103 protein-coding genes and 1 other RNA gene (2 of these 104 running past the window's edge) are annotated in these 115,343 nt (G+C 59.7%); 56 read left to right on the top strand and 48 right to left on the bottom strand.

The genetic code is table 11. From position 1 onward, the window contains the following. Window positions 1-926, top strand: the 3' portion of a protein-coding gene (gene zapE, locus AC1D1M_RS20520) for a cell division protein ZapE (RefSeq protein WP_477777022.1). 169 nt of this gene lie to the left of the window's left edge; the window shows 926 of its 1,095 coding nt (coding positions 170-1,095); its start codon lies beyond the left edge, outside the window; the stop codon is at window positions 924-926. A 90-nt stretch (window positions 927-1,016) separates the two neighbouring features. Here zapE and AC1D1M_RS20515 read toward each other — a convergent pair whose 3' ends face one another. The 5 genes from AC1D1M_RS20515 to AC1D1M_RS20495 form a co-directional block, all read right to left on the bottom strand. Continuing rightward, entirely contained in the window at window positions 1,017-2,000 is a 984-nt protein-coding gene (locus AC1D1M_RS20515; protein WP_477777021.1) for an asparaginase, read from the bottom strand. A gap of 77 nt (window positions 2,001-2,077) precedes the next feature. Further along, window positions 2,078-3,271, bottom strand: coding sequence for a hypothetical protein (locus AC1D1M_RS20510; protein ID WP_477777020.1), 1,194 nt, complete (start codon window positions 3,269-3,271; stop codon window positions 2,078-2,080). Window positions 3,272-3,287: 16 nt separating this feature from the next. Continuing rightward, window positions 3,288-4,175, bottom strand: a complete 888-nt coding sequence (locus tag AC1D1M_RS20505; RefSeq protein WP_477777019.1) for a nitrilase family protein — start codon at window positions 4,173-4,175, stop codon at window positions 3,288-3,290. 207 nt (window positions 4,176-4,382) lie between these two features. Continuing rightward, window positions 4,383-6,329: a flavin monoamine oxidase family protein gene (locus AC1D1M_RS20500; RefSeq protein WP_477777018.1), complete on the bottom strand. Its 1,947-nt coding sequence runs from the start codon at window positions 6,327-6,329 to the stop codon at window positions 4,383-4,385. A 197-nt stretch (window positions 6,330-6,526) separates the two neighbouring features. Further along, entirely contained in the window at window positions 6,527-7,447 is a 921-nt protein-coding gene (locus AC1D1M_RS20495) for a GlxA family transcriptional regulator (RefSeq protein WP_177336483.1), read from the bottom strand. Between the two features lie 221 nt (window positions 7,448-7,668). On the opposite strand from AC1D1M_RS20495, the gene AC1D1M_RS20490 reads away from it, so the two are divergent. Further along, complete coding sequence (locus AC1D1M_RS20490) at window positions 7,669-8,805, top strand: acyl-CoA dehydrogenase family protein (protein ID WP_477777017.1); 1,137 nt, start codon at window positions 7,669-7,671, stop codon at window positions 8,803-8,805. A gap of 103 nt (window positions 8,806-8,908) precedes the next feature. On the opposite strand, the gene AC1D1M_RS20485 is transcribed toward AC1D1M_RS20490, so the two are convergent. Next, complete coding sequence (locus AC1D1M_RS20485) at window positions 8,909-9,949, bottom strand: NADP(H)-dependent aldo-keto reductase (protein WP_477777016.1); 1,041 nt, start codon at window positions 9,947-9,949, stop codon at window positions 8,909-8,911. A gap of 245 nt (window positions 9,950-10,194) precedes the next feature. Between AC1D1M_RS20485 and rplM the strand changes: the two genes are divergently transcribed. The 7 genes from rplM to AC1D1M_RS20450 all read left to right on the top strand — a co-directional run bounded on the left by rplM (window position 10,195) and on the right by AC1D1M_RS20450 (window position 15,089). Continuing rightward, a complete protein-coding gene (gene rplM / locus AC1D1M_RS20480; protein ID WP_007917032.1) occupies window positions 10,195-10,623 on the top strand; it encodes a 50S ribosomal protein L13 in 429 nt (142 codons plus the stop codon). Window positions 10,624-10,637: 14 nt separating this feature from the next. Next, entirely contained in the window at window positions 10,638-11,030 is a 393-nt protein-coding gene (rpsI, locus tag AC1D1M_RS20475; RefSeq protein ID WP_003228056.1) for a 30S ribosomal protein S9, read from the top strand. Window positions 11,031-11,298: 268 nt separating this feature from the next. After that, complete coding sequence (gene petA, locus AC1D1M_RS20470) at window positions 11,299-11,892, top strand: ubiquinol-cytochrome c reductase iron-sulfur subunit (RefSeq protein ID WP_008045955.1); 594 nt, start codon at window positions 11,299-11,301, stop codon at window positions 11,890-11,892. After that, window positions 11,892-13,103 (top strand): cytochrome b, encoded by a 1,212-nt coding sequence (locus AC1D1M_RS20465; protein ID WP_008045954.1) that lies wholly within the window; start codon window positions 11,892-11,894, stop codon window positions 13,101-13,103. The genes petA and AC1D1M_RS20465 overlap by 1 nt, the downstream gene beginning before the upstream one ends. Continuing rightward, entirely contained in the window at window positions 13,103-13,885 is a 783-nt protein-coding gene (locus tag AC1D1M_RS20460) for a cytochrome c1 (protein WP_477777015.1), read from the top strand. The genes AC1D1M_RS20465 and AC1D1M_RS20460 overlap by 1 nt, the downstream gene beginning before the upstream one ends. 150 nt (window positions 13,886-14,035) lie before the next feature. Continuing rightward, window positions 14,036-14,653, top strand: coding sequence for a glutathione S-transferase N-terminal domain-containing protein (locus tag AC1D1M_RS20455; RefSeq protein ID WP_007972581.1), 618 nt, complete (start codon window positions 14,036-14,038; stop codon window positions 14,651-14,653). 16 nt (window positions 14,654-14,669) lie between these two features. Next, on the top strand, window positions 14,670-15,089 hold the full coding sequence (locus AC1D1M_RS20450) for a ClpXP protease specificity-enhancing factor (protein ID WP_477777014.1): 420 nt from the start codon (window positions 14,670-14,672) through the stop codon (window positions 15,087-15,089). A 51-nt stretch (window positions 15,090-15,140) separates the two neighbouring features. On the opposite strand, the gene AC1D1M_RS20445 is transcribed toward AC1D1M_RS20450, so the two are convergent. From AC1D1M_RS20445 to AC1D1M_RS20430, 4 genes are all read right to left on the bottom strand, one after another. Beyond that, window positions 15,141-15,719: a BON domain-containing protein gene (locus AC1D1M_RS20445; RefSeq protein WP_007989868.1), complete on the bottom strand. Its 579-nt coding sequence runs from the start codon at window positions 15,717-15,719 to the stop codon at window positions 15,141-15,143. Continuing rightward, on the bottom strand, window positions 15,716-16,309 hold the full coding sequence (locus AC1D1M_RS20440; RefSeq protein WP_007972584.1) for a phosphoheptose isomerase: 594 nt from the start codon (window positions 16,307-16,309) through the stop codon (window positions 15,716-15,718). Before AC1D1M_RS20440 ends, AC1D1M_RS20445 begins: the two co-directional genes overlap by 4 nt. Window positions 16,310-16,413: 104 nt before the next feature. Then, the gene (locus AC1D1M_RS20435; RefSeq protein WP_008016690.1) at window positions 16,414-16,776 is read right to left on the bottom strand and encodes a YraN family protein; all 363 of its coding nucleotides are present in this window, start codon (window positions 16,774-16,776) and stop codon (window positions 16,414-16,416) included. Beyond that, window positions 16,776-18,587 carry a penicillin-binding protein activator gene (locus tag AC1D1M_RS20430; protein ID WP_477777013.1) on the bottom strand — a complete coding sequence of 604 codons (1,812 nt, stop codon included), beginning with the start codon at window positions 18,585-18,587 and terminating at the stop codon, window positions 16,776-16,778. Before AC1D1M_RS20430 ends, AC1D1M_RS20435 begins: the two co-directional genes overlap by 1 nt. Window positions 18,588-18,764: 177 nt before the next feature. On the opposite strand from AC1D1M_RS20430, the gene rsmI reads away from it, so the two are divergent. From rsmI to lpxC, 18 genes are all read left to right on the top strand, one after another. Then, the gene (gene rsmI, locus AC1D1M_RS20425) at window positions 18,765-19,670 is read left to right on the top strand and encodes a 16S rRNA (cytidine(1402)-2'-O)-methyltransferase (protein WP_477777012.1); all 906 of its coding nucleotides are present in this window, start codon (window positions 18,765-18,767) and stop codon (window positions 19,668-19,670) included. 75 nt (window positions 19,671-19,745) lie between these two features. After that, window positions 19,746-20,099, top strand: an RNA gene (rnpB, locus tag AC1D1M_RS20420) — RNase P RNA component class A. Window positions 20,100-20,639: 540 nt separating this feature from the next. After that, entirely contained in the window at window positions 20,640-21,095 is a 456-nt protein-coding gene (gene mraZ, locus AC1D1M_RS20415) for a division/cell wall cluster transcriptional repressor MraZ (protein ID WP_007917012.1), read from the top strand. Beyond that, entirely contained in the window at window positions 21,092-22,039 is a 948-nt protein-coding gene (gene rsmH, locus AC1D1M_RS20410) for a 16S rRNA (cytosine(1402)-N(4))-methyltransferase RsmH (protein WP_007972589.1), read from the top strand. The genes mraZ and rsmH overlap by 4 nt, the downstream gene beginning before the upstream one ends. Then, on the top strand, window positions 22,036-22,329 hold the full coding sequence (gene ftsL, locus AC1D1M_RS20405; protein WP_223458993.1) for a cell division protein FtsL: 294 nt from the start codon (window positions 22,036-22,038) through the stop codon (window positions 22,327-22,329). Before rsmH ends, ftsL begins: the two co-directional genes overlap by 4 nt. Beyond that, window positions 22,329-24,068 (top strand): peptidoglycan D,D-transpeptidase FtsI family protein, encoded by a 1,740-nt coding sequence (locus AC1D1M_RS20400; RefSeq protein WP_178087121.1) that lies wholly within the window; start codon window positions 22,329-22,331, stop codon window positions 24,066-24,068. Before ftsL ends, AC1D1M_RS20400 begins: the two co-directional genes overlap by 1 nt. Then, window positions 24,068-25,531, top strand: a complete 1,464-nt coding sequence (locus AC1D1M_RS20395; protein ID WP_477777011.1) for a UDP-N-acetylmuramoyl-L-alanyl-D-glutamate--2,6-diaminopimelate ligase — start codon at window positions 24,068-24,070, stop codon at window positions 25,529-25,531. Before AC1D1M_RS20400 ends, AC1D1M_RS20395 begins: the two co-directional genes overlap by 1 nt. Beyond that, window positions 25,524-26,891: a UDP-N-acetylmuramoyl-tripeptide--D-alanyl-D-alanine ligase gene (locus tag AC1D1M_RS20390; RefSeq protein WP_477777010.1), complete on the top strand. Its 1,368-nt coding sequence runs from the start codon at window positions 25,524-25,526 to the stop codon at window positions 26,889-26,891. The genes AC1D1M_RS20395 and AC1D1M_RS20390 overlap by 8 nt, the downstream gene beginning before the upstream one ends. Beyond that, window positions 26,891-27,973 carry a phospho-N-acetylmuramoyl-pentapeptide-transferase gene (gene mraY / locus AC1D1M_RS20385; RefSeq protein WP_007998264.1) on the top strand — a complete coding sequence of 361 codons (1,083 nt, stop codon included), beginning with the start codon at window positions 26,891-26,893 and terminating at the stop codon, window positions 27,971-27,973. The genes AC1D1M_RS20390 and mraY overlap by 1 nt, the downstream gene beginning before the upstream one ends. Window positions 27,974-27,979: 6 nt before the next feature. Next, window positions 27,980-29,326, top strand: a complete 1,347-nt coding sequence (gene murD / locus AC1D1M_RS20380) for a UDP-N-acetylmuramoyl-L-alanine--D-glutamate ligase (RefSeq protein WP_477777009.1) — start codon at window positions 27,980-27,982, stop codon at window positions 29,324-29,326. Continuing rightward, entirely contained in the window at window positions 29,323-30,540 is a 1,218-nt protein-coding gene (gene ftsW, locus AC1D1M_RS20375) for a putative lipid II flippase FtsW (protein ID WP_477753055.1), read from the top strand. Before murD ends, ftsW begins: the two co-directional genes overlap by 4 nt. Next, the gene (murG, locus tag AC1D1M_RS20370; RefSeq protein WP_477777008.1) at window positions 30,530-31,600 is read left to right on the top strand and encodes an undecaprenyldiphospho-muramoylpentapeptide beta-N-acetylglucosaminyltransferase; all 1,071 of its coding nucleotides are present in this window, start codon (window positions 30,530-30,532) and stop codon (window positions 31,598-31,600) included. The genes ftsW and murG overlap by 11 nt, the downstream gene beginning before the upstream one ends. Then, window positions 31,593-33,053, top strand: a complete 1,461-nt coding sequence (gene murC / locus AC1D1M_RS20365; protein WP_108214920.1) for a UDP-N-acetylmuramate--L-alanine ligase — start codon at window positions 31,593-31,595, stop codon at window positions 33,051-33,053. Before murG ends, murC begins: the two co-directional genes overlap by 8 nt. Next, window positions 33,050-34,033 carry a D-alanine--D-alanine ligase gene (locus AC1D1M_RS20360; protein WP_477777007.1) on the top strand — a complete coding sequence of 328 codons (984 nt, stop codon included), beginning with the start codon at window positions 33,050-33,052 and terminating at the stop codon, window positions 34,031-34,033. Before murC ends, AC1D1M_RS20360 begins: the two co-directional genes overlap by 4 nt. Before the next feature lie 4 nt (window positions 34,034-34,037). Next, window positions 34,038-34,907 (top strand): cell division protein FtsQ/DivIB, encoded by an 870-nt coding sequence (locus tag AC1D1M_RS20355; RefSeq protein WP_150727951.1) that lies wholly within the window; start codon window positions 34,038-34,040, stop codon window positions 34,905-34,907. A gap of 15 nt (window positions 34,908-34,922) precedes the next feature. Beyond that, the gene (ftsA, locus tag AC1D1M_RS20350) at window positions 34,923-36,182 is read left to right on the top strand and encodes a cell division protein FtsA (RefSeq protein WP_007989901.1); all 1,260 of its coding nucleotides are present in this window, start codon (window positions 34,923-34,925) and stop codon (window positions 36,180-36,182) included. Between the two features lie 65 nt (window positions 36,183-36,247). Then, on the top strand, window positions 36,248-37,441 hold the full coding sequence (gene ftsZ, locus AC1D1M_RS20345; RefSeq protein WP_477777006.1) for a cell division protein FtsZ: 1,194 nt from the start codon (window positions 36,248-36,250) through the stop codon (window positions 37,439-37,441). A gap of 112 nt (window positions 37,442-37,553) precedes the next feature. Beyond that, window positions 37,554-38,465, top strand: coding sequence for a UDP-3-O-acyl-N-acetylglucosamine deacetylase (gene lpxC / locus AC1D1M_RS20340; protein ID WP_007939852.1), 912 nt, complete (start codon window positions 37,554-37,556; stop codon window positions 38,463-38,465). Between the two features lie 78 nt (window positions 38,466-38,543). On the opposite strand, the gene AC1D1M_RS20335 is transcribed toward lpxC, so the two are convergent. The 7 genes from AC1D1M_RS20335 to AC1D1M_RS20305 all read right to left on the bottom strand — a co-directional run bounded on the left by AC1D1M_RS20335 (window position 38,544) and on the right by AC1D1M_RS20305 (window position 48,822). Then, on the bottom strand, window positions 38,544-40,043 hold the full coding sequence (locus AC1D1M_RS20335) for a sensor domain-containing diguanylate cyclase (protein WP_477777005.1): 1,500 nt from the start codon (window positions 40,041-40,043) through the stop codon (window positions 38,544-38,546). Window positions 40,044-40,290: 247 nt separating this feature from the next. After that, on the bottom strand, window positions 40,291-40,515 hold the full coding sequence (locus AC1D1M_RS20330) for a hypothetical protein (protein ID WP_477777004.1): 225 nt from the start codon (window positions 40,513-40,515) through the stop codon (window positions 40,291-40,293). 123 nt (window positions 40,516-40,638) lie between these two features. Beyond that, entirely contained in the window at window positions 40,639-42,009 is a 1,371-nt protein-coding gene (locus AC1D1M_RS20325; RefSeq protein WP_477777075.1) for a heavy metal sensor histidine kinase, read from the bottom strand. Between the two features lie 255 nt (window positions 42,010-42,264). Beyond that, on the bottom strand, window positions 42,265-42,939 hold the full coding sequence (locus tag AC1D1M_RS20320; RefSeq protein WP_477777003.1) for a heavy metal response regulator transcription factor: 675 nt from the start codon (window positions 42,937-42,939) through the stop codon (window positions 42,265-42,267). A 9-nt stretch (window positions 42,940-42,948) separates the two neighbouring features. After that, complete coding sequence (locus AC1D1M_RS20315; protein ID WP_477777002.1) at window positions 42,949-46,050, bottom strand: multidrug efflux RND transporter permease subunit; 3,102 nt, start codon at window positions 46,048-46,050, stop codon at window positions 42,949-42,951. After that, window positions 46,047-47,207 (bottom strand): efflux RND transporter periplasmic adaptor subunit, encoded by a 1,161-nt coding sequence (locus AC1D1M_RS20310; RefSeq protein ID WP_477777001.1) that lies wholly within the window; start codon window positions 47,205-47,207, stop codon window positions 46,047-46,049. The genes AC1D1M_RS20315 and AC1D1M_RS20310 overlap by 4 nt, the downstream gene beginning before the upstream one ends. Before the next feature lie 646 nt (window positions 47,208-47,853). Continuing rightward, on the bottom strand, window positions 47,854-48,822 hold the full coding sequence (locus tag AC1D1M_RS20305) for a LysR family transcriptional regulator (protein ID WP_223459805.1): 969 nt from the start codon (window positions 48,820-48,822) through the stop codon (window positions 47,854-47,856). Between the two features lie 182 nt (window positions 48,823-49,004). On the opposite strand from AC1D1M_RS20305, the gene AC1D1M_RS20300 reads away from it, so the two are divergent. From AC1D1M_RS20300 to AC1D1M_RS20285, 4 genes are all read left to right on the top strand, one after another. Continuing rightward, window positions 49,005-50,504 (top strand): efflux transporter outer membrane subunit, encoded by a 1,500-nt coding sequence (locus AC1D1M_RS20300; protein WP_477777000.1) that lies wholly within the window; start codon window positions 49,005-49,007, stop codon window positions 50,502-50,504. Window positions 50,505-50,642: 138 nt separating this feature from the next. Next, a complete protein-coding gene (locus AC1D1M_RS20295) occupies window positions 50,643-52,835 on the top strand; it encodes an FUSC family protein (RefSeq protein ID WP_477776999.1) in 2,193 nt (730 codons plus the stop codon). Then, window positions 52,825-53,025, top strand: coding sequence for a DUF1656 domain-containing protein (locus tag AC1D1M_RS20290; RefSeq protein WP_015096751.1), 201 nt, complete (start codon window positions 52,825-52,827; stop codon window positions 53,023-53,025). The genes AC1D1M_RS20295 and AC1D1M_RS20290 overlap by 11 nt, the downstream gene beginning before the upstream one ends. A gap of 24 nt (window positions 53,026-53,049) precedes the next feature. Next, a complete protein-coding gene (locus AC1D1M_RS20285) occupies window positions 53,050-53,913 on the top strand; it encodes an efflux RND transporter periplasmic adaptor subunit (protein WP_477776998.1) in 864 nt (287 codons plus the stop codon). 51 nt (window positions 53,914-53,964) lie between these two features. Here the strand turns inward: AC1D1M_RS20285 and AC1D1M_RS20280 are convergent, their stop codons facing one another. From AC1D1M_RS20280 to yaaA, 16 genes are all read right to left on the bottom strand, one after another. Beyond that, the gene (locus AC1D1M_RS20280; protein WP_477776997.1) at window positions 53,965-54,363 is read right to left on the bottom strand and encodes a DUF4440 domain-containing protein; all 399 of its coding nucleotides are present in this window, start codon (window positions 54,361-54,363) and stop codon (window positions 53,965-53,967) included. 57 nt (window positions 54,364-54,420) lie between these two features. Further along, window positions 54,421-55,245, bottom strand: coding sequence for an SDR family oxidoreductase (locus tag AC1D1M_RS20275; protein ID WP_477776996.1), 825 nt, complete (start codon window positions 55,243-55,245; stop codon window positions 54,421-54,423). Between the two features lie 33 nt (window positions 55,246-55,278). Continuing rightward, the gene (locus tag AC1D1M_RS20270) at window positions 55,279-55,743 is read right to left on the bottom strand and encodes a multidrug transporter (protein WP_477776995.1); all 465 of its coding nucleotides are present in this window, start codon (window positions 55,741-55,743) and stop codon (window positions 55,279-55,281) included. 218 nt (window positions 55,744-55,961) lie between these two features. Then, complete coding sequence (locus AC1D1M_RS20265) at window positions 55,962-57,413, bottom strand: mannose-1-phosphate guanylyltransferase/mannose-6-phosphate isomerase (protein ID WP_477776994.1); 1,452 nt, start codon at window positions 57,411-57,413, stop codon at window positions 55,962-55,964. A 187-nt stretch (window positions 57,414-57,600) separates the two neighbouring features. After that, window positions 57,601-58,257, bottom strand: coding sequence for an alginate O-acetyltransferase AlgF (locus AC1D1M_RS20260; protein WP_477776993.1), 657 nt, complete (start codon window positions 58,255-58,257; stop codon window positions 57,601-57,603). Between the two features lie 14 nt (window positions 58,258-58,271). After that, entirely contained in the window at window positions 58,272-59,447 is a 1,176-nt protein-coding gene (locus AC1D1M_RS20255) for an alginate O-acetyltransferase (RefSeq protein WP_477776992.1), read from the bottom strand. Window positions 59,448-59,458: 11 nt separating this feature from the next. Further along, on the bottom strand, window positions 59,459-61,024 hold the full coding sequence (locus AC1D1M_RS20250) for an MBOAT family O-acyltransferase (protein WP_477776991.1): 1,566 nt from the start codon (window positions 61,022-61,024) through the stop codon (window positions 59,459-59,461). Window positions 61,025-61,239: 215 nt separating this feature from the next. Then, entirely contained in the window at window positions 61,240-62,292 is a 1,053-nt protein-coding gene (locus tag AC1D1M_RS20245) for a mannuronate-specific alginate lyase (protein ID WP_477776990.1), read from the bottom strand. An 8-nt stretch (window positions 62,293-62,300) separates the two neighbouring features. Continuing rightward, on the bottom strand, window positions 62,301-63,752 hold the full coding sequence (locus AC1D1M_RS20240; protein ID WP_477776989.1) for an alginate O-acetyltransferase: 1,452 nt from the start codon (window positions 63,750-63,752) through the stop codon (window positions 62,301-62,303). 10 nt (window positions 63,753-63,762) lie between these two features. Beyond that, a complete protein-coding gene (algG, locus tag AC1D1M_RS20235) occupies window positions 63,763-65,352 on the bottom strand; it encodes a mannuronan 5-epimerase AlgG (protein ID WP_477776988.1) in 1,590 nt (529 codons plus the stop codon). A 26-nt stretch (window positions 65,353-65,378) separates the two neighbouring features. Further along, window positions 65,379-66,863: an alginate export family protein gene (locus tag AC1D1M_RS20230; RefSeq protein ID WP_477776987.1), complete on the bottom strand. Its 1,485-nt coding sequence runs from the start codon at window positions 66,861-66,863 to the stop codon at window positions 65,379-65,381. Next, complete coding sequence (algK, locus tag AC1D1M_RS20225) at window positions 66,860-68,362, bottom strand: alginate biosynthesis TPR repeat lipoprotein AlgK (protein WP_477776986.1); 1,503 nt, start codon at window positions 68,360-68,362, stop codon at window positions 66,860-66,862. Before algK ends, AC1D1M_RS20230 begins: the two co-directional genes overlap by 4 nt. A gap of 15 nt (window positions 68,363-68,377) precedes the next feature. Continuing rightward, window positions 68,378-69,547, bottom strand: coding sequence for an alginate biosynthesis protein Alg44 (locus AC1D1M_RS20220; RefSeq protein WP_057713387.1), 1,170 nt, complete (start codon window positions 69,545-69,547; stop codon window positions 68,378-68,380). Window positions 69,548-69,583: 36 nt separating this feature from the next. After that, window positions 69,584-71,065 carry a mannuronan synthase gene (alg8, locus tag AC1D1M_RS20215; protein WP_437128365.1) on the bottom strand — a complete coding sequence of 494 codons (1,482 nt, stop codon included), beginning with the start codon at window positions 71,063-71,065 and terminating at the stop codon, window positions 69,584-69,586. A gap of 169 nt (window positions 71,066-71,234) precedes the next feature. Beyond that, window positions 71,235-72,551: a nucleotide sugar dehydrogenase gene (locus AC1D1M_RS20210; protein WP_477776985.1), complete on the bottom strand. Its 1,317-nt coding sequence runs from the start codon at window positions 72,549-72,551 to the stop codon at window positions 71,235-71,237. Between the two features lie 825 nt (window positions 72,552-73,376). Then, complete coding sequence (gene yaaA, locus AC1D1M_RS20205) at window positions 73,377-74,156, bottom strand: peroxide stress protein YaaA (protein ID WP_477776984.1); 780 nt, start codon at window positions 74,154-74,156, stop codon at window positions 73,377-73,379. A gap of 181 nt (window positions 74,157-74,337) precedes the next feature. Here yaaA and AC1D1M_RS20200 point away from each other — a divergent pair, with 181 nt between their 5' ends. Then, entirely contained in the window at window positions 74,338-75,462 is a 1,125-nt protein-coding gene (locus tag AC1D1M_RS20200) for a polysaccharide deacetylase family protein (RefSeq protein ID WP_477776983.1), read from the top strand. A 351-nt stretch (window positions 75,463-75,813) separates the two neighbouring features. Continuing rightward, on the top strand, window positions 75,814-77,208 hold the full coding sequence (locus tag AC1D1M_RS20195) for a PhoH family protein (protein WP_477776982.1): 1,395 nt from the start codon (window positions 75,814-75,816) through the stop codon (window positions 77,206-77,208). Between the two features lie 131 nt (window positions 77,209-77,339). On the opposite strand, the gene AC1D1M_RS20190 is transcribed toward AC1D1M_RS20195, so the two are convergent. Further along, window positions 77,340-77,783, bottom strand: coding sequence for an HIT family protein (locus tag AC1D1M_RS20190; RefSeq protein WP_477776981.1), 444 nt, complete (start codon window positions 77,781-77,783; stop codon window positions 77,340-77,342). Between the two features lie 598 nt (window positions 77,784-78,381). Here AC1D1M_RS20190 and moaC point away from each other — a divergent pair. The 4 genes from moaC (at window position 78,382) to AC1D1M_RS20170 (ending at window position 80,633) form a co-directional block, all read left to right on the top strand. Continuing rightward, window positions 78,382-78,855, top strand: a complete 474-nt coding sequence (gene moaC / locus AC1D1M_RS20185) for a cyclic pyranopterin monophosphate synthase MoaC (RefSeq protein ID WP_007972660.1) — start codon at window positions 78,382-78,384, stop codon at window positions 78,853-78,855. Continuing rightward, window positions 78,852-79,094, top strand: a complete 243-nt coding sequence (moaD, locus tag AC1D1M_RS20180; protein WP_477776980.1) for a molybdopterin converting factor subunit 1 — start codon at window positions 78,852-78,854, stop codon at window positions 79,092-79,094. Before moaC ends, moaD begins: the two co-directional genes overlap by 4 nt. Before the next feature lie 3 nt (window positions 79,095-79,097). After that, entirely contained in the window at window positions 79,098-79,550 is a 453-nt protein-coding gene (gene moaE, locus AC1D1M_RS20175) for a molybdopterin synthase catalytic subunit MoaE (protein ID WP_007989960.1), read from the top strand. A gap of 306 nt (window positions 79,551-79,856) precedes the next feature. Beyond that, window positions 79,857-80,633 (top strand): ABC transporter substrate-binding protein, encoded by a 777-nt coding sequence (locus AC1D1M_RS20170; RefSeq protein ID WP_413425820.1) that lies wholly within the window; start codon window positions 79,857-79,859, stop codon window positions 80,631-80,633. Window positions 80,634-80,717: 84 nt separating this feature from the next. On the opposite strand, the gene AC1D1M_RS20165 is transcribed toward AC1D1M_RS20170, so the two are convergent. The 5 genes from AC1D1M_RS20165 to AC1D1M_RS20145 form a co-directional block, all read right to left on the bottom strand. Beyond that, window positions 80,718-81,368 carry a helix-turn-helix transcriptional regulator gene (locus tag AC1D1M_RS20165; RefSeq protein WP_477776979.1) on the bottom strand — a complete coding sequence of 217 codons (651 nt, stop codon included), beginning with the start codon at window positions 81,366-81,368 and terminating at the stop codon, window positions 80,718-80,720. A 90-nt stretch (window positions 81,369-81,458) separates the two neighbouring features. After that, complete coding sequence (locus AC1D1M_RS20160) at window positions 81,459-82,586, bottom strand: NAD(P)/FAD-dependent oxidoreductase (RefSeq protein WP_477776978.1); 1,128 nt, start codon at window positions 82,584-82,586, stop codon at window positions 81,459-81,461. A 141-nt stretch (window positions 82,587-82,727) separates the two neighbouring features. Further along, window positions 82,728-83,672, bottom strand: coding sequence for an ornithine cyclodeaminase family protein (locus AC1D1M_RS20155; protein WP_477776977.1), 945 nt, complete (start codon window positions 83,670-83,672; stop codon window positions 82,728-82,730). A 137-nt stretch (window positions 83,673-83,809) separates the two neighbouring features. Next, window positions 83,810-85,300: an ATP-dependent RNA helicase RhlB gene (gene rhlB, locus AC1D1M_RS20150; RefSeq protein WP_477776976.1), complete on the bottom strand. Its 1,491-nt coding sequence runs from the start codon at window positions 85,298-85,300 to the stop codon at window positions 83,810-83,812. A 97-nt stretch (window positions 85,301-85,397) separates the two neighbouring features. Beyond that, complete coding sequence (locus tag AC1D1M_RS20145; RefSeq protein ID WP_477776975.1) at window positions 85,398-86,054, bottom strand: alpha/beta hydrolase; 657 nt, start codon at window positions 86,052-86,054, stop codon at window positions 85,398-85,400. Window positions 86,055-86,521: 467 nt separating this feature from the next. On the opposite strand from AC1D1M_RS20145, the gene AC1D1M_RS20140 reads away from it, so the two are divergent. The 4 genes from AC1D1M_RS20140 (at window position 86,522) to AC1D1M_RS20125 (ending at window position 90,703) form a co-directional block, all read left to right on the top strand. Further along, window positions 86,522-87,553 carry an amino acid ABC transporter substrate-binding protein gene (locus AC1D1M_RS20140; RefSeq protein WP_046041975.1) on the top strand — a complete coding sequence of 344 codons (1,032 nt, stop codon included), beginning with the start codon at window positions 86,522-86,524 and terminating at the stop codon, window positions 87,551-87,553. Between the two features lie 65 nt (window positions 87,554-87,618). Next, window positions 87,619-88,800: an amino acid ABC transporter permease gene (locus tag AC1D1M_RS20135; protein ID WP_477776974.1), complete on the top strand. Its 1,182-nt coding sequence runs from the start codon at window positions 87,619-87,621 to the stop codon at window positions 88,798-88,800. 10 nt (window positions 88,801-88,810) lie between these two features. Further along, window positions 88,811-89,908, top strand: coding sequence for an amino acid ABC transporter permease (locus tag AC1D1M_RS20130; protein WP_046041977.1), 1,098 nt, complete (start codon window positions 88,811-88,813; stop codon window positions 89,906-89,908). Between the two features lie 30 nt (window positions 89,909-89,938). Then, window positions 89,939-90,703, top strand: a complete 765-nt coding sequence (locus AC1D1M_RS20125) for an amino acid ABC transporter ATP-binding protein (RefSeq protein WP_046041978.1) — start codon at window positions 89,939-89,941, stop codon at window positions 90,701-90,703. 65 nt (window positions 90,704-90,768) lie between these two features. Here AC1D1M_RS20125 and AC1D1M_RS20120 read toward each other — a convergent pair whose 3' ends face one another. Further along, the gene (locus AC1D1M_RS20120; protein ID WP_477776973.1) at window positions 90,769-92,394 is read right to left on the bottom strand and encodes a S8 family peptidase; all 1,626 of its coding nucleotides are present in this window, start codon (window positions 92,392-92,394) and stop codon (window positions 90,769-90,771) included. 267 nt (window positions 92,395-92,661) lie between these two features. Between AC1D1M_RS20120 and AC1D1M_RS20115 the strand changes: the two genes are divergently transcribed. From AC1D1M_RS20115 to AC1D1M_RS20095, 5 genes are all read left to right on the top strand, one after another. After that, window positions 92,662-93,321 carry a FadR/GntR family transcriptional regulator gene (locus tag AC1D1M_RS20115; protein WP_477776972.1) on the top strand — a complete coding sequence of 220 codons (660 nt, stop codon included), beginning with the start codon at window positions 92,662-92,664 and terminating at the stop codon, window positions 93,319-93,321. Next, window positions 93,311-94,615, top strand: a complete 1,305-nt coding sequence (locus AC1D1M_RS20110; protein WP_477776971.1) for a CynX/NimT family MFS transporter — start codon at window positions 93,311-93,313, stop codon at window positions 94,613-94,615. The genes AC1D1M_RS20115 and AC1D1M_RS20110 overlap by 11 nt, the downstream gene beginning before the upstream one ends. 110 nt (window positions 94,616-94,725) lie before the next feature. Next, window positions 94,726-95,196 (top strand): nuclear transport factor 2 family protein, encoded by a 471-nt coding sequence (locus AC1D1M_RS20105; protein WP_477776970.1) that lies wholly within the window; start codon window positions 94,726-94,728, stop codon window positions 95,194-95,196. A 40-nt stretch (window positions 95,197-95,236) separates the two neighbouring features. Next, the gene (locus AC1D1M_RS20100; RefSeq protein ID WP_477776969.1) at window positions 95,237-95,548 is read left to right on the top strand and encodes a GIY-YIG nuclease family protein; all 312 of its coding nucleotides are present in this window, start codon (window positions 95,237-95,239) and stop codon (window positions 95,546-95,548) included. An 88-nt stretch (window positions 95,549-95,636) separates the two neighbouring features. Next, window positions 95,637-96,572: a glutathione S-transferase family protein gene (locus tag AC1D1M_RS20095; RefSeq protein WP_477776968.1), complete on the top strand. Its 936-nt coding sequence runs from the start codon at window positions 95,637-95,639 to the stop codon at window positions 96,570-96,572. 99 nt (window positions 96,573-96,671) lie between these two features. Here the strand turns inward: AC1D1M_RS20095 and AC1D1M_RS20090 are convergent, their stop codons facing one another. After that, window positions 96,672-97,022 carry a glutaredoxin family protein gene (locus tag AC1D1M_RS20090; RefSeq protein WP_477776967.1) on the bottom strand — a complete coding sequence of 117 codons (351 nt, stop codon included), beginning with the start codon at window positions 97,020-97,022 and terminating at the stop codon, window positions 96,672-96,674. Then, on the bottom strand, window positions 97,022-98,026 hold the full coding sequence (gene yejK / locus AC1D1M_RS20085) for a nucleoid-associated protein YejK (RefSeq protein ID WP_008018580.1): 1,005 nt from the start codon (window positions 98,024-98,026) through the stop codon (window positions 97,022-97,024). Before yejK ends, AC1D1M_RS20090 begins: the two co-directional genes overlap by 1 nt. Before the next feature lie 396 nt (window positions 98,027-98,422). On the opposite strand from yejK, the gene AC1D1M_RS20080 reads away from it, so the two are divergent. Together AC1D1M_RS20080 and AC1D1M_RS20075 are read left to right on the top strand one after the other, a co-directional pair. Further along, window positions 98,423-98,704: an HU family DNA-binding protein gene (locus AC1D1M_RS20080; protein ID WP_007905514.1), complete on the top strand. Its 282-nt coding sequence runs from the start codon at window positions 98,423-98,425 to the stop codon at window positions 98,702-98,704. 305 nt (window positions 98,705-99,009) lie between these two features. Then, window positions 99,010-99,444, top strand: coding sequence for a DUF3757 domain-containing protein (locus tag AC1D1M_RS20075; protein ID WP_477776966.1), 435 nt, complete (start codon window positions 99,010-99,012; stop codon window positions 99,442-99,444). Window positions 99,445-99,597: 153 nt separating this feature from the next. On the opposite strand, the gene rlmF is transcribed toward AC1D1M_RS20075, so the two are convergent. The 5 genes from rlmF to AC1D1M_RS20050 form a co-directional block, all read right to left on the bottom strand. Further along, window positions 99,598-100,599 carry a 23S rRNA (adenine(1618)-N(6))-methyltransferase RlmF gene (gene rlmF, locus AC1D1M_RS20070; protein ID WP_477776965.1) on the bottom strand — a complete coding sequence of 334 codons (1,002 nt, stop codon included), beginning with the start codon at window positions 100,597-100,599 and terminating at the stop codon, window positions 99,598-99,600. 101 nt (window positions 100,600-100,700) lie between these two features. After that, entirely contained in the window at window positions 100,701-103,547 is a 2,847-nt protein-coding gene (locus AC1D1M_RS20065; protein ID WP_477776964.1) for a valine--tRNA ligase, read from the bottom strand. Window positions 103,548-103,714: 167 nt separating this feature from the next. Next, window positions 103,715-105,031, bottom strand: coding sequence for an MFS transporter (locus tag AC1D1M_RS20060; protein ID WP_477776963.1), 1,317 nt, complete (start codon window positions 105,029-105,031; stop codon window positions 103,715-103,717). A gap of 151 nt (window positions 105,032-105,182) precedes the next feature. Continuing rightward, complete coding sequence (locus AC1D1M_RS20055; RefSeq protein WP_477776962.1) at window positions 105,183-106,415, bottom strand: transporter associated domain-containing protein; 1,233 nt, start codon at window positions 106,413-106,415, stop codon at window positions 105,183-105,185. 12 nt (window positions 106,416-106,427) lie between these two features. Further along, complete coding sequence (locus AC1D1M_RS20050) at window positions 106,428-107,240, bottom strand: cytochrome C assembly family protein (protein WP_477776961.1); 813 nt, start codon at window positions 107,238-107,240, stop codon at window positions 106,428-106,430. Between the two features lie 210 nt (window positions 107,241-107,450). Between AC1D1M_RS20050 and ffh the strand changes: the two genes are divergently transcribed. The 5 genes from ffh to rplS all read left to right on the top strand — a co-directional run bounded on the left by ffh (window position 107,451) and on the right by rplS (window position 111,023). After that, complete coding sequence (gene ffh / locus AC1D1M_RS20045) at window positions 107,451-108,827, top strand: signal recognition particle protein (RefSeq protein WP_056726162.1); 1,377 nt, start codon at window positions 107,451-107,453, stop codon at window positions 108,825-108,827. 251 nt (window positions 108,828-109,078) lie between these two features. Next, window positions 109,079-109,330 (top strand): 30S ribosomal protein S16, encoded by a 252-nt coding sequence (gene rpsP, locus AC1D1M_RS20040; RefSeq protein ID WP_007972721.1) that lies wholly within the window; start codon window positions 109,079-109,081, stop codon window positions 109,328-109,330. 5 nt (window positions 109,331-109,335) lie between these two features. Continuing rightward, on the top strand, window positions 109,336-109,872 hold the full coding sequence (gene rimM, locus AC1D1M_RS20035; RefSeq protein ID WP_007990026.1) for a ribosome maturation factor RimM: 537 nt from the start codon (window positions 109,336-109,338) through the stop codon (window positions 109,870-109,872). A gap of 2 nt (window positions 109,873-109,874) precedes the next feature. Next, on the top strand, window positions 109,875-110,627 hold the full coding sequence (trmD, locus tag AC1D1M_RS20030; RefSeq protein WP_007897583.1) for a tRNA (guanosine(37)-N1)-methyltransferase TrmD: 753 nt from the start codon (window positions 109,875-109,877) through the stop codon (window positions 110,625-110,627). A 45-nt stretch (window positions 110,628-110,672) separates the two neighbouring features. Then, complete coding sequence (gene rplS / locus AC1D1M_RS20025) at window positions 110,673-111,023, top strand: 50S ribosomal protein L19 (RefSeq protein ID WP_003175895.1); 351 nt, start codon at window positions 110,673-110,675, stop codon at window positions 111,021-111,023. Window positions 111,024-111,098: 75 nt separating this feature from the next. Here the strand turns inward: rplS and AC1D1M_RS20020 are convergent, their stop codons facing one another. Next, window positions 111,099-112,901 (bottom strand): cation:proton antiporter, encoded by a 1,803-nt coding sequence (locus AC1D1M_RS20020; protein WP_477776960.1) that lies wholly within the window; start codon window positions 112,899-112,901, stop codon window positions 111,099-111,101. Window positions 112,902-113,008: 107 nt separating this feature from the next. Between AC1D1M_RS20020 and xerD the strand changes: the two genes are divergently transcribed. The 3 genes from xerD to AC1D1M_RS20005 all read left to right on the top strand — a co-directional run. After that, a complete protein-coding gene (gene xerD / locus AC1D1M_RS20015; protein ID WP_477776959.1) occupies window positions 113,009-113,905 on the top strand; it encodes a site-specific tyrosine recombinase XerD in 897 nt (298 codons plus the stop codon). Window positions 113,906-114,159: 254 nt separating this feature from the next. Next, window positions 114,160-114,891, top strand: coding sequence for a bifunctional protein-disulfide isomerase/oxidoreductase DsbC (dsbC, locus tag AC1D1M_RS20010; protein WP_007971283.1), 732 nt, complete (start codon window positions 114,160-114,162; stop codon window positions 114,889-114,891). Between the two features lie 134 nt (window positions 114,892-115,025). After that, a protein-coding gene (locus AC1D1M_RS20005; RefSeq protein WP_338582821.1) for a homoserine dehydrogenase crosses the window boundary here: on the top strand, window positions 115,026-115,343 show its 5' portion. 987 nt of this gene lie beyond the right edge of the window; only the first 318 of its 1,305 coding nucleotides appear in the window; its start codon is at window positions 115,026-115,028; its stop codon lies off the right edge, out of view.

Genomic DNA, 115,343 nt, shown 5'->3' with positions numbered 1-115,343 from the left:
CCCCGGTCAAGGGCCTGTATTTCTGGGGCGGCGTAGGTCGCGGCAAGACTTACCTGGTGGACACCTTCTTCGAAGCGCTGCCCTTCAAAGAAAAGACCCGTACGCACTTCCACCGCTTCATGAAGCGCGTGCACGAAGAGATGAAAACCCTGGGCGGCGAGAAAAACCCGCTGACCATTATTGCCAGGCGCTTCGCCACTGAAGCCCGGGTCATCTGCTTCGATGAATTTTTCGTCTCCGACATCACCGACGCCATGATCCTCGGCACCCTGATGGAAGAGCTGTTCAAGAACGGCGTGACCCTGGTCGCGACTTCGAACATCGTGCCGGACGGCCTGTACAAGGACGGCCTGCAACGCGCGCGATTCCTGCCGGCCATTGCGCTGATCAAGCAGAACACCGAGATCGTCAACGTCGACAGCGGCGTCGACTATCGTCTGCGTCACCTCGAACAAGCCGAGCTGTTCCACTATCCACTCGACGAAGCCGCCAACGAAAGCCTGCGCAAGAGCTTCCGTGCACTGACACCGGAATGCACGGCGGCGGTCGAAAATGACGTACTGATGATCGAAAACCGTGAAATTCGTGCCCTGCGCACCTGCGATGACGTGGCCTGGTTCAACTTCCGTGAACTGTGCGACGGCCCGCGCAGCCAGAACGACTACATCGAGCTGGGCAAGATCTTCCACGCCGTGCTGCTCAGCGATGTCGAGCAGATGAGCGTCACCACCGACGACATCGCCCGACGCTTCATCAACATGGTCGACGAGTTCTACGACCGTAACGTGAAGCTGATCATTTCTGCCGAAGTCGAACTCAAGGACCTGTACACCGGCGGTCGCTTGAATTTCGAATTCCAGCGAACCCTCAGCCGACTGCTGGAAATGCAATCCCACGAATTCCTGGCCCGGGCGCACAAGCCGTAGGACGATTCGGAAAATAAAAAAGGCCTGCACATGCAGGCCTTTTTTGTCAGCGAAAATCCTCCGCCCACAGGTTTGTACATTGTTTTGAAGTCAAATGTCCTCGTTGAGATACTGCGCAAGCTCGTGCTGCCGTTGGCAACCAAGCAGCAGCCAAAGCAGAATTCTGGCTTTTCGCGGACATAGAAAACCCGCCATCGATGCCCCCTTGCGGATCAAGTCCATTTCACCACCGCCAAAACCGTAAGAGGCACGTGCGGTGGAGCCGGAGCCGGTTCGGGTCGCAATGATCACGGGGATTCGTTCGGCAATATGCTCAATCATTGTCGCCCAGCGCTGCGAGATGTGGCCGGCACCGAAACCGCCGATCACCAGCCCGTCGTAATCGAGTGCGAGAATATTTTCCAGTAGCAGGGTGTCGGCCGAAAGTGAGGCCTCAAGCAGCGCAACCTTCTGTGTGGTCTGTTGCGGCAACGGTAACACCGTGCGCGGCCCCGGCGGGCGCAGGTAGCGAACACGGTCTTCCAACAGTAGGCCCGCGGGCCCCACGACCGGAGAGGAAAACGCCTGCAATGCCAGCGAATCGGTTTTGCGTACGCTGCACGCTTGATGAATCTGTCCGTTCATCACGACCTGGACACCGCGCTGCCGGCTGTTCTGCGCCAAGGCAACGCGACATGCATCCAGCAGATTGGCCGGTCCATCGGCACCTGGCTGCGCTGCGGAGCGCATGGCACCGGTCAGCACCAAGGGGGTGTCGTAGGGCCACAGGTAATCCAAAAACACCGCGGCTTCTTCGAGGGTGTCGGTGCCCTGGGTTATCACGACCCCAACAGCGCCCTGTTTGACCTGAAACTCAGCCCAGGACAATACGTTCAGCAAAAACTCGAAATCCAGGGACGCACTGGGCAGCAGGCCGAGGGTCTCGACGGTGACTCCGGCCAGTGTCGTCAGTTCCGGTATGGAAGTCAGCAGGGCTTCGCCGCTGACGGTCGGGATGACGCCTTCACCGGCATTGCTCGCTTGCATGCTTACCGTGCCGCCAAGTGCCGCGATGGACAGTTTGGGCAGGACCATGGGATACCTCGCTTGTTTGTAATGAAAAGTGGCTGTATCCGCTTTTGAGGCCGCGATACAGCCGAATGGCTGGGGCATTAATCAGCGATCAGAAAACCGATCAGCGGCACGATCAGCAGTGTGCTGATGGCCATCGACAGTACATTGGCGATGTAGGCGTGCATGTCGGCCGGTAATTTCCTGGCAATCACACAGGCCAGCGGTGGTGCGAGCAATGCCCCGAGCAGGGCACTTGAGACGATAATCTGCCAGCTGCCGCCATAGGCCAGGATCGCCGCGGGCACCACTGAAACCAGCGGGATGTAAGTGGGATACCAGCCGCGCAACATCCATTGTTGACGCCAGATCAGCACGCCGATGGCCGAGGCCAATGCCTGCGCGCCGATAATGTGCAGCAACAGGCCCGATCCGTACGCGGGGCTTGAAGGGTTCAAGCTGTACGCCAGCAATGCACCCAGTATCAGGCCAAGGCTGGCCAGCTCATTGCCGAAGAACGGTGCTTCGGAAAAGTCCGCCAGAATCCGGCGCAGGCTCCAGATGACGCCATAGTCGGGCGCCTTGGCGGTGGCGATTGAGGCGGGTGGCGTTTCTGACGAGCTGGATTTCACCAGGTTCGGCCAATAGCGGCAGAACAGAAACGCCATGACGCTGGCAACCGCCATGCCCAGTACATTGCCAATCACCGCAGGCAAGGCCAGCGGTTGGCACACGTAGTTGACGATCAGCAGGCACATCGGTGTGACGAGTGCGGCGCCCATGAGTGCGCCGTTGATCGTGACCTTCCAGCCTCCGCCAAACATCAGCACCATCGCCGCTGGCAGCGAGACAAATGCTACGAACGTGGGTTGCCAGGTTGTGGCTGTCACCGTCCAGCCCCACAGCAGATTGCTCAGCAGCAGCCCGAGCAACGAACTGGTGACCAGCCAGGGCCAAAGTCCCGTTCCATAGGAGATGGCAAACCCTTGCCAGGATTTCCCCGTTCGATTCGCCCAGTAAGCCAGATAAGCGCCCGCCAGCAGGCCGATCGAGGCGAACTCGTGCTTGTAGAAAGCCACCTCGCTGATGTCACCTAACACCCAACGCAACCAGGCACTCGGTTCGGGTAGCAGCGATACCATGTCGCCGTACCCGGGCCAATGCGCTCCCCAGAAAGTCCGGTTGCTGAAAGAAAGCCAGACGATCAGCAGTGTCGCGCCGATCATTAGCAGGACGACGGCTGTATCAATCGGTGATTTGCGTGATGGTTGGTTTTTGTCGGTTGTAACTTCCATGCGATAGGCCTCCTTATCAACGTGGGAGGCAAGGGTGTTGGGTGTAGCCGAGCATCTGATCGTAAAGATCGGCTCGACGATCGCGATGCAGATCGTTCAGGTTGTTCCAGATGGGCGCACTGCGGGAGCTGGTCAGGTCGACATCGGCAAACAGGATTTCCTGCCTGTCTGCCGAAGCCACGGCGCCAATCGGCCAGCCGTTGGTTCCGGCAATCAGCGAGCAACCCAGGTAGCGCGCGCCGCGCTCCTCGCCGATCCGGCTGGCGGCAGCGATAAACACGTTGTTGACGTGAGCGGCGGTCATCGTCAGATAAGACGCCATGCACTTACCGGCATCGTCGAACAGCGGCGGCGGTGTCCAGACCCAGTTGTTCAGGCTGCAAATGATGTCCGCGCCTTGCTGGGCGAGGATCCGCGGCACCTCCGGGAACCAGATGTCCCAGCAGATCAACAGCCCGATGCGGCCGATTGGTGTGTCGAAAACCGGGAAACCCAGGTCGCCGGGGGTGAACCAGAGCTTCTCCAGATTCCACAAATGGGCTTTGCGGTATTTGCCGATAAAACCGTCTGGTCCCACCAGAACGCCGGTGTTGAAGAGTCGCATGCCGTCGCGTTCTGCCAGGCCGGCCACGAGGTAAACGTTGTGTTCGCGGGCGAAGCCGATCCAGCACTGCACGCTTGGCCCGTCGGGAACCGCTTCTGCATGGGCGAAGGCATCCTGCCGATTGCTGAAGAAATAGCCGGTATTGGAAAGCTCGGGCAGAACGATGAGATTCGCACCGCCGTTTACCGCTTCAAGCGCCAATTCCAGGCTGCGACGCAGATTACCTGCACAGTTCTCGATGCCGACTTGTGGATCGAATTGCACGACTGCTACACGAACAGGGCTTGTTGGCTCAGTCATTCCGTCTTTCCTCTATTTATTGTTTTTCAAGCTGTTAAATGGCGTGTTTATAAGAGGGGAGTCAGGAATGGGGCGTAAGTCAGCTACTTCCGTTTAGGTCGTAGTCCTTGTCCTAAAATGGATCAGTGTGATGTTTGATGGCAGTGGGTAGCTGGCGCGAGAGGTAGAGCCATGTATTGCGTGCATGGCTCTGGAACGGGGATGTGATCAGATTTTGAGTTGGTAGTGCGGGTAGTCACTCAAGGAAAATCCGCCATTGAAGGTCGCGGCAGTTTTGTTGCAGATATGAATCACTGCATCGACAGCACCGCGAAAACATGGCTCCGTCCAACCGGCATCGACGGAAAATGACTCGCCGGACAAATACAAGCCAGATACATGAGCAAAGTCCCGGTTGTACTTCATCAGGCTGACGGCATCGTAGTAGGTGCCCGGTCGGTAAAGCTTGGCACAGCCCAGAGCATTTTTATCAGTGATCCAACGCTGAACCACCGCTTGATCAATGCCGATGTAGGGAGAGATTTTTTCCTGGACGTTGGCAGAGTTCATGAGTATGCGATCCAGCTCTTCGGCGCATTTTGATACCAGCTCCTTATCGCTGAATGAGGCGAGCTTGGTTGCGTCATCTTCCCAGGTATAACTCAGCAGGATGCAGTCATAGCTGTAGTTGTCGTTGTAGCGGTAGGTATATACATCGTGGATAAAACTGTCGGTTACGATGGCTTGCGGGATGTTTTTGTTTTTCGAGAGAAATGATTTTTTCAGCGGTGCAAACACTTTGCAGCTAGTTTCCCAGTGTGCGGTTTTGTAGGCGTTAATCGTCTCGAAAGGCAGCATCTCCCGGGTGAAATTTTCGAGCTTGATTCGAGTTTCAATCAGCCAGGAGGGTAGTGTCATGATGACCGAGTCAAAGTCATCAAATTGCTCCTGGATTTGCTCGGGTTGACTGTGTTTCCAGTTGTAATAGACGCGTATTTTTTGATTGGTCAGCTTTTCCAGTTTTGTGACGGATGAGTCGGTGAGAAGCCCATTGCTTCTTTCGAGGCAATGTTCGTAGATGGACTTTCCGGTTTCGTCGGTTTTCACAAACAGCAGGCATTCGTCCAAAGCGGCGAGGCCGATGTAGCGGGGCTTGTCGAAACTCTGCCCCATTGAGTCAAAAACGGCTTCGCTATTCAGGTAGGGCGAATCCAGTGGATCGCCGTTTGAGTCCACTCGACCATGGATCAGTTGCAATTGGCTGCTGAAACCGAAAATCGCGGTACGCAGAGGGTAGAGGCAGCAGACGTCGTAAAAAGCTCCCCAGCTACCGTCACCTATACCTATCGCGTAAAAAATTGCGGACTCTTGCGCAGACATTCCCATTCCGCCGAAATCCCCGGGTGAGCGGCCATCCCAAGCTTCCAGTGCTGGCATGCTGACCAGGTCGCGGAACGAGACACTCTCGTATTTTTCAACGATAGAAGCCCATATGGCTTCCCATTCCTGGCTCGCATAGAGCTCAGCAACGTGGCGGGTCATGCGATCGGCAAAAGCTTTCCACTTGGAATAAACCTTTTGCAATTCATCGCCGGGAGGCGGTGTGACGCCGTCTTCATTTTTCCATATCAACATTTGCGGCGCCGATCCGCCGCCCATGCTGCCCTCCCGGAGATAGATGCCTGTCGAGTTAACCCATTGGCTACCGGGGTTGGCGAAGTCTGAAAACGCCAATTCAAATTGATTGGCGTAGTAAGCCATCAGCGACCGACCTTCTGTCGGTGACTCATCTGCCCGGTTGAAGAAGGGCATGCGCATGGCGCCCATTTCAAACGGTGTATGGCTTGTTGCCGAGTTTCGGCTACCGGGAACGGTCAGATGCCTGCCGCCGATGCGTCTGGATTGTTCGATGAGAGTGATATGGGTAAAGCCGCAGCGATAGAGTTCTCTGGCGGCGGTCAGGCCTGTGACGCCGGCGCCGATGATGCAGATTTTATGTTGCGGGTCAGTTGCCCTGGCGATGCCGTTTTCCTGTTCTACCAGTGCACGATAGTCAAAGCACAAATCCGGCGGATTGGGAAAGCGAGCCGCCCATTTGTTTTTAGCCGAGCGCTTTGTTCGGGCGGCCTCCTTGGCGATGTATGAAGGGTAGTTGTAGCTTGATCCGATAGTCATGTTTGATCTTCCCTGATGGTTTTGCAGGGAAGATGTTGAAGTTTTTAAGGGGCTGCGTCTGTGGGTAGGGTTGGGTTCTCCGGCGCTCTGTATTCCGCTTTTTGCGTAGGAAAATGCACAGCGAAAGAACTGCGTGGCCGGCGCAAGATTCTGTGTGGAAGCGAGCAGGCTCGCTACCACATTCGGTTGGTGTTCGGCTACGCAGCCTGCTGAAACTGCTGCCGATACTGGTTCGGCGACAGTTCGGTGTGCTGACGGAACAGTCGGGCGAAGAAGCTCGCATCGTCATAGCCAACTTCATAGCTGATGGTCTTGATGCTCTTGCGGCTGCCGGACAGCAAGCCCTTGGCGGTTTCGATGCGCAGGCGTTGCAGGTAATGCAGTGGTTTGTCACCGGTGGCGGTCTGGAAGCGGCGCATGAAGTTGCGGATGCTCATGCCGTGTTCGCGGGCGACGTCTTCGAAGCGGAACTTGTCGGCGAAGTGATCTTCGAGCCAGTGCTGGATCTGCAGGATGATCACGTCCTGGTGCAGCTTCTGGCCACCAAAACCGATACGTCCTGGCGAGTAGCTGCGCTGCACCTCATACAGAATGTCCCGCGCTACGGCCTGGGACACATTGGCACCGCAGAAGCGCTCGATCAGGTAAATGTACAAATCGCACGCCGAGGTAGTGCCGCCGGCACAGTACAGGTTGTCGGCGTCGGTCAGGTGCTTGTCCTGATTGAGTTGAACCTGGGGGAAGCGTTCGGCGAAGGCATTGAAGAAGCGCCAGTAGGTGGTCGCTTCCTTGCCATTGAGCAGCCCGGCTTCGGCCAGCCAGAAAACACCGGTGGCCTCGCCGCACAGTACGGCGCCGCGCGCATGTTGCTGGCGCAACCAGGGCAGGACTTGCGGGTAACGCTTGCAGAGGCTGTCGAAATCGTCCCAGAACGCGGGAAGAACGATGATGTCGGCGTTTTCCAGCCCGCCATCCACCGGAATCATCACATCGCTGAAGGTGTTGACCGGCTTGCCGTCGGGGCTGACCAGGCGGGTTTCGAACGCCGGTGTCAGGCCCTGGCCCAGCTGTTTGCCGTAGCGCAGGCTGGCGAGGTGGAAGAAATCCTTGGCTTGCATGAGGGTGGAGGCGAAAACCCGGTCGATGGCCAGGATGCTGACGCGCCGCAGGGGCGTGGAGGCTTGGTTAGACATAATTCAACTTTATTTTTATAGGGGGAAGTGGTCACCAGACGGCTGGATCGTCTTATTTTTTGTCGGATGTGTCCAGTGTCCTGTATCGGAAGCGAGGCTTAGGCTCTGAAGGTCAATTCCTTCTAATAACAAAGAAAAGGTGCCGCATGATCCCCAGAACCCTGTTCAGTTCCGAGCACGAGCTTTTCCGCGACAGCGTGCGGACGTTCCTCGAAAAAGAGGCGGTGCCGTTCCATGGGCAATGGGAAAAACAGGGCTATATCGACCGCAAGCTGTGGAACAAGGCAGGGGAGGCGGGGATGCTTTGCTCGCACTTGCCGGAAGAGTACGGCGGCCTGGGGGCGGACTTTCTCTACAGTGCGGTGGTGATCGAAGAAGTGGGGCGACTGGGCCTGACTGGCATCGGTTTTTCCCTGCACTCGGACATCGTGGCGCCCTACATCCTGCATTACGGCAGTGAGGCGCTGAAGTATAAATACCTGCCGAAACTGGTGTCCGGCGAGATGGTTACCGCGATCGCCATGACCGAACCGGGCGCTGGTTCCGATCTGCAGGGGGTGAAAACCACGGCCGTGCTCGATGGCGATGAGTACGTGATCAACGGCTCCAAGACCTTCATCACCAACGGCTACCTGGCCGATCTGGTGATCGTCGTCGCCAAGACCGATCCGAAGGCCGGCGCGAAGGGCACCAGTCTGTTTCTGGTGGAGGCCAATACGCCGGGCTTCGACAAGGGCAAGCGTCTGGAAAAGGTCGGGATGAAAGCCCAGGACACCTCGGAGCTGTTCTTCCAGGACGTGCGTGTGCCCAAGGAAAACCTGCTGGGCCAGGCCGGGATGGGCTTTGCCTACCTGATGCAGGAATTGCCCCAGGAACGCCTCACCGTGGCCATTGGCGGGCTGGCTTCAGCTGAAGCGGCGCTGCAATGGACGCTGGACTACACCCGCGAGCGCAAGGCGTTCGGCAAGTCGATCGCGGATTTCCAGAATACCCGGTTCAAGCTGGCGGAGATGGCCACGGAAATCCAGATCGGCCGCGTCTTCGTCGACCGTTGCCTGGAACTGCACCTGCAAGGCAAGCTCGACGTGCCGACAGCGGCGATGGCCAAGTACTGGGGCACCGACCTGCAATGCAAGGTGCTCGACGAGTGTGTGCAGTTGCACGGTGGTTACGGGTTCATGTGGGAGTACCCGATTGCCCGGGCGTGGGCGGATGCGCGGGTACAGCGGATCTATGCTGGCACCAATGAAATCATGAAGGAGATTATTGCGCGGTCGCTTTGATTGGAGCTGACCGGGCGGACGCCATCGCGGGCAAGCCCGCTCCCACAGGTACAGTGTATTCCTTGTGGGAGCGGGCTTGCCCGCGATGGGGCCTATGAATCAATCAAGGCGCCGGATTCGGGTGATCCTTGTGAATTTCCTCGATCCCTTCCAGTACCTCTTCCGACAATTTCAGATCAAAACTGGCGATGTTGCTCTCCAGTTGCTCCATCGTCGTCGCGCCAATGATGTTGCTGGTCACGAACGGCTGATGCGTCACAAACGCAAGGGCCATTTGCGCCGGGTCCAGGCCGTGTTCGCGAGCCAGAGCCACATAACGGCTGCAGGCTGCTTCCGACTGCGGGTTGAAATAGCGGCTGAAGCGGCTGTAGAGGCTCAGGCGACCTTTTGGCGGGCGGGCGCCACCTTCGTATTTGCCTGACAGGAAACCGAACGCCAGCGGCGAGTAGGCGAGCAGGCCGCATTGCTCGCGGATGGCGATTTCCGCCAGGCCGACTTCGAAGCTGCGATTGAGCAGGTTGTACGGGTTCTGGATCGATACGGCGCGCGGCCAGCCTCGGGCTTCGGCCAGGGCCAGGAAGCGCATGGTGCCCCATGGTGTCTCGTTGGACAGGCCGATGTGGCGGATCTTGCCGGCGCGGACCTGCTCGTCCAGCGCTTCGAGGGTGTCTTCCAGCGGGGTCAGGTTGGCTTCGATCTTGTGCTTGTAGCCCAGCTGTCCGAAAAAGTTGGTGCTGCGCTCCGGCCAGTGCAGCTGGTACAGGTCGATGTAATCGGTCTGCAGGCGCTGGAGGCTGGCGTCCACGGCCTCGGTGATGTGCTGGCGGTTGTGGCGCAGGTTTTTATCGCGGATGTAGTCGATGGTGTTGCCGGGGCCGGCGATCTTGCTTGCGAGGATCCAGTCGGCGCGGTCGCCGCGGCTTTTGAAGTAATTGCCGATGTAGCGTTCGGTGGTGGCGTAGGTTTCGGCCTTGGGTGGCACCGGGTACATCTCGGCGGTGTCGATGAAGTTGATCCCGGCACTCTTGGCCCGCTCAATCTGGGCGAAGGCGTCTGCCTCGCTGTTTTGCTCGCCCCAGGTCATGGTTCCGAGGCAGAGGGCACTCACGTTCAGATTGGTTCGGCCTAGCTGGCGATAGTCCATCGGGTGCTCCTTGGGCAAAACAATCATAAAAGCAGGTTGAATTATTTTTCGCAATCTGCATAATTGCGCACCTCTTTCTGCAGTGGAAGTGATGCGCCGCCGCCGAAGAATCTTGCCGTTGAACGGACGCGCCGACCCGAGCCCCCGAAAGCGTCTGTATCCGGCTGCCTTTGACTTGTCAAAGTACGCACTATTCAGTAAGATCCGCCGTCTAATTTACAGGGCGGCCCCTGAGGCTATAAAGAATGAAAACTTTTACTGCTAAACCGGAAACAGTAAAGCGCGACTGGTTTGTCGTCGACGCTGCTGGTCAGACCCTGGGTCGTCTGGCCACCGAAATCGCGAGCCGTCTGCGTGGCAAGCACAAGCCTGAGTACACTCCTCACGTTGACACCGGCGACTACATCGTCGTAATCAACGCTGAGCAGATCCGTGTTACCGGTGCTAAAACCACTGACAAAATGTACTACTCCCACTCCGGTTTCCCGGGCGGCATCAAGTCGATCAACTTTGAAAAGCTGATCGCCAAGGCCCCTGAGCGCGTGATCGAGACCGCGGTCAAAGGCATGCTGCCTAAGAACCCGCTGGGTCGCGACATGTACCGTAAGCTGAAAGTCTATGCGGGCGCTGCACACCCACATACTGCTCAGCAGCCCCAAGAACTGAAGTTTTAACGGAATAGTACATTATGTCGGCGACTCAAAATTACGGCACTGGCCGTCGCAAGACCGCAACCGCACGCGTTTTCCTGCGTCCGGGTACTGGTAACATCTCCATCAACAACCGTTCGCTGGATAATTTCTTCGGCCGCGAAACTGCCCGCATGGTAGTTCGTCAGCCGCTGGAATTGACTGAGACTGTCGAGAAGTTCGACATCTACGTCACCGTGATCGGCGGTGGTGTGAGTGGTCAGGCTGGCGCAATCCGCCACGGCATCACTCGTGCTCTGATGGACTACGACGAGACTCTGCGCAGCGCCCTGCGTAAAGCCGGCTTCGTAACCCGCGATGCTCGTGAAGTTGAACGTAAGAAAGTCGGTCTGCGTAAAGCGCGTAAGCGTCCGCAGTACTCGAAGCGTTAATTCGCTTTCACGTTCAAAAAAGAACGCCCAGTTTCCTCACGGAGCTGGGCGTTTTTTTGTGTCTGCGATTTATCAAAGAATTGCGCTGTGACAACTTGCCACATCCGCAGACGCCCTATACTACAAGGCTTGGGGGTGATGGGCTCCGGTAATTACCTTGTCAGAATTGGGGCTTTTCATTACCATTCGGCAAAATTTTTATAAGTACATAGTTTTACTTAGTAGATGCCTGATTTAACAGGCCACAAAGCTGATGGGAGAGGACTGAATGAGCAATGACGGCGTGAATGCAGGCCGGCGTCGCTTCTTGGTAGCAGCCACATCCGTGGTGGGTGCTGCAGGAGCGGTGGGGGCTGCGGTCCCGTTCGTGGGGTCATGGTTTCCCAGTGCCAAGGCGAAAGCCGCAGGTGCACCGGTGAAAGTGAATGTCAGCAAAATCGAGCCAGGCCAGCAGATGATTGCTGAGTGGCGCGGCCAGCCGGTGTTCATCGTCCGCCGTACACAGGAAATCCTGGGGAATCTGAAGAAGATCGAGGGCCAGCTCGCTGACCCGACCTCCAAGAACTCGACACAACCGACTTACGTTGATCCGGAAATCCGTTCGATCAAACCTGAGGTCCTGCTGCTGATCGGTATCTGCACGCACCTGGGTTGCTCGCCGACCTTCCGTCCCGAAGTGGCACCTGCGGATCTGGGTAAAGACTGGGTGGGCGGCTATTTCTGCCCTTGCCACGGTTCCCACTACGATCTGGCTGGCCGCGTCTACAAGTCGCAGCCTGCGCCTTTGAACCTGCCAGTTCCCCCGCATTCCTATGAGACCGATGAAATTATTATCATTGGCGTCGATACGGAGAAAGCGTGATGAGCAAGTTCATGGATTGGGTTGATGCGCGCTTTCCCGCAACCAAGATGTGGGAAGACCATCTCAGCAAGTATTACGCTCCGAAAAACTTCAACTTCTTCTACTTCTTTGGTTCCCTGGCATTGCTCGTTCTGGTCAACCAGATCGTTACCGGCGTCTGGCTGACCATGAGCTATAACCCATCGGCGGAAGAGGCGTTTGCCTCCGTCGAATACATCATGCGCGACGTCGAGTACGGCTCGATCCTGCGTCTGCTGCACTCCACCGGCGCTTCGGCGTTCTTCATCGTGGTCTATCTGCACATGTTCCGTGGCCTGCTCTACGGTTCTTACCAGAAGCCGCGTGAGCTGGTGTGGGTCTTCGGTATGCTGATCTATCTGGCGCTGATGGCCGAGGCCTTCATGGGCTACCTGCTGCCGTGGGGTCAGATGTCCTACTGGGGTGCCCAGGTAATCATCTCGCTGTTCGGTGCGATCCCGGTCATCGGCAACGACCTGACCCAGTGGATTCGCGGTGACTACCTGATTTCCGGTATTACCCTGAACCGCTTCTTCGCCTTGCACGTGGTTGCCCTGCCGATTGTTATCCTTGGTCTGGTGGTGCTGCACATCCTGGCGTTGCACGAAGTCGGTTCGAACAACCCGGATGGTGTGGACATCAAGAAGCACAAGGACGAAAACGGCATACCGCTGGACGGCATTGCCTTCCATCCGTACTACACCGTGAAAGATATCGTCGGCGTGGTGGTGTTCCTGTTCATCTTCTGCTCGATCGTGTTCTTCTTCCCGGAAATGGGCGGCTACTTCCTCGAAAAGCCGAACTTTGAAGTGGCGAACGCCTTCAAGACCCCAGAGCACATCGCTCCGGTTTGGTACTTCACCCCGTTCTACGCCATCTTGCGTGCGATTCCGGACAAGCTCCTTGGTGTGATCGCCATGGGCGCGGCCATTGCTGTGCTGTTCGTCCTGCCATGGCTCGACCGTAGTCCGGTCAAGTCGATGCGCTACAAAGGCTGGCTGAGCAAGATCTGGCTCTGGGTGTTCTGCATCTCGTTCGTGATCCTGGGTGTGCTGGGTGTTCTGGCCCCGACTCCAGAGCGTACGTTGCTGTCGCAGGTATGTACCTTCCTGTACTTCGCCTACTTCATTCTGATGCCGTTCTATACCAGGCTCGAGAAGACCAAACCGGTTCCGGAAAGGGTGACTGGCTGATGAAAAAACTATTTGCTGTATTGATGCTTGCTGCGCTGCCAGTGTTCGCTTTCGCCGCTGAACACGGTGGCCCCGAGCTGGAAAAAGTCGACATCGACGTTTCCGATAAAGCAGCCATGCAGGACGGCGCGCGTACGTTCGCCAACTACTGCATGGGTTGCCACAGTGCCAAGTTCCAGCGCTATGAGCGTGTTGCCGACGACCTGGGCATTCCCCATGAGTTGATGCTGGAAAAACTGGTGTTCACCGGCGCCAAGATCGGCGACCACATGAGCACCGGCATGCAGCCGGCGGACGCCAAGGCCTGGTTTGGCGCAGCGCCGCCGGACCTGACCCTGGTTGCCCGTGTTCGCGGCACCGACTGGCTCTACGGTTACCTGAAGTCGTTCTACGAAGATCCTGCGCGCCCTTGGGGCGTGAACAACAAGGTCTTCCCGAACGTGGGTATGCCTAACGTCCTGGCCGGCCTGCAAGGTCGCCAGGTCGTCGGTTGCAAACAGGTTCAGATCGTCGAAGGCGGCAAGAAGCAATACGATCCGTTGACCGGCGCGAAGCTGACTCATGAAGCGTGCGATCAACTGACCATCGTGCCGAAAAGCGGTGCTCTGACTGAAGAGCAGTTCGATGAGAAGGTCAAGAATCTGGTAACCTTCCTGGCTTACTCGGCTAACCCGGTTAAGCTGCAACATCAGCGCATCGGTACGTACGTATTGTTGTACCTGGCGTTCTTCTTCGTCTTCGCTTACCTGCTCAAGCGCGAATACTGGAAAGACGTGCACTGATAAAGCTTCAAGCTATTGCTGTTAATCGCGCGCGCCCAAGGGCGCCTCTGAAGATGTAGCGAAACTGGTGATCCAGTCGTTACGGGAGGCGCCCTCTGGGCGCGCTCGTTTTTCCGCGTTCGATAATTTCTACAAGCGAGGAGGATCGCCATGGGCGTGACCAATCGGTTGGCCTGTTACTCCGACCCCGCCGACCACTATTCCCACCGAGTGCGCATCGTACTGGCAGAGAAGGGTGTCAGCGCCGAGATCATTTACGTGGAAGCTGGACGTCAGCCACCTAAACTGATTGAGGTGAACCCTTACGGCAGCTTGCCCACCCTGGTCGATCGTGACCTGGCGTTGTGGGAGTCGACAGTGGTGATGGAATATCTGGATGAGCGTTACCCGCACCCGCCGCTACTGCCGGTTTATCCCGTGGCGCGTGCCAACAGTCGCCTGCTGATACACCGCATCCAGCGAGACTGGTGCGGTCTGGTGGATCTGATTCTGGATTCGCGGACCAAGGAGGCGGCCCGTGCCGTGGCTCGGAAAGAGTTGCGCGAAAGCCTGACGGGCGTGTCGCCGCTGTTCGCCGACAAACCGTTTTTCCTTAGTGAGGAACAAAGTCTGGTGGATTGCTGCCTATTGCCAATACTCTGGCGATTGCCGATTCTGGGTATAGAACTGCCGCGGCCGGCCAAGCCGCTGCTTGATTATATGGAGCGCCAGTTTGCGCGTGAGGCTTTCCAGGCGAGTCTGTCTGGTGTCGAACGCGATATGCGCTAAGGCTTAAGGAGCCGTTATGAACTCCAGTCGACCTTATCTGGTCCGCGCGCTCTATGAGTGGATTGTGGACAACGATTGCACCCCGCACATGCTGGTCAATTCCGAGTACCCGTCGGTGCAGGTGCCTCAGGGGTTTGCCAGTGACGGGCAGATCGTCCTGAACGTATCGCCACAAGCCGTGCGTCACTTGCACATGGATAATGAGGCGGTCAGTTTCGAGGGGCGCTTTGGTGGCGTGCCGCACACCTTGTACGTGCCAATTGCCTCGATCCTGGGTATCTACGCCCGGGAGAATGGCCAAGGCATGGTGTTTGATCTGGAATCGCCGATGGGCGAGGACGAGGACGAGGAGGTCGAGCCGGATGACGATCTTCCACCGCCCGGCAGCGAGCCGCCGCGTCCAAGCGGTCGCCCAAGTCTGAAGGTGGTGAAGTAATAAAAAAGGCGATCCAGATGGATCGCCTTTTTTGTGCCTGCCTGTTGTGAATCAGTCGATGTACTCGAATAGCTTCACAATCTTCTGCACACCGGAAACGCCTTGCACCAGGTTGGTCGCCTGCGCCGCCTCCTGCTTGGTCAGCAGGCCCAGCATGTAGACGATGCCGTTTTCAGTGACAACCTTGATGCGCGAACCGGGGATGTTCGCGTCGGCGAGCATCTGGGTCTTGATCTTGGTGGTCAGCCAGGTGTCGTTCTGGCGTGCCAGCAGCGAGGAGGGTGGCAGGATTTGCAGTTCGTTGTGCACCTGCTTCACGCGCTGCACAGCGGCGGCGGCTTGTTCTGCCTTGGCCTTGAGGTCTGCGCGTGGCGTTTGCCCGGCGAGCAGCACGACACCGTTGAAGCTGGTGACGACGATGTGCGAATCCTTATCCAGAGCCGGGTCGGCCTTGGCGACGTTCACACCAACCTTGGTGTCGATCAGGGAGTCGTCGATCTTGCTGCCCAGTGTGCGAGTGCCGCGGTCATCTTCAATCGGTGCTTCACGGCTGGCAGTCACCACTGAGGTGCAGCCGCTGATGCCGAGGCATAGGGTCAAGGCCAGTAGGCCAAGGCGATTAGGGGTCATTCTTCACTCCCGAACAATTGGCTGTCGATCAAGTCGCAAAGGCAATGGATCGCCAGCAGGTGGACTTCTTGAATGCGAGCGGTGACGTTGGCCGGTACGCGAATCTCGACGTCTTCGGGCAACAGTAGCGACGCCATGCCGCCGCCATCACGCCCCGTCAATGCTACGACAATCATTTCGCGATCATGTGCGGCCTGGATCGCTTGAATTATGTTGGCCGAGTTGCCGCTGGTGGAGATAGCCAGCAACACATCGCCCGGTTGGCCCAATGCACGGATCTGCTTGGAGAAGATTTCGTTGTAGCTGTAGTCGTTGGCGATCGAGGTGATCGTCGAGCTGTCGGTCGTCAGGGCGATGGCCGGCAGGCTCGGACGTTCGCGCTCAAAGCGGTTGAGCAGTTCGGACGAGAAATGCTGGGCGTCGCCAGCCGAACCGCCGTTGCCACAGGAAAGCATTTTGCCTTCGTTGAGCAGGGCGTTGACCATGACCTGGCTGGCTTGCTCGATGTGCGGTGCAAGTACTTCCATCGCCTGTTGCTTGGTGTCGATACTGGCCTGAAAAAGCTGGCGAATTCGGGATTGCATGTCCATCTGTGTGACCTTAAGTAGCGCGGCTGTTCGGCACGTGAATGTGCAGCCCGCAAAGCAAAGAGCAAAAGTGTTGGGTGAGAGTGTCCGGTTCGCAATGCCGGCGATCAGCCGTCGAAGGCATTCTGTAGCCAGTTCAACTGATCGAGGTTGCTGTCGATGGCAATCACGTCGAAGCGGCAAGGGGAATTGGCCCAGCGCGACTCGCACTGAAGAAAATATTGCGCGGCGAAAATCAGTTTTTGCCGTTTGCGCCCATCGATGCTATCGAGCGCGCCACCCCATTGAGTGTTTTTTCTGTAGCGGACTTCAACGAATACTACTGTATCGCCATCTAGCATGACCAGATCAAGCTCGCCGCGTTTACACAACCAGTTCTGCGCCAGCAGGCGCAGACCCTGTTGTTGAAGATGCTCGAGCGCATGGCGCTCGGCATCCTTGCCGCTTTGCTGGCGTGACCTGTCGGGCATCAGCGAGCGGTGTCCGGCAGGCGCTGAACCTGGCCATTGGCAAACTCGGCCCATGGCAACTGACGCACGACCCGCTGGCTCTGAGACATGCCAAGGCTGCCCGACTCACCGTCGATGCGGCTGTCCGGCAGTGACTTGAGCTGGCCCAGGCGTGGCGCCAGTCGATAGGCGTCCACGCCCATGGCATACAGGCGCCCCAGGCTGCCGGCGGCTTGTGGCCACTGGGCGGTGACCTGGCGGCGCAGTGGATCATTGGCGTCCAGCAACCATGGCGTCTCGCAGAAGCGAATGCCATTCATGTCGTTGTACTGGTTGACGTCACCGCTGGCGCTGAACACGTGGGAGGTGGCGTAGACCGGAACATCGCCTGCGTACTGGAAGTTCAGGGTCGGTTTGATCTGCTGGGCCTGTTGCGGTGTTGCGGCGAGGAAAATGAACTCGATGTCCTGGCGGCGCGATGGCTGGGCAGCGACTTGCGAGCCAACGGTGCTTTGCAGGCTCTTGGCGCGGCCTTCGCTCTGACGCAGCTGGAACATGTCGGCAATCTGCTGGGCCAACTGGACCGGTTGATCGACGCGTTCGGTGGCGACGATGGTGCCGCCATTGGCTTGCCAATCCTGGCTGAACGCCTTGAGCACGCGGTCGCCCCATTCGCCTTTCGGCACCATGATGGCGGCACGATGCAGGCCGTCGGCGCGAGCGCGGCGCGACACTTCGCGGGCTTCGTCTTCAGCGGCAAGACCGAACTGGAACAACTGCGCCGGGCCTTGATCGCCCTCGCTGTAATTCAGCGCCAGCGTAGTGATCGGCAATTGCGGGCGAGCGCTCAGCTGTTTGACCAGCGGCTTCTCCAGCGGGCCGACGACCAGTTGCACTCCATCGGCCTGGGCCTTGCGGTAGAACTCGTCCATGGAGGTCAGGCGCGAGCTGTCATAGAACTCGATGGCGGGTGGTTTCTGCCCGGCCTGTTGTGCCTGGTAGTGAGCGGCCATGAAGCCGTCGCGCAGTGCTTTGCCAACCGAGGCCAGTTGGCCGTCCTGAGGCAGCAGCAGGGCGATCTTGTTCAAGGGCTGGCTGGCCAGTTCCTTGAGTTGGGTCAGTGGCTGCGGCAATTGTATGGCTGCCGGGTGCTTCGGATTCTGCGCGCGCCAGTGGTCGATGGCGGCCTGTTGCTGCTCCAGGGTGCCGGCAGATTTCACGGCCAGCGCCAGGGCCATCCAGCCGCCGAGATCGTCGGTGGTGTTTGGCTGCAACTGCTCGGTCGGCAGCGAAGCGATCAGGGTCCAGATGGCTTCGTGGTTTTTGCTTGCGGCTTCACCTTTGAGCATCGGCGCGATGAAAATTCGCTCGCGAGCGGCGGCGAGGGTCTGGCCATCGGCTTCAAGTGCGCGGGCGTGAACGGTGCCGGTGCGGACCTGTTGTTCGACGGGCAGTTCGCTCAAGCGTTGCAGGCTCGGATGGCTCAAGGCAGCCAGCGCGGCCTTGGGCTGATTGCGGGTCATGGCCAGCTCCGCCGCCAGGGTACTGGCGAAAACCTGTGGGCCCGGCTTGAGCTGCTCGATCGGAACCTGTTGCAGGATTTGCGCGGACTGGCCGGCATTGCCCTGGCGATAGGCCAGGTCGGCAGCGCTCAAGCGCAGCAAAGCGGCATCTTCCGGTGATTTGCTTTGGGAGGCCTTCTCAAGCAATTGCTCGATGCTGGCGTCCGGTGTCCGTGGAAGTTCGCCAAGGCTGGAGGAGGGCGAGCTGGCGCAAGCCGCCAGCAAGGCAGCGAGGCAGAGGGCAGATAACAGCCGCAGGCAAGCGATCATGTAAGCGTTCCTGATACTCGATCAAATTAGCGTGGAATTGTACCCAAGCACTGGCCGGGGCGCGATGTTACTGGCGTGAATCGATCAATTTAGCTGGTGTAAATGTTGCGCCAGCGCACAAACGGTCGCCGATACCTCGTTTGCTTGCGGGTATCGTGAGTCTCGCTACGCGCTACAATGGCGACTTTTACCGATCATGAGGTGTGCGCTTTGACTGCTCCAGGTGCTTTGAATTCCGCTGCTGGCTCGCTTTATGTGGTGGCGACGCCCATCGGCAACCTGGATGACATCAGTGCGCGGGCGCTGAAGATTCTGCGTGAAGTGGCCTTGATTGCCGCGGAAGACACCCGCCATTCCCAGCGCCTGATGCAACACTTCGGCATTTCGACGCCATTGGCGGCCTGTCATGAGCACAACGAGCGGGATGAAGGTAGCCGCTTTATCACTCGCCTGCTTGCCGGTGACGACGTGGCGTTGATCTCCGACGCCGGGACGCCGCTGATTTCCGATCCGGGTTATCACCTGGTGCGGCAGGCCCGGGCTGCAGGCATCAATGTAGTGCCGGTTCCGGGGGCCTGCGCGTTGATTGCAGCGTTGTCGGCGGCGGGTCTGCCTTCCGACCGTTTCATTTTCGAAGGATTCCTCCCGGCCAAGGCTGTGGGGCGGCGAGCGCGTCTCGAACAGGTAAAGGAAGAGCCTCGCACATTGATCTTCTATGAGGCCCCGCATCGCATCCTTGAATGCCTGCAAGACATGGAGCTGGTGTTCGGCCCCGAGCGCCCGGCGCTGCTTGCCCGTGAGCTGACCAAGACGTTTGAGACCCTCAAGGGGCTGCCGCTGGCTGAGCTGCGCGAGTTTGTCGAGTCGGACAGCAATCAGCAGCGCGGCGAGTGCGTGGTGCTGGTGGCGGGCTGGTCCGCGCCCGAGGAGGAAGGTGTCGTCAGTAGCGAGGCGATGCGCATCCTCAACCTGTTGCTCGAAGAGATGCCGCTCAAGCGTGCGGCGGCTTTGGCGGCGCAAATCACCGGCGAGCGAAAGAATGTGCTGTACCAGATCGCGCTGGATCAGCAGAGGGGCGAGTAAAACCCGACGCACAGGCGTGCTCAATGGCGCTTGGCGCTTGTTCTTCGGGCGCTGTGCYGGTAACCTTCGCGGCGGAGAGTCGATCGGACAGTCGCTGCCCTCTATGAAAATTAGGGGGGGGAGGAAAGTCCGGGCTCCATAGGGCGAAGTGCCAGGTAATGCCTGGGAGGCGTGAGCCTACGGAAAGTGCCACAGAAAATAACCGCCTAAGCGCTTCGGCGCCGGTAAGGGTGAAAAGGTGCGGTAAGAGCGCACCGCACGTCTGGCAACAGTTCGTGGCTAGGTAAACCCCACTTGGAGCAAGACCAAATAGGGTCCCAAGGCGTGGCCCGCGCTGGGACCGGGTAGGTTGCTAAAGATGTCCAGTGATGGCCATCGTAGACGAATGACTGTTCAAGACAGAACCCGGCTTACAGATCGACTCTCCACCTTTTTCTCTCCTCTGCTTGAATCATTGAGTAGGGGGGTTGGTGGTAGCAATCTCTCTCCGTGTACACACGTCGGGAGAAGCGGTTTTGTGATATCGATTAGCCCGCGCTTGTAGTGATCGCATAAACACCGCGCAGTACCGGTTTTCTTCGTTACACGGTCGTCAGCAGAAGCGGTTTTGTGATATCGATTAGCCCGCGCTTGTAGTGATCGCATAAACTCCACGCAGCACCGGTTTCCCTCCTTACACAATCATCCGCAGAACCTCTTTTGTAATACCAAAAAAATCTTACTCTTAATAAATTACTTTAACTTCCGAACACAGCCTCCTGTGCTGATTCAAGTTGTTGGGCAGTTTCATCTGCCGGATCCTCGTTGCTCCTCCTTTAATGCTCCTAAATCTCAGTTCTGTAAGGGTTTTCCTTTAATCCGTGCCTTGACGGTGTGGTGGGCGCATTCCTATAGTGTGCGTAAGTGGCGGAAAGTGGCATGAAGTGGGTTTTTTGAACTCAAAACGCTAGAATTTGGAGAAACGCTGACGTGTTTCGCGGAGCCAACGCTATCAGTCTCGATGCAAAGGGCCGTCTCGCAATGCCGAGCCGGTACCGTGACGAGCTCGATTCGCGGAGTTCCGGTCAATTGATCGTGACAATTGATGCCGTTGATCCTTGTTTGTGTGTTTACCCCCTCGATGAGTGGGAAATTATTGAAACCAAACTGCGCGCACTGCCTTCGCTTCGCGAAGAGAACCGCCGCCTGCAACGTTTACTGATTGGTAATGCCGTCGACCTCGAGCTCGATGGCAGTGGTCGTTTTCTGGTTCCGCCGCGTCTTCGTGAATATGCCAAGTTGGATAAGCGCGCGATGTTGGTAGGCCAACTGAACAAGTTCCAATTGTGGGACGAGGATGCCTGGAACGCGGTTTCTGCCGCTGACCTGGCTGCCATTCAACAACCGGGCGCGATGCCTGATGAACTGCGTGATTTGATCCTGTGACTATTGATAGCGGCTTTAACCACATCACCGTACTGCTTGACGAAGCCGTCGAGGCTCTCGCTGTACGTCCTGATGGCTGCTATCTGGACGGCACGTTCGGGCGCGGCGGACACAGCCGGTTGATCCTCAGCCAGCTCGGTCCCGATGGTCGGTTGCTCGGATTCGATAAAGATCCACAAGCGATTGCCACCGGGCAGACGCTAGCGGCCGAAGACGGCCGCTTTGTCGTTGTGCAGCGCAGCTTTGCCGAACTCGGTTCGGAAGTCGCCGAACGCGGTCTGGCCGGCAAGGTCAGCGGCGTGCTGCTGGATCTTGGCGTGTCTTCGCCACAGCTCGACGACCCTGAACGCGGCTTCAGCTTCCTCAACGACGGCCCGCTGGACATGCGCATGGATCCGTCCCGTGGCATCAGCGCCGCCGAATTCGTCAACACCGCTCCCGTGGAAGAAATCGCCCGGGTGTTCAAGGAGTACGGCGAAGAGCGTTTCTCCGGCCGCATGGCCCGTGCCGTGGCCGAGCGCCGCGACATCAAGCCATTCGAGCGCACCGGTGACCTGGCAGAAGTCCTGAAGGTCGCCAACCCGGCGTGGGAAAAGGGCAAGAACCCCGCAACCCGCGCGTTCCAGGGGTTGCGTATTCACGTCAACAACGAACTGGGCGATCTGGAGACCGGCCTCGAAGCCGCTCTGGAATGCCTGGAGGTGGGCGGTCGCCTGGTGGTGATCAGCTTCCATTCGCTGGAAGACCGTATCGTCAAACTGTTCATGCGCAAGCTGGTCAAAGGCGAAGCCGACAACCTGCCGCGCAACCTGCCGGTTCGGCATGTTGCCTTCGAACCGAAAATCAAAGTCCATGGCAAAGCGCAGACGGCCTCCGACGCCGAACTCAAAGCCAACCCACGTTCCCGTAGTGCTGTCATGCGCGTGGCGGAGAAGCTGCGGTGAGCAAGCTTTTCGCCAAGCCATTGCCCGGCGGAAGCTTCTTCATGCTGCTGCTGTTTGTCGGCGTGCTCGTTTCGGCCATCGGCGTGTCTTACAGCGCCCACTGGAATCGCCAGTTGTTGAACACGCTGTACAACGAACTGAGCGTGCGCGACAAGGCGCAAGCCGAGTGGGGCCGGTTGATTCTGGAGCAGAGCACCTGGACCGCCCACAGCCGTATCGAAGTGCTGGCCACCGAACAATTGAAAATGCACATCCCCGGTGCCGCTGACGTGAAGATGGTGGCGCCATGATGAAGCTCGAAGGTGCACTCTTTCCTTGGCGGTTCCGCGTGGTGCTGGGTTTGCTTGGCATCATGGTGGCCGCGATTGCCTGGCGCATCATCGATTTGCAAGTGGTCGACCGTGCCTTCCTTAAAGGTCAGGGCGATGCCCGCAGCGTTCGTCATATTCCGATTCCGGCTCACCGTGGTCTGATCACCGACCGTAACGGCGAGCCTTTGGCCGTCAGTACCCCGGTGACCACGCTGTGGGCCAACGCCAAGGAAATGCAGCTGGAAAAAGACAAGTGGCCAGCACTGGCCGCAGCGCTGGGACAGGATCCCAAGGCCCTGACCGAGCGTCTTGAAGCCCAGGCCAACAAAGAATTCATTTACCTGGTGCGCGGGCTGACGCCTGAGCAGGGCCAGGCTGTGCTCGACCTGAAGGTGCCGGGTGTCTATGGCATCGAAGAGTTTCGGCGGTTTTATCCTGCCGGCGAAGTCACTGCTCATATGGTCGGGTTTACCGACATCGACGATCACGGTCGTGAAGGCGTCGAACTGGCCTACGACGAATGGCTGGCCGGGGTCCCTGGCAAGCGTCAGGTGATCAAGGACCGGCGCGGTCGGCTGATCAAGGATGTCCAGGTCACCAAAAACGCCAAGGCCGGCAAGCCCTTGGCGTTGTCCATTGACCTGCGCCTGCAATACCTGGCCAACCGCGAATTGCGCAACGCGATTATCGAGAACGGCGCCAAGGCGGGCAGCCTGGTGATCATGGACGTGAAGACCGGCGAGATTCTCGCAATGGTCAACCAGCCGACCTACAACCCGAACAACCGCCGTAACCTGCAGCCGGCGATGATGCGTAACCGCGCGATGATCGACGTGTTCGAGCCGGGTTCGACCATGAAAGCGATCTCGATGAGCGCCGCCATCGAAACCGGCCGCTGGAAACCGAGCGACACCGTCGAGGTGTATCCGGGCTCCTTGCAGATTGGCAAGTACACCATCAAGGACGTTTCCAAGACCGAAGGTCCGGTGCTCGACCTGACCGGCATCCTGATCAACTCCAGTAACGTCGGTATGAGCAAGGTCGCGTTCGATATCGGCGGCGAAACCATTTTCCGTCTGGCGCAGAAAGTCGGCCTTGGCCAGGACACCGGCCTGGGCTTCCCTGGCGAGCGCGTCGGCAACCTGCCGAACTACCGCGAATGGCGCAAGGCAGAAACCGCCACGCTGTCCTACGGCTACGGTATCTCGGTTACCGCGATCCAGTTGGTCCACGCCTTCTCGGCCCTGGCCAACAACGGTCGCCTCGCGCCGCTGACCCTGATCAAGACCGACAAGGCACCGCAAACCACCCAGGTGCTGCCGGAGGCGGTCGCGAAAACCATGCAAGGCATGCTGCAACAAGTGATCGAGGCCCCGCGCGGTGTGTTCCGTGCGCAGGTGCCGGCGTATCACGTGGGCGGCAAGTCGGGTACTGCACGTAAAACCTCGGTTGGCACCAAGGGTTACGCCGAGAACTCCTACCGTTCGCTGTTCGCCGGCTTCGGCCCGATGAGCGATCCGCGTTACGCCATCGTGGTGGTAATCGACGAGCCGACCAAGGCCGGTTACTTCGGCGGCCTGGTTTCCGCGCCGGTGTTCAGCCGTGTGATGTCGGGCACCCTGCGCCTGATGAACATTACGCCGGACAACCTGCCACCTACTCAACAAGCGAACGCAACACCGGTCGTTCCGCTGAAAGCCAATGGAGGGCGCGGCTGATGTCTCTGAGCCTGAACAAGATTTTCCCTCACGCCGGCCACGATCTGCTGATTCGCGAACTCGCCCTGGACAGTCGCAATGTGCGCGCGGGTGATCTGTTCCTCGCCGTGCCGGGCGGGAAATTCGATGGGCGCACACATATTGCCGACGCCTTGCAACGCGGTGCTGCTGCGGTGGCCTATGAAGTCGAAGGCGCCACGGTCTTGCCGATCACTGAAGTGCCGCTGATTCCGGTCAAAGGTCTGGCGGCCCAGCTGTCGGACATCGCCGGGCGTTTTTATGGCGAGCCTAGCCACCACCTGAACCTGGTGGGCGTGACCGGCACCAACGGCAAGACCAGCGTGACGCAATTGGTCGCCCAGGCACTGGACCTGCTCGGCCAGCACTGCGGTCTGGTCGGCACGCTCGGTTCGGGTTTCTACGGGGCGCTGGAAAGCGGCCTGCACACCACGCCGAACCCGATTGCCGTGCAAGCGACCCTGGCGGACCTGAAAAAGGCCGGGGCCAAAGCCGTGGCGATGGAAGTGTCTTCTCATGGCCTGGACCAGGGCCGCGTCACGGCATTGGCCTTCGATGTGGCGGTGATGACTAACCTGTCCCGCGATCACCTGGATTACCACGGCACCATGCAGGCTTACGGCGAAGCCAAGTCCAGGCTGTTTGTCTGGAATGATTTGAAATGCCGCGTGGTGAACCTCGACGACGAATTTGGTCGGCAACTGGCCGCCGACAAGTGCGAGTCGCGGCTGATCACCTATAGCCTGGAAGATTCCGGCGCCTACCTGTATTGCCGCCAGGCGCAATTCGACGACGAAGGCGTGCGCGCCACGCTGGTCACGCCACAGGGCGAGCACCTCTTGCGCAGCACCTTGCTCGGTCGCTTCAACCTGAGCAATGTCCTGGCGGCGGTCGGTGCGTTGCTCGGTCTGGATTACGCCCTGGACGAAATCCTCAAGGTGCTGCCGAAGCTTGAAGGCCCTGCCGGTCGCATGCAGCGCCTGGGTGGTGGCTCGCAGCCGCTGGTAGTGGTCGATTACGCCCACACCCCGGATGCCCTGGAGAAAGTACTGTTGGCGCTGCGTCCACACGCCAAGGGTCGGTTGCTGTGTCTGTTTGGCTGTGGTGGAGACCGCGATCGCGGCAAGCGTCCGTTGATGGCCGAAGTGGTCGAGCGCCTGGCCGATGGCGTACTGGTCACCGACGACAACCCGCGTACTGAAGACCCTGCAGTAATTTTCGACGACATCCGCGCCGGTTTCACGGCTGTGGGTAAAGTGGAGTTCGTTGCCGGTCGTGGTCAGGCGATTGCCCGTTTGATCGCCAGCGCTTCGGTGGATGACGTGATTGTCCTGGCCGGTAAGGGTCACGAGGACTATCAGGAAATCAACGGCGAGCGTCATGCCTTTTCCGATCTGGTCGAGGCCGATCACGCCTTGACCGCGTGGGAGGTGGCCCATGCTTAAGGCCTTGAAACTGAGTGAACTGACCGGCGCGCTGAATGCTCGCCTGGTGTCCGCCGATGCCAGTTTCGACGGTGTCAGCATCGACAGCCGTGCAATCAAGCCGGGTCAGCTGTTTATTGCCCTGACCGGTCCGCGTTTCGACGGTCATCACTATCTGAATGAGGTCGCCGCCAAGGGCGCCGTGGCTGCGCTGGTCGAGCGTGAAGTCGCCGACAGCACGCTGCCGCAGTTACTGGTCAGCGACACTCGCGAGGCCCTGGGCCAGTTGGGCGCGCTGAATCGCGCCGCCTACACCCATCCGGTCGCGGCCGTCACCGGTTCCAGCGGCAAGACCACGGTCAAGGAAATGCTCGCGAGCATCCTGCGCACGCGCGGTGCAGTGCTGGCGACCCGTGGCAACCTGAACAACGACCTCGGCGTTCCGCTGACCCTGCTCGAACTGGCGCCGGAACATACCGCTGCGGTGATCGAGTTGGGTGCCTCTCGCCTGGGCGAAATTGCCTACACCGTGAGCATGACCAAGCCCCATGTGGCCGTTCTCAATAACGCCGGGACCGCCCACGTCGGCGAGTTCGGCGGTCCGGAAAAAATCGTCGAAGCCAAGGGCGAGATTATCGATGGGCTGGATGCCGATGGCGTCGCCGTTCTCAATCTTGACGACAAGGCATTCAGTATCTGGAAGGCACGTGCCGGTGATCGCAAAGTGCTGACGTTTGCGTTGAGCAATTCCAGCGCCGATTTCTACGCCAGCGACCTGGCCACCGATGCCCGCGGCTGCCCGGCGTTCAACCTGCACAGCCCTGAAGGTGTGGAGCGCGTTCAACTGAACCTGCTCGGCACCCACAACGTCGCCAATGCCATGGCTGCCGCCGCTGCCGCCCATGCCCTGGGTGTGTCGCTGTTCGGCATCGCCACCGGCCTCGGCGCGGTGCAACCGGTCAAGGGTCGCACCGTCGCGCAACTGGCCAGCAATGGCATGCGCGTGATCGATGACACTTATAACGCGAACCCCACCTCCATGTGCGCTGCCGTTGATATACTGGCCGGCTTTTCCGGTCGCACCGTCCTGGTGCTCGGAGATATCGGCGAGTTGGGCGAATGGGCGGAGCAGGGGCACCGCGACGTGGGCGAGTACGCCTGTGGCAAGGTTTCCGCGCTGTACGCCGTCGGGCCAATGATGGCTCACGCCGTGAACGCATTCGGTCCACAGGCTTTTCACTTCAGCACGCAGGCTGAGCTGATCAAGGCCCTGGGCGCCGAGCAAGACACAAACACCACCATTTTGATCAAGGGGTCGCGCAGCGCTGCGATGGAAAACGTCGTCGCCGCCTTGTGCGGGTCCAGTCTGGAGAAACATTAATGCTGCTGCTGCTAGCGGAGTATCTGCAACAGTTCTACAAAGGCTTCGCGGTCTTCCAGTACCTGACCCTGCGCGGGATTCTCGGTGTACTGACCGCGCTGGTCTTGTCGCTGTGCTATGGCCCTTGGATGATCCGCACGTTGCAGAACCGTCAAATCGGTCAATCCGTTCGCAACGACGGCCCGCAGTCGCACCTGTCCAAGTCGGGTACACCGACCATGGGCGGCGCGCTGATTCTGTCGTCCATCGGTGTCAGCACCCTGCTTTGGGCTGACCTGAGCAACCGTTACGTCTGGGTCGTACTGTTGGTGACCCTGCTGTTCGGCGCCATCGGCTGGGTCGACGACTACCGCAAGGTCATCGAGAAGAACTCCCGCGGGCTGCCAAGTCGCTGGAAGTATTTCTGGCAATCGGTATTCGGCCTGGGCGCGGCGATATTTCTGTATGTGACCGCCGCCACGCCGGTGGAAACCACGCTGATCCTGCCGATGCTCAAGGACTACAGCATTCCGCTGGGCGCAGGCTTCATCGTCCTGACCTATTTCGTGATTGTCGGTTCGAGCAACGCGGTCAACCTGACCGACGGCCTCGACGGCCTGGCGATCATGCCGACGGTAATGGTGGGCGGCGGCCTGGGCATTTTCTGCTACCTGTCGGGTAACGTGAAGTTCGCCGAATATCTGCTGATTCCTTACGTACCGGGCGCAGGCGAGTTGATCGTGTTTTGTGGCGCGTTGATCGGAGCAGGCCTGGGCTTCCTCTGGTTCAACACCTATCCGGCACAAGTCTTCATGGGTGACGTCGGCGCACTGGCGCTGGGCGCGGCCCTGGGCACCATCGCGGTGATCGTCCGTCAGGAAATCGTCCTGTTCATCATGGGCGGCGTGTTCGTGATGGAAACCCTGTCAGTGGTCATTCAGGTCGCCTCTTTTAAACTGACCGGTCGCCGCGTATTCCGCATGGCGCCGATTCACCACCACTTTGAACTCAAGGGCTGGCCCGAGCCGCGCGTGATCGTCCGTTTCTGGATCATCACCGTGATTCTCGTGCTGATCGGCCTTGCCACCCTGAAGCTGAGGTAGAAACTCGTGTCTCTGATCGCTTCTGACCACTTCCGCATTGTTGTCGGCCTCGGCAAGAGCGGCATGTCCCTGGTTCGCTTCCTGGCGAACCGGGGCGTGTCGTTTGCCGTGGCCGATACGCGGGAAAATCCACCGGAACTGGCCACGCTCAAGCGTGACTATCCGCACGTGGAAGTGCGTTGTGGCGAGCTGGACGTCGAATTCCTGTGCCGTGCCGACGAGCTCTACGTGAGCCCCGGCCTGGCACTGGCGACCCCGGCCCTGCAGGCCGCCGCCGCCCGTGGCGTGAAATTGTCCGGTGACATCGAGCTGTTCGCGCGTAACGCGAAGGCGCCGATCGTGGCCATCAGCGGCTCCAACGCGAAAAGCACCGTCACCACCCTGGTCGGCGAAATGGCGGCGGCGGCGGGCAAGCGTGTTGCCGTCGGTGGCAACCTCGGTACCCCGGCGCTGGACTTGCTCAGCGACGACATCGAGTTGTACGTGATGGAACTGTCGAGTTTCCAGCTGGAAACCACAGACCAACTCAACGCCGAAGTGGCGACCGTGCTCAACGTCAGCGAAGACCACATGGACCGTTACAGCGGTCTGCCGGCCTACCACCTGGCCAAGCACCGGATCTTCCGTGGCGCCAGACAGTTCGTGGTCAATCGCCAGGATGCCCTGAGTCGTCCGTTGATGGGCGAGGGCCAGCCGTGCTGGACCTTCGGCCTGAGCAAACCCGATTTCAAGGCGTTTGGTATCCGTGAAGAAGACGGCGAGAAATACCTGGCCTTCGAATTCCAGAATCTGATGCCTGTGCGCGAATTGAAGATTCGTGGCGCCCACAACCAGTCCAACGCCCTGGCAGCCCTGGCCCTGGGCCATGCAGTCGGCCTGCCGTTCGATGCCATGCTCTCGAGCCTGCGCACCTTCGCCGGTCTCGAGCATCGCTGCCAGTGGGTCCGCGACCTCGACGGCGTGGGCTACTACAACGATTCCAAGGCCACCAACGTCGGTGCCGCACTGGCGGCCATCGAGGGCCTGGGCGCGGACATCGACGGCAAGATCGTGCTGATCGCCGGTGGCGACGGCAAGGGTGCCGAGTTCAAGGACCTGCGCGTTCCGGTGGCGGCCAACTGCCGCGCCGTGGTCCTGATGGGCCGCGATTCCGACAAGATCGGCGAGGCCATCGGTGACGCCGTACCGCTGATCCGCGCCGGCTCCCTGGTCGAAGCCGTCGAGCAATGCCGCGCCGCCGCCCAGCCGGGCGACGTGGTGCTGCTGTCGCCGGCCTGCGCCAGCTTCGACATGTTCAAGAACTACGAAGACCGTGGTCACCAGTTCGTCCAAGCCGTGGAGGATCTGGCATGAGCCTGAGAGACATCATCAAGCCATACCCTTCGCCGATCATCACCGGGCGCGGTATCGACCTCGATTTCCCGATGCTCGCCGGTTGTCTGACGCTGCTCGGCCTGGGACTGATCATGATTGCCTCGGCGTCGACCGAAGTGGCGGCGGTGCAGTCGGGCAGCGCCCTGTATTACATGATTCGCCACCTCATTTACGTGGTGCTGGGCCTGGGTGCCTGCATCGTCACCATGATGATCCCGATTGCCACCTGGCAACGCCTGGGCTGGCTGATGCTGCTCGGTGCGTTCGGCTTGCTGGTGATGGTGATCATTCCGGGGATCGGCCGTGAGGTTAACGGCTCGATGCGCTGGATTGGCTTCAGTTTCTTCAACGTTCAGCCTTCCGAGATCGCCAAGGTGTTCGTGGTGATCTACCTCGCCGGTTATCTGGTGCGTCGCCAGAAAGAAGTGCGTGAAAGCTGGATGGGTTTCTTCAAGCCATTCATCGTGCTGCTACCGATGGCGGGTCTGTTGCTGATGGAGCCGGACTTCGGTGCCACTGTCGTGATGATGGGGGCTGCGGCGGCAATGCTGTTCCTTGGCGGTGTCGGGCTGTTCCGTTTTTCCCTGATGGTAGTGCTGGCCGTCGGCGCGGTGGTGCTGTTGATTCAAATGCAGCCGTATCGAATGGCGCGTCTGACCAACTTTGCCGATCCGTGGGCCGACCAGTTCGGTGCCGGTTATCAATTGTCCCAGGCGTTGATCGCCTTCGGTCGCGGCGAATGGCTGGGTGTCGGCTTGGGCAACAGCGTGCAGAAACAGTTTTACCTGCCGGAAGCCCACACCGACTTCGTGTTCTCGGTCCTGGCCGAAGAGCTGGGCGCGGTGGGTTCGTTGTGCACCGTGGCACTGTTCGTCTTCGTGTGTATTCGTGGCATGTACATCGGTTTGTGGGCCGAGAAGGCCAAGCAGTTCTTTGCTGCTTACGTGGCCTACGGTCTGTCGTTCCTGTGGATTGGCCAGTTCCTGATCAACATCGGCGTGAACGTCGGTCTGCTGCCAACCAAGGGGCTGACCCTGCCGTTCCTCAGTTATGGCGGCAGTTCGTTGGTGATCTGCTGCGCCTGTCTCGGCTTGTTGCTGCGCATCGAGTGGGAAAGTCGAACCCACCTTGGCAGTGAAGAGATGGAGTTCCATGAGAGCGACTTCGCCGAGGAGCCGAACCATGGGCGCTAACGTCATGATCATGGCCGGCGGCACCGGTGGCCACGTGTTCCCGGCGCTGGCCTGTGCCCGCGAATTCCAGGCGCGCGGCTATACCGTGCACTGGCTCGGCACTCCGCGTGGCATCGAGAACGATCTGGTGCCGGCGGCCGGTATCGAGCTGCACCGGATCAACGCCAGCGGTCTGCGCGGCAAGGGCAAGCTGTCGCTGCTCAAAGCACCGTTCATGTTGTTCAAGTCGGTCTGGCAGGCGCGGGCGATCATTCGCCGTCTGCAACCGGTCTGCGTCGTGGGTTTTGGTGGTTTTGTGACCGGCCCTGGCGGCGTCGCGGCAAAGCTGGCCGGCGTGCCGGTGATCGTTCACGAACAGAACGCCGTGGCCGGTACCGCCAATCGGTTGCTGGTGCCGTTGGCCGCCCGAGTCTGTGAAGCGTTCCCCGACACCTTTACCCTGTCGGACAGCCGCCGGACCACCGGTAATCCGGTGCGCACCGAGCTGTTCCTCGAGACATCGCGACCTGCCCTGGCCGGTCGCAAGGCGCGTTTGCTGATCCTGGGCGGAAGCCTGGGCGCAGAACCGTTGAACAAGTTGCTGCCTGAAGCCCTGTCGCAAGTCGCTGCCGACTTGCGTCCGGAAGTGTTCCATCAGGCCGGCAAAAACCACGATGAAGTGACTGCAGAGCGCTATCGCGCGGCTGGCGTCGAGGCGCAGGTGCAGCCCTTCATCAAAGACATGGCCCAAGCCTACAGCTGGGCCGACCTGGTGGTATGTCGCGCAGGCGCGCTGACCATCAGTGAACTGGCCGCCGCCGGTCTGCCCTCGATGCTGGTGCCTTTGCCTCACGCCATCGACGATCACCAGACCCGCAACGCCGAATATTTGGCCCGTGAAGGCGCAGCCTTCCTGATGCCGCAAAGAACGACTGGCGCCGCGGATCTTGCCGCTCGCCTGACAGAGGTCCTGATGCAACCACAACGACTCAACGTAATGGCTACCGCGGCACGCCGCCTGGCCAAACCCGATGCCACCCGTAACGTGGTCGATAGCTGCCTGGAGGTGGCCCATGGTTGAGAGTCAGAAAGCCATGCCGCAACCGGAAATGCGCCGCATCCGCCGCATCCACTTCGTCGGTATCGGCGGTGTGGGCATGTGCGGGATTGCTGAAGTGTTGTTGAACCTGGGCTATGAAGTGTCCGGTTCCGACTTGAAGGCTTCGCCGGTGACCGAGCGTCTGGAGTCCTTCGGGGCGCAGATCTTCATCGGCCATCGCGCCGAGAACGCCGCGGCCGCTGACGTGCTGGTGGTGTCGAGCGCCGTGAACACCTCCAACCCGGAAGTCGCAACCGCACTGGAGCGCCGTATTCCGGTGGTGCCGCGTGCAGAGATGCTGGCTGAGCTGATGCGTTATCGCCACGGTATCGCCGTTGCCGGTACCCACGGCAAAACCACGACTACCAGCCTGATCGCTTCGGTGTTCGCGGCCGGTGGCCTGGACCCGACGTTCGTGATCGGTGGCCGCCTGAATGCCGCGGGCACCAATGCCCAGCTCGGCACCAGCCGTTACCTGATCGCCGAGGCTGACGAAAGCGATGCGAGCTTCCTGCACTTGCAGCCGCTGGTGGCCGTAGTCACCAACATCGACGCCGATCACATGGCGACCTACGACGGTGACTTCAACAAGCTGAAGAAAACCTTCGTCGAATTCCTCCACAATCTGCCGTTCTACGGTCTGGCGGTGGTGTGCCTGGACGATCCGGTGGTGCGTGAAATCCTCCCGCAGGTCAAACGCCCGACGGTCACCTATGGCTTCGGCGAAGACTGCGACGTGCGCGCCATCAACGTGCGCCAGCAAGGCATGCAGACCTTCTTCACCGTACTGCGTCCTGACCGCGAGCCGCTGGATGTTTCGGTGAACATGCCGGGCAACCACAACGTATTGAACGCACTGGCGACCATCTGCATTGCCACCGACGAGGGCGTCAGCGATGAAGCCATCGTCCAGGGTCTGTCTGGCTTCCAGGGTGTTGGCCGACGCTTCCAGGTCTACGGCGAACTGCCGGTGGACGGCGGCAATGTAATGCTGGTCGATGACTACGGTCACCACCCGACGGAAGTCGCGGCCGTGATCAAGGCCGTACGCGGTGGCTGGCCGGAGCGCCGCCTGGTGATGGTCTACCAGCCGCACCGTTACAGCCGCACCCGCGACCTGTACGACGATTTCGTCAATGTACTGGCCGACGCCAACGTACTGCTGCTGATGGAAGTCTATCCGGCCGGCGAAGAGCCGATTCCGGGCGCCGACAGCCGCAAGTTGTGCAACAGCATTCGTCAGCGTGGCCAGCTCGACCCGATCTACATCGAGCGTGGTGTCGACCTCGCGCCAGTGGTCAAGCCGCTGCTGCGCGCCGGCGACATCCTGCTGTGCCAGGGCGCCGGTGATATCGGCGGTCTCGCACCAAAACTGTTGAAAAGTGAGTTGTTCGCCGGTGCCGTTGCCGCGCCGGAGAAGGGGAAGTTGAAATGACTGCTGCCTACGCCAACCTGGTCTCCACGATCGCGCCGAAAGACTTCGGCCGCGTCGCCGTGCTGTTCGGCGGCAAGAGTGCCGAGCGCGAGGTGTCCCTGAAGTCGGGCAACGCTGTTCTGGACGCACTGCAAAGCGCCGGTGTGGACGCGTTCGGCCTCGACGTGGGCGATGACCTGCTGCAGCGTCTGCTCAACGAAAAAATCGACCGCGCCTTCATCATCCTCCACGGTCGTGGCGGTGAAGACGGCAGCATGCAGGGCCTGCTCGAATGCCTCGGCATCCCGTACACCGGCAGCGGCATCCTGGCTTCGGCCCTGGCCATGGACAAACTGCGCACCAAGCAGGTCTGGCACAGCCTGGGCATTCCGACGCCACGTCACGCGGTACTGAGCAGCGAGGCCGATTGTATTTTGGCAGCGACGGAACTGGGCTTCCCTTTGATCGTCAAACCGGCCCATGAAGGTTCAAGTATCGGGATGGCCAAAGTGAGTTCTGCGTCCGAGTTGATCGACGCATGGAAAGAGGCCAGTACCTACGATTCGCAAGTGTTGGTCGAGCAATGGATTCACGGTCCGGAGTTCACCATCGCCACCCTGCGTGACCAGGTGTTGCCTCCGATTACCCTGGGCACGACGCACAGCTTCTACGACTACGACGCCAAGTACATCGCCAACGATACCCAGTACCGCATTCCGTGCGGGCTGGACAGCGCCAAGGAAAAGGAACTCATGGACCTCACGGCGAAAGCCTGTGAAGCGTTGGGTATCGCCGGTTGGGGCAGGGCAGACGTGATGCAGGACGCCGACGGGCAGTTCTGGTTTCTGGAAGTCAACACCGCACCGGGCATGACCGATCACAGCCTGGTGCCGATGGCGGCCCGTGCCGCCGGTCTGGATTTCCAGCAACTGGTTCTGGCCATTCTGGCCGAGAGCGTTGCCGGCAACACTGCCGGTAACCAAGAGTCGACGAGAGGTTAAGGCCATGCAAGGCGCTCAGCTCAGACATCAGCCCACCGCACCGACCGGCCGCAAGCCGGTGCCGCGGGGTGCCAGCCGAATGGTGGCCAAAGAGCCGATGTCCGCGCGCCTGCCGAAAGCCAATTTCGGCTTTCTGAAAAGCCTGTTCTGGCCGGTAGTGCTGGTGGCTTTGGGGTTCGGTACTTACGAAGGCGCGACACGGCTGTTGCCGTATGCCGACCGACCGATCACCAAGATCAACGTGCAGGGCGACTTGAGTTACATCAGTCAGCAAGCAGTGCAGCAGCGGATCGCCCCTTACGTGGCATCGAGCTTCTTCACCATCGACCTGGCGAGCATGCGCACCGAGCTGGAAACGATGCCATGGATTGCCCACGCCGAAGTGCGCAGGGTGTGGCCGGATCAAGTGGTGATCCGCCTGGAAGAACAACTGCCGGTGGCCCGATGGGGCGACGAGTCGCTGTTGAACAACCAGGGCCAGGCCTTCACCCCGCGCGAGCTGGCGAACTACGAACACTTGCCTCAGCTGTTCGGCCCGCAGCGGGCTCAACAGCAAGTGATGCAGCAATACCAGGTGCTGAGCCAGATGCTCAGGCCGCTGGGCTTCTCGATTGCACGCCTTGAACTGCGTGATCGTGGCAGCTGGTTCCTGACCACCGGCCCCGGCAGCGCGGGTCCCGGTATCGAACTGCTGCTGGGACGCGGCAACCAGGTGGAAAAGATGCGCCGTTTCATCGCCATCTATGACAAGACGCTCAAAGAACAGATTACGAACATTGCGCGCATCGATCTGCGCTACGCCAACGGCCTCGCTGTTGGCTGGCGGGAACCTGTAGCGCCCACGGCAGCCCAACCCGCTGTCGCGAAGAATTAAGAAGAGGCAGGACCCATGGCAAACGTGCAAAGCGGCAAAATGATCGTCGGTCTCGATATCGGCACCTCCAAGGTGGTGGCGCTGGTGGGCGAGGTCGCGGACGACGGCACGCTGGAAATCGTCGGGATCGGTACCCATCCGTCCCGTGGCCTGAAAAAAGGCGTGGTGGTGAACATCGAATCCACCGTGCAATCGATCCAGCGCGCTATCGAAGAAGCGCAGCTGATGGCTGGTTGCCGCATTCACTCGGCGTTCGTCGGCGTGGCCGGCAATCACATCCGCAGCCTGAACTCTCACGGTATCGTGGCGATTCGTGATCGCGAAGTCAGCTCGGCGGACCTCGAGCGTGTACTCGACGCCGCCCAGGCCGTGGCGATCCCGGCTGACCAGCGTGTACTGCACACCTTGCCGCAAGACTACGTGATCGATAACCAGGAAGGCGTCCGCGAGCCACTGGGCATGTCCGGCGTTCGTCTGGAAGCCAAGGTCCACGTGGTCACCTGCGCCGTCAACGCCGCACAGAACATTGAAAAATGCGTGCGCCGCTGCGGTCTGGAAATCGACGACATCATTCTCGAGCAACTGGCTTCTGCCTACTCGGTACTGACCGATGACGAGAAAGAGCTGGGCGTGTGCCTGGTGGACATCGGTGGCGGCACCACCGACATCGCGATCTTCACCGAAGGCGCGATCCGTCACACCGCGGTGATCCCGATTGCCGGTGACCAGGTGACCAACGACATCGCCATGGCGTTGCGCACTCCGACCCAGTACGCCGAAGAAATCAAGATTCGCTACGCCTGCGCCCTGGCCAAACTGGCCGGTGCCGGTGAAACCATCAAGGTGCCAAGTGTTGGCGACCGTCCACCACGCGAGCTGTCCCGCCAGGCCTTGGCCGAAGTGGTCGAGCCGCGTTACGACGAACTGTTCACGCTGATCCAGGCTGAATTGCGTCGCAGCGGCTACGAAGACCTGATCCCGGCCGGCATCGTGCTGACCGGCGGTACGTCGAAGATGGAAGGCGCTACCGAACTGGCCGAGGAAATCTTCCACATGCCGGTGCGCCTGGGCGTGCCTCACGGTGTGAAAGGTCTGGATGACGTGGTGCGCAACCCGATCTACTCCACCGGTGTCGGCCTGTTGATGTACGGCCTGCAGAAGCAGTCCGATGGCATCTCGTTCTCGGGCATCGGCAGCCGCGACAGCTACAGCAACGAAGAGCCACAGGCTCCGCTGCTGGACCGCCTGAAGAAGTGGGTCCAGGGCAATTTCTAAAGCTTTACCGCTACACCGAAGCACGCAGTAGGCGAAAAAACTAGAGAATGTAAAGGAGAGGGAAAATGTTCGAACTCGTAGACAACATCCCCGCAAGCCCGGTAATCAAAGTTATCGGTGTCGGCGGTGGCGGCGGCAACGCTGTCAACCACATGGTCAAGAGCAACATCGAAGGCGTCGAGTTCATCTGCGCCAACACCGATGCTCAAGCGCTGAAAAACATCGGCGCGCGGACCATCCTGCAACTGGGCACCGGTGTGACCAAGGGCTTGGGCGCTGGCGCCAACCCTGAAGTCGGCCGTCAAGCCGCTCTGGAAGACCGTGAGCGCATTGCCGAAGTGCTGGCCGGCACCAACATGGTGTTCATCACCACTGGCATGGGCGGCGGTACCGGTACCGGTGCTGCGCCGATCATCGCCGAAGTGGCCAAGGAAATGGGCATCCTCACCGTTGCGGTGGTGACCCGTCCGTTCCCGTTCGAAGGCCGCAAGCGTATGCAGATCGCCGATGAAGGCATCCGCATGCTCTCCGAAAGCGTCGACTCGTTGATCACCATTCCCAACGAGAAGCTGCTGACCATCCTCGGTAAAGACGCCAGCCTCTTGTCGGCTTTCGCCAAGGCTGACGATGTACTGGCCGGTGCCGTTCGCGGTATCTCCGACATCATCAAGCGTCCGGGCATGATCAACGTCGACTTCGCCGACGTGCGTACCGTGATGAGCGAAATGGGCATGGCGATGATGGGCACTGGCTGCGCCAGCGGTCCGAACCGTGCACGCGAAGCCACCGAAGCGGCCATTCGCAATCCGCTGCTGGAAGACGTGAACCTGCAAGGCGCTCGCGGCATCCTGGTAAACATCACCGCTGGTCCGGATCTGTCCCTGGGTGAGTACTCCGACGTGGGTAGCATCATCGAGGCATTCGCTTCCGAGCACGCGATGGTCAAGGTCGGTACCGTTATCGATCCGGACATGCGCGACGAGCTGCACGTGACTGTCGTTGCCACCGGCCTGGGCGCTAAAATCGAGAAGCCTGTGAAGATCATCGACAACACTGTCCATACATCGATGTCTGCACAGCCACAACAACAAGCCTCTGTTCGTCAGGAAGCTCCAGCGGTGAACTACCGTGACCTGGACCGTCCGACCGTCATGCGCAACCAGGCTCAGGCCGGTGCTGCGACTGCCGCGAAGATGAATCCGCAAGATGACCTGGACTACCTGGACATCCCGGCATTCCTGCGTCGTCAGGCCGATTGATGAAATGTATCAGGGGTATTAGGGTGATTGGTGTTCAGCAAAGGTCTGGTCTGCTATCATCGCCAGCCTTTGTTGATACCAGTTCGCAATTTGCGCTGAAGCGGCCCATGCCATGATTAAACAACGCACCCTGAAGAATATTATCCGTGCCACAGGTGTCGGCCTGCACTCCGGGGAGAAGGTCTACCTGACCCTCAAGCCAGCGCCTGTCGACACCGGCATTGTGTTTTGTCGCGCCGACCTCGATCCCGTGGTGCAGATTCCTGCCCGCGCGGAAAACGTTGGTGAAACCACTATGTCGACCACGCTCGTTAACGGTGACGTCAAAGTGGACACGGTAGAGCACTTGCTCTCGGCCATGGCAGGCCTGGGCATCGATAACGCCTACGTCGAGCTCTCCGCGTCCGAAGTCCCGATCATGGATGGTAGCGCTGGACCTTTCGTATTCCTGATTCAATCGGCTGGCCTGGAAGAACAGGACGCTGCCAAGAAGTTCATCCGCATCCTGCGTGAAGTGACAGTGGAAGACGGCGACAAGCGCGCCACTTTCGTCCCTTTCGAAGGGTTCAAGGTGAGCTTTGAGATCGATTTCGATCACCCGGTTTTCCGTGACCGCACCCAAAGTGCAAGCGTGGATTTTTCCAGCACTTCGTTTGTAAAAGAAGTCAGCCGCGCCCGTACCTTTGGTTTCATGAGTGACATCGAGTACCTGCGCAAGCACAACCTCGCACTCGGCGGCAGCGTTGAAAACGCTATTGTGGTCGACGCCGATGGCGTACTGAACGAAGACGGCCTTCGCTATGAAGACGAATTCGTGAAGCACAAGATTCTCGATGCAATTGGTGACCTCTACCTGCTGGGCAATAGCCTGATTGGTGAGTTCAAGGGCTTCAAGTCCGGCCACGCACTGAACAACCAGCTGCTGCGCAAGTTGATTGAGCAGACAGATGCCTGGGAAGTCGTGACGTTCGAAGACGCCAGCACTGCACCGATCTCTTACATGCGTCCGGTTGCGGCCGTGTAAGCAAAAAACCTCTCTAGTTTTTAAAGGCTACCTTCGGGTGGCCTTTTTTTATGCCCTGAAGTTTGTAGGGCCAGTTGATCAGGCCTTCACCACCCGGTTACGCCCCCCTTCCTTGGCCTGATACAACGCCTTGTCCGCGCTGAACAACAATTGCTCCAGGTTGATATCGCTGGCCGCTGTCCAGGTGGCAATACCGATACTCACGCTCATCGGCGGGTCACCGGCGTCCACCCGTGGCAGTTTTTGCACCGCCTCGCGGATATGTTCGGCGATCTGCTGCGCGCCTTCACTGCCAGTTTCGGCCAGGACCACTGAGAACTCCTCGCCACCATAGCGAGCTACAAGGTCTGCCGGGCGATGGACATTGGCGCGGATGACCTCGGCCAATGCCCGTAAGGCGTTGTCGCCGGCCTGATGCCCGTGCCGATCATTGAAGGCCTTGAAGTGGTCGGCATCAATCATCAGCAACGACAACGGCTTGCCGCTGCGCTGCGCACGAAACCATTCATGGCGCAGGGTCTGATCAAGGGATCGACGGTTGGCAACGCCGGTCAAGGCATCGGTGGCCGCCAGTTGCGCCAGTTCCTGCTCGGCACCGTGGCGCAGGCGCAGTTCGCGGCAGAGCAACAAGGTCAGCCACAACAGACCGATGCACAAAACCCCCGTAGCGCCGCTGATCACATAAGCCGTGCGATTCCAGGTGGCGAACACTTCATCGATGGAAAGGGCCACGATGACGGTCAGCGGCAGATTGCCGACCCGGGAAAAGGTGTACAGGCGCCGTTGATGGTCGACGCTCGACACGCTTTCGAAAGTACCACTGCGCTCCTGCAGCATGCGTACGACGTTGGGGCGGTTGGAGAAGCTTTTGCCGATGGCGTTTTTTTCCCGGTACGGTTTCTGCGCCAGGAGAATCCCGTCATCGTTGATGATGCCCAGCGTATTGCCGGTGCCGATGTCGAGGCTGCTGAACAACTGGTCGAAATAGCTCATGCGCATCGACGCCATCGCGACCCCCAGAAACTCACCCGTGGGTGAGGAAATGCGCCGGCTGAAGCTGATGCGCCACTCGTCGTTGTCATCGCAGTCGCAGCGCGGCTTGAACGGCCGGCTGATAAACATGCCGGTGTCGCGATTGAATACATGGGCCAGGAAATAATCGCGGTCAGCGAAGTTGCCCGGTTTCGGTTCGATCAATGATGAGTCGGCCAGCACGTCGCCGTGCTTGTCCAGCAGCAGGATGTCGCCCTTGTAGCGCGCGGTGGTGGAGCGGTCGAACAGCACCAGATGACGGATCTTCGGCGAAACCTGTTTCAGGTCGTCCCGTTGGGCGGCGGCGATCAGGCCCTGCAAGGTCAAATCATAGAGCTCGACCGTACGCAGGACATCGGCATCGATCAGTTGCGCAATGGTGGTCGCGCTGCGTGTGGCGGTCTGCTGGGCATTGGCGTGCTCGCGGATCAGCAGGTAAGTGACGATGCACAGGATCGAGATGACAGTCAGGGTGCTGCCGAGGATCACCATGATCTCGGGTCGCCCGGGCGGGCCTTGAAAATGTGGGGTGCGGCTTGCGGTCATAGGGCTGACGTCTGCTAAAGGGACGTTGTAAGCGTAGTTGCATAAACGTAGCAGCCGAGTGAATCGTTCCTGTTGTTCGAACGATTGATCAATGGCGTGGGCGTTAGTGACTTTCGTTGCAAAAATTGCAATGAAGGTTGAGTCGCCACTATAAAAAAAGCCGCTGACAGCAGCGGCTTTGAAGACAACTTTTCAAAGGGAAGAGCCGATGAAAAGTGTCGAGGGAAACAGGCGTGACAGGTGCAGATCAGCTGTCTTTCTCGACCCGTGGCTGGGCCTGGATGCTGGATGCTTGCGGGGCTTGGGTGTCTTGCGCAGCCTTGGCGGTCATCTCGATCTGATGCTCTTCGAACGTTGCAGCGCGTGCGGCGTTATGCGCGACGAAAGTCTGCGATTCTTCCGCCATCGCCAACGGTGACAGGAACAAAGAGGACAAAACGAAAGCGCTGGCAATACCCATACTGTTGGACATCTTTAAAACCTTCTTGCTTGGCAAGTGCTGTTTGGTGCGGGCAAAGATAAGGACATGGGGCGAGGGGAAAAAGAGCGGATTCATGAAAGGACTATTACGCTAAAAGCAAAGATCGCAGGTGTGTCAGACCGGGAGATGGATACCGAAGGTATTCATCCCATGGTCACTGCGCACGAACACATCGCCGCCGTGCATCAGCGCAATCGCCTTGACGATGGCCAGTCCCAATCCATGGTTCTGGCCGCTGTTGCTGCGCGAAGCATCGACCCGATAGAAACGCTCGAACAGGCGCGGCAGATGCTCACTGGCAATCGGCGAACCGGGGTTGGCGACGCCGATGCTGACTTGATGCTCCTGTGCTTCGATCCGCACTTGAATCACCTGCCCGGGCGCGGTGTGCTGCACCGCGTTGTTCAGCAGATTGATCAACGCCCGGCGCAGATGGGCGATCTCGATCCGCACTTGCGCGTCACCACTGACCTCAACCCGGACCTGAGCGTCCTCGAGAATGAAATCCAGATACTCCAGCGTCGTGGCCACCTCATCGGCCAGCGAAGTTGAGGTGAGTTTGGTCGCCTTGCTGCCCTGATCGGCGCTGGCGAGGAACAGCATGTCGTTGATGATCGAACGCAGTCGCTCAAGCTCTTCGAGGTTCGATTGCAGCACTTCGAAGTAATGCTCGGCGGAGCGTCCGCGGGTCAATGCGACCTGGGTCTGGCCTATCAGGTTGGTCAGTGGCGAGCGCAATTCGTGGGCGACGTCGGCGTTGAATGACTCAAGGCGCGAGTAGGCCTGCTCAACCCGCTCCAGGGTCGAGTTGAACGAGCTGACGAATTGATCGAGTTCCGGTGGCAACGGTGACAATCGCAAGCGCCCTGAGCGCAACGGCGGGGCCAGGCGCTGGGCTTCCTGGGACAGTTTGATCAGCGGCTTGAGGCCGATCCGCGCCACCCAATAACCCAGTGCCGAGGCCAGCAGCACGCCGGCAATCGCCAGGCTGATCAAGGCGATCAGCAGTTGATGCTGGGTCTGGAAAAACGTCTCGGTGTCGATGGCGATCATGAAGCGCAGCGCTGGGCGCTGGTCCTTGGCCGGGAACTCGCTGACCAGCACTTTCAACGGATAGGGGTGATCCGGCAGATGCATGTCGCGCGTGCCCAGCGGCCCTTGGGCAAAGGCGCGGATCTGCGGGGTCAGTTTGCCGTATTCGTAGTGTGGGTCGCCGCTGATGATCCAGAAACTGATGCGCTTGTCTTCTTCGCTCAGCAGGTTGAGTTTGTTGTTGATCTTCACCCAATGCTCGGGCGTGCCGTAACGGCCGACCGTGGATTCGAGCACACTGTAGCGCGCATCGAGTTCGGCTTCGGGCAACAGGCCGAGTCCTTTGTCGACCTGCTGGTACAGTGCCCAGCCGATCAACAGGAACACCAGTAGCGCTACCAGCGTGAACATGCCGCTCAGACGCAGCGCGATCGAGTTGCGAGGGTAGGTCATCATTCATTTCCTGCGCCGCGCCGCGCCTGCTGTTGTGCAGGGCAAGGCGCGAGGAGCGCGGTTTGGTTGTTCCAAATAAGCTCCGAGCAACGCAGCCCTGCGCAACAGCAGGCGCGGCCCTGCGGGTTGTCGTCTGAAAGCGGGCCATGCTGCGTTCCAGCCCTCGGTAAGGAAACAACCCTTACCTTCGGGCTGCGCCTTGCCTGGCCCGCTTTCAGACGGCAACGCGGCGCAGGAAATGAATGATGACCTACCCTAAACACCACGGCTCTCCAGCACATAACCCATGCCGCGAATGGTGTGCAGCAGTTTCTCTTCGAACGGCCCGTCGAGCTTGGCCCGCAGGCGTTTGATCGCGACTTCGACGACGTTGGCGTCGCTGTCGAAATTGATGTCCCAGACCATTTCGGCAATGGCGGTTTTCGAGAGGATTTCACCCTGGCGCCGGGCCAGTACGCTGAGCAGTGAGAACTCCTTGGCGGTCAGGTCCAGCCGTGCGCCACCACGGGTTGCCTTGCGGCTGATCAAATCTATCCACAGGTCGGCGATGCTCACTTGCACCGGTTCATGGCCGCCGCTGCGCCGGGTCAGCGCTTGCAGGCGCGCCACCAGTTCAAGGAAGGAAAACGGTTTGCCCAGATAATCGTCGGCACCATCGCGCAGGCCCTTTATGCGATCTTCCACGCGCTCGCGGGCGGTGAGCATGATCACCGGGGTTTGCTTGCGCGCACGCAGGGCGCGCAACACGCCGAAGCCGTCGAGGCCCGGCAGCATCACGTCGAGGACGATCACCGCGTAGTCGCTTTCCAGCGCCAGGTGCAGGCCTTCGACCCCATCCCGCGCCATATCCACGGTGTAACCCTGTTCCGTCAGACCGCGGTGCAGATAATCCGCGGTTTTTTCCTCGTCTTCGATAATCAGAACGCGCATGACCCCGCCTCAGTCTGTGGTCGCCAGCGCCGGTACGGGCGAAGGTTTGGGTCTATGAAATAACCGCTCCAGCCACAAGTATATGACCGGCGTGGTGAACAGCGTCAGCGCCTGGCTCACCAGCAAGCCGCCGACTACCGCGATCCCCAGGGGTTGGCGCAACTCGGCGCCGGTGCCGTAACCGAGCATCAGCGGCAGGGCGCCGAGCAGGGCGGCGAGGGTGGTCATGATGATCGGCCGGAACCGCGTGATACAGGCCTTGAAGATCGCTTCTTCAGGCGACAGTCCGCCATTGCGCTGCGCTTCGAGGGCGAAGTCGATCATCAGGATGCCGTTTTTCTTGACGATACCGATCAACAGCACCAGCCCGATCAAGGCCATGATCGAAAAGTCCTGGCCGCAAATCCACAGCATGATCACCGCGCCGAGGCCCGCCGAAGGCAAGGTAGAAATGATCGTCAGCGGGTGCACGAAGCTCTCGTAGAGCACGCCGAGAATGATGTACACCGCCACCAGTGCCGCCAGAATCAGCCACGGCTGGCTGGCCAGCGAGCTCTGGAACGCCTGGGCCGCGCCCTGGAAATTGCCGCTGATGGCGGTCGGCATGCCGATGTCGGCCTTGGCCTGGTTGAGCATGATCACCGCATCGCCCAACGCCACGCCGGGGGCCAGGTTGAACGACAGGTTGGCCGCCGGGAACATGCCGTCATGGGCGATGGACAGCGGGCCGATGGTCGGCGCATCGAACCTGGCCAGGGCCGACAGCGGCACCATTTCCCCGCTCAGGGGCGAGCGCAGGTAGAAATAGTTGAGGCTTTCGGCCTTGCCGCGTTGTTTGGTGTCCAGTTCCAGGATCACGTTGTACTGGTTGACCTGGGTCTGGAATTCATTGATCTGGCGCTGACCGAACGCATCGTACAGGGCTTCGTCGACGTCGCTGGCGGTCAGGCCGAAACGGGCTGCGGCACTGCGATCGATGTTGATGTGGGTGATACTGCCACCCAGTTGCAAGTCATTGGAAATATCGCGGAACGCCGGGTTGGCGCGCAGTTTTTCCGTCAGGCGCTGGGTCCAGGTGCTGAGCGTGCCGCCATCGTTGCTCTTGAGTACGTATTGGTACTGGGCACGGCTTGGGCCAGAGCTGAGGTTGATGTCCTGGCCGGCGCGCAGGTACAGGACGATGCCCGGGACTTTCATCAGTTGCGGACGAATCCGGTCGATGAACTGACTGGCCGAGACATCGCGGTTGCTGCGTTTTTTCAGGGTGATCCAGAAGCGGCCATTGGCGATGGTCTGGTTGCTGCCCGAGACACCGACGGAATGTGAAAACGTTTCGACTGCGGGATCGGCAGCGACGATTTCGGCCATCGCCAGGTGTTTTTTCACCATGTCGCCGTAGGAAATATCGGCGGCGGCTTCAGTGGTACCAAGGACAAAACCGGTGTCCTGAATCGGGAAGAAGCCCTTGGGAATGAAGATGTAGCCGGCAATGGCCAGGCCGAGAGACAGGCCGAACACGCCGATCGTCAGCTTCTGGTGGGCGAGGGCACGGCGCAGGCCTTTTTCGTACCACGCCAACAGGCGTTCACCGAAGCCCGGTTTGTCGTGGGCGTGATGCACCGGCGCGCGCATGAACAGCGCCGCCAGCGTCGGCGCCAAGGTCAGGGATACCACCACCGAAATCATGATGGTCGAGGTGGCAGTCAGGGCGAATTCCTTGAACAGCCGCCCGACCACGCCGCCCATGAACAGCAGCGGAATGAACGCCGCCACCAGCGAAAAGCTGATCGAGACAACGGTGAAGCCGATCTCGCCCGCGCCCTTGATCGCCGCCTCGCGCATGCCGTCGCCGGCCTCCAGGTGCCGGTGAATGTTTTCCACCACCACGATCGCATCGTCGACCACGAACCCCACGGCCACCACAATCGCCACGAGTGTCAGGTTGTTCAGGCTGAAACCCATGATGTACATCAAGGCGAAACTGGCGGTCAGCGACACACCCAGCACCGCTGACACAATCAGCGTGGCCGACAGTTGGCGCAGGAACAACGCCATCACCGCTACCACCAGCATGATCGCGATCAGCAGGGTGATTTCCACTTCATGTAGCGAGGCACGGATGGTCTGGGTGCGGTCGATCAGCGTCTTGACCTGCACCGAGGCCGGTAACATCGCTTCCAGCGCCGGCAACGCCGCCTGGATGCGGTCCACGGTCTCGACGATGTTGGCCCCCGGCTGGCGGAAGATCACCAGGTTGACCCCCGGTTGCGAGCCCGCCCAAGCCTGGACGTAGGCATCTTCCGAACCGTTGACGACTTTGGCGACATCCTTGAGGTGAACCGGTGCACCATCCTTGTAGGAAACGATCAACTGGCTGTATTCGTCCGGATGGAATAACTGGTCGTTGGTGGACAGGGTCGAGATGCTCGACTCCCCGTACAGCGCACCCTTGGCCAGGTTGAGGCTGGTCTGCTGGATCGCCAGGCGGATGTCGGCGAGGGTCAGGCCGATGGCCGCAAGTTTGTCCGCCGAAACCTGGACGCGGATCGCCGGACGCTGCTGACCGGTGATGACGACCTGGCCTACACCGTCGACCTGACTGAGCTGACGGGACAACAGGGTTTCCGTCAGGTCGCTGAGCTCCGGGCCGGGCATCTGCGAGGAGTTGACGCTGAGGATCAGCACCGGGCTGTCCGCCGGGTTGACCTTGCGCCAGGTCGGCAGGTTCGGCATGTCCTTGGGCAGCTTGCCCGCGGCAGTATTGATCGCCGCCTGCACTTCCTGGGCGGCGGTGTCGATGCTCTTGTCGAGGGTGAATTGCAGGGTCAGGTTGGTCGAGCCGAGGGCGCTGCTCGAGGTCATCTGAGTCACGCCGGGAATGGCGCTGAATTGCACTTCAAGGGGCGTGGCCACCGAGGAAGCCATGGTTTCCGGGTTGGCGCCGGGCAGTTGCGCGGCCACCTGGATAGTCGGGAATTCTGCCTCCGGCAACGGCGCTACCGGCAGGCGCGGAAACGCGATGACACCCAGCAGCACCAGGGCGAACGTCAGCAGGACCGTGGCCACCGGGTGGTCTATGCACCAGGCTGAAACCGAACCATGGCCCTTCATTGCGCAGCCTCCGATCGCACCACTTGCGGCGGCTCGGTCAGCACTTGCACAGTAGCGCCGGGCTTGAGCCGCGACTGACCATCGCTGACCAGCACATCTCCGGGCTTCACACCTTTGATGATGTCCTGGCCGCTGCCTTGATAGACCATCTGCACCTGCACCGCTTCGACCTTGTCGCCATTGACCCGGTACACGAAGTGCTGGTCGAGGCCGCGTTGTACGACAGTCGGCGGCACCACCAGCGCATCTTTATCCAGGGCTGTCTGAATCTTTACCGTCACCAGCAGGCCCGGCCAGAGTTTCTGCCCCGGATTGTCGAACTCTGCCTTGGCGCGGATGGTGCCGGTGTTGGCGTTGATCTGGTTGTCGATCAGGGTCAAGTGGCCTTCGCCGAGCAGGTTACCGGTTTCGCCGTCGGTGTCGGCACCGATGTAGGCCTTTACCTGAGCGTGTTGCGGGTCGTTGATCAGGCCTTGGAGGGTTGGCAGCATTTGCTGCGGCAGGGAAAACTCCACGGCGATCGGGTCGATCTGGGTCACGGTGAACAGGCCTTGGGTGTCGGTCATGCGCAGGAAGTTGCCTTCATCCACGGTGCGAATGCCGACGCGACCGGTCACTGGGGAACGAATCTGTGTGTAGGAAAGTTGTACCTGAGCTGCGTCGATTGAAGCCTGATTGCCTTGGGCGGTGGCTTTGAGTTGGTTCACCAGCGCCTGTTGCTGGTCGTAGGTCTGCTTGGAAACGCCGTCGTCAACGCTCAGCAGTTTGTAGCGCTTGAGGTTGACTAGCGCCACTTGCAGTTGCGCCTGGCTTTCACCCAGTTGCGCCCGGGCCTGGTCGAGGCTGGCGCGGATCGACCGGTCGTCGATGGTGGCCAGCAGGTCGTCTTTTTTCACCAGTTGGCCTTCCTTGACCATGATTTTGGTGAGAATGCCGTCGATTTGCGGGCGGACCACGACGCTGTGCAGGGACAGCACCGAACCGATGCCGCTGACGTAGCGCGGCACGTCTTTTTCGGCGACGGCGACTACGCGCACCGGGATGGCGGTGGGGGTGGCGAGTTTGGCCTTGGCCGGTTTGTTGGCGTACCACAGGCCCAGCGCTGCCAGGACGATCAGAAGGGCGACGAGCAGGGCGGGTTTTTTCTGGATTCGCATGCGAGTGGGGCGCCGGGGCTGGGTGGTCGGTAGGTGGGTAAGGTAGTTTCCTTTATAAACCTGTTTGGTGGTCAGGAGGGTGACGGCTAACTGACGGCGCTGTCAGTTTGCTGCTTGACCTTGGCGGCCTTCGGGCCGACCAGGCTCTTGGCTGATTGAGTACATATCCGTTACTTCGGTAACGGCCACCTATGGTTTCGCCCTTACGGCGACTCACTTTTTTTAACAAACGCCTCAAAAAAAGTAAGCAAAAAAAGCGCTCGCCCCGAACGTCCGGCCCCTCGCCTGGGCTCGGGGTTCCTTCGCTCCGGCATTCATCCGGGGGGCATTGCCCTCCGGTCTGCTTCGCGACGACCTACATGCAATGAGTTCGACTGCGTCGAACGGCGCTGCGCGCCAATCCCCGGATGAACGCCTCCACTCAACCTCCCGAGGGGGCGGGTGGATCCAGATCAAGAGCTGCAGGCGAGCTAACGCTCGGCCTGATGAGTGGTGAAGAGCGACGGTGTACAGCGCTCTGTCTCTGCTCTTCTGTGGGAGCGAGCTTGCTCGCGATGGCGGTGTATCTGCTCACAGAGATTTGAATGTGAGAACGCCATCGCGAGCAGGTTCGCTCCCACAAGAGATCAATCTTTGAACCGATGGATCAATTCGCCACCCGAACCCCACCCAAACTCCCGCTCAGTTCATACGCCGCCAATTCCGCCTGATGCGCCGCCAGCAATTCCGGCAATGATCCGCGCAAATACTCGACCCAGGTCTTGATCTTCGCATCCAGGTACTGGCGCGAAGGGTAGATCGCATACAGGTTCAGTTCCTGCGAGCGGTATTTGGGCATCATGCGCACCAGCGTGCCGTTGCGCAGGCCTTCTATCGCGGCGTACAGCGGCAGCACGCCAACGCCCATGCCGCTGATGATCGCGGATTTCATCGCGTCGGCGGAGTTCACCAGGAAGGGGGAGCTGTTGATGGTGACCATTTCCTGGCCATCAGGGCCGTCGAAGGCCCATTTCTCCAGGGGAATCACCGGGCTGACCAGGCGCAGGCAGGCGTGGTTGAGCAGGTCGCTGGGTTTTTGTGCGCAGCCGTTGGCTTTGACGTAGGCCGGCGAGGCGCAAACGATGCTGTAGGTGATGCCCAAACGCTGGGAGACAAAACCCGAATCCGGCAGTTCGCGGGCGAGGACGATGGACACGTCGTAGCCTTCGTCGAGCAGGTCCGGCACGCGGTTGGCCATGGTCAGGTCGAAGGTCACGTCCGGGTGGGTCTTGCGGTAGCGGGCGATGGCGTCGATCACGAAGTGCTGGCCGATGCCGGTCATTGTGTGCACTTTCAGTTGCCCGGCCGGGCGTGCGTGGGCGTCGCTGGCCTCGGCTTCGGCTTCTTCGACGTAGGCCAGGATTTGCTCGCAGCGCAACAGGTAGCGCTTGCCGGCTTCGGTCAGGGCGATGCGGCGGGTCGTTCGGTTGAGCAGGCGGGTTTGCAGATGGGCTTCCAGATTGGAGACCGCGCGCGAGACGTTGGCGGTGGTGGTGTCCAGTTGCACGGCGGCGGCGGTGAAGCTGCCGGCTTCGGCCACGTAACTGAAGGCGCGCATGTTTTGCAAAGTGTCCATGGGGTGCTCTCGGGTGCGATGGCAAATTGTGACACGAAGTTTCGGGGCCGGTGACCCCCTACCTACGGATTATCTCGTTAACGGTAACAAAGATTCACAGGAATCCCGACTTATCGCCCTTCAGGCCGCCCCATAGAATTGCCCGGACTTGTACCTCCCCCCTATTTCAGGAAATCGCAGCAGTGCCGCGTCGCATCAGCAGAGCGCTTCAGCCGCTCAGTGTTTTGGCTTTAACCCTGGCAATCAGCGGCTGCATCGGAACCGGAGGTATTGCCCCACAGGGCAAGGCGCTGGAGGCCAATTCACTGGCCACCGACGAAGCGATCCAGAGCGCCGCGCAGGATGCGCACTGGCCCACGGCGCAATGGTGGCAAGCCTATGGCGACCCGCAACTGAATCGCTGGATCGACCTCGCCCTGCAAGGCAGCCCGAGCCTGGCCATGGCTGCTGCCCGGGTGCGTCAGGCCAGGTCCATGGCCGGCGTGGCGGAAGCGGCCGAGTCGCTGCAGATCAACGGCGAATCCACCCTCAAGCGTCACAACTGGCCGACCGACCAGTTCTATGGCCCCGGCGAACTGGCCAACAGCACCACTTGGGACAATAACGCGGCGCTGGGTTTCAGCTATGCCCTCGACCTCTGGGGCCGGGAAAGCAATGCCACCGAGCGTGCCGTGGACATGGCGCACATGACCGTCGCCGAGGCCCGCCAGGCTCAGCTCGAATTGCAGGACAACATCGTCCGGGTCTACATCGAGCTCTCGTTGCATTACGCGCAACGGGACATCGTTGCCGCGACCTTGAAACAGCAACAGCAGATTCTCGAGCTGGCGCAAAAGCGCCTGAACGGTGGCATCGGCACCCACTTCGAAGTCAGCCAGGCTGAAACACCGTTGCCGGAAACCCATCTCCAGATCGATGCCCTCGACGAAGAGATCGCCCTGAGTCGCAACCAACTCGCCGCCCTCGCCGGCAAGGGGCCGGGGGAGGGCGCGCAGTTGCAGAGGCCAACGCTGTCGCTGGGTGCGCCTCTGAAATTGCCGTCGTCGCTGCCAGCGCAATTGCTCGGCCAACGCCCGGATGTGGTCGCCAGTCGCTGGCAAGTGGCGGCGCAGGCGCGGGGCATCGATGTCGCCCATGCCGGGTTCTACCCGAACGTCGATCTGGTCGGCAGCCTCGGCTACATGGCCACCGGTGGCGGGGCCCTGGAGTTCCTGACCGGCAAGAAACTCAACTACAGCGTGGGGCCGGCGATTTCGTTGCCGATCTTCGATGGCGGACGTTTGCGTGGGGAATTGGGTGAAGCCTCGGCGGGCTATGACATCGCCGTGGCCAAGTACAACCAGACGCTGGTCAATGCGCTGAAAAACATCTCCGATCAGTTGATCCGCCGCGAGTCCATGGACAAGCAACAGGCTTTCGCCGCCGAGTCGGTGACCACCGCCCAGAAGACCTACGACATCGCGATGATCGCCTACCAGCGTGGACTGACCGATTACCTCAACGTGCTCAATGCCCAGACCCTGCTGTTCAAGCAGCAACAAGTGCAGCAGCAGGTTCAGGCGGCGCGATTGAGTGCTCATGCCGAGTTGGTGACGGCGTTGGGCGGTGGTCTCGGAGCCGGTAACAACGTGCCGAACGCCGAACAGACCCAAGCGCCGAAAACCCCGAGCCTTTTGCGTTGAACACAAGACCTGTGGGAGCGAGCCTGCTCGCGATGAGGGCATGTCAGTCAGCAATGATGTCGCCTGACACACCGCAATCGCGAGCAAGCTCGCTCCCACAGGTTCCGGTTTTCACTGGAATTTATTGAGCAGGATTTGATGACTCCCTTGCCCGCTCCTTTGCGCTGGCTGTACTCCCTTGAATGGCGCCGGGGCTTCTTCGACTGGGCACGCAGTGACGGCGTGACCTGGGTCTACATTTTCAAGGTGCTGTTCGCCGCGTTCCTGACGCTATGGCTGGCCATGCGCCTGGAGCTGCCGCAACCGCGTACGGCGATGATCACCGTGTTCATCGTCATGCAGCCGCAAAGCGGCCAGGTGTTCGCCAAGAGCTTCTATCGTTTTCTTGGCACGCTGGCCGGGTCTTCGGTGATGGTCGCGTTGATCGCCCTGTTTGCGCAGAACACAGAACTGTTCCTCGGTTCGCTGGCGATCTGGGTCGGTATCTGCACGGCTGGTGCCGCTCGCTGCCGCAACTTTCGCGCTTACGGTTTCGTCCTCGCCGGGTACACCGCAGCGATGGTCGGCTTGCCCGCACTGGCCCATCCGGATGGCGCGTTCATGGCGGCGGTCTGGCGGGTGCTGGAAATCTCGTTGGGCATTCTCTGTTCGACACTGATCAGTGCCGCCATCCTGCCGCAATCGGCGAGCGCGGCTATGCGCAATGCCTTGTATCAGCGCTTTGGCGTGTTCGCCTTGTTCGTCACCGACGGTTTACGTGGACGCAGTCAGCGTGAGGCGTTCGAGGCCGGCAACGTGCGTTTCATCGCCGAAGCCGTAGGCCTGGAAGGCTTGCGCAGCGTCACTGTTTTTGAAGACCCGCACATGCGCCGGCGCAATGGCCGGCTCAGTCGCCTGAACAGCGAGTTCATGGGCATCACCACGCGCTTCAACGCCTTGCACCAGTTGCTCGAACGCTTGCGCAGCAGCGCGGCGGACCAGGTGGTGGTGGCGATCAAGCCTGGTTTGCAGGACCTCGCCGAGTTGCTCGACGGCTTCAGCGGTCGTGCCCTGACCAGCGCCGATGCGGCGCGCCTGGTCATGGTGCTGAGCGCCTACAAGGAAGGTTTGCCGGCGCGGGTACGCTGTCTGCGGGCGGCGTTCGAACAGAGCAACCCGAGCGATGCCGAACAACTGGATTTCCACACCGCCTACGAGCTGCTTTATCGCTTCGTCGACGACCTGCACGGTTATGCGCAGACCCACGCCTCCCTGGCCGATCACAGTCACGAACGGGAGCGCTGGGACGAGCCGTTCACCCGGCAAACCAACTGGCTGGCCGCTGCGGCGTCGGGTATTCGCGCGTCGTTCATTCTGGTGGTGCTGGGCAGCTATTGGGTGGCAACGGCCTGGCCGAGCGGGGCGACCATGACCCTGATTGCCGCCGCCACCGTAGGCCTGTCCGCTGCGACACCGAACCCGAAACGCATGGCATTCCAGATGGCTTGCGGGACACTTCTCGGGGCATTGATCGGCTTCGTCGAGATGTTTTTCATCTATCCGTGGATCGACGGTTTCCCATTGCTGTGCATGGTGTTGGCCCCGGTGATCGTGCTCGGTTCGTTCCTCAGTTCACGACCACAATATGCCGGGGTTGGCCTGGGGCTGCTGATCTTCTTCAGCACCGGATCGGTGCCGGACAACCTCACGGTCTACAACCCCTACACCTTCATCAACGACTACATCGCCATGGTGCTCGGCATGCTGGTGTGCGCAGCGGCCGGGGCGATCATTCTGCCGCCCAACAGCCGCTGGTTGTGGCGCCGGCTGGAGCAGGATCTGCGCGGTCAGGTGGTGTACGCCATCAGCGGCAAGCTCAAGGGCCTGGCGTCGAGTTTCGAAAGCCGTACCCGCGACCTGGTGCATCAGGCCTACGGCTTCGCGGCGGGTCAACCGCAGGTGCAGCGGGACTTGCTGCGCTGGATGTTCGTAGTGCTGGAAGTCGGCCACGCGATCATCGAGTTGCGCAAGGAGCAGGCGATTTTGCCGGTGCATCCGGCCTATGCCGAATCCCAGCCATGGCGCCAGGCGATCCGGGTGATGGGGCGCGCACTGGTGCGGCTGTTCCTGCAACCGGGCAGCAGCAATCTCGAACGCGCGCTGATCGCCGTCGATCACGCGATCAGCCGTGTGCAGTCCACCGACGAACCCTTCGCCCCGCACTTCGATACCTCGGCGTTGCGCCGGGTGAAGAGCTACCTGCACTTCATCCGCACCTCTCTGCTCGATCCGCAATCACCGCTCGCTGCCTTCGCAAACAGCCAGCCCCAAGGACTTGAACATGCCTCGTGAAATCGCCTTCCACGGCGTGTACATGCCGACCATGACTCTGATGTTCTTCATCGCGGCGGCGCTTGCCTGGGCGCTGGACCGGTTCCTGTCCGGGTTCGACCTGTACCGTTTTTTCTGGCACCCGGCGTTGCTGCGCCTGAGTCTGTTTACCTGTCTGTTCGGCGCCATGGCGCTGACTGTCTACCGTTGACTCTCTATCACTGAGAATGCCCCGATGAAAAAGTTTTTCAGCCTGCTCGCGACCTTGCTGGTGCTGGCCCTCGCGCTGTGGATCGGCCGCTCCCTGTGGGAGCACTACATGAACACGCCATGGACCCGCGACGGCCGCGTGCGCGCCGACATCATCAACGTCGCCGCCGACGTCACCGGCGAAGTGGTGGACGTGCCGGTGCGCGACAATCAGCTGGTAAAAAAGGGCGATTTGCTGATGCAGATCGACCCCGAGCACTACCGTCTCGCAGTCAAGCAGGCGCAAAGTCTGGTGGCATCGCGCAAGGCGACCTGGGAGATGCGCAAGGTCAACGCCCATCGTCGCGCGGATATGGACAACCTGGTGATCTCCCGGGAAAACCGCGACGACGCCAGTAACCTTGCCGACTCGGCTCTGGCCGATTACCAGCAGGCCCAGGCGCAACTGGAGGCCGCCGAACTCAACCTCGAGCGCACTGAAGTCCGTGCGGCGGTGGATGGCTACGTGACCAACCTCAACGTGCATCGCGGCGATTACGCGCGTATCGGCGAGGCGAAAATGGCCGTGGTCGACATGAACTCCTTCTGGGTCTACGGCTTCTTCGAAGAAACCAAGCTGCCCCATGTGCGCGTGGGTGATAAGGCCGACATGCAACTGATGAGCGGCGAAGTGCTCAAGGGCCATGTGGAAAGCATTTCTCGCGGCATCTACGACCGCGACAACCCGGAAAGCCGCGAATTGATCGCCGACGTCAACCCGACCTTCAACTGGGTGCGCCTGGCGCAGCGGGTGCCGGTGCGCATTCACATCGATGAAGTGCCGGAAGGGGTGCTGTTGGCGGCTGGGATTACTTGTACGGTGGTGGTCAAGCAAGGTGATGGTGCATAACCGATAGACCGAGTCGCCTGCTTCGCGGTCCGTCAGACAGGCGTCGGGCGTTCACTCCTTGCAAAATGTCTCATGCAAATGCCGCCAAATCACCCGGCCATCGACTTGCTTCTCGAACACCACGGTGGAGCGACGATCCGAGTGCAGTCCGGTCGCATCGGTCTGTTGCTCGCGGTAACTCACGGTCGCGCCGCCGTCGTACAGCGCAATACCGTGTAACTCGCTGAGCTCGATGCGGAACCCGAGCTTCTTGCCGCCCGCCAACGTGAACAATTCGTTCAGCGCGTCAAAATCCAGCACCCGGCCGAGCGGTGAGACCATGGAGAACTGCGGCGAAAACCGTGTCAGCAGTATTTCGAGTTCGGATGTGTCGCGTTCTTCGGCCAGCCATTGTTCGATGGCCACATGGGCCTGGATCACTTCTTCGAAGTATTCGGTGTAGTCGGTCATGCTAGCGTTTCCCGGAGTTTTGCAGTGTTGGTGCTGGCGATTGCAGGCGACGCGGTCTCAGAGCTGCCCACGCAACCCGAACCGCTTCATCAACCCCGATTCCAGCAGCCCCTTGGGCAACAGTCCGGCGAGCAACGGCAACGCGCGGCTGCCATTGCCCAGGCGAATCAGTCGCGGTGGCTTGTCCTGCTGCACAGCCTTGAGCAAACCGGCGGCGAATTCATTGGCCGGGGTCGGGTTGTCCTGAGAGGCTTTGGCCCGGGCGCGTATGCCTTCGCGCAGCGGAAACCATGGCGACTGTTCGCTGATCAGTTGCTCGGCTTCGTGCCCGGCATTCCTGGCGAAACTGGAAGCGATGGCTCCCGGCTGGACTTCCATGACCCGCACACCGAACGGCGCCAGTTCCATGCGCAGGGCATCAGTCAAGGCATGCACGGCAGCTTTCGAGGCGCAGTAGGCGCCAGCAAATGGCGTGACCAAAACACCGGACACGCTACCGATATTCACCACCAGTCCTTTGGCCCGGCGCAGCACCGGGAACAAGGCGCGGGTGACGCCGACGATGGCGAACACATTGGTTTCGAACTGGCGTTGCATGGCCGGTACGCCGCCATCGAGCAGCGGCCCCATGGCGCCATAACCTGCGTTGTTGATCAGCACGTCGAGACCACCGCGCTCCTGGTTGATGCGCTCGCTCAACTGCTCAAGGGCAACACCGTCGTTTACGTCAAGTTGCACGGCGGTAAATCCGGCAGCGCTCAGCATGGCGACATCTTCGGCCTTGCGCGCACTGGCCCAGACTTCATAGCCGGCGACCTTGAACGCATCGGCAAGGGCACGGCCAATGCCGCTGGAACAACCGGTAATCAACGCAACGGGCATGGCGCATTCCTTGTGCAAAAAATGGGGGAGGGGTCAGTCGGAAAAACTACCCTGCAATCGCTCGGCGCGAAACTCCAGGGTTTCCGGACGGTAGCCAGGGCGTAGTGGCGGCAGCGGCAAACAGTCTTCCCAGTTGCCACCGGCCTGCAATTCGCCGGGGCCACGATAGCGCGGGGCGGTGTATTGATTGTCGGCCAGGTTCACCGTATCGCCCGGTGCATAGGCCGCAACCCGCCAGCGCAGCTCGGTTAGCGGCACGTCATTGCCATTGTTCAGGGTCAATTGCAGTGGCCGGTCGGCGGGACACTGCTGCGGCGCATAACTGATGCGCAACTCCAGGCGTTGCAGTTGCTTGAGCTCGCGGTGGTCCATCCAGATGACCCAGGTGGCGACGATGCCCAGCCCCGCGGCAGCCGCCAGGGATACGGGCAAGGCCTTGGCCGGATAGCGCAGTAACAGGATCACCCAAGTGATGACCAGCAGGACGCCGATGAACATGACGTGAAATCTCGGGAATAGAGAGGGTCATCCTACCTAAGCGCAGGGGAGGTTGGCGATGGGCGATTCGGTGGTGTGCTGACTGGCCCCATCGCGAGCTTGCTCGCGATGAGGTCAGGCAAGGCAATAAAAAAACCAGTGCAAAAAAAGCCCCCGCCCAGCCTGCTGCGGATAGGGAACGCAGCAGGCCGGACGAGGGCTTCTTGTTTTACTGAACGTTACTGCGCGATGGTTTTCACCGACACGCCACGCTCAACCGGCGTCGAGCGCCCGTAGATATCTTCAAACCGCTCGATATCGTCTTCACCCAGGTAGCTGCCCGATTGAACTTCGATGATCTCCAACGGAATCTTCCCCGGGTTACGCAGGCGATGCACCGAAGCAATCGGAATGTAGGTCGACTGGTTCTCGGTCAGCAGGAACACGTTCTCGTCACAGGTCACCTCGGCGGTGCCGCTGACCACGATCCAGTGTTCGGCGCGGTGGTGGTGCATCTGCAGCGACAGGCACGCGCCCGGCTTGACCGAGATGTGCTTGACCTGGAAGCGCCCGCCCATGTCCACCGAGTCGTAGGAGCCCCACGGACGATAGACTTCGCAGTGGTTCTGGGTTTCGCTGCGGCCCTGTTCGTTGAGGGTGTTGACCATCTGCTTCACGCCTTGGACCTTGTCCTTGTGGGCGATCATCATGGCGTCCTTGGTTTCCACCACGACGATGTTTTCCAGGCCGATCACCGACACCAGTTTGCCGTTGCCGTGGATCATGCAGTTTTTACTGTCCTGGATCACCACGTCGCCTTTGGTGACGTTGCCGTTGGCGTCTTTTGCATTGACTTCCCACAGCGACGACCAGCAACCGACATCGCTCCAGCCAGCGGTCAGCGGCACGACGCAGGCGCGTCGGGTTTTTTCCATCACCGAGTAGTCGATGGAATTGTCCGGGCAGCAGGCGAAGGTGGCTTCGTCAAAGGTGATGGTGTCGGCATCTTGCTTGCTGCGTTCCAGGGTCAGCAGGCAGGTGTCGTAGATGTCCGGATCGTGCTTCTTCAACTCTTCGAGGAAGCGGCTGGCGCGGAACAGGAACATGCCGCTGTTCCAGAAGTAACCGCCGGACTGGACGAACTCGGTGGCGCGCTTCACGTCGGGTTTTTCGACGAAGTGCGAGACGCGGCTGACGCCTTCAGGCAGCAGCGAGTCGTTGGTTGACTTGATGTAGCCATAACCGGTTTCCGGCTTGGTGGCCGGCACGCCGAACAGCACCATTTCACCGTTTTCGGCGGCGACGGTGGCCAGGGCCAGGGCGCGCTGCAGGGCTTTTTGGTCTTCCAGCACGTGGTCGGCTGGCAGTACCAGCATCAGCTCGTCGCGACCTTCACTGATCAGCATCATCGCGGTCAGGGCCACGGCCGGCGCGGTGTTACGGCCGAACGGTTCCATCAGGATGCGTTGGGTTTCCAGTTTGCGTGCGGCCAACTGCTCGTTGACGATGAAGCGGTGGTCTTTGTTGCAGACCACGATTGGCGAGTCCATGCCTTCGAACACCAGGCGTTCCAGGGTTTGCTGGAAGAGGGTGTGTTCGCCGGTCAGGGCCAGGAACTGCTTAGGGAATTGTTTACGGGAAAGCGGCCAAAGACGTGAGCCACTACCACCTGACAAGATCACCGGAATCATGTTGTTACTCCTTGAATATCGATTGGTTAGAGCTACTGCGTTCTGTCGTTTCACTCTTGTTTTTGTTCCGTGTCCGGATTGACGCCTCGGTCCTTGTGGGAGCTGGCTTGCCTGCGATGGCGGTCTCAAGGGCCTCATCGCGGGCAAGCCCGCTCCCACAGGGATTGGGTCAAGCCAGACGAATGTATTAGCGCGTCGACACCGGGCGTTTCACCCAGACCGGCGACAGGCTGCTGCCGCTGCCGGTGACGTACAGCACCGCGGCTTCACCGCGTTCCAGCGCGACCGGTTTCACGTCGCCGACTTTCGTGGCGCCGTCATAGAGCGCCAGGCTGACTTTCACCGGGTTGATTTCACGCTCGCCACGACCCTTGGGCGCAACGTTCGGGACCACGTCGGTCTTGCCATCGGCGGTCTTCAGGGTCAGCGCCTTGTCGCTGAGGTTTTGCACGCGTACCAGGGACTTCTGCTTGTTCTTGAACGGCGGCTCTTCGATCAGTTGCGGTGCGCCGCTGGCGTTGTTGACCAGGGTGTAATAGTGGTCGCCGGCCAGTTTCACCGGCAGGGACTGGCTGCCGACCTTGGCGCTGTAGTCGCCGCCCGGCATGAAGCTGAAGTCACTGCTCGACAGTGGCGCGACATCGCTCAGGTTGGTGCTGCCGACGGTGGCGCTGACTTCGGCGTTGCTGGCGTTGTAGATGCGCACGAAGGTCGAGCCTTTCGGTGCGGTCGGGCCGTACAGGGCGGCGTCGCCACCGGCGAAAGCCTGTACCGACAGCACGCTGAGGCCGGCAACCAGGGCAAAGCGTTTGGCGAGACGACGCGGAGTTGTAGTGAAAGTCATGGTGTACCTCTCTTTCAGTTTTGCGCCCGGTCGGGCGTCTCGGATTTGTTGTTGATGGCTACGTTTTGTTGGCGCGCGCCGGCTTGTTTAAGCTCTGCGACCCACTGCGGGTCGGCGTCGCCGATTTCGTTGTTCACGGGCAGATATCGTTCAGGGAACTCCCAGATCAGCACCTGTGGCGGGCTGTTCTTGAAGGCATCGCTTTTCAGGTAGCTGAGCATCGGCAGAATCGGGCCATGGCCGTCTTCGGCGTAATTGACCACGTCGCTGTGCAGCGCCTGCTTGAGCGCACCGACGAAGTTCCAGTTGGGGTTGGCGCTGTAGCTGGTGCCGATCAGGGCCACCGGTACTTCGGTGTTGGCGAACAGCGCGTCGTCGCCGGCGGGCTGATCTTCAGCCGCGACCGTATTGCGCTTCTGCAAGGTTTCTTGCTTGGGCATCAGGTTTTCGAACAGCGGGTCCAGTGGCAGGAACAGACGCAGGTCGCCCTTGTGCGTAATGGTCTCCGCCGGTTCAGTGACGAAGCGCTGCGGCTCGCCGCTCAGCGGGTACTGGTCCGCAATGGTTTTGGCCAGACGGTTGGCGGCGATCTCGGCGCCTTGCGGCGTCCAGTGGGTGTCGGTGCGCAGGAACACTTGTTGACCATCCTGCTTGGCCTGTTGCAGCGGGCCGAGCAGGTCAGGGGCCGGAATCCGGTCGGCGGCCAGGCGCTGGTGGAAGTCCTTGTAGAGGTTGGCGTGGATGCTCGCCGGTTTCACTTCACCGAGGTGTTCCGGGTACAGGCGCACCTTGGCCGGCACCACCGCCATCACCAGTTGCACGCCTTTTTCCTTCAAGGTCTGGCGTACGCCTTCGACCAGCGCGTAGTTGCCTTGCAGGTTCAGCTCTTCGTTGACCACCGGGTGGAATTCTTCATCGCTGTACAACCACTGGTCGCGACCGAGCACCACGCCCGGACGACCTTCGTTGAACAGTTTGAAATCCAGCGCGGCCCAGAGGTTGGTGCCCAGGCGCTTGATCGGGAACTCGTCGTCGTAGTGCGTTTCCACGGCCTTGGTCCAGCGACCGTTGAGCACCGTCGCATCGGCGTTGGTGCTGAAGCCGAAGAAGCTGCGCACCGACCACAGACCGAGCACCAGCAGGGTCACCAGGAACAGCGCGATGTAGAAGATGCGTAATGAGCGGGTCATGGTCAGATCCCTCAGAACTGGAAGTAAAGGAACGGCGAGAAGCTTTGCGCCGAGAGTTTGAGAATCGAGGCGATGAACAGCAGCAGCACCAGCGCGCGCATCACGTAACGCGACCAGTCAGCGGTCCAGTAGGCCGGCTGCACCTGGGCTTCGACGCCGACGGTGTAGCCAGGCTGATGGATGCTCGCCGGGTTATCCCCAGGCACGGCCTTGATCGTTCCCGGTGTCGCAGCGGCCGGGCCATCTGCATCGACGTTCACGGCAGGCTTGGTCTTGACCGGAGGCTGATTGGTGTAGAAATCGCGCAGGCCGAAGAACGCCAGGGTCACGTAAGCCACGATCAGCGTTGCCACTTGCAGGCCTGTGAGGCTGGCCTGGTTGAGTTCCGACAGCGACCAGTCGCCGAAGCTGAACATCGCGCCGTACATGCGCCCGGCGACGTGCAGGTTCTCTGCGCGGAAGATCACCCAGCCCATCACCACCAGCAGGAAGGTCAGCGCCCAGCGGATCGGGTTGAAACTGCGTGGCGAGGTGTTCAGGCCGATGGCTTTTTCAATCGCCAGCCACATGCCGTGCCACGCACCCCAGACGATGTAGGTGATGTTCGCGCCGTGCCACAGACCACCGAGCAGCATGGTCAGGAACAGGTTGCGATAGGTCATCAGCGTGCCCTTACGGTTACCGCCGAGGGTGATGTACAGATAGTCACGCAGCCAGGTCGACAGGCTGATGTGCCAGCGCCGCCAGAACTCGGTGATCGACTGGCTGACATACGGCTGCTTGAAGTTTTCCATGAAGCGGAAACCCATCATCAGGCCCAGGCCGATGGCCATGTCGCTGTAACCGGAGAAGTCGAAATACAGCTGCGCGGTGTAGGCCAGCGCACCGAGCCAGGCATCGCCAGTGGTCGGGTTTTGCAGGGCGAAGCAGTGGTCGGCCACCACCGCCAGGGTGTCGGCGATGAAGACTTTCTTGATGAAACCCTGCATGAACCGCGTGCAGCCCTCGGAGAACTTGTCGAGGGTGTGGGTGCGGTTGTTGAACTGGTCAGCCAGGTCGCGGAAACGCAGTACAGGGCCGGCGATCAGGTGCGGGAAAATCGCCACGAACGCCGCGAAGTCGATCAGGTTACGGGTCGCCGGGGTGTCGCCACGGTAGACGTCGATGATGTAGCTGATGGACTCGAAGACGTAGAACGAGATCCCGATCGGCAGCAGCACGTGGGTCAGGATGAACGGCTCCAGGCCCACCGATGTCATCATCGCGTTGATGCTGTCGACGCCGAAGTTGGCGTACTTGAAGTAGCCGAGGATGCACAGGTCGACGGCCACGCCGAGCAGCAGCCAGCGCTGCGCCGGTTTGGTCCTGACCCCGGCGGCACCGACTTTCAGGCCGATCCAGTAGTTCCACAGCGTGACGCCGGCGAACAGTGCGAGGAAGTCCACACGCCACCAGGCGTAGAACACGTAACTGGCAATCAGCAGCAGCAGATTGCGATAGCGTTGCCCGCTCAGGTAGTACAAGCCGAGAAAGATCGGCAAGAACAAAAACAGGAACACGTTGGACGAAAAAACCATCCCGATCTCTCCTTGTTTGAACCAACAGTCAAGGGCCAACGGCCCCCCCAAACCCCCCATGGAAAAACTGGGGGGCATCACACACAAAACTCACTTTCGACACCGACCCTGTGGGAGCGAGCTTGCTCGCGATGAGGGTGTGTCAGTCGACATCGATGTTGAATGTCAGACCGCTATCGCGAGCAAGCTCGCTCCCACAGTTTTTGTGTCTGTTTTCAAGAACCCTTGCTGCCTTTTTCATTGGCCGGGTCGTAGACCTTGGTCAGGTCACCGCCAAGGCGGAAGGTCTTGAACGGTTGCATCTTGTGCTTCGTCGCCAGCACCTCGGGCGAGCAGGTGTAGAGCGAGCAGAACGGTTCGAGCCAGGCGAACTTCATGTCCTCTTTCAGGTCGGTCATGTCCTGTTCCTTGCCGTTCTTTTCCTCGAATTCATCCGGGTCCTTCACCCCGGACAGCACCCGATCACCCAGGCGCTTGAGTGCGCCATTGTTTTCCTGACGCAAGTCCACTCCGTTGACCTGGGCGAAACTGGCGATCATCGCCAGCGGCGGCAGGGCGTAGTTGTGGTAGGCCAGCGCCCGTTGCTGGCGCTTGAGTTCGTTGGGCAGGTAGCCGTCGGCGTCGACCTGGTTGGCGCCGACTTTGTATTCCTTCACCGCCCAGTCGAACAGGTCGCGGCGGTTGGTGGCGACGGAGGTCGCCATTACCGACCACGCCGCCCAGTACGAGTGGTTGTTGGTCATGTCGAGCGGCAAGTTGTCCCAGTCGCTGACCACGTCGGAAAATTTCAGGCGGATATACGCCGAAGCCATGCTGCCCAAGGCCCATTTGCGCATCGACTTGCCGGTGTGGTTGAAGTCCTTGGACATCAGCGCGTCGGCTTGGGCCCAAGCCGTCAACCAGCTCAACGTGCATTCCAGTTGTTCCGGGCGACCGTCACGCATGAACTGCATCACGCGCTTGCTGGTGCCGCGCTCGATCTTGGTGATGTCGGCGGTGCTTTCGCGGAAGGCTTTTTCCGACTGCACGTTCAGGGTCGCGCGGGACTTGTCCGAACCTTCGTACTTGCTGCGAAATTGCAACGAGCCGGTGTAGGGCGTCGGCATCGCATCGCAGCCTTCGCTCTTGTCGCCCGTCTTGAATTTATCCACAGGCGCAAAATAGCCCTGGGGTGGACGCAGTGGCGCAGCCGCTTGCGTGGCCCCGGCGAACATCGCCAGGCTCAAGAGCGTCGGTGCCAACAGAGTTGAAAATTTCGGATAGCGCATAGCAGACCTCATTGCCCGACCGAAGCAGTACGCTGTTCGGCGCCCGGGAATACGTTGCGTTTGCAGATTTTCGCTTCGACTTTCTGTGGCGCGGCACCCGCTTGCTCCGGGCCCTGGACTTCAACGGCCAGCAGGTTCTGCGAGGCCCAGTCTTCGTCCGTGCGCAACTCGAAAGCGAAACGCCCGTCAGTCTCGGAGGTTTCCGGTTTGTCGATCTTGATGTCCTCGTGGCGACCGTTCATGTACCAGAGGGTGGCTTGCAGGGTTTTCACCGAGGTGTCGGCGAAGCGGATGTCGACCTGGTGGCTACCATTGCGCAGGTCCATATTCTTGCTGTTGACCATCAACTCGTTTTTGCCCGGCTTGAGCGTGGCGCTGCCGGACATCTGTGCATCCTTGCCTTCGCAACCGTTGTCCAGCAGCGCCATCATCTGGCGGTAGATGGTTTCCTGGTCGAGGCGGTACAGCGGCGAGAATTCCCAGATGAGAATCTTCGGCGGGTTCTTCTGGAACTCGTCGCTGCCCAGGTACTGCAGCATCGAACCTTCCAGGCCGCCGCCGGGGAACGCCACGTTGAGGATGTCGGCGCCGATGGCCTCTTCGAGGAAACCGGCGAAGTTGTAGTTCTTGCCGCTGTGGGAGGTACCCACGAGGGTGATTTGCGGATTGCCGGAATCACCGAACAAATCGCCATCGCCCGCTTCGCCCTTCGGCTCGGTGGTGAACTGATCCATGTACTGGATCGCGTAGCTGGTGCCACAGAGTTGACCGGCCATGTTGTGCAAGGTTCCGGTCTTGCCCATGCGACCCGACTTTTTGGTCTCGAATTCGCGCTTGGGAATGTCGGCGAATTCAGGCAGCTGCTTGACCTTCTCGGCGACGATTTTCGCCGTGCGCTGGGCGCCGTACGGGGTCCAGTGCTGGTCGCCACGGAAGTAGAAATCGTGGGCGGGCAGGGTATCGGGCAACGACTCGTTGGTCAGTGGAGACAGGTCCGGGACGACATAGCCCATCTGCGCGAAACGACCGAGCATGGACTTGTAGTTCTGCAGCGCCTTGTCGAAGTCGAAGCTGGCTTTCTCCGCCGGGTTGAGCTTGTTGCGGTTCACCAGGCCACGGGTCGGCTGGTACACGACAACCAGTTCCACGCCTTTGCTCTTGAACGCATCGTGCAGTTGTTTCATGCGTTTGTAGCCGGCGGGCGTGGTGTCGAATTCGGTGCGCAGGTCTTCCTGGGTCCGGAACAACCAGTCGCCCTGGGCCTGCACCAGCGTGGTGAAGTTCTGCTGATAACGGGTGGTGTAGTTCTTCGGATCGTGAGCAGCCGGGCACAGGCTGCAGCACGGTTCGGCGCTGAACTTGGGCGCTTGGACTTCATCGGCACGCACGCCAGTGCTGGCCGCGAGAATGCCGGCGGTCAGGGCCGACAGGCTGAGTAATTTGATCAAGTGTGGGTGCATAAAATTATCCTCAGTCCCGCATTTCGGTCTGGCGTTCGACAGGGTCGATCAGCACGGCTTTCTGCTGGCGTACCAGCAGGTCGAGAATTTCATCCTGGCGCTCGCCGAGGATGCCGGTGAAGCTGATGCCGCTGGATTTGGCCGGCGCGAGCATCGACACGCGATACAACTCGACGCTCAGCGGCGAGTCGATGGACAGTGGCCCGCTGCCGTTGGCCGCCAGCTCACCGCCGACCACGATCAGCGACACCTGGGCATCGAACGGGTCGAGCTTGATGTCACGGTCGGTGTTGCTCAGGTCCTTGATGTGCCCGTAGACGCCGGTCAGGCCGTTGGCCATGGCGACGTTTTCGTAGAGGCGAATGTTCACACTGTTACGAATACGGATGCCGTGACGCTTGTTGCTCAGTACACGGTTGCCCCACAACAGGTTGTCGGCACTCTCGTAGAGGGTGATGCCGTCGGTGTGGTTCTGGTAGATCTCGTTGTGGGCGATCAGGTTGTTCACGCTGTTACGGTCGATCACCAGCCCCGAGAGGTGGTTGTCGTAGCTGCGGTTGTTGAAGATGAAGCTGTCGTTGACCTCACGGGAAATAATGATCCCGTGCTTCTTCTTGGTCCCGTACACCGTGTTGTCGGCAATGATCAGACCGTGGGAACGGTCATGCGGGTCGATGCCGTAGACGATGTTGTCTTTGTAGGTGTTGCCCTTGACCACGAAGTCGCGGGTTTCATAGCAGTAGAAGCCGTACCACATGTCCGAGAATTCGGAGCCGACGATCCAGCCGGTCGGTTCAGGGCGCTTGAGCACCTTGGCCATGTTCGGCGTGTACTGGGAAATACTCACGCCATAGGACTTACTGTTGGCGTAGCCGAAACTGGCGATCTTGCTGTTGGCGATGTAGGTCTCGGTGCCGCCCCAGGACAGTAGGAACGGACGGAATTCCTTCGGCGAAGTGAACGTCGCCGGGCCGTTGTCCTTCTCGCGCCAGCCAGTGATTTTGGTGTCGCGCACGAACAGCTGGCCGTCGTTGACCAGGAACGCACCGGCCTCCTGGGACAGGCGCAGTTCCTGGGTCTGCTTGTCGATTTCCAGGATGCCGTGGCGACCGACTACGATCGGCAACCGGGAGAGGAACACACCTGGCGAGGTTTCGCTGAAGTACTGCTTGGGCAGCTTCTTCGCCAGGTCCTTGAGGTTCATGTAGCCGTCGTCGACGAAGATCGCCTGGGGGATGCCGTGCTGACGCACCACCCACTCGGCCATCTTGTTGTCGCCACCGATGAAGTCCTTCAGGGCGTCTTCCTGCATCATCCGGCGCACGCTGATCTTGCCGGCCTTGCTGCGCACGATTTTCGCGGCGATGGCCTCAGCGGTGTAGCCGGAAACGTCCGGCAGTTTCGGCTTGGCCAGTTCCAGCGGCGCGGTCGGTGCGCTGCTGACGGTATAGGTCTTGGCCTGTTGCAGTTCCTTGGCGATGGTGGCCGCACGTGCCGGTTTGGCAGGCGCTGCCGGCTCCACGTTGGCGAAGGCGGCCGAGCTTGCCAGCAGCATCGCGCCGGCCAGCAAGGTGAGCGAACCTCGCTTCGAATTGTTCATGTCGGGCACTCCCTTCGCGGTTTGCATCAGAAGCGCCAGATCACGTCGATGAACGCGCGGTGCATGTACGAATCGACTTCCTTGCCGTACGCATCGCCTGGCTTGAACACGCCGCCACGGAAGCGCACCAGGGCCGAAGGCTCATCGATCGCCTGACTCATCGACGCCGGCAACAAGCCTTGCTTGAAGTACTTGGTGACCACCAGGTCCATTTCCTGACCGAGGTCTTTCTCGCCATCGTTCAGCGGCAGCGAAGTGCTGGAGAGGATCGCGCCGGTGACGTCGTCGGTATTGTTCTCGACGGCGTTGATGCCATTGCTGCCGACCGGCTTGTTGCCGTCGACGCGCCAGAACTTGTGGTAGATCAGGCTGGCGTCGTATTCGTCGTTGAGCATCCACGAACCGAACAGGGTGGCGGTCTGCATGTTGTTCATTTCGCCACGGAAGGCTTCGCCGAAACGGTGCACTCGCGAGCGGGTGCCGGTGTAGTTCGAGCGGTTGCTTTCCAGGCCGTTCTGTTCGTACTCGGCGCTGGCGCGAGCATAGGCGGCACCGACTTGCCATTGCGGATCGAGGCGCAAACGCACGCCGACATCGGTGGCCCAGCCGTTGAGGTCTTCACCGCGCTTGGCTTCAGCTGGCGACGTGCCATCGGCGTTCAGCGGGTTGACCTTGTCGATGTCGCCGCTCATGCCGGTGATGCTGCCCCAGTAATTGACGGTGTTGGTGTTGCGCCAGTTATAGGCGTCGCTGTCGGCGGTCAGGCCGAGCCAGCTGATGTCACCGTTCTGTTTCTTGTCCAGCGAATCCGTCGGTACACCCGGCTCCGGGTAGTCGAGCTTGCCGTTGTCATGGGTGTGGTGACCGCGAATGCCGACCCAGTTGCCCGGTGTCCACTGGTACGCGGCATCGGCGTAGGCGTGCAGGCGATCCTTGTCTTGCGGCGACAGCTCTTTGAGGTCGGTGCGGTACTCGCTGAAGCGTTCGGCGATACCGGCGTTGGCGCGCAGCAGGGTGGTGTCGAAAGTCCAGTTCAGGGCTTCGATGTTGGTGTCACGCCATTGGCCATCGTCATTGCGCAGGCGCTGACGACCGAGTTTCAGGATCTCGCCGGGGTAGGGCGTGAAGCCGCTGTAGCCGACCCAGAATTCACGCATGGCCAGGTAGTTTTTCTTGGTCTGGCGATCATTGTTGTCGGTGTTTTCGGCGCCATCGGATTGTTGCAGGGTGTCGGTCTCGATGATGTCGGTGGACGTCACCGCCTGACCCATGGCGTAGGCGCTCCACGCGCCGCTTTCGCCGTAGACCCACGGACGCAGGTCGAGGCCGACGCCGTTGACGTCGCCGCCAGGAGCGGTGCCGAGGTCGCGGTCGTCTTCGGACTGGCCGGTGATTTTCACGTCCAGGCCGAAGTTCTTGGTTTCTTCAGTCATCGCAGCAAGCGTCGGGCAAGACCAGATCAGCGCGAATGTCAGGCCAATGCCGGCCTTCATGAATGGATTCAACTTCATTGGGATTCCTCGCCATCTTCTTCTTGCAGGGCATGCAGTTCCGGCGTGTTCGGGCTCAGGGCACCGCGCACGGCCTGTTCTTGTTTCAACAGGCGTTGGGCTTCAGCCAACCGGTCGGGCGGCAGTTGCGTTTGGATTGTTTGCGCAAGCTCGGTGGCTTGCGGAGTGTTCTGGGCCAGGGCCAATTGGCTGAAGACGTAGGCGTTCAGCGGATCAGGCTTGGTGCCCTTGCCTTGGGAAAACAGTTGGGCGATGGCGAAGTCGGCGCTGTTCTGGCCGTTTCGCGCAGCGGTCAACAGATGGTCGAGGGCCTTCTGCGGATAGACCTTGCCCAGGTAACCACGGCGATAGATCTGGCCGAGGTAGTAATCGGCAGCGACTTCACGGCCGACGGCTTTCTGGAAATGCTCTTCGGCGACCTTGGCGTCGGCCGGCACCAGTTTGCCTTCGAAGTAGAGCTTGCCCAGCAACAGTTCGGCGCGGGGCTGGTCGGCGGCGCGGCCGTTGTCCAGGTACTTCATCATCTGGTCGACGTCGCCCAGTTCGGGGAAGTCGTAGAGCAGTTGCGCAAGAGTGACCCACGACGCCGGGTAGCCCGGTGCGATCGGTTCGAGCAGCGACTGGGCGGTTTTCTCGTCGGTCTTGCCCAGGGTCGCATCGGCGAGCACGCGGGCGACGCTGTCGACGCGTTGCGCCGAAACGGTGCCGCGGGCGTGAGCTGCTTGCATCTGTTTGATCAGCTCGGCCTGTTGCTCAGGCTTGGCCTGTTTCTGATAGACCGTGGCCAGTTCGACGTAGCAGATGTCGCTGGTGTTGAGCGCGGCTTTGCAGATTTTTTCCACGTCATCCAGATGCTGGTCGTAGGTGCCCTGGGTGCGATAGAGCAGCACCTGCGCCAGACCTGCTTCCGGTTTGTTCTCGGCACGCCATTGGCTGATCTGCTGCTGAGCGTTCACGTTAGGGAAGCTGTGCGGGTATTGCAGGTACAGCATCGCCAACGGGATCAGCGTGTTGCCTTCGCCTGCGGCGGCGGCTTTTTTCAACAGGGTTTCGGCTTCGTGTTGTTCCGCTTCGGTGGAGCCGGGCTTGGCCACCAGCAAGCGACCGAGGCGCGCCTGGGCGCGCGGCGAAACGTTGGCCGCGGCGCGGTAAGTCGCCTCGGCCTGTTTCATCTGCGCCGGGTCGCGGCTGTCGACCTGGATATCGGCGAGACCGACCTGGGCTTCGCTGTAGCCCAGGTCTGCCAGTTGCCGATAGTTCGCCGCGGCGGTGGTGGTATCACCACGCTTGAGGGCTTCGTTGGCCAGGCGCTGGTCGGGCAGGCCGGCGCAACCGCTGAGGCTGACCGCCAGGGCTAGCGAACAGAACGCAAATCCCATGTGGGAGCGAGCTTGCTCGCGATGCGGCTGGCTCGGTGCATCAGACAGACCGCGTCGATCCCATCGCGAGCAAGCTCGCTCCCACAGGGTCGGCGGTGTGTTGAGGGTTGGAGTAGTCACAGGCATGTCCTCGACTTAAAGACCGACAGCCATGGCTTTGTCGATCAGCCAGTTCAGGTTCGGGCCACGGTCGCTGTTGACTTCCACCGGGCGGCCGGCGAGGGAGCTGTCCAGGGTTTCGTCCGGCTGGATCAGTACGCGGATGTCCGAAGACAGGTCGGCGCTTTTCAGGCTGGTGCTGCTGACAATCTTGCCGGTGCGGCTCTTGTCCTCGCCGGCGATCTGGAAACGCACCGAAGTACCCGGGCGCACGTCGCCGAACTGGCGATAGGAGAAGCGCGCTTCAACATTGGCTTCGCTGTTGCGCGGCACCAGTTGGAAGATCACGTCGCCCTTGCTGGCGTACTGACCGTTGGCGACCATTTGCTGGGCCACGGTGCAGTCGCAAGGCGAGGTCAGGGTGCCGGTCATCTGCTTGCCGAACAGTTCTTCAACCTTGGCCGGCTGCAGTTGGTCTTCGTCCAGATGGCCCTTGAGCACGTCGAGCATGCTGGTGCTGAAGGTCGCCAGCGGTGCTCCCTTGGCGGCCACGCCGTCGGCTTTCACCAGGCTCTGCACGGTGCCGTCGCGGGGCATGGTGATGTTCACGCCCGGCACGCTGACCAGACCAGCCTGTGCGTGGCTGACGAAGTACATGCCATACACCGATTTGAAGACAAAGCCGAATGCAGCCACGCCGACAACGAAGATCCCCAGGCTGAAGGTCACGGCTTTCAGGCGTCCGAACGCGGACATGCCGTGGCCGCCGTCCTTGACCTTGCGCGCCTTGGTGAAGTTGTCGCGCTGCAGGGTCGCCAGCATTTCACCCACGCTGACGATGTCGCCAGCCAGGTGCGAAGTGATCAGGTGGCGCAGGGTCGAGATGTCCCGTGGTTCCAGGTTCTGGAACTGGCAGCCGGCGCGTCCGGTCTCGCGGTCGAAGGAGCGGACCTGCAACTCGACGTCCATGGCCAGGCCGAGGTTGTCGATGACGAATTGCAGGCGGGCCTTGTACACGTCACCCATCTTCAGCGGCAACTGACCGGCGTTGAACGCCAGGCCACCGGCGGACAGGTCGATCACCCGGGCTTCGACCGGCGTCCGGTCAGGGCCGAAGAAACGCAACTTGGCCGGGATTTTCACTCGGGCGTGTTGGCGCTGGGCTTCGGATTCGTGCACTACGTTGGCGTTGACGGCGGTATTCATAGGGGGCGTTTTCCTAGTTAATTCAGGCGGGTTCGGTCAGACCATCAACAGCAGCACGGCGACAAAAATGCTGCCGGCAGAGAAGGTCATGGTCCGAGACGACCAGGTGTTGAACCAACGTTGAAAGCTGGCGAGATCACGGGTCAGAGAAGTGGGTTGGCGAGTCCAGGACTGTTGGTCGAGGCGGAAGAACACGTAGATCTTCACCAGCGCGCCGACGATCTGGTTGTAATAGAGAATCGCCGGGTAGGCCGGGCCGATCCGGTGTCCGGAGCACGACAGCAACAAGGTCAGGATGAACCGGGTGATGCCGATCCACAGCAGGTACACCAGGATGAACGCGGTGCCGTACTTGAAGCTGGCGATCAACGCCACAGTCAGGCCCAGCAGCGAGGTCCACATCGACACGCGCTGGTCGAACAGCACCACCGAAGTGAACACGCCGAGGCGTTTGATCCCCAGGCCCAGGGCACGGGAATTCTGCCGCAGGTTGTTGCCGTACCAGCGGAACATCAGTTTGCGGCTGGCCTTGATGAAGCTCTTTTCCGGCGGGTGTTCAACGGTGTTGATCGCCGCGTCGGGCACGTAGAACGTGTCGTAGCCCAGGCGCATCAGGCTGAACCAGCTCGACTTGTCATCGCCGGTAAGGAACTTGAAGCGACCCAGGCGCCAGTGTTGCAGCGAGTCGCTTTCCACATCGGCGATGAAATCCGGGTTGGTGACCACGGTGGCGCGGAACACCGACATGCGGCCGGTCATGGTCAGCACGCGCTTGGACAAGGCCATCGAGCACATGTTGATGTGGCGCTGGGCGAAACGCAGCTTGTGCCATTCGCTCATGATGTAGCCGCCGCGCACTTCGCAGAATTCGTTGGTGGTCAGGCCGCCGACGTTGCCGAACAGCTGGAACCACGGCACGGTCTTGAGCACCACGCCTTCGGCCAGCACGGTGTCGCCATCGATCACCGCGACCACGGCGCGATCGTCCGGCAGGTGCCGGGAGATGGCGCGGAAGCCGTAGGCCAGGCCATCGCGTTTGCCGGTGCCGGGAATGCGCACGAAGTCGAGCTTCACCCGGGACGGCGGGTTCATCCGGTTCCACAGGCTTTTCACCAGCAGCTCATCGGACATTTCCACGATGGAGCAGACCACGGTGGTCGGTAGGCCGCAGTCGATGGCTTCGCGGATCACCGAGCTGTAGACCTGCGCAGTGGTCAGGGCATCGATACGGAAGCTGGTGACCATCAGGAATACATGGGACGGGTCAGCCGCTTTGCCCAGCTTGCGCACTTTGCGTCGCAGGTAGGGGTAGACGATGTACAGAAAAATCATGCCGCGCACAAAGTGGGTGGCACCCATCGAGTAGCGCCAGATACCCACGGCGCCAATCAGGAAAATGAAGTCCTTCGACTCGGAGTCGAACGTGGACACGGGCAACGCCATGGCGAGGCCCATCAGTAAACTCAGGTAGAACAGCCAACCGGCGGCCTGGAGTAGGCCGTGCTTTAGCCTGTGCATAATCTGCATCCGTCTCAATCTCGGGCGAGCCTTTGGGGTGGCCCGATGGGGTTTTGGCAGGCGTAGAAAGCAGCCCGTAGGAGCTGCCGCAGGCTGCGATCCAGGGACCTTTGGCGCCCCTGAAGGCGCCAAAGGATCGCAGGCTTCGCCAGCTCCTACGGAACCGTGGTTACCAGCAAATGCCTTCAGTCCGGCCAGTCACGCTGGTGGCCTTGGACATGAAACCCACCAGGTCGATCACCTGCTTGCCGTGTGGAACGTCCTTCACCAGGGCGCGGAATTTCTCGTCACGGTTGCCGAGGATGATCACGTCGGAGTTGTTGATCACCGCGTCGAAATCGGAGTTCAGCAAGGACGAGACGTGAGGGATCTTCGACTCGATGTAGTCCTTGTTGGCACCGTGAACGCGGGCGTACTCGACGTTGCTGTCGTAGATGCTCAGGTCATAGCCCTTGCCGATCAGCATTTCCGCCAGGTCAACCAGCGGGCTTTCGCGCAGGTCGTCGGTACCGGCCTTGAAGCTCAAGCCCAGCAGGGCGACTTTGCGTTTGTCGTGGCTGGAAACGATGTCGAAAGCGTTCTGCACCTGGGATTCGTTGCTGCGCATCAGCGAGTTGAGCAGCGGCGCTTCCACGTCCAGGGAACCGGCGCGGTAGGTCAGGGCACGCACGTCTTTTGGCAGGCACGAGCCGCCGAAGGCGAAGCCCGGGCGCATGTAGTACTGGGACAGGTTGAGGGTCTTGTCCTGGCAGACCACGTCCATCACTTCGCGACCATCGACGCCGACCGCCTTGGCGATGTTGCCGATTTCGTTGGCGAAGGTGACCTTGGTGGCGTGCCACACGTTGCAGGTGTACTTGATCATCTCGGCGACCGCGATGTCCTTGCGGATGATCGGTGCGTCGAGTTCTTCGTACAGCGATTGCAGAACGTCGCCGGAAGCCTTGTCGAATTCGCCGATGACGGTCATTGGCGGCTGGTCGTAGTCGGCGATCGCGGTGCTTTCGCGCAGGAACTCAGGGTTTACGGCCACGCCGAAATCAACGCCGGCCTTCTTGCCGGAGCAGTCTTCGAGAATCGGGATGACCACGTTGGCCACGGTACCCGGCAGCACGGTGCTGCGCACGACGATGGTGTGGCGGGTGGTCTTGTCACGCAGGACAAAACCGATTTCGCGGCACACTGCCTCGATGTAGTTCAGTTCCAGATCGCCGTTCTTTTTGCTCGGCGTGCCCACGCAGATCATCGACAGGTCGGTGTCGCGAATCGCCTCGGCGAAGTTGGTGGTGCCACGCAGACGACCGGTCTGGATGCCCTGGGCCAGAAGTTCGCCCAGGCCCGGTTCAACAATCGGCGATTTACCGGCATTGATCATATCGATCTTGTCTTTGGCCACATCGACGCCGACAACGTCATGACCCCGTGCAGACAGGCAACCGGCACATACTGCGCCGACGTAACCCAAACCAAAAATGCTGATGCGCATCGCAATTACCTCTCTATTATCAAGCCTGTATACATCGAGCCATTAAATGGCCAGAGTTAATGGTGTGCAGCGGTTAAAGTGCACTCGCAAGTGCGACTTACAGGCGCAACAACGCCGTGTGCTGGCATGTAAATTACGAGTGTCTAAATAAATGCACTCAAGGTGTGCGCAACTAGGCCTTGTTGTTGTGATTTGCCCTGTTATGCAGCCGATCCTCTTTTCAGGGGGATGCTGGCGCAAAGGTATTACACGCTTGATGTCAGGCCGAAAGCCCGTGGATCAAGCGGTTGGGTGCTCGGGGGAGCACGTTTATAGGGGCGCTGCCGTGGCCTTGTAGGGGATAGTCATACCGCGTTATCTCCTGTCCGCTTGCTGTTGTCCAAATCAGTGATTAGTCAGCGCAAGTTATTATTACAACTTCGCTACGTGAATCGCTTATCTGCGTAAGTTATCTCGTACACGCTCGGCGAGAATCGTTACCGGTGGTATGAGCGACGCGTTTGGACATAGTTCCAGTCCGCTCATCGTGAAATCTGAAATTTTTTGAAATATTGAGAAAGATGGCACTGCTCTCAAATTGATAGCACTTGCCGTTTCGCCCTTTATATATAGGCGGATAATTGGGGTGGATAGTTTTTTGCCACTACTGTTAAAAAAAATCAGTGCCACTACGCAAAAAAATGATTGAAGTCGAGTGAAACTAAAGTTAGGAAACCGGGTGATGAATTTTTGGCGCCATAAAAATGGCGAAATGGCGGGGGAAGGCTGAAGTGAATCAAGGGTCGGCGCACGAGACTTGTGGAGGTCGTGCGCCGACTGGATGCATCACTCTGGTGCGTGATCGCGCAGAAACACCAGATTGTCCGGCTTGGATTGTTCGGCGCTGTAGCGATAGCCTTGAACGTCGAACTGCTTGAGGGTGGCCGGATCGTTGATGCGCTCTTCGATGACGAAGCGGCTCATCAAGCCGCGAGCCTTTTTCGCGTAGAAGCTGATGATTTTGTACTGGCCGTTCTTCAGGTCCTTGAATTCGGTATTGATGATGCGCGCGTTCAGGGCGTTGCGTTTGACCGCCGAGAAGTACTCGTTGGACGCCAGGTTGAGCAGCACGTCATCGCCTTGATCGACCAGGGCTTCGTTCAGCCATTCGCTGATGCGCGTGCCCCAGAAGGCATACAGATCCTTGCCCCGGGCGTTGGCCAGTTTCGTGCCCATTTCCAGGCGATAAGGCTGCATCAGGTCCAGTGGGCGCAACAGGCCATACAGGCCCGACAACATGCGCAAATGCTGCTGGGCATAGTCGAAATCGGCTTCGCTGAGGGTTTGCGCATTCATGCCGGTGTACACGTCGCCCTTGAAGGCCAGCAGCGCCTGCTTGGCGTTTTCCGGGGTAAACGCGGGCGTCCAGCTACCGAAACGCGCGGCGTTGAGCCCGCCGATCTTGTCGGAGACGTGCATCAACTCGCTGATCTGCGCCGGGGACAACTCGCGCAATTGCAGGATCAACTCCTGGGAATGGTCGAGGTACTGCGGCTGGGTGAAGCGCTGGGTCGCCGGCGGTGTTTCATAGTCGAGGGTCTTGGCGGGTGAAATCACCATCAGCATGAAGTCGTCTCCTTTAATCGTGGCGGCGATTCTAGGGGGTTGTCCTCGTTGACTCCAGCTATCGCGTCCATAGGTGATGGCCGGTGGCTTTGCACCAAACCCACAGTGGTTCAGTGTTACTGCAGGAGGTGTGTCTCGATCAGCTATAGTGCCGCGCGGGTTTTGTTATGGAGACATCCCATTGCGTATCGCTTTTCTCATCTCGATCTGGCTACTGAGCTTCGTCGCCATTGCGGCACCGGGCGATGTGGCGACGCTTGATCGCAGCACCTGGCCAGAAAAACTCGGCAACCCGACGCTGTTCGATGTGGCGTCGAGGGCCGAGATCCTCATGTTTTCCAGTGTGCTCTTGGCCAACGAGTCGCTGGATGAGCCCGCCCTGGCCCAGCGCCTGGGCCTGCGCACGATCAATCTGGAGTCGGTCAACCGGGTTCGTCAGCGCATGTGGCAACGGCTGCTGAGCAACTACAACTTCGCCCAACAGAGCTGCGACCAGGATGCCTCCTTCTGTTTTCTGGTCGAAGACCTGCCCACCCTGCGCGAGCAGGCCGCCAAGTTCCAGGTCGGCGCAGACAGTTACTACATCAAGTGGGCCGAGCCGAGCCGTGAGTTCCACACCCAGTACCTGGACGAACAGTTGCGCAAGGCTGCGCTGTTCCCGCAAACCAGCAGTGAAGTCGATCGTTTTGGCGACTATGAGCGCAGCGGCGACGGGATGCATGACCGGCTGTTTCTGCTGACCTTCGACAGCGCTGCCAACACCGCACCGGATAACACCGCCTGGGTCACCGAGTACCTGCGCAAGTCGAACCTGAGCGGGACGTTCTTTGTCCTCGGCAAGGACATCCAGGCCCGTTTGGCCGAGCATTCGGTGAGCAACCTGCAGTCAACCTACTCGACCCAGTGCATTGGCGTTCAAGGCTGGGAGTTCCGCTCCCACAGCCACTGGCAGGACTGGCAGGACTCGGTGCACCGCAGCGCCGAACTGGTCAAAAGCAAGCTGCCTGAGAACTACGTGCCACTGTTCCGTCCGCCCGATGGCCAGCGCCGGTCCGATGCCGAAGGCTTCTTCAAGGCTCAGGGGGTGCAGGTAGCACTGTGGGACATCGACGCCCAGGACGGCGCCGGCAAACTCAAGGGCAACCCGAGTGCACAACGGGTGCTGACCCTGATGCTGCTGTGGCGGCATGGGGTGATCAATTTCAATGTGAAACAGGATGCAGTGAAAACGGCATTACCGTGGCTGGTCACACAAACGGCGCCTGTCGGGATCGGTTGGGAGGATTGCCAGGATGCGTTTCGCTGAAAGAGACAAAACCCCGTAAATATTGGGTTTTTGGCGATTTTGGAAGGGGATTCGTTGCAGGTTGACTTCCGACTGTAAACGGGTGATGGCAGTCCGCCAAGTGTTATTGGTCACTCTGAAAAATAAACTTCAAAAAAGCGTCAAAGTACTTTTTTCTGTCACACGTTTTGGAGTATTACGAAGGCAGACCGCCGAAACCTGCAACACAGGTGGCGTCTCCCAAGACTCCTCTTGTTTGCAGTCACTTGACTCTGCTTTTTATCGGTACGGCAGGGTGAGATTCGGCAGTCACTTCGAGGCGCAGCACCGTCAAGGTATTGCGTCGACTGGCTCCCACAAAGGTGACCGAGTATGGATGATCACGGACGTAGCTCTTCTTCCAACCAGCCAATCCTTTATGTACTCGATACCAACGTATTGATTCACGATCCAAACGCGCTGCTTAACTTCGAAGAACACCACGTCGCGATCCCGATGACCGTGCTTGAAGAGCTCGACAAGCTCAAGAGCGGGCATCACAGCGTTGCCGCCGAATGCCGCCAGGCCATCCGCCTCATCGACAAGACTCTGGGCGATGCCTCACCCGAGGACGTCGAGCAGGGTGTGCCGATCCAGCGTGGCAAAAGCGGACCCAAGGGTTTGCTGTCAATTCTGATGAGCAGACATGCCGAGCCGAACCTGATTCTGCCCGAGCATCTGAACGACAACAAAATCATCAACCAGCTGATCGACCTGCACGCACGCGATCCGAAGAAGCCCGTGGTGCTGGTCACCAAAGACATCAACATGCGCCTCAAGGCGCGCGCCTGCGGGATCGCGGCGGAGGACTACAGCACTGACCAACTGGTCGATGACGTGTCCTTGCTGCCCAATGGCTACCACAACATGACCGGCTCTTTCTGGGACCGCGTGAGCAAGGTCGAAACCCGTCAGGACCACGGCCGCACCTGGCATCAGGTGCAATTGATCGACAACCTGCCGGCGGTGCACATCAACGAATTCATCATTGATGAACAGGGCTTTGTCGGCTGGATCAAGGAGATTGAAGAGGACCGCTTACTGATCCTCGACCTGCACCAGGAACCGCTGCTGCACCAGGAAGCCTGGGGCCTTAAACCGCGTGATATCTATCAGAGCCTGGCGTTGTACGCCTTGCTCGATCCGGACATCCACCTGGTCAACCTGTCGGGTGCCGCGGGTTCGGGTAAAACCATCCTGGCGCTGGCCGCTGCAATTGAGCAGACCATGGTCAGCAAACGTTATCGCCGCATCATCGCCACCCGCAGCGTGCAGGGTCTGGACCAGGAAATCGGCTTCCTGCCCGGCACCGAGGCGGAAAAAATGGAGCCGTGGCTGGGCGCCATCACCGACAACCTCGAAGCCTTGCACATGGATGACGAAAGCACCCATGGCAGCGTCGACTACATCCTCAGCAAAGTGCCGTTGCAGTTCAAATCCCTCAACTACATCCGGGGCCGCAGCTTCCAGCAGAGCCTGATTTTGATCGACGAATGCCAGAACCTCACGCCGCACCAGATGAAAACCATCATCACCCGTGCCGGCGCCGGTTCCAAAGTGGTGTGCCTGGGCAACCTGGCGCAGATCGACACCCCTTACCTGTCCGCGACCAGCTCCGGGCTGACCTACCTCACTGAACGCTTCAAGGACTTCCCGAACGGGGTGCACATCACCCTGCAAGGGGTACCACGCTCGATCCTGGCCGAATACGCCGAATCGCATTTGTAATCGCTTCATCGAAACCGGGCGGCCGCAAGGTCGTCCGGTTTTTTTGTACGCGGCGTAAAGGCCCGTGCCTAAGGGCAGACCCAATACCGATGAATGTATTTCTGCAAAGCCTGAGGCGAAAGCAGTCTTGTTTACAGAGGTTGCGAAAAATAACCCTTGAGGGTTTCCGTAAGAATTGATTGAGCGTCCAATACCTCTTGGGGCGGCTCAGGTTGTGAGCTACTGAACTTTTTTCGCGTCCAGCTGAAAAAGAAGGGGCCATCAATAATACGTTCATTGTGTTCCGCCAAATATAATTTGGTCACGGAGGCATGCCTGGGGAAAACATGAAAATGTAGCTCATGATTGAGCTCGGAAATACGCATTATGTATATTTTCTCAGGAGAAAATAGAGTATTTAAAGCTCGCTCCGTAAATGCCAAGCCTTTCATCAGTTCAGCACTTTCCGTCGAACTTAACTCTTCCAGTTTAAATATCTTCCGCTTGAGAGAAATAATCATGTAGCCCGGAATGTCACAGTCCCGGCAGTGAGAGATTACGATGTGTTTTCCTGAGTAAATTGTCCGCGCTGACATGACTAGCCTCCCGTGTGCCACCATGGTTGACGTGTAGGACCTGCCCCGTTGAGCTGCTGCCGGAGGTCAGTAGAAAAAACCTCATGCGATACCTCAGTACTGAAATTTTAGAATCGTTAGCTTTCTTGGTCAGTTTTTCTCGAATTAACAAATCGGTCTAACATTCAGTTGTAGGAAGTTTCATGGCGGGCCATTAGTGCGTACTTACGGAAAATTCTTACGTCAGAATTTGTTATAAAATAATCAGTAACTTATCGGCTGGTGCACCAATTAAAACTGATCGCTGATGTCAGAAAAAGCGAATGTTCAGTAGGCTTTTGTTACATTTCTTTCTGTTGTTTGGCATGACTTTAATTTGTGTTTTTTAAACTTAATAAGGAATCGCATCTGAAACCGTCCACCGAGTCCGGGCGTATGAGGAACCTGTGGGAGCGAGCTTGCTCGCGATGACGGTGTGTCAGTCGACATCTCGGGTTAATGACAGGCCGCTATCGCGAGCAAGCTCGCTCCCACATTGGTTTGTGGTGGGCCGACAATCAGGCGTGCGAAAAATTGACCCGCAGGTTTACAATCGATGCTCCTGATCAGGAGTAATCCCGTGCTGACTCATCTCGATTCCCAAGGTCGCGCCAACATGGTCGACGTCACTGAAAAAGCCGTGACGTTCCGTGAGGCGACCGCTCAAGCGCTGGTGCGCATGCTGCCCGAAACCCTGCAGATGATCGTCAGCGGCGGCCACCCCAAGGGTGATGTGTTTGCCGTGGCGCGCATTGCCGGCATTCAGGCGGCGAAGAAAACCAGCGATCTGATTCCTCTGTGCCACCCGTTGATGCTGACCGGCGTCAAGGTCGAGCTCAGTGCCGAAGGCGACGATTCGGTGCGCATCGTGGCGCGCTGCAAGCTGTCCGGGCAGACCGGCGTCGAAATGGAGGCCCTGACCGCCGCCAGTGTCGCCGCGCTGACGATCTACGACATGTGCAAGGCCGTGGACCGCGGCATGACCATCGAAAGCGTGCGTCTGCTGGAGAAGGTCGGCGGTAAGAGCGGACATTTCCAGGCGGAGCAGCCATGAACGTTACCGTGAAGTTTTTCGCCCGTTATCGTGAAGCGTTGGGTCTGGACTCGCTGAAAGTAGAAGGCAACTTCGCCACCGTTGACGACGTCCGCGCGCTGTTGGCCCAACGTGACGGTGCCGAGGTGTTGAGCGAGCAAAACCTGATGTGCGCCCGCAACGAAGACCTGTGCCAGCTCGACGAGCCGGTCAGCGAGGGCGATGAAGTGGCGTTCTTTCCGACTGTGACCGGAGGCTGAACCATGGCGATTCGCGTGCAGTCCACCGCGTTTGACCCGGGTGCCGAAGTCAATGCCATGCACGATGCCAATGTCGGCGTAGGTGCGGTGGTGAGTTTTGTTGGCTACGTACGCGACTTCAATGACGGCCTCGACGTTGCCGGGATGTTCCTCGAACACTATCCCGGCATGACTGAAAAGGCTCTCGGCAAGATCGCCATCGAAGCCGAGCAGCGCTGGCCGCTGCTCAAGCTGGAAGTGCTGCATCGCATCGGCGCCCTGGAGCCGGGTGAGCCGATTGTCTTCGTCGGCGCGGCCAGCGCCCATCGTCAGGCGGCATTCGACGCCTGCGCCTTTGTCATGGATTACCTGAAAACCCGTGCGCCGTTCTGGAAGAAAGAAAACACCAGTGACGGGCCGCGTTGGGTCGAGGGGCGTGACAGCGATCATGCGGCGGCGGATCGCTGGAAGCAGTAGTTCCTGCTGCGTTCTTGAGTCAGTCATCGCGAGCAAGCCCGCTCCCACAGTGGATCTGGTTGCACATAAATCTTGTGTACGACGCAGAACCCTGTGGGAGCGAGCTTGCTCGCGATGGCGTCATCTGCACCACTAAAAATCTTGATGATTCACCACCCGACCATCGGCCGGCGCGGGCTGCATTTGCCTGATTGACGGTTTATACATAAAAGTCCAGTATGGAATTATAAGTACAAAAAAGGCTTCCACCCGTTTCAGCTTTTTCTTCTGTCTTGCCAAACCAACAACAACCGCGAGAAAACGAACATGAAGAAGTTCCCCCTCATCACCGGTCTGGCCCTGAGCCTGTTGGCGTGCAGCTCTGTGTTCGCCGCCGAGAAAACCCTGCGCATCGGCATCGAAGCGGCGTATCCACCGTTCGCCTCGAAAACCGACAAAGGCGAAATCGTCGGTTTCGACTATGACATCGGCAACGCCCTGTGCGCGCAGATGAAGGCCAAGTGTGTGTGGGTCGAAGGCGAGTTCGACGGTCTGATTCCTTCCCTGAAGGTGAAGAAAATCGACATGGCGCTGTCGTCCATGACCATCAATGAAGACCGCAAGAAGTCGGTGGACTTTACCCACAAGTACTATTTCACTTCGTCGCGCCTGGTGATGAAGGACGGCGCGGTGGTGGATGACCAGTACGCCAGCCTCAAGGGCAAGACCGTCGGCGTGCAGCGCGCCACCACCACCGACCGTTACGCCACCGAGGTGTTCGAGCCCAAGGGCATCAACGTCAAGCGCTACAGCAACAACGAAGAAATCTACATGGACTTGGCAGCCGGTCGCCTCGACGCGATTTTTGCCGACACCATTCCGCTCAATGACTTCCTGTCGATGCCGCGTGGCCAGGGTTATGCCTTTGTCGGACCGGAGCTGAAAGATCCGAAATATGTGGGCGAGGGTGCCGGGATTGCAGTGCGCAAGGGCAACACCGAACTGGTCAGCGAGCTGAACACGGCCATTGATGGCATTCGTGCCAGTGGTGAGTACCAGAAGATTTCCGAGAAGTACTTCAAGTCGGATATCTACGGCGACTGATTAAAAAGATCGCAGCCTGCGGCAGCTCCTACAGGGGAATGCGTTCCACTGTAGGAGCTGGCGCAGCCTGCGATCTTTTGATTTTCAGCCCTTCAATTCCTTCAATTCCTTCAAATGTTTGTACACCGTCGCCCGGCCCATGTTCAGCACATTGGCGACGTAGTTCGATGCGCTCTTGCCCTTGAACGCGCCTTCGGCGTGCAACGCCAGCACCAGCTCACGCTTGTGGTCGCGAGTCAGCAGATTCAGGCTCAACTGGCGCTCGCGCAGCCAGGCGTGGAGGAAGGTGTTGATCCGCTCCTGCCAGTCATCGCGAAACAGTGAGTCCGGTTGCGGGATCAGCTTGGTCGGCGACAGGAACAGGTCCAGGGCGGCCTTGGCATTTTCGAACAACGAAATATTCAGGTTGATGCACAGCACCGCCAGCGGCCGACCTTCGCTGTCCCGTAGCACCGTGCTGAGGCTGCGAATCTTCTGACCATCCCAGTTGAGCTTTTCGTACGGCCCGATGTTTCGTTCGCTGACGTCGTCGCTGAGCATGTCTTCCAGCGCCGAGTCGTCGCCGATTTCCCGCTTGGACAGGTTGTTGGCGATGTAGTCGACCTTTTGCGTGCGCAGGTCGTGCAGCACCACTTCGGCGTGGGGGAAAAACAACGTGGCGATGGCGTCGGCAATTGCGTGGAAGTTATCCAGGGACGTGTCGTCCAGGGCCGAGTCTTTTTCGGGGGCGTTCATACAGTGGAACTCCAGGCAGCGTCAGCGCCCCATCAAAGGGGCGCTGAAAGTGTGCCGTAATCGTGTGGGCACGTCACCTGAGGATCAGGATCAGCCGAGGCGGGCAGGGGAGAGCATTTCGGCACTCAGACCGAAACTGCTGAGCGTCTCCGGCAACGCTGCACCGCGCACCAGTGCGGCGCTGGCCTGGCCCATGGCCGGCGAAGTCTGGATGCCGTAACCACCTTGCGCCGCGACCCAGAACAGCCCCGGCACCTGTGGATCGAAGCCGGACAGCAGGTCGCCATCGCTGACGAAGCTGCGCAGGCCGGCCCATGTGCGAGTCGGGCGGCGAATGGTCAGGGTCGTGGCTTCTTCGATCTGGTAGATGCCCATGGCGATGTCCAGCTCTTCGGGCTGCACATCGTGGGGTTCCACCGGGTCGGCGTTGGCCGGCGAACCGAGGAACATCCCGGCGTCGGGTTTCATGTAGAAGGATTCGTCGAGGCTGACCAGCATCGGCCAATGGTGGATGTCCACGCCCTCCGGGCCGGCGAAGATGAACGCGGCACGGCGTTTCGGTTGCAGGCCCAGCGGCTTCGCGCCGGCCAGTTCGCCAATCTTGTCGGCCCACGCGCCGGCGGCGTTGATGATGATCGGCGCGCTGAACGTCTGGCTACCGGTCTGGACGTGCCATGTACCTTGGTCGTCGCGGCTCAGGCTGACGACTTCACTGTCGGTATGCACTTCGCCCTGGTTGCGGCGAATACCACGCAGATAGCCCTGGTGCAGGGCATCGGTGTCGATGTCGCTGGCGGTAGGGTCGAAGATGGCGCCGTGGACCTTTTCCCGGCGCAGGATCGGCACCAACGCGCAAGCTTCGTCGACGCCGAGCAATTGCATCTCCGGCACCGTGGTTTTTGCGCTCTGGTATTGCCTGTTCAGTTCGTCCGGGTCACCGGTCAGGTCCACGGTCATTTCGCCCCGCGGGGTCAGCAGCGGGTGTTCGCAGAAACCGCTGGGCGGGTTGTCGAAAAAGTCCCGGCTGGCCAGGGTCAGCGCCCGCACTTGTGGGGTGCCATAGGCTGCGGTGTATAGCGCCGCCGAACGGCCGGTGGAGTGATAGGCAGGATGGGATTCGCGCTCGAGCACGATCACGCGGCCGTGCTGCGACAGCCAGAAACCGGTGGAAGCACCGGCAATCCCGCCGCCGATGATGATGAAATCTGCCTGGCTCATGAACGTCTCCTGTTGGGGCGTAAATGCCGGATTTATGGTGATCTCTTGTAGGAGCTGACGAGTGAAACGAGGCTGCGATCTTTTCAAAAGCAAAGTCAAAAGATCGCAGCCTTCGGCAGCTCCTACAGGATGAATTTGGTGTCAGTGCGTGAGGCGATAGATCGCATTGGCCAGCGCAATGTCTTCCAGGCCCAGGCCGATGGAACGGAAAAACACATGGCGATCGTAATCAGGGCGCTGGACTTTTTCGCTGAGCAGGTCGGGCAGGTCGCCGATAATCGCGCTTTTGTCCCAGCCGTGCTGTTCGGCGGCGATCAGCATTTCACCGGCCGAGCCCGGGGTGGTCAGGCGATAGTCGCAGAACACCTGCATGTCGTTGAGGCACTGCGGCGGCACTTCGTGGGCACGCGGCGCATTGGTGCTGATGGAGGTAATCAACGCCGGTTTGCGCAAGCTCGATGGATTGATCACCGGACCGGCGGACGAGGTGCAGAGCATGATCACGTCGGCGTCCTGAACGGCAGCTTCGCGACTGTCGACGATGTTCAGGCGTGGCTCGATGTTTTTCAGCCGGCTCACGGTTTCGGCATCTTCGCTCAAGCTCGGCGAGTACAAGCTGATGCTCTGCCAGTCGCGCAGGCCTTTCACGTAATGCAGGTGCGCCTGGGCCACTTTGCCGCTGCCGATGATGGCCAGGCGATTGGCTGTGAGCGGCGCGAGGGCATCGACCGCCACTGCGGTGGTCGCGGCGGTGCGGGCCGTTGTCAGTTCGCCCGCATCGCACAGCAACAGCGGCTGGCCGGTTTGCATCGACATCAGCAAGGTCCACGCCGTCACCAACGGCCCTTGTTCACGGACGATGTATGGCGACGTCTTGATCCCGTACACGCCATCTTCGGCCAGCACGCCCAGGTAGTTGATGAAATCGCCGGCGCCCTGTGGAAACTCCACCAGTTGCTGCGCCGGTTGTACGGCTTGCCCGGCGGCCAGGTCGCGGAACAGTTTGCGCAGGATCTGCGGTACATCGACCTGCGCCAGTAGCTCGCGAGCCTGGGCTTGGGGGATCACTTGGGGCGTACTGGACATGGTCGGCTCCGGAGTTTGAAGTAAACTAATTTGTCCATTATGGACTTTTAGATATCTCTGGCAAGCTCCTGTTGAAAAAAACCGGGCGAAAAAAAAGCGCAGTCCGTTGCCGGCTGCGCTTGTCTTTTCAGCGTCGCTTAATGAGGACGCTTGCGCTCAACGGCCCGCAACAGGTGGGTCGGTGGCATTTCACAACTGATTTTGCGGCCCAGCAGCTCTTCGATGGACGGTAGCTGGTAGGAGTCGTCTTCACCGGCAAAGCTGATGGACACACCGTCGGCACCGGCACGCCCGGTACGACCGATGCGGTGCACGTAGTCGTCCGGCACTTCCGGCAGGGTGAAGTTGATCACGTGGCTGATGCCGTCGATGTGGATGCCGCGACCGGCCACGTCGGTGGCGACCAGTACGCGGATCTTGCCTTCGCGGAAACCTTCCAGGGTCTTGATGCGCTTGTGCTGCGGCACGTCGCCGGACAGTTGCGCGGCGTTGATGCCGTCGCGCACCAGGCGTTCTTCAATGCGTCGCACTTCATCCTTGCGGTTGGCGAACACGATCACCCGCTCCCAACCGTTGTCGTTGACCAGGTTGTAGAGCAGTTTGTATTTGTCGGCACCGGCCACCGCGTAGATGTGCTGCTCAACGTTTTCGCTGGCCACGTTCTGCGACTCGATCTCGACGATCGACGGGTCGGTGGTCCATTGCTTGGCCAGGTTCATCACGTCTTCGGTGAAGGTTGCGGAGAACAGCAGCGTCTGGCGCTCGGACTTCGGCGGCGTCTGGCGAATGATCTGGCGCACTTGCGGGATGAAGCCCATGTCGAGCATGCGGTCAGCTTCGTCCAGCACCATCACTTCGACCATGTCCAGATGCACGTCGCCGCGCTGGTTGAAGTCCAGCAGGCGGCCCGGTGTGGCCACGAGGATGTCGCAGTGGCGGGCTTCGAGGTGCTTGAGCTGCTTGTCGAAGTCCATGCCACCGACGAACGTCATGACGTTGAGGCCGGTGTACTTGGTCAGGTCGGCGGCGTCCTTGGCGATCTGCACCACCAGTTCGCGGGTCGGCGCGATGATCAGTGCCCGTGGCTCACCCATGTAGCGCTCTTTCGGCGGCGGGGTTTGCAGCAACTGGGTGATGATCGAGATCAGGAACGCAGCGGTCTTGCCGGTACCGGTCTGGGCGCGGCCGATGGCGTCTTTGCCCGCGAGGGTGAAGCCCAGCACCTGTGCCTGGATCGGCGTGCAATACGGGAAACCCAGGTCCTGGATGGCGTGCATCAGTTCCGGGGCGAGTTTGAAATCGTGGAAGCGGGTCTTGCCTTCCTGGGGTTCGACGACGAAGTCTTCGAGTTTCCATGGGATGACCGGCGCCTTGGGCTTGGGTTCACGGCGCGGTTTGGCGGGTTTCGGCGTTTCGCTGTGTGGCTGTTCCGGGGCTGTTACTGCCGCAGGCTGGGCAGCTTTTGCGGTCTTCGGCTCATGCTTGGGTGCCGCAACGGGGGCGGCCCGTTCAGACTGATTACCGTCGGTGCGGTGGCTGGGAGCGTGAGACGCAGCGCTGGGAACTGGCGCGAGTTGCTCAGTCTCGCTTTTACCGAACATTTTCTTGAGTGCTTTGAGCACGGTCATCTCATCAATTGGTTAAGGAATGTACGCCGGCCAGTGTAATGCAAGAATCGGGCGCGGCGTAGTGGGATGGATCAAAGGGCGTTTTTAAATGAAACGTTTAACGCAAGCGCTCGGCGAGCCAGACGCCGATGTCGCGAATTTCTTCGGGTAACACTTCGTGACCCATTGGGTACTCCTGCCATGTCACGGTGACACCACGCAGCTTCAAGTGCTCGTAGGCGCTGCGTCCCATCGAATTTTGCACTACGTCATCGTACTGACCGTGCAGGCACAGCACCGGAATGCGCTGCTGGCTGGCGGACAATTCCAGTGCATCGCTGAAGGTCGGTGCATAAGTAGAGAGGGCCAATACGCCACCCAGCGGTCCCTGCCATTTCAGGAATGCGGTGTGGAGCACCACGGCACCGCCTTGGGAAAAACCTGCCAGAAAAATCCGCGAGGCGTCTATTCCGCTGGCGCGCTGCGTCTCAACCAATTCGATGATCCAGTTGGCCGACTCTTCAAGTTGTTCGCGGTTGATCGCGCGCGCCGGGCTCATGGCCAATATGTCGTACCAGCTCGGCATCTCGTAACCGCCATTGATGGTCACGGCGCGGCTCGGTGCCTGGGGCAAAACGAAGCGGGTGCTCAGCAGGCTTTCCTGTAGCGCTTCGGCCACCGGCAGGAAGTCATAGCGGTCGGCGCCCAGGCCATGCAGCCAGATGACGCAGGCGTCTGCGGTCTTGACGGGTTCAAGAATCAAGGGGTTGGTCATGGCTGCTCCAATGTTGTGCGTGCGCGCTCATTAAGTGCGTGATCGAAGTGCGCGTCAGGTTGATCCGTTAAGAAGATGTCGCAAGGGTACAAGTTTTGCTATTGACCTGCAGTTGAAGCGCTTTGGCAGGCGGTGTGGTACGGGCTTTGCTATGGAGAAACGGTGCAACACATCTCGCGCCCGGCGGTAACACTATCAGTGTACTGCCGACTGTGGGATAGCAATGAATCCGGTGATGGATGTTCGCCAAGGGCCGCTACGGGGCTTCGCGAACGTGAAAGGGCTACAGCCCGTTCGGCCGCCTGGTGAGAGTGAGTTTTCCATGACGTGGATTTTCTCCTACTAGACTCATAGCTAACGTCTTACGTCGGTTGACCCCAAAACAAGCCAACACGGGTCGACTACGCCTCAAAAGGGTGCGACAGGACTCACGCTCCGACACAACAAGAGCAAAACTGGAGGTTTGAATGAAGATGTTGAAATCCACCCTGGCTATCGTGACTGCAGCCGCGGTACTCGGTGTCAGCGGGTTTGCCCAGGCGGGCGCAACCCTGGATGCAGTGATGAAGAAAGGTTTCGTGCAGTGTGGCGTCAGCGATGGTCTGCCAGGCTTCTCGGTTCCGGATTCCACCGGCAAGATCGTCGGTATCGATGCTGACTACTGCCGCGCAGTAGCGGCGGCTGTCTTCGGCGACGCGACCAAGGTCAAGTTCAGCCAGTTGAACGCCAAGGAGCGCTTCACCGCGCTGCAGTCCGGCGAAATCGACATTCTGTCGCGCAACACCACCATGACCAGCTCCCGTGACGCGGGCATGGGCCTGAAGTTTCCAGGCTTCATTACCTACTACGACGGCATCGGCTTCCTGGTAAACAACAAGCTCGGCGTCAAGAGCGCCAAGGAACTGGACGGTGCAACCATCTGCATCCAGGCCGGTACCACCACCGAACTGAACGTTTCCGACTACTTCCGCGGCAACGGCCTGAAGTACACCCCGATCACCTTCGACACCTCCGACGAAAGCGCCAAGTCGCTGGAATCCGGTCGTTGCGACGTACTGACCTCCGACAAGTCCCAGCTGTTCGCCCAGCGCAGCAAGCTGGCTTCGCCGAAGGACTACGTGGTTCTGCCGGAAACCATTTCCAAGGAACCTCTGGGCCCGGTCGTGCGTAATGGCGACGACGAGTGGCTGGCCATCGTGCGCTGGACTGGCTACGCCATGCTCAACGCTGAAGAAGCCGGCATCACTTCGAAGAACGTCGAAGCCGAAGCCAAGGGCACCAAGAACCCTGACGTTGCCCGTCTGCTGGGTACTGACGGTGAATACGGCAAAGACCTGAAAGTGAAGAAAGACTGGGTCGTGCAGATCATCAAGCAAGTGGGTAACTACGGCGAAGTGTTCGAGAAAAACCTCGGCAAGGGCACTCCGCTGGAAATCGACCGCGGGCTGAACGCTCTGTGGAACGCTGGCGGCATTCAATACGCACCACCAGTGCGCTGATGGTTCTATCACCCGGTGGGCCAACCACCGGGTGATGTTCTGTTCCATTATTTCCGGGGCACTTCATGCAAAATTCAATCGGCGCACCAAAGCAGAGGCTCAGCCTCAGCGATCCACGCGTGCGTGCTTGGCTATTCCAGATCATCACCATTGTCGCGGTGGTCTCGATGGGCTGGTATCTGTTCGATAACACGCAGACCAACCTTCAGCACCGGGGCATTACCTCGGGCTTCAGTTTTCTGGAGCGCAGTGCCGGTTTCGGCATCGCTCAACACCTGATCGACTACACCGAATCGGACACTTACGCCCGGGTGTTTGTCATCGGCCTGCTCAACACCTTGCTGGTGACCTTCATCGGCGTGATCCTGGCGACGATCCTCGGCTTCATCGTCGGTGTGGCACGGCTGTCGAAGAACTGGATCATCGCCAAGCTGGCGACGGTGTACGTGGAAGTCTTCCGCAACATTCCGCCACTGCTGCAGATCCTGTTCTGGTACTTCGCGGTGTTCCTGACCATGCCGGGGCCGCGCAACAGCCATAACTTCGGCGACACCTTCTTCGTCAGCGCCCGCGGCCTGAACATGCCCGCTGCGCTGATGGCCGATGGTTTCTGGCCGTTCGTGGCCAGCGTCGTGGTGGCCATCGTCGCCATCGTGCTGATGAGCCGCTGGGCCACCAAACGCTTCGAAGCCACTGGTGTGCCGTTCCACAAGTTCTGGGTCGGGCTGGCGTTGTTCCTGGTGATCCCGACACTGGGCGCACTGATCTTCGGCGCACCGCTGCACTGGGAAATGCCGAAGCTGCAAGGCTTCAACTTCGTCGGTGGCTGGGTGCTGATCCCGGAACTGCTGGCGCTGACCCTGGCCCTCACCGTGTACACCGCGGCATTCATCGCCGAAATCGTGCGCTCGGGCATCAAGTCGGTCAGCCATGGCCAGACCGAGGCGGCGCATTCCCTCGGCCTGCGCAACGGTCCGACCCTGCGCAAGGTGATCATCCCGCAAGCCCTGCGCGTGATCATTCCACCGCTGACCAGCCAATACCTGAACCTGGCGAAGAACTCCTCGCTGGCGGCCGGTATCGGTTATCCGGAGATGGTGTCGCTGTTCGCCGGGACCGTGCTCAACCAGACCGGGCAGGCGATCGAGGTGATTGCCATCACCATGAGCGTGTACCTGGCGATCAGTATCAGCATTTCCCTGCTGATGAACTGGTACAACAAGCGCATTGCGCTGATCGAGCGGTAAGGAAAAGCGCATGAGTACTCATACTTTCAAACCTGACATGCCTCCACCGGGCCGCAGCATCGGCGTGGTGGCGTGGATGCGCGCGAACATGTTCTCCAGCTGGCTCAACACCCTGCTGACCCTGTTTGCGTTCTACCTGATTTACCTTGTGGTGCCGCCGATCCTGCACTGGGCGATCCTCGACGCTAACTGGGTGGGCACCACCCGCGCCGACTGCACGAAGGAAGGCGCCTGCTGGGTGTTCATCCAGCAGCGCTTCGGTCAGTTCATGTATGGCTACTACCCGCCGGAACTGCGCTGGCGCGTGGACCTGACGGTGTGGTTGGCGATTGTCGGCGTGGCGCCTTTGTTCATCTCGCGCTTTCACCATAAAGCGGTGTACGGGTTGAGCTTCCTGGTGCTGTACCCGATCTTTGCCTACTTCCTGCTGCACGGTGGCATCTTCGGCCTGACCAACGTGGCGACCAGCCAATGGGGCGGCCTGATGCTGACCCTGGTGATCGCCACCGTCGGCATCGCCGGTGCGCTGCCGCTGGGGATTGTCCTGGCCCTGGGTCGTCGTTCGAACATGCCGGCAATTCGCGTGGTCTGCGTGACCTTCATCGAGTTCTGGCGCGGCGTGCCGTTGATCACGGTGCTGTTCATGTCCTCGGTGATGCTGCCGTTGTTCCTGCCCGAAGGCATGAACTTCGACAAGCTGCTGCGGGCCCTGATCGGCGTGATCCTGTTCCAGTCGGCCTACGTGGCCGAGGTGGTGCGCGGCGGTCTGCAAGCGATTCCCAAGGGCCAGTACGAAGCGGCTGCGGCGATGGGCCTGGGCTACTGGCGCAGCATGGGCCTGGTGATTCTGCCGCAAGCCCTGAAGCTGGTGATCCCCGGCATCGTCAACACCTTCATCGCACTGTTCAAGGACACCAGCCTTGTGATCATCATCGGCCTGTTCGACCTGCTCAACAGCGTCAAGCAAGCCGCCGCCGATCCGAAATGGCTGGGCATGGCCACTGAAGGCTATGTGTTCGCCGCCCTGGTGTTCTGGATTTTCTGTTTTGGTATGTCGCGCTATTCCATGCATCTGGAACGCAAGCTCGACACTGGCCACAAGCGCTGAAGCGCCGTACCTAATTTAGGAAGTTCTCTTATGAGCGAAGCAATCAAACAGCCTGTGAGCCCTGAAGGCATTATTCAGATGCAGGGCGTGAACAAGTGGTACGGCCAGTTCCACGTGTTGAAAGACATCAACCTCAACGTCAAGCAGGGCGAGCGTATCGTCCTGTGTGGGCCGTCGGGTTCCGGCAAATCCACCACCATCCGCTGCCTCAACCGCCTGGAAGAACACCAGCAGGGCCGCATCGTGGTCGATGGCGTGGAGCTGACCAACGACCTCAAGCAGATCGAGGCGATCCGCCGTGAAGTCGGCATGGTGTTCCAGCACTTCAACCTGTTCCCGCACCTGACCATTTTGCAGAACTGCACCCTGGCGCCGATGTGGGTGCGCAAGATGCCCAAGCGCAAGGCCGAGGAAATTGCCATGCACTACCTGGAACGCGTACGCATTCCGGAGCAGGCGCATAAATTCCCAGGGCAACTGTCCGGCGGTCAGCAACAGCGTGTGGCGATCGCCCGCGCGCTGTGCATGAAGCCGAAAATCATGCTGTTCGACGAACCGACTTCGGCACTCGACCCGGAGATGGTGAAAGAGGTACTGGACACCATGATCGGCCTGGCTGAAGACGGCATGACCATGCTCTGCGTAACCCACGAAATGGGCTTCGCCCGCACCGTGGCCAACCGCGTGATCTTCATGGACAAGGGCGAAATCGTCGAACAGGCTGCGCCGAACGACTTCTTCGACCATCCGCAGAACGAACGCACCAAGCTGTTCCTGAGCCAGATCCTGCATTGATTGGTCTGTGACTGTCTCAAAGAGCCCCGCCGATTGATCGGTGGGGCTTTTTTTATGTGTGCGAGTCAGCCTGCGGTTTTGCCGCGTTCCAGCGCCAATTGCACTGCCCGGAGGGCATTGAGACGACCATGACCGTAGTAATGACTGTGGCCGTTCTGATCATATTGACCGAGGGGGCCGTCGTCGGCGTGGCTGATTTTGTCGCAGCAATCGGCGAGGAGCTGTCGAACCTGCTCGCGGTCCAGTGCCGGATTAACCCCCAGTACCAGAGCTGCCACGCCCGCGGCTCCAGGGCAGGCACAGGAAGTGCCGCTGAACAATTCGGTGTAGGCAGCATTGATCGGGTCGGCAAACTGGCCGCTCAGATCCGTGGTTCGAATACCTCGGGTCTGGGGGACTGAAGTGGCGGGTTTAAACTTTGGATCCGGGTGTGGCTGGTCCCCACTGGGGAAGCAGCACCACAGTGCTTTGCCGTAGTCACTGTAGGCACTGCGACGATTTTGATCATTGCAGGCACCCACGGCAATAACCATGGGATGGCTGGCATAGCCGTCGTTGTCCACGCTGTCGTTGCCGTTGCCGGCACCAAAAAAGATGACGCAGCCTTTGCCCTGGCGGCCCTTGGTCGCGGCGTACTCTATGGCCAGGCGGGTACTCGCGGCCAGCGGAAACTCCTGAGAGTGCCTTGCGTCGGTAGGGTCAGCCCAATGTCCCTCCGGTGGCCCCCAACTGCAGGAAATGATATCGGCCCCTTGGTCCGCGGCCCAGAAAAACGCGTCTGCTTCGGCCCGGACGCCTAGTGGTTTGGTCAGTTTCAACGGCATGAGACTGGCTCGAGGGGCCACGCCGCTGGCGCCAGCTTCACCATTGGCGCATGCAACACCGGCGGCTGCGGTACCGTGGCGCTCAAGGGTTTTTTTCGGCCGAGGGCCTCGACTGGCATCACGGCGGTCAAAGTTTTTCGCTCCGATGATTTTGCCGTTACCGGCGAACTCGGGGTGATCGATATCAAAGGCATCGTCGATGATCGCGATCACGATGCCTTCACCCTGGGCCAAGACATGGGCTGCCTCGACATTGGCGCTGGCATCGACCTGAACTTGATAGGTGACGGTGGTTTTCTTCAGGTGCCATTGGTTGTCATGGATCACCCGGCGTTGCCCTGGACGCAGTATTTCCGGGTGGCAGTAGTCGACGTCCTGACGTTCGAGCAATTGAAGTGTGAATGAGCAGATTTCAGTGCCGCGACAATGTGCGTGATATACGAAAAAGGCATTGGCCGCGTAGGGAACCTGCTGTTTGATGGTCAAACCCAATTCATCGAGGATAACCAGGCACTCTGTCGCAGTGAGTCGATCGACGAATTTCAGGAAAATGTTTTCGGTGTAGAAAACAGGTTCCCGGGTATGGGGATCGACCAGGGCGCTGCCGGCAAAGCGTACGTCTGGTAGCTCGCGCAGCAACGCCTTGCATTGGCGGACGTCCGAATTGTCCGGCAGTTTGAATAGCTGAACGTCGGCGTCCTCGATGTGCAGTACCAACTCACTGTTGGCCAATGCCTGTCGAGCTTTTTCGCAGCGTAACGTCTCATCAAGCTTGCTCCCGGCCTGACTGCGTACAACGAGCAGTTGCCGATCCTTTTCCAGTAAAAAACGGCGGCTGTGTTTCTTGCCGAAAATGACTTCTTCCATTGGCTGCTCCCATTCCCTTTGGATATTCGAGCGTAAGTGCCCGCATTCAAAGTCCGAAAGTCTGATGGTCTGTCTCAATTTCGGATGTCAGCTCTTTCGTGTGGCCTGGGTGGGAAATCACTTTCAGTCGTCAGGAATTTCATCTTCTGCCTTAAGGAGACTTCAGGCCTCACAGTGAGACGCGATAGAGGGTGGCTTGCCTGATTGGATGAAGCTGACTACCATGTCAGAAAATTCATCCTATGATTGGATGAGAGGGCGAATTCCATGTCAGAAATCTCTCCATTAGTAAAACGATCCCTGGTTGATCAGGCTCTGGACCAGTTGCGCCTGCGCATCAACCAAGGCGTGTGGGTCGTGGGCCAGCGTTTGCCCACCGAACCTGAGTTGTCCGCTGAGCTGGGCATCAGCCGCAACACCGTGCGCGAAGCCATGCGTGTACTGGCGTTTTCCGGGTTGATCGAAATCCGTCAGGGCGACGGCAGTTACCTGCGGGCAGTGGTCGATCCACTGGACACGCTCAAGGCGCTATCACGCTGTTCTCTTGAACAGGCTCGCGAAACCCGGCACATCCTCGAAGTCGAGGCCATCGGCCTGGCAGCCATGCGCCGTACCGATGAAGACCTGGTGGCATTGCGCGAGGCACTGGGTGTCAGCGGTAGCCACTATCACGGTGATCTCGATACCTACATCGCCTGCGATCTGGTGTTCCACCGCCGGTTGGTGGACGCCGCGCACAACCCGACCCTCAGCGAGTTGTATCGCTATTTCTCCAGCGTCGTCAGCGCGCAGTTGCGCCAGACCCTGAGCATCGTCCCGCGCCGCCAGGAAGTGTTCGACCTGCACATCGAGTTGCTCGATGCCGTCGAACAACGCGACCCGGAGCGGGCCAAGGCCCTGTCGAGGCAGTTGATCAATGAACCTTGAAACCGAGAAGTCCATGCACCGCAGTGAATTATCCACAGCATCCAAACGCTCGGCAGAGCTGGAAGAATTGCTGATCGACGCCGAGGCCGATGACGAACAGGTCCAGCAAGCCCACCCGGTTCTGCGTCGGCCCTGGCTGTTGCTGCTGGGCCTGATTCTGGTGGCACTGAATCTGCGCCCGGCGCTGTCGAGCATGGCGCCGATGCTCAGTGAGGTCTCGAAGTCCCTTGGCCTGTCGGCGTCCGCGGCAGGATTGCTGACGACGTTGCCGGTGCTATGCCTTGGCCTGTTTGCGCCGTTGGCACCCGTGATGGCGCGGCGATTTGGTGCGGAGCGGGTGGTGCTGGGCATTCTCCTGACCCTGGCGGGCGGGATCATCCTGCGCAGTTCCTTTGGCGAGATGGGCTTGTTTGCCGGCAGCGTGCTCGCCGGTGCCAGCATCGGCGTGATCGGCGTGTTGCTGCCCGGCATCGTCAAGCGCGATTTCCCGAAGCAGGCCGGGACCATGACCGGCGTTTACACCATGGCCCTGTGCCTGGGCGCAGCGATGGCGGCGGGTGCGACGGTGCCGCTGAGCGAGCATTTCGACAAGAGCTGGGCGCTGGGTCTCGGCTTCTGGGTTATTCCGGCATTAGCAGCCGCTTTGTTCTGGCTGCCGCAAGTCGGCCAGAAACACGGCGCGCACAACGTGGCGTACCGCGTTCGAGGATTGCTGCGTGATCCGCTGGCCTGGCAGGTGACCCTGTACATGGGCCTGCAATCGTCCCTGGCCTACATCGTGTTCGGCTGGTTGCCGTCGATCCTGATCGGTCGCGGCCTGACCCCGACCCAGGCCGGGCTGGTGCTGTCGGGTTCGGTGATCGTGCAACTGGTCAGCTCCCTCGCGGCACCGTGGCTGGCGACGCGTGGCAAGGACCAGCGCCTGGCGATTGTGATCGTGATGGCCTTGACCCTCGGCGGTCTGTTCGGCTGCCTTTACGCCCCGATTGAAGGCCTGTGGGGCTGGGCAATTGTGCTGGGGCTGGGGCAGGGCGCCACGTTCAGCCTGGCGTTGACCCTGATCGTGCTGCGCTCGCGGGACTCCCATGTCGCGGCGAACCTGTCGAGCATGGCCCAGGGCTTTGGTTATACCCTGGCGTCCATGGGGCCGTTCGCGGTCGGTATCGTGCATGACTGGACCGGCGGTTGGTCGGCAGTGGGCTGGATCTTCGGCGTCATTGGCCTTGGTGCGATCCTCGCCGGTCTGGGGGCCGGACGTGCGTTGTACGTGCAGGTCGAAAGCGAAAAGGTCTGACCCCACACACTATCGGTATTCGTCTTGCGAATGCCGATAGTGTTCGACAGATTTGCAGACTATCGTGCAGACAATCTTTCGATACCCATTGCACAACAGGGAGTCTGCCCATGAGTGAAATCCACAGCGCCTTGATCACCCGGTTCTACCAGGCTTTCCAGCGTCTCGATGGCGAAGCCATGGCTGCCTGCTACACCGATGATGTGGTGTTCAGTGATCCTGCGTTCGGCGAGCTTCGCGGTCGCGATGCCGGTGACATGTGGCGCATGCTGACCACTCGGGCCAAGGACTTTTCCCTGACCTTCGATCATGTTCACGCCGATGAGCGCACCGGTGGTGCCCATTGGGTCGCGACCTATCTGTTCAGCCAGACCGGCAATACCGTGATCAACGATATCCAGGCGCGTTTTGTCTTCCGTGACGGCAAGATTTGCGAGCACCACGACAGTTTCGATCTATGGACCTGGTCGCGTCAGGCATTGGGTTTCAAAGGCCTTCTGTTGGGCTGGACGCCGCTGGTGAGAAACGCCGTTCGCGCCCAGGCATTGAAGGGCCTGAAGGCATTCCAGGCCAGTCGCTGATAAGATCGCGGCTTGTACTCCTTCAAGCCCTGATCGTTACGTGACCACCCTCAGCGAAAGTCCTGTCGACGCCGACACCCCCGCGAGCAAAACCTGGTTCGTCTACCTCGTTCGCGCCGCCAACGGTTCGCTCTATTGCGGGATCAGCGATGACCCCGTGCGCCGCTTCGCCAAGCATCAAAGCGGCAAGGGCGCACGCTTCTTTCTTTCCAGCCCTGCCATGGCCCTGGTCTACACCGAGCGCTGTCGCGATAAAAGCGATGCGTTACGTCAGGAACGGCTGATCAAAAAACTCAAGAAGAGCGCCAAGGAATGCCTGGTGGCGAGTGCTGCCTCTGGCTTATCACTCTGACTGATCGGTTCCCATCAGGCAGATCTGTAGGCTGCCAGGTGATTGCGCGCTAAGCTGCGGACTCCTGATTCTTGCGGCGGAGCCGAGCATGTCCGAGTTGATTCTGCATCATTACCCGACGTCCCCCTTTGCCGAGAAGGCCCGCCTGCTGCTGGGCTTCAAGGGCTTGTCCTGGCGCTCGGTGAAGATCTCGCCAGTGATGCCAAAACCGGATCTCACGGCGTTGACCGGTGGCTACCGCAAGACACCGGTGCTGCAGGTCGGTGCCGATATCTATTGCGACACGGCGTTGATTGCCCGGCGACTGGAGCAGGAAAAAGCCTTGCCGGCGTTCTTCCCGGAAGGCCAGGAAATGATCGCCGCGTCGTTTGCAGCCTGGGCCGACTCAGTGGTGTTCCAGCATGCGGTCAGCCTGGTGTTCCAGCCGGAATCGATAGCGGTGCGCTTTGGCAATTTGTCGCCGGAAGCGATCAAGGCGTTTCTGGCCGACCGTGGCGGCTTTTTCAGTGGTGGTAGTGCGACAAAACTGTCTACCGAACAGGCGAAGCATCAGTGGCCAACGATCATGTCGCGCCTGGAGCTGCAGTTGCAGCGCGAAGAGGGTGATTTCCTGTTCGGTGAACCGTCGATTGCCGACTTTGCCCTGGCTCATTGCCTCTGGTTCCTCAAGGCCACACCGGTGACTGCTCCGCTGGTCGAAGCTTATCCGGCAGTCAATGCGTGGCACTCTCGGGTATTGGGCTTCGGTCATGGCGCTTCCAGCGAGATGACGTCCGAGGAGGCACTGGAGGTCGCGCGCACGTCCACGCCAGCGGCCTTGCCGGATGAGCAATTCGTCGATCCCAATGGATTCAAGGCGGGGCAGCAGGTAGTGATCGCAGCCACGGACTACGGTGTAGATCCGGTGGCAGGGGAGTTGTTGTTTGCCGGTCGCGAGGAGCTGATTGTACGGCGCAAGGACGAGCGTGGCGGTGTGGTGCATGTGCACTTCCCGCGGTTTGGATTCAGGATCGAAGCCTGCTGAAAAAACCTTGTGGGAGCGAGCTTGCTCGCGATGGCGGACTGACATTCAACAAAATTGTTGGCTGTGTTGGCCTCATCGCGAGCAAGCTCGCTCCCACAGTTACTTCAGTGCAGCCAGAATCGCATCCGGGTCATACCCGCGAATCAGCGTCCCGTTCACATCGATGATCGGAATGCCGCCACCGCCCAGTGCCTGATAGTCCCCGCGTGCGACAGCATCCTTCTCGATATCGAATTCCTTGTACGGAATGCCTTTCTGATCGAGGAAGCGCCGAGTCAGCTTGCAGTAACCACACCACTCGGTGGCGTAGAGCACGACGTTGGCCTTGGCCTGGGTCTGCGCAGCTACCGCTTGCGAAGGATTGAACACCCGCTCGATCTTGCCCCAGTTCTGATAGGCCACGACCACCAGCAGGATCAGCAGGAATTTCTTCAGTACGCCGCCGAGCATCAGTTGCGACGCTTCAGCTGATCGGTGAGCGAAGTGGGCAGGCCCTTGATGATCAACGTGCCGGCTTCTTCGTCGTACTCGATCTTCGAGCCCAGCAGGTGGGCTTCGAAACTGATCGACAGACCTTCGGCGCGGCCAGTGAATCGGCGGAACTGGTTCAGGGTGCGTTTATCGGCCGGGATTTCCGGCGAGAGGCCGTAATCCTTGTTGCGGATGTGATCGTAGAAGGCCTTCGGGCGTTCTTCGTCGATAAGGCCCGACAACTCTTCCAGACCCATCGGCTCACCGAGCTTGGCCTGGCTGCTGGCGTAATCCACCAGGGTTTTGGTTTTCTCGCGGGCGTCGTCCTCCGGCAGGTCTTCGCTTTCAACGAAATCACTGAAGGCTTTGAGCAGGGTGCGGGTTTCACCCGGACCGTCGACGCCTTCCTGGCAGCCAATGAAGTCGCGGAAATACTCCGAAACCTTTTTGCCGTTCTTGCCTTTGATGAACGAAATGTACTGCTTGGATTGTTTGTTGTTCTGCCACTCGGAAACGTTGATCCGCGCCGCCAGGTGCAATTGACCCAGGTCCAGGTGACGGGACGGGGTCACGTCCAGTTCGTCGGTCACGGCCACGCCTTCACTGTGGTGCAGCAGGGCGATGGCCAGGTAGTCGGTCATGCCTTGCTGATAGTGTGCGAACAGCACGTGGCCGCCGACCGACAGGTTCGACTCTTCCATCAGCTTCTGCAAATGCTCGACCGCCACGCGGCTGAATGCAGTGAAATCCTGGCCGCCCTCGAGGTACTCCTTCAGCCAGCCGCTGAACGGGAACGCGCCGGATTCCGGATGGAACAGGCCCCAGGCTTTTCCCTGTTTGGCGTTATAGCTTTCGTTGAGGTCGGCGAGCATGTTCTCGATGGCCGCGGACTCAGCCAGTTCAGAGTCACGGGCGTGGAGAACTGCAGGTGTGCCGTCGGGTTTTTTGTCGATCAGGTGGACGATGCAATGACGGATCGGCATGGGCTTCTCGGCTGAATGAAGAGAGGAGGGCGTGCTCCCCCGAAAAAGCGCCCAGTGTACCGCAACCACTGGTTTTGGCGCGGTGCGAAGGGCAATTGGCGGGCGACCGGCGGCGCTTATGCGTTTTTTTCCTGTTTTAGCGCAATAAAGCTGACCAAATGGGTAGCTAGAGGCGGATATTTCCACGTCTGTGTGCTAGCTTTGCCCGGTCTTGCGCGAAGTCACTGCGTTAAGCGTGCAGTCAGCATTTGTCAGGTCGAACCAAACCCTGATTTCGGTATCTATAACCCCGATCCCGAGGTTATTTGGCCGAGGGTGCCGGATCCAAAAGATCGGGCTCGATAGCTGACATTGCACTCTGCAATCCATATGAATTTGATAGGGAAGGAACACTAAATGGCTCTTACTAAAGACCAACTGATCGCCGACATCGCTGAAGCTATCGACGCGCCGAAAACCACCGCGCGTAACGCTCTGGACCAACTGGGCCAAATCGTTGCCGATCAGCTGGAAAACGGCGGCGAAATCACTCTGCCAGGTATCGGCAAGCTGAAAGTGACTGAGCGCCCTGCCCGTACCGGCCGTAACCCTTCGACTGGCGCTGCCATCGAAATCGCTGCCAAGAAAGTGATCAAGCTGGTTGTGGCCAAAGGCCTGACCGACGCTGTTAACAAGTAAGACTTGTTAAAAAAAACCGTGCACCGGAGCGATCCGGGCACGGTTTTTTTGTGGGCGCTATAACGATTTACGCAAGGTGAATTGTTGGAATAATCCATTTGTTTGAAAGTAGTTGTTGCCTGCGCGTCTGATAGGGATAGCGCGGTTGCGCCGAATAGCACTTTTCTCTCTGTATAAAACGAACGCTCCTACAGAACTGATAGTTGAGTGCGCGCCTTGGGTCGGTAGTATCAATAAGGTGTCGCGCATGGCTTTGCGTAAAGAGCCAAAACCAAATTTCAGTTGTTCGTCACAGGGACGTTTTTATGAAAGTTAAACAGTTGTTGTTGTGTGTGTCGTTTCTGGTGTCCGGCCAGGCTTTGGCAAATGTTACCGAGTACTGCCCAAGCCCTTCTGACATCAAGGAGTTTGCAGCAGGTTCCTATAAAGCCTCGACAGCAAGTGGCGACGGAGAATGGTACGGCGTTTCGCAAACCGGGCGTGGACTGGTAGGTGAGTTCGAGCTGGCGATATTCGCACCTCGCGTAGCAGCCGAAGGTGGCACTGTAGCCGGTGAAATTCTGCGTTGTGGTTACAAACTGAAAAATGGAGGCGATCTGGATATGAGATACAAACGAGAGGGAACTATCGTAAGTATTGATACCAGTGGGCCATGGGAGCAATGGTATGGTCAGTATCACTGCGATAGTAAGGAGGCGCGAGCCTGTGCGTTCACAGAGAATGTTCGTACAAAACGTTAAAGCGAAGATATCTAAACTTTCCTGTTATCGAAGTTGCAGGAAAGTTGTCAGGCAGTTGGTGGTTACAGATCTGAGAGTTACTGTTAACCGCTAGGTCTGTTAAAGCCGTGTACAGGAGTCATCCGGGCACGGCTTTTTTGTGTGTCCAGCGTTTTACTCGGCTGTAGCTTTCGACCATCGTGCCTGACGCCAGGCCTGTTGTTGCGCTTTGGTCTGGAAGGTCCAGGCGACGAAGCGGCTCTGCTTCTGCCCTTGGGACATTTCCACTACCTGGCTTTCCAGGGCGCCGGCCTTTTTCAGGGCGGTTTGGATCGCCGGCAGGTTGGACGCCTTTGATAACAACGTACTGAACCAAAGCACCTGCTGAGCGACCTGCTCGCTTTCGCTGACCAATTGGGTCACGAACCGTACTTCACCGCCTTCGCACCATAACTCGGCCGACTGGCCGCCAAAGTTCAAAACCGGCAGCTTGCGTTTCGGATCGGCTTTGCCCAGGGCGCGCCATTTGCGCGTGCTGCCTCGTGTGGCCTCATCCAGCGAGGCGTGGAATGGCGGGTTGCACATGGTCAGGTCGAACCGCTCTGCGCTCTCCAGCAGGCCAGTGAGGATCTGCTTGGGGTTGCTCTGCTGGCGTACCTGGATCGCTTTGTTCAGGCCATTGGATTGAATGATGGCCTTCGCCGCGGCGATGGCGGTTGCATCGATATCGGAACCGAGGAACTGCCAGCGATAGTCGCTGTAACCGATCAGCGGATACACGCAGTTGGCGCCCATGCCGATGTCTAGCACCTTTACGGCGGCGCCACGGGGGATCACGCCGTCATTGCCACTGGCCAGTAGGTCGGCGAGGAAGTGCACGTAATCGGCACGGCCTGGCACCGGTGGGCACAGGTAGTCGGCCGGAATGTCCCAGTGAGCGATGCCATAGAACGACTTGAGCAGTGCCCGGTTGAACACCCGCACGGCTTCCGGGCTGGCGAAGTCGATGCTTTCCTTGCCGTACGGATTGATGATCACGAATTTCTTCAATTCCGGGGCGCTTTTGATCAGTGTCGGAAAGTCGTAGCGACCCTGATGGCGATTACGCGGGTGCAGGCTGGCCTTTTCCTTCGGGGCGGCGGCCGTCTTTTGATCTTGTTTTTTAAGCAAAGTCAAAAGATCGCAGCCTGCGGCAGCTCCTACAGGGGATTTGTTGTTTTTTTTTGGATAAAAAAAGGGAGGCCGCATGGGCCTCCCTCATTTATTGCGATTTACCCTTACAGGCTGGCAATCCGCGCATGCTGCTCGGCCAGCTTGCCCAGGGCCTGTTCGGCCTCGGCCAGTTTGGCGCGTTCTTTCTCGATGACTTCGGCTGGTGCCTTGTCAACGAAACCGGCGTTGGACAGCTTGCCGCCGACACGTTGCACTTCACCTTGCAGACGCTGGATTTCCTTGTCCAGACGCGCCAGTTCCGCACCTTTGTCGATCAAGCCGGCCATTGGCACCAGCACTTCCATCTCGCCGACCAGAGCGGTGGCGGACAGCGGTGCTTCTTCGCCAGCAGCCAGCACGGTGATCGATTCGAGGCGCGCCAGTTTCTTCAGCAGGGCTTCGTTCTCGGTCAGACGACGCTGATCCTCGGCGCTGACGTTCTTCAGGAACAGCGGCAGCGGTTTGCCCGGGCCGATGTTCATTTCGCCACGGATATTACGGGTGCCGAGCATCAGGCCCTTGAGCCATTCGATGTCATCTTCGGCCGCCTGATCGATGCGTGTTTCGTTGGCCACCGGCCAAGGTTGCAGCATGATCGTCTTGCCATCGATGCCGGCCAGCGGCGCGATGCGCTGCCAGATTTCTTCGGTGATGAACGGCATGAACGGGTGCGCCAGACGCAGGGCGACTTCCAGTACACGCACCAGGGTACGACGGGTGCCGCGCTGGCGTTCGACCGGAGCATTCTCGTCCCACAGCACAGGCTTGGACAGCTCCAGGTACCAGTCGCAATACTGGTTCCAGATGAACTCGTACAAGGCTTGTGCGGCCAGGTCGAAACGGAACTGGTCGAGTTGACGGGTCACTTCAGCTTCGGTGCGTTGCAGCTGCGAAATGATCCAGCGGTCGGCCAGGGACAGCTCAAAGGCTTCGCCGTTCTGGCCGCAGTCTTCGCCCTTGTCCAGCACGTAGCGCGCCGCGTTCCAGATCTTGTTGCAGAAGTTGCGATAGCCTTCGACGCGGCCCATGTCGAACTTGATGTCGCGACCGGTGGAGGCCAGCGAGCAGAAGGTGAAGCGCAGGGCGTCGGTGCCGTAGCTGGCGATGCCTTCGGCGAACTCGTCGCGGGTCTGCTTCTCGATCTTCTTCGCCAGTTTCGGCTGCATCATGCCGGAGGTGCGTTTCTGCACCAGGGCTTCGAGCTCGATGCCGTCGATGATGTCCAGCGGGTCCAGGACGTTGCCCTTGGACTTGGACATCTTCTGGCCCTGGCCGTCACGCACCAGGCCGTGAACGTACACGGTCTTGAACGGAACCTGCGGCGTGCCGTCTTCGTTTTTCACCAAATGCATGGTGAGCATGATCATCCGGGCAACCCAGAAGAAAATGATGTCGAAGCCAGTCACCAGGACGTCGGTGGAGTGGAATTTCTTCAGGAATTCGGTTTTTTCCGGCCAGCCGAGGGTGGAGAACGTCCACAGGCCCGAGCTGAACCAGGTGTCGAGAACGTCATTGTCCTGTTGCAGTGCAACGTCCGGGCCGAGGTTGTGCTTGGCACGCACTTCGGCTTCGTCGCGACCGACGTAGACCTTGCCCGATTCGTCGTACCAGGCCGGAATCCGGTGGCCCCACCACAGCTGACGGCTGATGCACCAATCCTGGATGTCGCGCATCCACGAGAAGTACATGTTTTCGTACTGTTTCGGCACGAACTGGATACGGCCGTCTTCAACGGCGGCAATCGCAGGCTCGGCCAAAGGCTTGGTGGATACGTACCACTGGTCGGTCAGCCACGGCTCGATAACGGTGCCGGAGCGGTCGCCTTTCGGCACTTTCAGGGCGTGATCGTCAACACTGACCAACAGTCCGACGGCGTCGAACGCGGCCACGATCTGCTTGCGGGCTTCGAAGCGGTCGAGGCCGGCGTATTCGGCCGGGATCTTGCCGTCGATGGTTTCGTTCAGCGTGCCGTCGAGGTTGAACACCTGGCAGGCCGGCAGGACGGCGGCGTTCTTGTCGAAGATGTTCAGCAGCGGCAGGTTGTGACGCTTGCCGACTTCGTAGTCGTTGAAGTCGTGGGCCGGGGTGATTTTCACACAGCCGGTGCCGAATTCTGGGTCGCAATAATCGTCGGCGATGATCGGGATACGGCGGCCAACCAGTGGCAGCTCGACAAATTTGCCGATCAGGGCTTTGTAGCGTTCATCGTTCGGGTTAACGGCCACGGCGGAGTCGCCGAGCATGGTTTCCGGGCGAGTGGTCGCGACGATCAGGAAATCGTTGCCTTCAGCGGTCTTGGTGCCGTCGGCCAGCGGGTATTTCAGGTTCCACAGGAAACCTTTCTCGTCGTGGTTCTCCACTTCGAGGTCGGAAATCGCCGTGTGCAGCTTGGTGTCCCAGTTGACCAGGCGCTTGCCGCGGTAGATCAGGCCGTCTTCGTGCAAACGGACGAACGCTTCTTTAACGGCTTCCGAGAGGCCGTCGTCCATGGTGAAGCGCTCGCGGCTCCAGTCTACGGACGAGCCGAGGCGGCGGATCTGGCGGCTGATGTTGCCACCGGACTCATCCTTCCACTCCCAGACTTTCTCGAGGAATTTCTCGCGGCCCAGGTCGTGGCGGCTCTGGCCCTTGGCTTCGAGCTGACGCTCCACCAGCATCTGCGTGGCGATACCGGCGTGGTCGGTACCTGGCTGCCACAGGGTATTGCGACCCTGCATGCGGCGGAAACGGATCAGGGCGTCCATGATCGCGTTGTTGAAGCCGTGACCCATGTGCAGGCTGCCGGTGACGTTCGGCGGCGGGATCATGATGGTGTAGGACTCGCCCGCGCCTTGCGGGGCGAAGTAATTCTCTGACTCCCAGGTGTTGTACCAGGAAGTTTCAATGGCGTGCGGCTGGTAGGTCTTATCCATGCGCGGCGGGACCCTATTGGCATTTATTCAGGAAAAGCCGGGAAGTATAGCGGGGATGAGCCGATGCGCGTAGAGCGAGGTGACAATGTGCTGGGGGAAAATTGTTTTTTCGGGGAGTGTTTTGTCAGCAAAGGCGCCATCGCGGGCAAGCCCGCGATGGCGCTCTGTCAGACAACCTGATTCAAATCGTTATGCCGCGTTTCCTTCAGGCACAGCACCGCAATCAAACTCAGCACAGCCGCCCCGGACACATAACCGCCGACGTAACTCAATCCGCCCATCGCCACCAGTTTCTGGGCGAAGAACGGCGCCGCGGAAGCGCCGACGATACCGCCCAGGTTGTAGGCCGCCGAGGCGCCGGTGTAGCGCACGTGGGTGGGAAACAGTTCCGGCAGCAGCGCACCCATCGGCGCAAACGTCACGCCCATCAGAAACAGTTCGATGCACAGGAACAGCGCAACACCCCAGGTCGAGCCTTGGGTCAGCAGCGGTTCCATGAGGAAACCGGACAGGATCGCCAGTACACCGCCAATGATCAGCACCGGTTTACGCCCGTATCGGTCGCTGGCCCACGCTGACAACGGTGTGGCGGCCGCCATGAACAGCACGGCAAAGCACAGCAGCGCGAGGAAGGTTTCGCGGCTATAGCCGAGTGTCGAAACACCGTAACTCAGCGAGAACACGGTGGAGATGTAAAACAGCGCATAGCACACCACCATCGCACCGGCCCCCAGCAGTACAGGCATCCAGTATTGGCCGAACAGCTCGAACAGCGGGATCTTCACTCGCTCCTGGCGTGCCACGGCGTTGGCGAACACCGGCGTTTCATGCAGCTTGAGGCGCACGTACAGGCCAACCATCACCAGTGCGGCGCTGAGCAGGAACGGAATACGCCAGCCCCATGAGCGGAACTGTTCGTCGTCGAGCAGCATCGCCAGTGTAAGGAACAGGCCGTTGGCCGCCAGAAAGCCGATGGATGGACCCAGTTGCGGGAACATGCCGAACCACGCGCGTTTGCCTTTCGGTGCGTTCTCCGTGGCCAGCAATGCCGCACCGCCCCATTCACCACCCAATCCAAGGCCTTGGCCGAAGCGCAGGACGCAAAGCAGGATCGGTGCCCAGGCACCAATGCTGTCGTATCCCGGCAGCACGCCGATCAGCGTGGTGCACACGCCCATCAGCAGCAGCGAGGCGACCAGGGTCGACTTGCGGCCGATACGGTCGCCGAAGTGACCGAAAAGGGCCGAACCCAAGGGGCGTGCAAGGAAGGCGATGCCGAACGTGAGAAATGCCGAAAGCATCTGGGCGGTGCCGGATGTCTGCGGAAAGAACACCGGACCGATCACCAGTGCGGCGGCGGTTGCATAGACGTAGAAGTCGTAGAACTCGATGGCGGTACCGATGAAGCTTGCGGTGGCCACGCGGGTGGCGGAGTTCGTCGGTTGCGCAGGTGAGGAGTCGCTGTAAGTCGTGCTGGTCGTCATGCGGTTATCCCTGACAGTCATGTGCTCCAGTGGAGCGAATTATTATGGTCGAGAACCCAGGGATGTGGGTGGAGGCACGGTCGCTGTTCAAGGTAGGAACAGTTTGGGGCGCGGGGCAACCCCCCCCCGCCACAGGGAGATATGTCAGGCATTAGATTACAACCGGCATCGAGCTGGTCTGCCAGATCAGCACCCGCGTGACACGGTTGTCCTCGGTCTCGAGAATTTCCAGGCGATACCGGCCGATCTTCAGGCACACCGCACTTTCGGGAATGGTCTCCAGGGCCTCGGTGACCAAACCGTTCAGGGTTTTCGGGCCATCGCTGGGCAGGTGCCAGCCGAGGCTCTTGTTCAGCTCGCGAATGGACGCAGCTCCGTCGATCACCAGGCGTCCGTCGGCTTGCGGATGAATGTGCGGGTTGTCCAGGCTGTGCTGGCTTTCGAACTCGCCGACGATTTCTTCGAGAATGTCTTCCAGGGTGACGATACCCAGTACTTCGCCGTATTCGTCGACCACCATGCCCAGGCGTCGCTGCTGCTTATGGAAGTTGAGCAGTTGCAACTGCAACGGGGTACTTTCCGGCACGAAGTACGGCTCGTGGCTGGCCGTCAGCAACGCTTCCCTGGTCAGGCTCGCATCGGGCAGCAAATGAAGGATGTGCCGGGTGTTGAGGACGGCTTCGACCTGGTTGATATCACTGTGGAACACCGGCAGGCGCGTGCACTTGTTGTGGCGCAATTGTTCGATGATTTCTTCGATGGAGTCATCGAGATTGATGCCGTCCACGTCGCTGCGCGGTACCAGGATGTCATTGACGGTGATGTTGTCCAGCGCGTGGATGCCTGGCAGCGGGTGAGGGCGGCTTACGGTTTCGGAGGGCGCATGCCGCTCCGTCAGCGTTTCGTCCTCGCTCTGTTGCACCACTTTGGTTTTACGGGCGAATGGCCGCGTCAGCAACTGACTGATGCTGTTGAGCAGCCATGCCGCGGGATAGATGATTTTCAGCGGCACCCGCAGCAGGTTGTTGCCCTGGGCCAGGATCGCATCCGGATAGCGAGCGGCGAGGGCGCGGGGCAAATAGTCGGAAAACACCAGCAACATGGCGCCCGCCCCAAGGCAAGCCGCCCATGGGCCGTTCTCGGCCCAGGTGAACATGGCCAGCAAGGTGCTGATGACCACCACGAGTGCGCGGCAGAGGGTGTTGCAAAAAATCAGGCTGGCCAGGGGAAAGCTGAGTTTCGCCACCGGTTTGTCGCTGGAACGCGTTGCGGTGCGCTGGGCCAGCAAATGCTGGTGCGCCGCTTCGATGGCGGTAAACAGCCCCGACCATAAAACCAGCAGGGTCACTACCGCGAGCATCGGCCCTATGGGCAAGTCGTCCATTAATGCCGCCCGTCAGATATGCAGGATGTATTCGCGAACCAGTTTGCTGCCGAAATACGCCAGCATCAGCAGGCAAAAACCGGCCAGGGTCCAGCGAATGGCTTTGTGCCCGCGCCAGCCGAGGCGATTGCGTCCCCACAGCAGCACGCTGAAAACGACCCAGGCCAGGCAGGCCAGCAGGGTTTTGTGCACCAGATGCTGGGCGAACAGGTTCTCGACGAACAGCCAGCCGGAAATCAGCGACAGCGACAACAGCGTCCAGCCGGCCCAGAGGAAACCGAACAGCAGGCTTTCCATGGTTTGCAGCGGCGGGAAGTTCTTGATCAGCCCGGAGGGGTGCTTGTGCTTGAGCTGGTGGTCTTGAATCAGCAGCAGCAAGGACTGGAACACCGCGATGGTGAACATGCCGTAGGCCAGAATCGAAAGCAGGATGTGGGCGAGGATGCCCGGCTCCTCATCGATGACCTGTACCGTGCCGGCGGGGGCAAAATGCGCCAGCAACACGGTCAGGGCCCCAAGCGGGAGCAGCAGGACCAGCAGGTTCTCCACCGGAATCCGCGAGCAGGCCAGCAGGGTCAGTGCGATGACCGCCACGGCAATCAGGCTGGCGGCACTGAAGAAGTCCAGGGCCAGGCCGCCCGGGGTCGGCAGGTGGGTGAGCAGGCTGGCGCCGTGGGCCAATACGGCGAGCACGCCGAGCATGACCAGCAGGCGTTTGTTGACCTTGGCGCCGGACGCCAGGCGAGTGCCCTGGTAAATGGTCGCAGCGGCATACAAGCAGGCGGCGGCGAGGGTAGTTAGCAAGCTGGGTGACAAGGGGAGCATAAATCCTGTTAGGCAAGCCCGAAAGTCGCTGAGTTTGGCATAGAACCCCCGCCACACGAAAGACCGCGCAACCCGACAGCGAGGTGTCCGCCGGCCACAGTCTTCGCTATAATCCGCGACCTGCCCACGCCGCAGGCTCGCCGAGCACACGTTTAGTCCGGTCCGGGCCGCCATTATCCCGGTCTACACAGGGCCTGAAAGGATCGCGCAATGTTTGAAAACTTAACCGACCGTCTCTCGCAGACGCTGCGCCATGTCACCGGCAAGGCCAAGCTGACTGAAGACAACATCAAAGACACCCTGCGTGAAGTGCGCATGGCGTTGCTCGAAGCCGACGTCGCCCTGCCGGTGGTGAAGGACTTCGTCAATTCGGTCAAGGAACGCGCCGTAGGCACCGAGGTGTCGCGCAGCCTGACGCCGGGCCAGGCCTTCGTGAAGATCGTCCAGGCCGAACTTGAAAGCCTGATGGGCGCGGCCAACGAAGATTTGAACCTGAGCGCCGTGCCGCCAGCGGTCATCCTGATGGCCGGTTTGCAGGGCGCGGGTAAAACCACCACCGCCGGCAAGCTCGCGCGCTTTCTTAAAGAGCGCAAGAAGAAGTCGGTCATGGTCGTGTCCGCCGACGTTTACCGTCCCGCGGCGATCAAGCAACTGGAAATGCTCGCCGGTGAAGTCGGCGTTACCTTCTTCCCGTCCGACCTGAGCCAGAAGCCGGTCGAGATCGCGCAAGCGGCTATTAAGGAAGCGAAACTCAAATTCATCGACGTGGTCATCGTCGATACCGCCGGTCGCCTGCACATCGATGAAGAGATGATGGGCGAGATCAAGGCCCTGCACGCCGCGATCAATCCGGTCGAAACCCTGTTCGTGGTCGACGCCATGACCGGCCAGGACGCCGCCAACACGGCCAAGGCCTTTGGCGATGCTCTGCCGCTGACCGGTGTGATCCTGACCAAGGTCGACGGCGACGCCCGTGGTGGTGCCGCGCTGTCGGTGCGAGCCATCACCGGCAAGCCGATCAAGTTCATCGGTATGGGCGAGAAGAGCGAAGCGCTCGATCCGTTCCACCCTGAGCGTATCGCCTCGCGTATCCTCGGCATGGGCGACGTGCTCAGCCTGATCGAGCAGGCGGAAGCGACCCTCGACAAGGACAAGGCCGACAAACTGGCCAAGAAGCTGAAGAAGGGCAAGGGCTTCGACCTCGAAGACTTCCGCGATCAGCTGCAACAGATGAAGAACATGGGCGGCCTCGGCGGGCTCATGGACAAGCTGCCGAACATGGGTGGCGTGAACCTGGCGCAGATGGGCAACGCCCAGGGCGCGGCAGAGAAGCAATTCAAGCAGATGGAAGCCATCATCAACTCCATGACCCCAGCCGAGCGCCGCGACCCTGAGATGATCAGCGGTTCGCGCAAACGCCGGATCGCCATGGGTTCCGGCACTCAGGTGCAGGACATCGGCCGCTTGATCAAGCAACACAAGCAGATGCAGAAAATGATGAAGAAGTTCTCTGCAAAAGGCGGAATGGCCAAGATGATGCGCGGCATGGGCGGAATGTTGCCCGGCGGCGGCATGCCAAAGATGTAAAGAATTCGCGCCGGCTATCAGGTCGGCGCTACCCCCACACGGATGTGGGATACACAGCAAACCCGCACTTGGCGGGAGCTGACCGGCCGTTTTCAACGACGGCTCTATAGCAAATCTGCATGGCGGCCGATAGACCGCCGGAAAAAGTCATTTGCAAAAGTCCGGATATTCCTTAGAATATGCGGCCTTTCGGGCACCCATGCCCGCTGTGCCTTTAGATTTGCAGCACCGACTACAGGAACGATGTTCACATGCTAACAATCCGTCTTGCCCTTGGCGGCTCCAAAAAGCGCCCGTTTTACCACTTGACCGTAACCGACAGCCGCAACCCGCGCGACGGTTCGCACAAGGAACAGGTTGGCTACTTCAACCCTGTTGCTCGTGGTCAGGAAGTTCGTCTGTCCGTGAACCAAGAACGCGTAGCCTACTGGCTGAGCGTTGGTGCACAACCTTCTGAGCGCGTTGCTCAGTTGTTGAAGGAATCTGCTAAGGCTGCGGCCTGAGCAATATGAACGCGACGCCAGCCATTGCTGATGATTTGATCGTTATCGGCAAGATTTATTCTGTTCACGGCGTTCGCGGCGAAGTGAAGGTGTACTCCTTTACTGATCCGATTAAGAACCTGCTGGATTACAAAACCTGGACGCTCAAGCGTGAAGGCAATGTAAAGCAGGTAGAGCTGGTCAGCGGACGCGGGAACGACAAGTTCCTGGTCGCAAAGCTCAAGGGTCTCGATGATCGCGAAGAAGCTCGTCTTCTGGCCGGTTATGAGATCTGCGTGCCGCGCAACCTGTTCCCTGAACTGACCGACGGCGAGTACTACTGGTACCAGCTGGAAGGTCTCAAGGTCATCGACACCCTCGGACAACTGTTCGGGAAAATCGATCACCTGCTGGAGACCGGCTCGAACGATGTCATGGTGGTCAAGCCTTGCGCTGGCAGCCTGGATGATCGCGAACGCCTGTTGCCCTATACGGAGCAATGCGTGTTGGCCGTCGACCTGGCCGCGGGCGAGATGAAGGTGGATTGGGACGCGGATTTCTAAGCGTGGCTAACTTGCGCGTAGAAGTGATCAGTCTGTTTCCCGAGATGTTCTCCGCCATCAGCGAGTACGGCATCACCAGTCGGGCGGTGAAACAGGGGCTCTTGCAGCTCACCTGTTGGAATCCGCGAGACTACACGACGGATCGACATCACACTGTGGACGATCGCCCGTTTGGCGGTGGTCCGGGCATGGTGATGAAGATCAAGCCCCTGGAAGATGCACTGGTTCAGGCCAAGGCAGCAGCCGGGGAGGCGGCGAAGGTAATTTACCTGTCCCCCCAAGGCCGTCAACTGACTCAGTCGGCGGTACGCGAGTTGGCGAATCTGGATGCATTGATCCTGATTGCCGGCCGCTATGAAGGCATTGACGAGCGTTTTATTGATGCTCATGTCGATGAAGAGTGGTCGATTGGCGACTATGTACTGTCTGGCGGCGAGCTGCCGGCGATGGTCCTGATTGATGCGGTTACACGACTGCTGCCTGGAGCTTTAGGGCATGCGGACTCCGCCGAGGAAGATTCCTTTACGGATGGTTTGCTGGATTGCCCGCACTACACCCGACCGGAGGTGTATGCGGATCAGCGTGTTCCCGACGTATTGCTAAGTGGCAATCACGCGCACATCCGGCGTTGGCGTTTACAGCAGTCCCTTGGTCGGACCTTTGAACGACGCGCCGATCTTCTGGAAAGCCGCTCGCTTTCTGGAGAAGAGAAGAAGCTGCTCGAGGAATACATCCGCGAGCGGGACGATAGTTAACAACGTATCGATGGTAGATCCGACGATTTACCTTAGGAGCACAGCATGACTAACAAAATCATCCTTGCACTCGAAGCAGAGCAGATGACCAAAGAGATCCCTACCTTTGCCCCGGGCGACACCATTGTCGTTCAGGTGAAAGTGAAGGAAGGCGACCGTTCGCGTCTGCAAGCGTTCGAAGGTGTTGTTATCGCCAAGCGTAACCGCGGCGTAAACAGTGCATTCACCGTTCGTAAAATCTCCAACGGTGTTGGCGTAGAGCGTACTTTCCAGACCTACTCCCCGCAAATCGACAGCATGGCTGTCAAGCGTCGCGGTGACGTACGTAAAGCCAAGCTGTACTACCTGCGTGACCTGTCGGGTAAAGCAGCTCGCATCAAGGAAAAACTGGCTTAAGTCCAGCATCCGATGCAAAAAAAAGCAGCCTGCGGGCTGCTTTTTTGTTGCCTGCGATTTGCTACTCGCTTGGATTTACACCGTCTCGGGCTGGATCAACGCCAACAACGTCCATCCCGCCGAAGGCTTCAGCGTGCTTTCCGGCGTCACCACATGCACCCAGCCACCGTCATCGCGCACGAACAGCAAGGTCGCACGTTCGCCATGCAGTGCGCGGTAATCGTCCCAACTGAAGCCGTCGGTCAATGTCGTGCTGTACAGCTCGGCGCCCTGGCTCAATTGGCTGGCGAGTTTGGCGTAGGTCAGCGCTTCGCTGCCCAATTGATTGCCTCGATGTTCCAGGCTGGTGCGATGCTTGTCGGTGCGGCGGCTTTCCTGGCCGCTGGCCAGGCCGAACATGCGTTGATGGCCTAGTTCATGACGAAAGCGCATCAGCGCCAGGGTGTTCATCTCGCCGGAGGGTGACAACGCCAGCAAATGCCCGAGGCCGACCAGGTCCAGGTGCGCATCGGCATGTTGCGACGCCGGGTTGCCAAAATAGGTCGGCAAGCCTTCCATCCTCGCTGCGCGAATGTTTTCCCAGCTCGAATCTGTCAGCAGTACGCGACTGCCCAGTTGTTGCAGGGCCTTGCCCAGCGTGCGGGCAGGTCCGTTGGCGCCGATGATCAGGAAGCCGCTCGGTGCCGGTTCCGCCACCTTCAACAGGCGAGCCAGCGGTCGTGCCGTCGCACTTTGCAACACCACCGTGCCGATGATCACCGCAAAGGTGAGCGGCACCAGCAGCAACGCTCCCTGATGACCGGCCTCATGCAGGCGAATGGCGAAGATTGCCGACACCGCCGCTGCCACGATTCCCCTTGGGGCAATCCACGCCAGCAGGGCCCGTTCGCGCCAGCTCAGGCTTGAGCCCGCCGTGCTCAGCAGCACATTCAAAGGTCGGGCGAAGAACTGAATGACCAGCAGCAAAATCAGCACCAGAGGCCCGAGGCCGATCATGGCGTTCAGGTCCAGCCGTGCCGCCAGCAGAATGAACAGGCCGGAGATCAGCAGCACGCTGAGGTTCTCCTTGAAGTGCAGGATGTGCCGCACGTCGACGCCTTTCATATTGGCCAGCCACATGCCCATCAGTGTCACGGCCAGCAACCCGGATTCATGGGTGACCTCGTTGGAGGCAATGAAAATACCCAGCACTGCCGCGAGCGCTGCCAGGTTGTGCAGGTATTCCGGCAGCCACTGGCGACGAATCAGGGTGCCGAGCAACCAGCCGCCAAAAATGCCGAACAGGCTGCCGCACAGAATCACGCCACCGAAGGTCAGCAGGCTTTCCTTGAAGCCGTCACCTTCGGCACTGGCGATGATGAAGCTGTAGACGACCACCGCCAGCAGGGCTCCGATGGGGTCGATGGCAATGCCTTCCCAGCGCAGGATGTTGGCAATCGACGCTTTTGGGCGCACGACGCGCAGCATCGGTACGATCACGGTCGGCCCGGTCACCAGGGTCAGACTGCCGAAAAGGATGGCCAGCATCCAGTCGAAATCCAGTAGCCAGTGAGTGGCGACAGCAATGACCATCCAGGTGGAGAGGGCGCCAATCGTGACCAGACGGTGGACGACGCTGCCGATTTCGCGCCACTCGGACAAATGCAGTGTCAGGCTGCCTTCAAACAGGATCAGCGCGACGGCGAGGGAAACCAGCGGCATCAGCAGTGGCCCGAACATTTCCTGCGGGTCGAGCAAGTGCAGCACGGGGCCGGCCAGGATGCCGGTCAGCAGTAGGAAAAGAATCGCCGGCAATTTCAAGCGCCAGGCCAGCCATTGGCAAAGCAGCGCTGCCGCACCGATTCCGCCAAACGCCAATAAGATCTGCTGCTCGCTCATTGCGGCTCCCTGTTCCTTGAAATCGCGGCCTATGAAAGACTAGCGGCCGTTTCCATGTCCATTTTTAATTTTGTGCGCAGCCTCAAGGCTGCGTGATTTGAGTGCCCATGCCTGCCATCGACCATCCGCTGATAGACCAATTCCTTGATGCCTTGTGGCTGGAGAAAGGCCTTTCCGACAACACCCGCGATGCCTATCGCAGTGACCTGGCGTTGTTCAACGGCTGGTTACAGGACAAGGGACTGGAGTTGGTCAATGCCGGGCGCGAGTTGATACTCGACCACCTGGCCTGGCGTCTGGAGCAAAACTACAAGCCTCGTTCCACTGCGCGATTTCTCTCGGGTGTGCGTGGCTTCTATCGCTATCTGTTGCGGGAAAAGATAATCGCCGTCGATCCAACGTTACGGATTGATATGCCGCAACTCGGCAGGCCGCTGCCAAAGTCCTTGTCTGAGGCGGATGTGGAGGCGTTGCTGAAGGCGCCTGATTTGAGCGAGGCCATCGGCCAGCGCGACCGGGCCATGCTTGAAGTGCTGTATGCCTGTGGCTTGCGGGTGACCGAGCTGATCAGTCTCACCCTGGAGCAAGTCAATTTGCGTCAAGGCGTGTTGCGAGTGATGGGTAAGGGCAGCAAGGAGCGATTGGTGCCAATGGGCGAGGAGGCGATTGTCTGGATCGAACGCTACATGCGTGATGCCCGCAGCGAACTGCTTGGCGGGCGCCCCAGCGATGTATTGTTTCCAAGCCAGCGTGGCGAGCAGATGACCCGGCAGACCTTTTGGCACCGGATCAAGCATCAGGCCAAGGTGGCCGGGATCGGCAAGTCACTGTCGCCGCATACCTTGCGCCATGCCTTCGCCACGCACCTGCTCAACCACGGCGCAGACCTGCGGGTGGTGCAGATGTTGCTGGGGCACAGCGATTTGTCTACGACGCAGATCTACACCCACGTTGCCCGGGCACGGTTGCAGGATTTGCATGCCAAGCATCACCCGCGGGGTTAACCGAAACCCTGTGGGAGCGAGCTTGCTCGCGATAGCGGCCTGACAGTCGATACATGTTTTGGATGTGATGCTGTCATCGCGAGCAAGCTCGCTCTCACAGGGGATTGTGTCGCCACAAATGTCTTGTGTCAGGTGCATTCGGCCCTGCGGACCTTATGTGATAGGCTGGGCCGGTTTGCACGATGGGCGGTTATGACCCGGTGTTTCGGCACGGGCGTTCTGATCGTCCCATATGTTCGCCTTCAGGAGTTCTCATGCGTCTGACCCAGATTTTCGCCGCCGCAGCCATTGCGTTGGTCAGCACCTTTGCCGTCGCCGATGACGCGGCTGACAAAGCCATTCGTAAAAGCCTGGAAAACCTCCAGCTCGAAGTGCCGGTGGAAACCATCACCGCCAGCCCGTTGCCCGGCCTGTATGAAGTCAAGCTCAAGGGCAGCCGTGTGCTGTACGCCAGTGCCGACGGCCAGTACGTAGTTCAGGGCTACCTGTTCGATCTCAAGGACGGCAAGCCGGTCAACCTGACCGAGAAGACCGAGCGCCTGGGTATCTCCAAGCTGATCAATGACATCCCGGTTGCCGAAACCGTGGTTTACCCGGCCATTGGCGAAACCAAGTCGCACATCACCGTGTTCACCGACACCACCTGCCCTTACTGCCACAAACTGCACGCCGAAGTGCCTGAGCTGAACAAGCGTGGCATCGAAGTGCGTTACGTCGCGTTCCCGCGCCAGGGCCTGGGCTCGCCGGGTGACGAGCAACTGCAAGCGGTGTGGTGCTCGAAAGACAAGAAAGCGGCCATGGACAAAATGGTCGACGGCAAGGAAATCAAGGCCGCCAAGTGCGATAACCCGGTTTCCAAACAATTCGCCCTCGGCCAGTCGATCGGCGTGAACGGTACACCGGCCATCGTTTTGGCCGACGGTCAGGTCATTCCGGGCTACCAGCCTGCGCCACAAGTCGCCAAACTGGCGCTGGGCGCGAAGTAAATTCGCATCGTCACGGTCAGCCATTGACGATCATGGTCCGGTAGCGACATTCGCCGGGCCATCAATAGAGAACCGCGAGTCTGCGGTTGTTTTCACGGCCGGCCTTGAGTCGGCCGTTTTATGGGGAGTTCACAGTGAAACCGGTCAAAGTAGGCATCTGTGGGTTAGGAACCGTCGGTGGCGGTACCTTCAACGTACTTCAGCGCAACGCCGAGGAAATTGCTCGTCGTGCCGGGCGTGGGATCGAAGTGGCACAAATTGCCATGCGCACGCCAAAGCCTCAGTTCCAAACGACCGGTATTGCGATTACCAACGATGTCTTCGAAGTGGCCACGAACCCTGAGATCGACATCGTTATAGAGCTGATGGGCGGCTACACCGTTGCCCGCGAGCTGGTACTCAAGGCCATCGAGAATGGCAAGCATGTGGTCACCGCGAACAAGGCGCTAATC

It is taken from the genome of Pseudomonas sp. P1_F7 (assembly GCF_056405655.1).
This window is presented reverse-complemented; position numbering and strand designations above follow the sequence as displayed.

Coding starts and splice junctions, on each gene's coding strand:
- AC1D1M_RS20455 (WP_007972581.1), top strand. CDS start 14,036: ATGGGCGTGACCAATCGGTTGGCCTGTTACTCCGACCCCGCCGACCAC.
- rplS (WP_003175895.1), top strand. CDS start 110,673: ATGACTAACAAAATCATCCTTGCACTCGAAGCAGAGCAGATGACCAAA.
- AC1D1M_RS20120 (WP_477776973.1), bottom strand. CDS start 92,394: ATGGAAGAAGTCATTTTCGGCAAGAAACACAGCCGCCGTTTTTTACTG.
- AC1D1M_RS20125 (WP_046041978.1), top strand. CDS start 89,939: ATGAGCGAAGCAATCAAACAGCCTGTGAGCCCTGAAGGCATTATTCAG.
- dsbC (WP_007971283.1), top strand. CDS start 114,160: ATGCGTCTGACCCAGATTTTCGCCGCCGCAGCCATTGCGTTGGTCAGC.
- algG (WP_477776988.1), bottom strand. CDS start 65,352: ATGAACAATTCGAAGCGAGGTTCGCTCACCTTGCTGGCCGGCGCGATG.
- AC1D1M_RS20270 (WP_477776995.1), bottom strand. CDS start 55,743: ATGTTCATCGGCGTCCTGCTGGTCATCACTTGGGTGATCCTGTTACTG.
- AC1D1M_RS20485 (WP_477777016.1), bottom strand. CDS start 9,949: ATGGACTATCGCCAGCTAGGCCGAACCAATCTGAACGTGAGTGCCCTC.
- AC1D1M_RS20275 (WP_477776996.1), bottom strand. CDS start 55,245: ATGCCCGTTGCGTTGATTACCGGTTGTTCCAGCGGCATTGGCCGTGCC.
- AC1D1M_RS20360 (WP_477777007.1), top strand. CDS start 33,050: ATGACTGCTGCCTACGCCAACCTGGTCTCCACGATCGCGCCGAAAGAC.
- AC1D1M_RS20325 (WP_477777075.1), bottom strand. CDS start 42,009: ATGACCTACCCTCGCAACTCGATCGCGCTGCGTCTGAGCGGCATGTTC.
- rplM (WP_007917032.1), top strand. CDS start 10,195: ATGAAAACTTTTACTGCTAAACCGGAAACAGTAAAGCGCGACTGGTTT.
- AC1D1M_RS20330 (WP_477777004.1), bottom strand. CDS start 40,515: ATGTCCAACAGTATGGGTATTGCCAGCGCTTTCGTTTTGTCCTCTTTG.
- AC1D1M_RS20095 (WP_477776968.1), top strand. CDS start 95,637: ATGTCCGAGTTGATTCTGCATCATTACCCGACGTCCCCCTTTGCCGAG.
- AC1D1M_RS20320 (WP_477777003.1), bottom strand. CDS start 42,939: ATGCGCGTTCTGATTATCGAAGACGAGGAAAAAACCGCGGATTATCTG.
- AC1D1M_RS20055 (WP_477776962.1), bottom strand. CDS start 106,415: ATGGACGACTTGCCCATAGGGCCGATGCTCGCGGTAGTGACCCTGCTG.
- AC1D1M_RS20515 (WP_477777021.1), bottom strand. CDS start 2,000: ATGGTCCTGCCCAAACTGTCCATCGCGGCACTTGGCGGCACGGTAAGC.
- AC1D1M_RS20140 (WP_046041975.1), top strand. CDS start 86,522: ATGAAGATGTTGAAATCCACCCTGGCTATCGTGACTGCAGCCGCGGTA.
- yaaA (WP_477776984.1), bottom strand. CDS start 74,156: ATGCTGATGGTGATTTCACCCGCCAAGACCCTCGACTATGAAACACCG.
- rsmI (WP_477777012.1), top strand. CDS start 18,765: ATGGCGACTTTTACCGATCATGAGGTGTGCGCTTTGACTGCTCCAGGT.
- AC1D1M_RS20130 (WP_046041977.1), top strand. CDS start 88,811: ATGAGTACTCATACTTTCAAACCTGACATGCCTCCACCGGGCCGCAGC.
- AC1D1M_RS20080 (WP_007905514.1), top strand. CDS start 98,423: ATGGCTCTTACTAAAGACCAACTGATCGCCGACATCGCTGAAGCTATC.
- AC1D1M_RS20460 (WP_477777015.1), top strand. CDS start 13,103: ATGAAAAAACTATTTGCTGTATTGATGCTTGCTGCGCTGCCAGTGTTC.
- murC (WP_108214920.1), top strand. CDS start 31,593: ATGGTTGAGAGTCAGAAAGCCATGCCGCAACCGGAAATGCGCCGCATC.
- AC1D1M_RS20265 (WP_477776994.1), bottom strand. CDS start 57,413: ATGATTCCGGTGATCTTGTCAGGTGGTAGTGGCTCACGTCTTTGGCCG.
- rpsI (WP_003228056.1), top strand. CDS start 10,638: ATGTCGGCGACTCAAAATTACGGCACTGGCCGTCGCAAGACCGCAACC.
- AC1D1M_RS20465 (WP_008045954.1), top strand. CDS start 11,892: ATGAGCAAGTTCATGGATTGGGTTGATGCGCGCTTTCCCGCAACCAAG.
- AC1D1M_RS20260 (WP_477776993.1), bottom strand. CDS start 58,257: ATGACTTTCACTACAACTCCGCGTCGTCTCGCCAAACGCTTTGCCCTG.
- lpxC (WP_007939852.1), top strand. CDS start 37,554: ATGATTAAACAACGCACCCTGAAGAATATTATCCGTGCCACAGGTGTC.
- AC1D1M_RS20490 (WP_477777017.1), top strand. CDS start 7,669: ATGATCCCCAGAACCCTGTTCAGTTCCGAGCACGAGCTTTTCCGCGAC.
- AC1D1M_RS20430 (WP_477777013.1), bottom strand. CDS start 18,587: ATGATCGCTTGCCTGCGGCTGTTATCTGCCCTCTGCCTCGCTGCCTTG.
- AC1D1M_RS20020 (WP_477776960.1), bottom strand. CDS start 112,901: ATGAGCGAGCAGCAGATCTTATTGGCGTTTGGCGGAATCGGTGCGGCA.
- yejK (WP_008018580.1), bottom strand. CDS start 98,026: ATGCCGATCCGTCATTGCATCGTCCACCTGATCGACAAAAAACCCGAC.
- AC1D1M_RS20220 (WP_057713387.1), bottom strand. CDS start 69,547: ATGAATACCGCCGTCAACGCCAACGTAGTGCACGAATCCGAAGCCCAG.
- AC1D1M_RS20505 (WP_477777019.1), bottom strand. CDS start 4,175: ATGACTGAGCCAACAAGCCCTGTTCGTGTAGCAGTCGTGCAATTCGAT.
- alg8 (WP_437128365.1), bottom strand. CDS start 71,065: ATGCACAGGCTAAAGCACGGCCTACTCCAGGCCGCCGGTTGGCTGTTC.
- rhlB (WP_477776976.1), bottom strand. CDS start 85,300: ATGACCGTGCTCAAAGCACTCAAGAAAATGTTCGGTAAAAGCGAGACT.
- AC1D1M_RS20240 (WP_477776989.1), bottom strand. CDS start 63,752: ATGCACCCACACTTGATCAAATTACTCAGCCTGTCGGCCCTGACCGCC.
- AC1D1M_RS20310 (WP_477777001.1), bottom strand. CDS start 47,207: ATGCGAATCCAGAAAAAACCCGCCCTGCTCGTCGCCCTTCTGATCGTC.
- AC1D1M_RS20285 (WP_477776998.1), top strand. CDS start 53,050: ATGAAAAAGTTTTTCAGCCTGCTCGCGACCTTGCTGGTGCTGGCCCTC.
- AC1D1M_RS20090 (WP_477776967.1), bottom strand. CDS start 97,022: ATGCTCGGCGGCGTACTGAAGAAATTCCTGCTGATCCTGCTGGTGGTC.
- AC1D1M_RS20500 (WP_477777018.1), bottom strand. CDS start 6,329: ATGACTATCGGATCAAGCTACAACTACCCTTCATACATCGCCAAGGAG.
- AC1D1M_RS20135 (WP_477776974.1), top strand. CDS start 87,619: ATGCAAAATTCAATCGGCGCACCAAAGCAGAGGCTCAGCCTCAGCGAT.
- AC1D1M_RS20165 (WP_477776979.1), bottom strand. CDS start 81,368: ATGAACGCCCCCGAAAAAGACTCGGCCCTGGACGACACGTCCCTGGAT.
- AC1D1M_RS20435 (WP_008016690.1), bottom strand. CDS start 16,776: ATGCCCGACAGGTCACGCCAGCAAAGCGGCAAGGATGCCGAGCGCCAT.
- ffh (WP_056726162.1), top strand. CDS start 107,451: ATGTTTGAAAACTTAACCGACCGTCTCTCGCAGACGCTGCGCCATGTC.
- AC1D1M_RS20160 (WP_477776978.1), bottom strand. CDS start 82,586: ATGAGCCAGGCAGATTTCATCATCATCGGCGGCGGGATTGCCGGTGCT.
- AC1D1M_RS20105 (WP_477776970.1), top strand. CDS start 94,726: ATGAGTGAAATCCACAGCGCCTTGATCACCCGGTTCTACCAGGCTTTC.
- AC1D1M_RS20305 (WP_223459805.1), bottom strand. CDS start 48,822: ATGGACACTTTGCAAAACATGCGCGCCTTCAGTTACGTGGCCGAAGCC.
- AC1D1M_RS20495 (WP_177336483.1), bottom strand. CDS start 7,447: ATGCAAGCCAAGGATTTCTTCCACCTCGCCAGCCTGCGCTACGGCAAA.
- AC1D1M_RS20255 (WP_477776992.1), bottom strand. CDS start 59,447: ATGACCCGCTCATTACGCATCTTCTACATCGCGCTGTTCCTGGTGACC.
- AC1D1M_RS20390 (WP_477777010.1), top strand. CDS start 25,524: ATGCTTAAGGCCTTGAAACTGAGTGAACTGACCGGCGCGCTGAATGCT.
- AC1D1M_RS20060 (WP_477776963.1), bottom strand. CDS start 105,031: ATGACGACCAGCACGACTTACAGCGACTCCTCACCTGCGCAACCGACG.
- AC1D1M_RS20445 (WP_007989868.1), bottom strand. CDS start 15,719: ATGACCCCTAATCGCCTTGGCCTACTGGCCTTGACCCTATGCCTCGGC.
- ftsA (WP_007989901.1), top strand. CDS start 34,923: ATGGCAAACGTGCAAAGCGGCAAAATGATCGTCGGTCTCGATATCGGC.
- AC1D1M_RS20155 (WP_477776977.1), bottom strand. CDS start 83,672: ATGTCCAGTACGCCCCAAGTGATCCCCCAAGCCCAGGCTCGCGAGCTA.
- AC1D1M_RS20510 (WP_477777020.1), bottom strand. CDS start 3,271: ATGGAAGTTACAACCGACAAAAACCAACCATCACGCAAATCACCGATT.
- petA (WP_008045955.1), top strand. CDS start 11,299: ATGAGCAATGACGGCGTGAATGCAGGCCGGCGTCGCTTCTTGGTAGCA.
- AC1D1M_RS20110 (WP_477776971.1), top strand. CDS start 93,311: ATGAACCTTGAAACCGAGAAGTCCATGCACCGCAGTGAATTATCCACA.
- AC1D1M_RS20195 (WP_477776982.1), top strand. CDS start 75,814: ATGGATGATCACGGACGTAGCTCTTCTTCCAACCAGCCAATCCTTTAT.
- AC1D1M_RS20170 (WP_413425820.1), top strand. CDS start 79,857: ATGAAGAAGTTCCCCCTCATCACCGGTCTGGCCCTGAGCCTGTTGGCG.
- AC1D1M_RS20315 (WP_477777002.1), bottom strand. CDS start 46,050: ATGAAGGGCCATGGTTCGGTTTCAGCCTGGTGCATAGACCACCCGGTG.
- AC1D1M_RS20145 (WP_477776975.1), bottom strand. CDS start 86,054: ATGACCAACCCCTTGATTCTTGAACCCGTCAAGACCGCAGACGCCTGC.
- xerD (WP_477776959.1), top strand. CDS start 113,009: ATGCCTGCCATCGACCATCCGCTGATAGACCAATTCCTTGATGCCTTG.
- moaD (WP_477776980.1), top strand. CDS start 78,852: ATGAACGTTACCGTGAAGTTTTTCGCCCGTTATCGTGAAGCGTTGGGT.
- AC1D1M_RS20290 (WP_015096751.1), top strand. CDS start 52,825: ATGCCTCGTGAAATCGCCTTCCACGGCGTGTACATGCCGACCATGACT.
- murG (WP_477777008.1), top strand. CDS start 30,530: ATGGGCGCTAACGTCATGATCATGGCCGGCGGCACCGGTGGCCACGTG.
- AC1D1M_RS20190 (WP_477776981.1), bottom strand. CDS start 77,783: ATGTCAGCGCGGACAATTTACTCAGGAAAACACATCGTAATCTCTCAC.
- AC1D1M_RS20335 (WP_477777005.1), bottom strand. CDS start 40,043: ATGACCGCAAGCCGCACCCCACATTTTCAAGGCCCGCCCGGGCGACCC.
- AC1D1M_RS20295 (WP_477776999.1), top strand. CDS start 50,643: ATGACTCCCTTGCCCGCTCCTTTGCGCTGGCTGTACTCCCTTGAATGG.
- AC1D1M_RS20440 (WP_007972584.1), bottom strand. CDS start 16,309: ATGGACATGCAATCCCGAATTCGCCAGCTTTTTCAGGCCAGTATCGAC.
- moaE (WP_007989960.1), top strand. CDS start 79,098: ATGGCGATTCGCGTGCAGTCCACCGCGTTTGACCCGGGTGCCGAAGTC.
- mraY (WP_007998264.1), top strand. CDS start 26,891: ATGCTGCTGCTGCTAGCGGAGTATCTGCAACAGTTCTACAAAGGCTTC.
- AC1D1M_RS20280 (WP_477776997.1), bottom strand. CDS start 54,363: ATGACCGACTACACCGAATACTTCGAAGAAGTGATCCAGGCCCATGTG.
- AC1D1M_RS20050 (WP_477776961.1), bottom strand. CDS start 107,240: ATGCTCCCCTTGTCACCCAGCTTGCTAACTACCCTCGCCGCCGCCTGC.
- ftsZ (WP_477777006.1), top strand. CDS start 36,248: ATGTTCGAACTCGTAGACAACATCCCCGCAAGCCCGGTAATCAAAGTT.
- AC1D1M_RS20355 (WP_150727951.1), top strand. CDS start 34,038: ATGCAAGGCGCTCAGCTCAGACATCAGCCCACCGCACCGACCGGCCGC.
- AC1D1M_RS20250 (WP_477776991.1), bottom strand. CDS start 61,024: ATGGTTTTTTCGTCCAACGTGTTCCTGTTTTTGTTCTTGCCGATCTTT.
- AC1D1M_RS20210 (WP_477776985.1), bottom strand. CDS start 72,551: ATGCGCATCAGCATTTTTGGTTTGGGTTACGTCGGCGCAGTATGTGCC.
- AC1D1M_RS20115 (WP_477776972.1), top strand. CDS start 92,662: ATGTCAGAAATCTCTCCATTAGTAAAACGATCCCTGGTTGATCAGGCT.
- AC1D1M_RS20065 (WP_477776964.1), bottom strand. CDS start 103,547: ATGGATAAGACCTACCAGCCGCACGCCATTGAAACTTCCTGGTACAAC.
- rpsP (WP_007972721.1), top strand. CDS start 109,079: ATGCTAACAATCCGTCTTGCCCTTGGCGGCTCCAAAAAGCGCCCGTTT.
- AC1D1M_RS20075 (WP_477776966.1), top strand. CDS start 99,010: ATGAAAGTTAAACAGTTGTTGTTGTGTGTGTCGTTTCTGGTGTCCGGC.
- AC1D1M_RS20395 (WP_477777011.1), top strand. CDS start 24,068: ATGTCTCTGAGCCTGAACAAGATTTTCCCTCACGCCGGCCACGATCTG.
- rimM (WP_007990026.1), top strand. CDS start 109,336: ATGAACGCGACGCCAGCCATTGCTGATGATTTGATCGTTATCGGCAAG.
- AC1D1M_RS20450 (WP_477777014.1), top strand. CDS start 14,670: ATGAACTCCAGTCGACCTTATCTGGTCCGCGCGCTCTATGAGTGGATT.
- ftsW (WP_477753055.1), top strand. CDS start 29,323: ATGAGCCTGAGAGACATCATCAAGCCATACCCTTCGCCGATCATCACC.
- AC1D1M_RS20230 (WP_477776987.1), bottom strand. CDS start 66,863: ATGAAGTTGAATCCATTCATGAAGGCCGGCATTGGCCTGACATTCGCG.
- AC1D1M_RS20400 (WP_178087121.1), top strand. CDS start 22,329: ATGAAGCTCGAAGGTGCACTCTTTCCTTGGCGGTTCCGCGTGGTGCTG.
- AC1D1M_RS20245 (WP_477776990.1), bottom strand. CDS start 62,292: ATGCGCTATCCGAAATTTTCAACTCTGTTGGCACCGACGCTCTTGAGC.